The following is a 115,343-nucleotide window of genomic DNA, read 5'->3' as shown; positions in this document are numbered from 1 at the left end:
AACGGTTCGTCACCGATTATCTTCAGAAGCTGGATCGGATCGATCAGGTGGAGATCCAGGGGCGCGGCCAGACCATTGACGGAATATGGTACTACATTGTCGATCAGAACGAGAAGGAACGCATTCATTCTCTGCTTAGTGATTTTATGGGGGGCTAGGGCGCGTGTCCTTATCTGGCCTTAGACAACGAAGAGGTTCATGAGGAAAAGGAGGTGCAGGTTAACTGCCTCACCGCCGTTTCCTCTTTTTTATTCGGTAAAATAGGAGCGCTTTCATTGGAAGCCGGATGCTTGGTCCAGACTGCCTTGTTCCTGTATTCCATCCTCTCTTAGCCGGAAGCTAGCGTCCGATAATTTTATCGATCGTGGTCTCGAATATGTCCGCTAGACGCGTCAGAGTCTCCAGATTGGGTTTTCTTCGGTTTTGTTCGTAATGCGATAGGGATGCACGGCTAATTCCTATTAACTCTGACAGCTCTTCTTGAGTCCATCCTTTCTGTTCCCGCAGTTTCGCTATGCGAGATCCATATGTCATTCATATTCACCTCACTACACTCATCAAGGATTTTAAAGAAATCAATGACTTGCTTCTAGGTTTATCATGATACAAAATGTATCCTAAAATAGGAATATCGTCAATACATATTGTATCAAAGTGTTAAAAATGAAACAAATTGTATCAAAGAATATCGCGAGCCATTTTTTTCTGTTTTATTTGACAAAGGTCAGCATATTTTATAATATTTTTGGTGTGGATACAAAATGTATCATGACGAGATGAGCATAACAGCTTATGAATCCCGGAAAGGAGATGACGGGATGAGTAAAGGGTTGATGTATTGTGTCAGCTGCTGCCGAATACTGCCCGTGATGGAAAGCTACACTTTGTATAGAACCGGATTTTATAAGCATAATGTCCCTGCGGGGATGTGCAAGGAATGCCAGGCGGGTTTATCGGAGGACCGCAAATAGCATTGCAGGGTTACTGGGGTTGAGGGGATTGGGCTGGAAGTTGAAGCTTGGCATAAGGCCTGTTATGACTGCGCACATTTAGTCTTTTGCTCTGGTATTGTATAATGGGCATGTTTCAAAAGATAGGATACCAGGGCAAAGGAGAGTAGATGATGCAGCAGGAACCGCTTGTAAGGCTGCTCGGCGTGACGAAGAAGATATCGTCCAAGGTGCTGGTGGACAACGTAACCTTTGATATACCGCCGGGCCAGATCTTCGGATTTCTTGGGCCGAACGGCGCGGGCAAGACGACGACCATCCGGATGATGGTCGGGCTGATGTCCATCTCGGAGGGGGATATCGTGATCGGAGGCTACAGCATCCGGTCGCACTATGAGCAGGCTGCCGCATTGATCGGGGCCATCGTCGAGAACCCGGAGATGTATAAGTATCTGTCGGGGTATAACAATTTGAAGCATTTCGCCCGGATGATGCCGGGAATATCCAAAGAGCGCATCCGCGAGGTGGTGGAGCTCGTGGGGCTTGAGCATCGAATCCATGACAAGGTTCAGACCTATTCCCTCGGGATGCGCCAGCGGCTGGGCGTGGCGCAGGCCCTGCTTCATCGGCCGAAGCTGCTCATCCTGGACGAGCCGACGAATGGATTGGATCCGCAGGGGATCCGCGAGCTGCGCGACTACTTGCGCAGATTAACGCGGGAAGAGGGGACGACGGTGTTCGTATCCAGCCACCTGCTGTCTGAGATGGAGCTGATGTGCGACCGCGTCGGCATTATCCGGCACGGCCGCCTGATCGATATCCGGCAGCTTCGGAGCGAGGGCGGCGAGCGGACTGCCGAGGAGACGGCTTTTACCGTTCATGATGCCTCTGCGGCTGCGGCATTGCTTCAATCTTTCGGGGCGAAGACCGAAGAGAATAGGGTGATTGTTCGGGGCAATCCAGAGACCGTCGCGGATATCAATGCCCTTCTGGTTGAAGCGGGAATCCGCGTGTTTGCGATACAGCCGGTAACCGAATCGTTAGAGGATCAGTTTTTGGAAATGACGGGAGGGGATCGCCATGTGGAGTAGCTTTCCCAATCTGGTCGCCAATGAGAATATGAAAATCTATTTCCGCGTAAGGACCTGGATCATGCTGGCGATCCTCGTATTTTTCAGCGCCGCGATGCCAGCGATGCTGTATGTAACGGGGGCTGCGATGGACGCATGGACCGTCTTTACATGGACGGAGAGCTTTACGCTCTACCTGAGCGCGATCTTCACCGTTGTCATTGCCGCTGACATCGTAGCCGGGGAGTTTGCGGCGGGGACGATCAAGCTGCTGCTGATCCGCCCGCTCCGGCGGGGGAAAATATTGATGTCAAAATGGGTCGCCGTCCTGCTGTTCATCCTGCTCTGTGCCGTCCTGACAGCCGTGGTCGGCATCGCGCTGTCACAGCTGTTCTTCGCGGGCACGGGCGGCCTGGGCTCCGGTTCCGGATCTTCATCGATGGTAAACTCATTGCTGCTGCTGCTCACGGATACGATCCAGCTGGTCATGATCGCGCTTGTTGCGTTTATGCTGTCAACGCTGTTCCGGTCGGGCAGCCTCGCCATCGGCATCTCGCTCCTGGTCTTGTTTACGAAGGATCTGTTCGGCTTTATGTTGAACCCGGATAAATACGTATGGGCGAAATACATCCTGTTTCTTCATATCGATCTGAGCGGATATATCCAATCGCCGATCGGGCCAGGCGGGGTTTCTCTCAGCTTCTCCATCTTCATTTTGGCCGCGTACAGCCTCGTCTTTCTGATGATTACCTGGTGGGCCTTCGCCAAGCGGGATGTTGCCGCGTAGACACGCGAGCTGATGGAAGTTTTTCGTTCGGTCATTCATGTTCTGCTGTGCATTAGGGGAAAAAATAAGAGCTCCTTCGGCCAAGTGAATGATGGCTGAAAGGGGCTCTTTTGCTTGGAGGGCCTTGGAGGGTAAGGGAGCGGTAGGCAGAGGATCCGCCCTGCTGGCAAGCTGAGCTTCCTGCAGGAACGTCGTTTCTCGAAGCCGCGCGCAGAGGCTGAATGCCGAGGCTCGCACATCCGCCGAGTCAGCCTGCTTCCGGCTGCTGCAGCGACGGTGCGGCCTCCGATTGCTCCGATGCGACACTCGCTGCTTCCGCATGCTCCATCCGGCTGGCCCCGTTAAGTAATCCGCCTTCCATGATAATCAGGGAACCGGCGTAGACATCGCCGTACATCTGTCCGCTTGGGGTTATGGTCAGCTTGCCCTCGGCAATGACGTCCCCGTATACCTTCCCGGCTACAATGACCTCTTTGGCGGAAATATTGGACCGGCACGATGCGCTCTCGCCAATGGTAACGCTGCCTTGGCTTTCAATCGATCCGTTAAACCGGCCGTCGATCCGCAAATTATCCTCGGACTGCAGCACGCCCTCAAACTCGCTGCCCGGGCCGATCAAGGAATCGATAAGATGAGCAGATGCTTTGCGTTTCTTTTTCTTCATAATCTGTTGTCCTCCTTACCAATCAATTAAATTTTTGGATTAATGCACATAACGCATAGGATCGACGGTCTCGTCGTTTTTGACAACCTGAAAATGCAGATGGGGCCCTGTGCTGCGACCTGAAGATCCCAGCTGGCCGATGATCTCGCCCTGGGCAACCTGGTCTCCGACCGAAACGCTCAGCTTGTTCAGGTGCATATACCAGGTCTCAAGGCCGTTAGGATGCTTAATCACGATGTACAGCCCTCGTGCGCCGCTGCGCTCTGCCGCGGTAACCTGCCCGCTCCCTGCCGCATAGATTGGGTCGCCGATTTTGCCGGCAATATCGATACCGGCATGATAGGCGGACCGGCCGGTGAACGGATCGCTGCGGTAGCCGAAGCTCGAGGTCAGCCTCCGTGAGTCAGTCGGCCACAGCGAAGGAAGGCCTTCCCGCCGCTCCTGGGTTTCCTGGGCTTGGTCCAGCGTTCGCGGAATATGGCGCTCCAGCTGGGATAGCAGCTGCTGGATTTCCTCGAAATCATCCCGAATGTCGCTCGCCATATCCAGCATTTCGTTCTCATGCACGGCAATGTATTCTCCGCCGACATGCAGCTGCGCGTCATCGGACATCGAGGATGTCGGCGTGCCTGATAAAGACCCGTGCTTCTCGATGAATTGCTGGAGCTGCTGCTCCAGCTGCTGAACGCGTTCCATCTGCGCCTTCGTTTCTTCAGCCTCGCCCGACAGCTGGATGATGGCTTTGTTCAAGCGCTCGATGGCTTCATCTTTGTCGCTGACGGTCACTTCCATCTTCAAGGCTTCGAGGCTCTTGAGCGTCAACTGCTGCTCCAGAGTCGAAATGGTCTGAGCCGATTGGATCTGCAGCGACACGATCAGTCCGGCGATCGACAATACCGCGGCTGCTGGCACCGCGATCATGAGAGGCTTGGACAAATGAAACTGCTTGACGGAATGCTGGGCATCCCGGAGCACCAGCAGGGTTAAGCGTTGGTTACGGTGCGCGGTTTTCATGGCATCTCCCCTCCATTCATGTTTAGTGGGTATAGCATCCTCCGCAAGACTTGGCCAGCTCCTTATCTTCTATGTATTCTACTCTTTCGAAAAACATGTCAAAAATGAGATGTAAACGTATATTATTCAAGCAGGTGTGACATTGGGTAATTGAATAAATACATAATTAATTGGTCAAAGCTGTAGTTATCTGTCTTTATTTACGCTACTTATCCACGATAGCTGAGACGCCTAGACCAGCAATGTCTGTTTAAAAGAAAAGACCACCATTATTTCCGTTAGGAGGCTGCCGTATGGTGTGGCTTCTGCTTGTTCTCATTGTGTTTATTTTGCAAATGGCAGCGGTGCTGCTGCTTGAATTCCGCAATCCTTCCAAGACGGTTGCATGGATGTTTATTCTGTTCTGTCTCCCGCTGCTGGGATTCGTGATCTATTTTTTCGTTGCACAGGATTATCAGAAGCGGCTTAAGATTCGCCAAAAAGGTTCCCGGCTGTTTCGGGAGATGAAGGAGCATTTCTGGGACCGGGCGGCTGTCGTCCTGCGCAAGGAGGATATGAACAATCCCGGCTTCCATCATCATGATCGTCTGTTTAATCTGTTAAAGCATTTATCCGAAAGTCCCATCACCGGCTGCAACGAGACCCGTGTCTTAACCGATGGCAAGGAGACCTATGATGCGATGCTCAAAGCGATGGAGGAGGCCAAGGATCATATTCATGTAGAGTTTTATATTTTCAGAAATGACCGGATCGGTACGAAGTTTCAGGATGTGATGATCCGCAAAGCCAAGGAAGGGGTCAAGGTGCGTCTTGTATGCGACGGGCTGGGGAGCTATAAATTGAAGAAAGCGTTCATACGGCGGTTTAAAGAATCCGGGGTTCAGTTCTATTTCTTCCTGCCTGCCATGGTATCCATGTTCAGCCGCAGAATCAATTACAGAAACCACCGGAAGATCGTCGTGGTGGACGGTACCGTCGGATTCCTCGGCGGCATCAACGTCGGGGATGATTATCTCGGGGAATATCCGGACATGGGCTACTGGAGGGACACCCATCTGCAAGTAGAGGGAGATGCGGTCTATTTTCTGCAGAGCGTATTCCTGCACGACTGGAAGCTGGCATCCGGCGAAGCGATCTCGAATCCGAGCCTGTATCCAGAGCACCACTGTACCGGGAAGGAGCAGGTGCAGATCTTGAGCAGCGGTCCGGATACGAGCTGGAATGCCATTCATGAGATGTGCTTTGGGGCCATATCGGTTGCCAAGGAGCGCATTTGGATTACATCGCCGTACTTCATTCCGGATGAAGGGCTGTACGAAGCGTTGAAGACGGCGGCGGTAAGCGGCGTCGACGTGAGGATTATTATTCCGGATCATGCGGATTCGCGGCTCGTCAAGCTGGCGTCGCTGTCGTACGTGGAGGAGCTGCTGGCGGCCGGAGTGTCCTTTTATGAGTATGAAAAAGGGTTTATCCATGCCAAGGTGCTGATCGTTGACGAGCTCCTTGCCTCCGTAGGCACGGCAAATATGGATATGCGGAGCTTCTTCTGCAACTTCGAGCTGACGGCTGTGATGTTCGACGAGCAGCCGATCCATCGGCTGGTATCGGATTTCAAGGAGGACCTGAACCACAGCAGAGCCATCGAACTGGAGACATTCCATGCGAGGGGTAGATGGCAGAAGGCAGCCGAAATCTTGTGCCGGATGCTGTCCCCGTTGTTATAGCCTCCATTATAGGCAGCATTAAAGTCAGCTAATGATGGAATGACATGCATATAGAGGTTGATCTTTGAAAATGGTAGTAGCGGCTTTCATTAATATGATAGAATATTTATAGGAGTGCCGCTAATAAATATACAGTAGCTGAGGTTCATAATGAACGGGGGAGATTTATGTCAAATGATGTGAAGATTTCTGTACAGCCGCACACACAGCCGGAACCGCAGTCCGTGCCGCCGCTGAAAGCGGACCAGCAGAAGCCGGAGAATCCGAAGAGCGGATCAATTGCTTTAAAGCTTCTCCGTCGTCTGGTGTTCTTAACTTTCGGTGCAATGCTGATGGCGGTGGGACTGGAGATTTTTCTGGTGCCGAACAAGATCATTGACGGGGGAATTACCGGCATCTCGATTATGGTGTCCCATATAACCGATGTCCCGCTCGGGATATTCCTGACTTTATTCAACCTTCCGTTTCTGTTTATGGGTTATAAACAGATCGGTAAAACCTTCGCTTTATCCACGTTGTACGCCGTACTGGTCATGTCGATCGGAACCTATTTTCTTCATCCTGTCGCTCCGATTACGATCGATCCGCTGCTTGCTGCCGTCTTTGGCGGAATACTCCTTGGCGTGGGCGTCGGTCTGGTCATTCGATCGGGGGGATCGATGGACGGTACGGAAATTGTAGCGATCTTAATTACCAAGAGAACGCCGTTCTCGGTCGGGGAAATCGTGATGTTCATCAACGTATTCATTCTCGGCAGCGCAGGCTTTATCTTTGGCTGGGATCATGCCATGTACTCGTTGATTGCTTACTATCTGGCATTCAAGCTCATCGACATTACGATCGAGGGCATCGACCAGTCCAAATCGGTTTGGATTATCAGCGATAAGCATAAAGAAATCGGCGATGCGCTGACCCAGCGGCTTGGACGCGGAGTTACTTATCTTGAGGGCGAGGGAGCCTATTCCGGGGACAGCAAGAAGGTGATCTTCGTGGTCATTACCCGGCTTGAGGAAGCGAAGCTGAAATCGATTGTGGAAGATTGGGATTCGCAGGCCTTCGTGGCAGTCGGCAATATTCATGATGTCAAGGGCGGCCGGTTTAAGAAGAAGGCCATTCATTAAACGTTATACAAGCTTGAATAGTTCAGGGTTCCACCTGCATGCTGGTACAAGAAGCGGGCGGAGCCCTTTTTTTTGATGTCAAAAGCTAATCTCTATACGATGGAATTCCCGCTGCGATTTGTAGCTTAGGTGGGGCTTTGCGTCTTCTTGTAATGGCGTATGATGCGGGCGATTCTGTGGACGGCGGCCGACTGGCCGATGGCTTGATTTACCGTCCCGGTGAAATATAACCCCGTTTCCGGGTGGTGGAAGGCAAATGCGCCGGATTGGCCCCAATGGCCGATTAAGCCGTCTTTCATGTTCAAGAGGGACAATGGCTGACGTACAATGCCTGAACCGTAGAAGAAAGTGCCGGGTGCCCATAGAAATTTCCATTCCATGAGCTCCTTCAGATGCGTCTGCGGAAATAGAACGCCGTCGAAAAACGCTCGGAGGAAGGTCATGGTCTCTCGGGCCGTGGAAACGATGCCGCCTTCGGGTGCGATGGAGGACATGTACAAGGGGATTTGAAGCCGGGTTTTCCGGTAATAAAAGGAAGCGGGTCTTCCATCAAGAAGGTCCTTGTATACGTAGGTCTGGGTCAGTCTCAGCCTGTCGAAGATGCATTCCTTGAATGTTGCCTCGATCGGCTGCCCGGTTACCGTTTCAATCAGCTTCCCTAACAGCTGATAATTGGTGTCGGAGTATTGGGCTTTATTCTTCATGCCCGGCGGGAATTTCGGACGAAGCTGCCTGACGGCTTCAAGCGTCTTCTCTAGCGGCCAGGACTGGTCTTTCCCGGCGATTAAGTCGGCGAATACGCGTCCCGAGAAATAATCGGGAATGCCCGAGGTGTTGGACATCAATTGCTTGATCGTGATCTCCCGGGAATAGTCGACGTTCTGGTAAACGTGAATGCCCTTGATCATCGCCTCGGGCAAATATTCGCCAATCCGATCATCAAGCCGAAGCAGCTGCCGTGAACGCAGCTGACGTACAATTTGGTTACGCTGGCGATAAAAAAAGGGGTCTCCGGCTTCATTTCCCCGCCGCTGCTGACGATCGACAGCGACCGATCCTGATTCTCGACGCACATGACGGCGCCGAATATATTTCTTCTGCGCGTCATTGCCGCCATCCAGCGATCAAATCGCATTTGATCCAGCGGCGATGGGCCCGCCTTTTCCTTCATCTTCATGCCTCCCTAAACACAGAATTGAAATGCTTGACCATGGAAATTCAAAACCCGGAACCATGGAATTTTCAAAACCTTGGATTTCTAGCAAATCCTCCGAGATCACGCCGAAGGAGAGGCGGCTGTTCAAGTTGGTTCCGCTTGCCGCAAGCGCGCCGCGCGAATGAAATCCTCGGCCGCCTCATTCATCATGGCCATTACCTGCTCCTCGTTGACACTCGTTGTAAACAAATCGTTGGCGACCATGACGGACAAGCCGGTCTGGAACGTCTGCATTTTGATTAAAAGCGCCCGAAGCTCCTCGCCGGAAAATCCCGCTAAGCCGGGATCCTCCTTCATCAGCTCGACCACCTCATTAAGCTGTTCTTCGTTATGCTTCATATACGGATTGTTCTTCATGATTAAATACCGGTACAGCAGGGGAAATTCCCTGGCGAAGCGCAAACTGGCCATCCCGATATCCCGAAACGGCTGTCCGGTCCGCTGCCCGGTAATCATCTGCTTGGCTACGTGAAGCGCGTGCTCCACCACTCGCTGCAGAAGCTCCTCCGCATCGGCAAAATTAACGTAGATCGGGGCGATCGAGCATCCCAGGCGGTCGGCCACTTTCCGGATGGAGACGGAATCGAGCCCCTCCGCACGGGCAATGTCAAATGCGGCCAGGATGATGTCTTGTTTGGTGAATTTAGGCTTTGGTGCCATAGGTATGCTCCTTGCTCAATAAATATAACACTTGATATATAACATATGTTATGTATCGATTATAAGGTATTATTTTCCTGATTGCTAGTGGGATGTCATGATAATCGATTTGTAAATCCAGTAAATTCCTATTATAATAAGAACGTATGTTTGCTATAATATAACCATAACATTTTCGGAAATAGAGCAGGTTACGACAAGGAGGCGAAGGGGATATGGCGCAAACGACTTATGAGAGCATTTCGACCAAGCAAACGCTCAATCGGGTGAAAGAAGAGCGGATGCCGTTTGACTGGTCTATCAATCCGTACAGAGGATGCGGACATGGCTGCAGCTTCTGCTATGCACGCGCCTTCCAGTCCTTTATCGGGATGGGGGCGGAGGATGAATTCCAGCATCATATTTTCATGAAGACCAATGCGGCGGAGTCGCTGGCGAAGCAGCTGTCCGATACGGCTGCCAAATTCGGCCATGATATTGAAGCGATGCGGAGATCGATCGGGCAGGTGACAATCGGGACGGCTACGGATCCGTATCAGCCGATCGAGGGAAAGGCGGAGATCACGAGGGAATGCTTGAAGCTGCTGGCGAAGTATCGCATCTCAACCAGCATTACCACCCGCTCGCCGCTCGTGCTGCGCGATATGGACATCCTGACCCGGATGGAGGACGTTTCGGTCAATATCAGCCTGAATACGCTGGATGCAGATCTGATCCGCAAGCTTGAGCCGGCTTCGCCGCATCCTGCAAGCCGATTGGAGGCCGTGTGGAGGCTGTCTTCCGCCGGCATACGGACAGGCGTATTTGCGGCGCCCGTCCTGCCCTATCTTACCGATGGGGAAGAAGGGCTTAGGGAGCTCCTGTCCAGGGTGAAGGAGCATGGCGCTTCTTTTGCCATGATCTCGCTCTTGAGGCTGTCACGCGACGTTAAGAAATGGTATATGGAGACGCTCAAGCTCCATTTCCCTGAGGTCGTGCCGTCTTATCGGGAGCTGTACAGATCGGGAGCTTACGCCGAAGAGCAGTATATACGAAGCTTCAAAATGATGGCCGCCCGCCTCTTGTCGGAGTATGGACTGGGATGGACGGCTAGTCGCCCATCGAATCCAACCACGGGATCCTACGATCCCGCGACGGGAAGAAGGACTTCCGGATTGGCGGAAGGCATTGATTCAGGCCATGTTGCAGGGGCAGGCTCGCATGCTCTATCCGGAAGTGCAGGGTATAAGGAAGGGGAGGAGCGGGACCGGGAAGCAGCCCCACACCTTTCCATCCGCCAGCGCAAGCTGCCTAAGCCTGCGGCACCCGTCTCCGCCGAGGAGCTGAAGCCGGAGGTTGAGCAGCTATCCTTTCCGTTTTGATGCCGGCTTCCCCTTGGCATTCAGATGCCGGATGATGTCTCCGATCGGCTGGGGAGGCAGAGCCTGCAGCAGGTCGCCCCTCTCTTTAAGGCGCTGCTCGATGTTCAGCAGGTGGAAATCCGTCGGAGAGACATCCCGCTGAACTTCTTCCCAAGTGAGCGGCGTGGATACCGTTGCGAGGCGTCTGGCCCGGGGAGTATAAGGTGCGGCAAGCGTTCTTCCGCTGTAATGCTGCAGATAATCGAAATAGATTTTGTCGCCGCGGTTTTTCTTCAGCCGCTCGATGGTAAACAATTTAGGGTGTTTCTCCGTTACGTATTGACCGACGAATTGGCCGACGGAGCGAAGCTCGTCGAACGTAATGCCTTCGGGAATCGGGACGATGATCTGCACCCCGGTTGCCCCGGACGTTTTCGGTACGGAGGCGATTCCAAGCGAGTTCAGCACATCGCCGACGATGGCCGTAGCTTCCATGATCCGCGGCTCCTCGGGAAGCGACGGGTCCAGATCGATCATCCATTCGCATGGCAGAACGTCACCGGCCAGGTGGAGCGAAGGATGGAATTCCAAAGCAGCGAGGTTGCCCAGCCATAAGAGCTCGGGCAGCCCGTTCAGCATGACATAGTTGATGCCCTCGTGCACGTAGGTGCTGACAAAGGGCGGGAGCGGCTCGGGCGCATTTTTTTGATAGAACGATTCCCCGTCCACGCCGTGGGGATAACGGATGGTTGTCAGCAGCCTGCCTCTGCAATAGCGGAGCAGGTAGGGAGAGATCGCCGCGAGCTTTTGCAGATAGATGGCTTTAGTAATGCCGACCTCGGGCCACAGCGGCTTGTCCGGATTGGTAATCTGAATCTCTTGACCTTCAATGGTCAGCGTTCCTTTGACGGTACGGGCCATAGCCGTTACACCCCCTCAATCGACAGCAGCTTCGGATGCCGCATCATTCCGTCCTGGCTCCACTCCAGAAAGGTAACCGTAGCGGTCAGCGGCTTGCTAAGCCAAGCGAGCTGCTCCTTCTTCAAATCTGCGTGCAACGTCTTCCAGCCGGCACCTGACGGATGCAGGCCTGCATATTCTAACAGCCGCTGCTTGGTCTGTTCGTTCAGTCCAAGCGATGCCCTGCCGATATAGTTGTTCTCATCGTCAGCCAGCACGAGGCTGGCTACGCGGCCTTCTCTTATGATCAAAGCGACAGCCTCCGCCTGCATGGTGATGGCGATCTTTTTTTTGTACCAGTCCCGGTGCTTCTTCCCTTCACGGTAAGGGGAGGAGAGACGTTTCATAACGATTCCCTCCCATCCGCGTTCCTCGGCCCATGCCCACAGGCTCTCGCCCTCCAGGAACAGATCGGCCGTCAGGATTCCGGGCGTAGTGGAGACGATCTCCTTCAGCCGATGATGCCGGTCAAGATAGGGCAGCTTACGCATATCCTTATCGCCGTCGACCAGAATGTCAAACAGCACATACGTGAAGAGCGGGGCGCCCGACCGAACCGAACGTGAACGCTCCCGCTGAAGCACCTTCTGGAACACCGGGCGTCCGAGCTCTGGATGAAAATAAACCACTTCGCCGTCCAGGAGCAGACGATCGTGCTGCAGCGTCGACAGTGCGGCAACCACCTCGGGATAGAGGGTTGTTTTGTCCAGCAGCTTCCGGGAATAGAGGGAGACTTGGCCGTGGTCGATGCCTGCAAGGATGCGCACCCCGTCCCACTTCAGTTGATAGCCCCAATCGTCGCCGGTTTCGATCTTCTCCGTGGAGATCGGCGCCATCGGCTCTTTAGGCAGCAGCTCTCGCAAATGTCCCATTTCGTTCAGGAGCCTGCTTCAGATTTCTTGGCTTTGGCGCGGCGCTTTGGCTTCGGCGTCTCATCCGTATCGTCGCCGCTCGCTTTCGCGGCCGGCTCTTTGGCTGCCGTCTTGCGGGTTGTCTTCCGCGGCTTCGCCTTCGTTCCCGGATCGGTGCCGATCGGCTTCACCGCCTCGATGCTGGCCTGAAGCGCGGCCATCAGGTCGACAACATTGGTTTCCTGGCGGGCAGGGGCGATTTTGATTTCCTCGCCGGACACCTTGCTGTTGATGGCCTCCAGCAGACGCTCCCGGTAATCATCCGTATATTTCTCCGGGTCAAACGGCGTCGAGAGCTGATCGATGAGCAGCTTCGCCATATCCAGCTCTTTGGAGTTAACCTCGGTCTTCTCCGGGAGATTGGGTACCTGCGATATCGGACGGATTTCATCCGGATAAAAAATCGTTTCGATCGACAGGCACTCATCCAGCACCCGAATCGCCGCCAGACTGCTCTTGGAGCGGATGGAGATTTTGGCGATCCCGATTTTTCCGGACTCCTTCATCGCCTCCATCAGCAGGCGGTACGCGTTCGCGCCCGCTTGATCGGGCGAGAGATAATAGGTCTTCTGGAAGTAGATCGGATCGATTTCCGTCAAATCGACGAAGTCGAGAATCGTGATGTTTTTGCTGTTTTGCTCGGCCAGCTGCTCCAGCTCGTCTTTTTCAAACAGCACGAACTTGCCTTTTTCATACTCGTACCCCTTCGTAATTTCCTCCCATCCGACTTCCTCTTCGCAAACCGGACATTTGCGGACATAGGAGAGCGGACTGCCGCATTCCTTGTGAATGTAGCGCATCGATATATCCTTGTCTTCCGTGGCCGAGAACATCTTAACCGGCACATGCACCAGGCCGAAACTGATGGCGCCTTTCCAAACCGTATGCATCTATGAAACCTCCTATCTGTTTTTGGAATGATCGTATGAACAGGATGTGGACGTATAATCTGCTTCTATTAGTGTGCCCAAAAAAAGATGCTCCTATGAGTCATTGCCGGTCTTTGCATAAACCGGGAGCCGACCGGGGAACATGACGGGTCTTTGAATAACCCCCCCGGGGACTGAGGCGCATGACTGTTCTTTGAATAAACCAGGGAGAATCGAGGCATATTGACGGTGAACACTGCCTTAGCAAGGAGAGTGATCTTTAATGGATAAGCACAGGGAATCAGAACCGTCGGAAGAAATTCAGAAGGATCGTTCCTCGGACCGCGCTTTTGCAGAGCCGATCAGCGGAGACGTGGTGGATTGGCACAGCATGACTTCGGAGGAGAGCGACATCTCCCGGGAATCTACCATGTTTGACATTGACCGAATGATCAACGAAGGTCTTGGCGGGGGGAATGTCACGATGGACAACGGGCTGATCGGCCCTTCGACCACCGATACGATGGATCTCGTCGACGAATCGCCGAGATCCAAGAAAGAGAGGGAATAGGAATGGATGTGCAACGCGCCGTCGAAATATTCGAATCCAAGGACACGTACAAGGTGAATCTTGAAGGCGAGCCGGTCTGGATCGAGCATGTGGATCAGCAGAACGGCATGGCTACCGTCCAGGTCGGGTCTCGTCCTACTAATACGCAGACCGTGAAGGTAGACCGGCTGGAAGAGGGCGAATAACCTTTAACCGGGGGCCTTTACGTGGATGAAAATACACCTTAACCGGTGGTGTTGTGTTTTTTAAAGCACCACTTGGGTAAGGTGTATTTTAATTGGTGTGAAGATGCTAACGGAGTTTTCTGAAAAACATGCGAATATCATCCGTCAATAGTTCAGGTGCCTTGATGGGGGAAGTGACTTTCCTTGCAGGGGGAAGAGAGGACCGATATAATGAAGATCAAGCATTTTATAAGGCTGGATTATTTCATTAAAGGTGGGTTAAATCGTGAATAATGGCCGCACGGATGGCCGGTTTCAAATGATTTCAAGCCGTCTGGAGGAGACGGAGCAGCTTGCCGCCTGGTTGGCAGAACATGCGCAGCCCGGGACGGTGATCGGTCTGGACGGAGATCTTGGAGCGGGGAAAACGGCATTTTCCCAGTATTTCGCAAAGCATCTCGGCGTAGCCGGGGTGGTGAACAGCCCGACGTTTACGATTATTAAAGAATATAACGGGCGGCTGCCGCTCTATCATATGGATGTATACCGGCTGTCCATCGATGAAGCGGACGAGCTGGGTCTGGATGAATACTTTTACGGTGACGGCGTCTGCCTTGTGGAATGGAGCAGCCTGATCACGGAGCTGATGCCGGAGCAGTATCTCCATCTTTCGATTGCCATGACGGATGAAGGAGACCGGTTGATGACGCTGACCCCTCAGGGGAAGCTATACGGCGATTGGTGCCGGGACTTGAATGAAAAATGGGGTAAACAGGAATGAACAACAACGACACGAAGCCGCAGAAGCGGTTTTTGGCGCTGGATACGTCCACGTCTTCGCTGGCGGTGTCCGTGATGGATAACGATCAGCTGTTAACGGAAATCAACACGAGCGCGGAGCGGAACCATTCTGTGTATCTGCATCCGGTCATGGCGCAGGCCTTGGAACAAGCCGGCATCGGCATGGATGATATCGACGGCATTGCCGTCGGAGTCGGTCCGGGCTCCTATACCGGAATCCGGATTGCGGTAACGGCTGCGAAGACACTGGCCTGGGCGAACCGGATTCCGGTCGTCGGCGTTTCGAGCCTGCATGCGCTGGCTTGGGGCGGGCTTCAAGCTGGTAGGGACCAGCATGAAGCAGCAGCAGGGAATCATTGGGTTATCCCCCTGCTCGATGCAAGACGGGGGCAGGTATATACGGCTCTGTTTGCTGCAGAAGCAGCAGGCTCGAAGTCGAAGGCACCAGAGCGGCTTGCGGCAGACGGCATCCGTCTGATGGAAGCCTGGGTGGATGAACTGAATGAGCGAATCGGCCAACTGTCCGAGCAGGAGCGCCCGTCTGCTGTTTATGTAGTAGGCGAGACGGATCTTCATGCCGAGGCGGCCCGCCGTTTGTCATCCTGGTTCGGCGATCACCTGCAGCTGGTGCCTTATGCGCTCGAAGGGCGCTGGCTTGGCTATCTTGGAGCTGCTCGTTTGTCGGCCGGGGATTCGGATGAGCCGCATACGCTGATACCGAACTACACACAGCTTTCCGAAGCGGAAGCGAATTTGCTGCGCAGGCGGTGAAGTCAGGAGGGACGTTCATGGAGCAGGAGTGGAAGCCGGATGCGCAGGAGGAAGGCGCGCTGTCCTTCCGGCTGATGACGCTAGAGGATATTCCGGATGTTCTTGCGGTGGAGCACGAGGCCTTTTCGGTGCCCTGGACGGAAGAAGCATTTCGCAATGAGTTGAAGCTGAATCATTTTGCACATTATATGGTGATGGAATACGAAGGACGCTTAATTGGATATGCAGGGATGTGGACGATTGTTGACGAAGCCCATGTGACCAATATTGCATTGCTCGAGGCCTATCGCGGACGGAAGTGGGGCGAACGGCTGCTCAGCGAGTTGATGAAGACGGCGGCATTTATGGGGATGGAGAAAATGACGCTGGAGGTCCGTTTATCCAATCATGTCGCTCAGCGCTTATATATGAAAAAAGGATTTAAGCCCGCCGGCGTCCGCAAGGGTTATTATTCGGACAATCAGGAGGACGCGCTGATTATGTGGGCGGATCTGCCTCCCTATCGGGGGGACGAAGGCATGGAAGGAAGTCATAAATAGTCATGATAGATGAAAGAATAGATCGGGAGCATAGCTGTATCTTGGCTATTGAAACCAGCTGCGACGAAACCTCGGTTGCGGTCGTGAAGGATGGGTACGAGGTGCTCTCGAGCGTCATTGCAAGCCAGATTGAGACCCACAAAGCTTTTGGCGGCGTAGTGCCCGAAGTGGCCTCAAGGAAGCATGTCGAGAGCATCACGATGATTATTGAACAGGCGGTGGAAGAGGCCGGAATCGAGATGAAGGACATTTCGGCCGTCGCAGTCACCCAAGGCCCCGGCCTGGTCGGTGCGCTGCTGGTCGGCGTTATGGCAGCGAAGAGCCTGGCCTTTGCGCTCGGCAAGCCGCTGATCGGCACGCATCACATAGCCGGGCATATTTATGCGAACCGGTTCGTTGGGGATATAGAATACCCAAGCATGGCCCTGGTCGTATCCGGCGGGCACACGGAGCTTGTTCTCATGAAGGAGGAGGGGAGCTTCGAGCTGATCGGCAGGACGCGGGACGATGCGGTCGGCGAGGCGTACGACAAGGTTGCACGCGCGCTCGGCTTCCCGTATCCCGGCGGACCTCATGTGGATCGGATGGCGCTGGAGGCGCCGGACTCCATTGAATTGCCGCGGGTCTGGCTGGAACCGGACAGCTACGACTTCAGCTTCAGCGGATTGAAGTCTGCCGTTCTGAATGTCGTTAATCAGAGTAAAATGCGCGGCGAGGACGTCCGGATCGAAGCCATCGCCCGCGGCTTCCAGGAGTCCGTAGTGGAAGTGCTGGTCGAGAAGGCAGTCCGTGCCGTCAAAGAGTATGGTGCAAAGCAGTTTCTCTTATGCGGCGGCGTGGCCGCCAACAGGGGCCTGCGCAGCGCGCTGACGGAGCGCTGTCAGGCGGAAGGCATCCGGCTGACGATTCCGCCGTTCCAATATTGCACGGACAATGGCGCCATGATTGCCGCGGCCGCTCATTTAAAGTGGAAGCAGGGCAGCTTTACGCCGCTGGATATGAAGGCCGATCCCCAATTGCCGTTGGAGGATTGGGCGAAATTTTAGGCCATGCGCGGCGTTTGCGAAATGCTGGGAAGGAATAAGCAGAAATTTAGAGCCTGTCGTCTCTGTTTAAAGGGACGGCAGGCTTTTTGCTATGCTTCGGAATATTGCATGTGAACTTGTCATCAGCCGGGATCAATCATTGCTTCATGGTGGTGATGAATTGAAGATAAGGTGATGGCTGTGTTAATGCTCACCACGCGCGATGGGACATAGCAAGACGGAGGTACAGCCCCGTGTTTACATGGAGCGGCTTCTTCGTGATTGTGAAATTCGGATGCTGTCAAGTTGTGAACAAAGTTATCCACATATCCGGTGAAAAATGTGAATAAGTAAGAAAAATGTCGATAAACCGGACTTCTGAAAAGGAATGAAATAAGGGGACATGATTTTCATTTTTGCCGGTGGATTCTGTGGATAATGTGTATAACTTAGTGGATAATGTTGGATATCAGGCCGTGAACGCTCGGATAACAACAAAAAAATGGCCATTTCGGCCATTTTTAAGTTTGACTTATGCACCAATTCTGGGGATAAGTTTGTGAATAAATCCAATCCTTCATTTGAAACGATTTTGTGAATTTTTTTTGAAGGTGATTAGAAGGTCCCAGAGAAGCATGGCGCTGATGTTGATTCAACATCGAATCAGGCCCTGACCAAACACCCCGTTACCGCCTCGGACCGTCAACATGAGACGGCTTAGAGGGCGGCTCGTTGTACGGGAGGGACTTTAGTCTTCCAGAAGAGCTTCCCACTCTGCAAAAATTTGATCAAGCTGCGCTTTCTTCTCATCAAGGGACTGCTGCCGCTCCTGAAGCGCCATGTAATCCTGATAAATCTCAGGTTGCGCCATTTCTTCCTCCAGCGCGGCAATCTCGGACTCAAGGGTATGAATCTGTTCCTCCAGGCTCGCCAGCTTGCGCTGCCGATTCCGTTCCTCGCGCTTGGCCTGCTTCTCGGCTTCGAAAGAAAGGGCCCCCTGCTTCTCAACAGGGGTCTCCTGCTTGGCCTGAGGCTTTATAGCATGCCGGGCGAAAGGCTCGGACGGTTCATCGTCCATATCCAGAATCTCCTGCTTTTTCTCTGTATAATCGTCATAATTACCCAGGAAATGTTGAATGCCGTCCGGATGAAGCTCGATGATCCGTTCCGCCATTTTGTTGAGGAAGTAGCGGTCATGGGAAATGAACAGCAGCGTTCCCTCGTAATCGATCAGAGCCGATTCAAGCACCTCTTTGCTGAATAAATCCAAATGGTTCGTCGGCTCGTCGAGAATAAGCATATTGGCTTCAAGCAGCATCAGCTTGGCGAGCGACACGCGTGCTTTCTCGCCTCCGCTTAAGGAGCTGATCTTCTTGAGCACGTCCTCGCCGCTGAACAGAAAATTGCCGAGAACGGTGCGAATTCGGGCTTCCTCCATATGCGGATAGGCGCTCCATAGCTCCTCAAGCACGGTATTGCTTGGATTAAGCTCCGATTGCTCCTGGTCATAGTAACCGATCTTTACCTTGGTCCCCCATTGCAGCGATCCGGCAGTCGGCTTCATCGTTCCGATCAGGCATTTCAGGAGCGTAGACTTGCCGACCCCGTTCGGACCGATCAATGCAACCGTCTCCCCGCGATGCAGATCGAAGGACGCATGCTCGAATAATGGCTTGCCCGGCTCGAAAGCGACCGACAAGTCCCGAACCTGCAGCACGTCCTTGCCGGACATATACTCAGGCTCAAAGGAGAAATGGGCTTTTTTCAAATCCCCCATTGGCTTGTCCAGACGTTCCATCTTTTCCAGCGCCTTTCGGCGGCTTTGCGCCCGCTTGGTCGTTGACGCCCGGACGAGATTGCGCTGGATAAAGGTTTCCATGCGCGCAATTTCCTCCTGCTGCTTCTCATATTGCTTCAGCTGGGATTCGTATTCAGCTGCCTTCAGCTCGATATAACGGCTGTAGTTGCCCGTGTATTTCTTGGAATGGCGGCGTTCGATTTCGACAATGGTCGTAACAAGCCGATCCAGGAAGTACCGGTCATGGGATACGACCAGCAGCGATCCTGAATAACCGCGAAGATAATCTTCAAGCCAAGTCAACGTGGCGATGTCCAGGTGGTTCGTCGGTTCGTCGAGCATAAGCAGATCGGGCGCCTGCAGCAATATTTTAGCGAGAGCAAGCCTTGTTTTCTGACCGCCGCTCAAAGTAGAGATGGGCGTATCCGGGGAGAAGCCGCCAAAACCCATCCCGTGAAGCACGCTTCGGATGCGCGTTTCGATCTCGTACCCGCCTTGGTCCTTGAACCAGTCGGAACGGATCGCGTAACGGTCCAGCAGCTCTTGATATTTCTTCGGATCCTCGCTCGATTTCGGGTCGGCAATTTGTTCTTCCATCGAACGGAGCTCGAGCTCCGTCTCGAGCAGCGGTGCGAACACGTCCAGCATCTCATTCCAAATGCTCCGTTCCGATTGAAGACCGCTGTTCTGCGCAAGATAGCCGATCGTCGTCTCCTTGGCTTTGAATATTTGGCCTCCGTCGTAGGACATTTCCCCCGCCAAAATTTTCAGCAGGGTGGATTTGCCGGCTCCGTTCACGCCAACCAGTCCGATGCGTTCACGCTCCAGCACTTGCAGATTAATTCCTTCAAGCACCGGGATTACTCCATATAATTTCGTTATGCCATTGGCCTGCAGCAGCATAGATGTGAAACCTCCATCAATCGATATACTTCAATTAAGAAATGGTTCGTAATACAGTAAGTTTACCTGAAAACGGTGGAACAATCGACCTTGATATTGACTTTGCGTCTTTCTTGGCTAAAGGGAGGAACAGTGGTAAACTAGTCTTAATTAAACGTGAGAGGAAGAATCACGTTGTCGAAATTTGATGAAGAGAAGATTTCAGGAAGCATGAAACAACAGCTGCGGGAGCAGATGACAAGGCTCCGGAGCGAACTCTCCCCGGAAGAGCGGTCGGAACGCTCGCGTCAGGCATGCGGGCATGCATCCGAATTAATGAAGCAGCATTCATTCAAGAGCATGATGATTTATGTTCCTTTTCGCTCCGAGCTGGATACGAGGCCTTTGGTGGAATGGGCCTGGCAGGAGGGGATTCGGGTTATCGTCCCCCGGAGCATTCCGAAAGACCGCTCCATGGAGCTGTATGAGATCCGCTCGTGGGACGAGTTGGCCCCGGGTGCATATGGCATCATGGAGCCTGATCCGAAGCGGGTAAGCAAGTATTCGGCCATCCCTCCTGATGTCATCTGGGTACCCGGGCTTGCCTTTGACCCCGACGGCGGCCGCTTAGGTTACGGCGGCGGTTACTATGACCGGCTGTCCGGCGCGCTTGAGCCGGATTCAAGGACGGAAGAGGCGGAAGAACGCGGTAAGCCATGGTGGATCGGTCTCGGTTATGAAATTCAGCTCGTGAATCAGGTCCCGATGGATGAGCATGACCGCCGATTGGACGGCGTGATCACGGACAAGGGTTATTATAGAGCGGGCATTCGCTCGCAGCGGAGGGATATCGGATGGAACTGAGTCATTTTAACCAGCAAGGCAGAGCCCGTATGGTTGACGTGAGCGATAAGGACATAACGGCCCGGACAGCCTTGGCGAAAACGACGGTGCGGATGCATCCGGATACGCTCGCGCGAATTCAAGAAGGAAAGATCGGCAAGGGCGACGTCCTGGCAGTGGCTCAAGTCGCAGCGATTATGGCTGCGAAGAACACGTCAAACTGGATTCCGATGTGTCATCCTCTGCCTCTCACCGGCGTGAACGTCGATTTCAGCGACAATGGAAGCGATGAGCTGTATATCGAAGCAACGGTGAAGACGACCGGAAAGACCGGGGTCGAGATGGAAGCCCTGACCGCCGTATCGGCTGCGGCATTGACGGTATACGACATGTGCAAGGCGCTGCAGAAAGACATGATCATCGGTCCGACCATGCTGGTCAGCAAATCCGGCGGGAAGAGCGGGGATTACATAATGGAAACAACTTAATATCGCTATACCGGAGATTCGGATAGAGTGGGAAGGAGAGAGGCTCATGCTGTGGAAGACGGCGATCCTGACGGCGAGCGATAAAGGCTCGCGAGGAGAACGTGAGGACACAAGCGCTCAGGTGATCCGGGAGCTGGTAGAGGAAGAGCTGGGCGGTGAAATAATCGAATACCGGATCGTACCGGATGAGCAGGATGAAATTATTGCTGCATTGATTGAGCTGACGGATTATTACCAGGTGGATCTTGTTCTGACCACAGGCGGGACAGAGCTTGCCGTCCGCGACGTTACGCCGGAGGCGACAAGGCGGGTCATTGAACGGGAAGTGCCGGGCATTGCGGAGGCGATGCGGGCAACCGTGATGCAGAAGAACCGGAGCGCCATGCTCTTTCGGGGCGTTTGCGGCGTTCGCGGCCGCACCTTGATTGTCAATCTCCCGGGCTCCCCGAAGGGTGTGCATGAAAATTTGGCTGCCGTCATGGACCAGCTTCCTGAAGCGCTGCTGATGGTGACCGGCCAGTATCGGGAGCAGCTTTAAGCATAGCCGCTGATTTGGCAGGCTTGGATTTAACAGTATCGATCATTCACTAGATAAATATGTAAATAATCTGTCACGATTGCAGACTGTATATGTGATTTACATTATGGTATGATGGCGATATATTGTACGAGGTTAAATAATGAATCGTCCATTGTAATTGTCGGTTTGGTTAACACCTGTGAAGTCAAAGGTTTGACGGATTGCTTTAAGACTTTCCTGAAGTCCTTGAATGGCAATAAGCAGGACAAGGAGGAGAATAGATATGGGCTCTACGATCGGAGTGCCGGGCATTATCCTGCTCGTGATCTTGGCGCTGCTGCTGTTCGGTCCGAACAAGCTTCCTGAATTGGGACGGGCTGTCGGCAGAACATTCCGTGAATTTAAGAACGGCACGCGCGAGATTCTGGCGGAAGATGAAACACCGGCTAAGAAGAAAGAGGAGGCTCCCCAGCAGGCTGTAGCACCCAGCAAGTCTGAGGACAAGCGTCTTCCGGAATAAGCATATGCATTAGCAAGCTGTGAAATCCCTCCTCCATGGGAGGGATTTTGTTTTGTCAGGGTCACAATAGGGTGGTGTCTATCATGTCAAAGCCAATGAAAGAGATGGCGCTTGTGGAGCATTTAGGCGAGCTTCGCAAGCGGATCATCGTCGTGCTTGTCGTATTCGTGGCTGGCCTCATCGGCGGAATATTTGTCGCGGAACCGATCTATCATTACTTAACGGCCGCGGAGCAAGCGAAAAATTTCGAGCTGCATGCCTTCTCATTCTGGGACGGTATTGGAATTTATATGAAAATTGCCGCGATCTTCTCGCTGGTCATTTCCATCCCGCTGATCTTTTACCAGCTGTGGGCGTTCGTGAAGCCGGGATTGCACAAAGACGAGCAAAAAGCGGCAGTAAGGTATGTTCCGTATGCGTTCATCCTGTTCATCGTAGGTATCGTATTCGGATACTATATTGTTTTTCCGATGACATTGTCCTTTACCACCATGATTACGAAGAGCATGGGACTTACGGAAACGTACGGCATTACGAATTACCTGAATTTTATGTTCAATCTGGTGCTGCCGCTGGCGCTCTTGTTCGAGCTGCCGCTGGTGGTCATGTTCTTAACCCGAATCCGGATCCTCAATCCGCTTCGGTTGCGGAAAATGCGGAAGGTGGCTTACTTTGCGCTCGTATTCATCGCGGTGGTCATCACGCCGCCGGATTTCATCTCGGATTTCCTGGTGACGATTCCGCTTCTGCTGCTATATGAATTCAGCGTGTTTCTGTCTTCAAAGATCTATCGCAAGCAGCTGGAGGCGGATATGGAGCGGGACAGCCGTTATGTCTCGTTGGATGAGGACACTGATTGATATTTACGTACACACCCCGACAGTCTGACTTTGTACCGGTACCGGTCTTAGTCTGATTGCCGGGGTTTTGCGCATATAACACGTTGTACTCTTCCATAAACCAAGGGTGAATACTCCGATAAACAGAAATGTCGATCCGACAGCTCCTTCCCCAGACCAGCTCTACCAGTCTGGGACAGTCTTCTGTCAGCTGATCGAATCCGATTCGAAGATTTGACGGGGGAGATATCCTATGAGATCAGCCGCTTGCTCATCCATAAGCACCTACAATGGCGGGAAGATTTAAAGGCATATTTCGGCGGGGCATGGATACAATGGTGAAGTGGGTTTTGCGGACAAACCGAAGGAGCGGGACCCCTCAAAAAAATGATCAGAAATTGATGCAAAGGACTTGAAATCTTCAATCAACTTGAGTATCATAAAGTTGGTTGTTAGCACTGAGACCTGTCGAGTGCTAATACATAAAGCTTTGAAAAAAGCATTACAACATATTTAAAGGAGGCTATTTTTTCATGATCAGACCTTTAGGTGAACGCGTATTGGTAGAACCGATCGAACAAGAAGAAACTACAGCATTCGGGATTGTACTTCCTGATTCCGCTAAGGAAAAGCCGCAAGAAGGCAAAATTATCGCTGTAGGCAGCGGCTCCCTGAAAGACGGCGTTCGCGTACCTTTGGAAGTTAAAGAAGGCGACCGCGTAATCTTCTCCAAATACGCCGGCACGGAAATCAAATACGAAGGTAAAGAATATTTGATTATGAAAGAAAGCGACATCCACGCGATCTTAGGTTAATGCACGCCTGAATATATCTTGTTTCCATTTTTTCTATAAATCCACTAGGGAGGATGTTATACCATGGCAAAAGACATTAAGTTCTCTGAAGACGCCCGTCGCGCAATGCTTCGCGGTGTTGACGCTTTGGCAAACGCAGTGAAAGTAACGCTTGGACCGAAAGGCCGCAACGTGGTGCTTGAGAAGAAATTCGGAAGCCCGCTCATCACGAACGACGGTGTTACCATCGCAAAAGAAATCGAGCTGGATGATGCATTCGAGAACATGGGTGCACAGCTTGTTAAAGAAGTTGCTACCAAGACAAACGACGTTGCCGGTGACGGTACAACGACGGCTACGGTTCTTGCTCAAGCCCTGATCACGGAAGGCTTGAAGAACGTAACGGCAGGCGCAAGCCCGATCGGCATCCGCAAAGGGATCGACAAAGCCGTTCGTGCAGCGGTTGAGGAGCTTCACAACATCTCCAAGCCGGTTGAGAACAAACAATCCATCGCTCAAGTTGCAGCCATCTCCGCAGCGGACGACGAAGTCGGCGAACTGATTGCTGAAGCTATGGAAAAAGTGGGCAACGACGGCGTTATCACCGTTGAGGAATCCCGCGGCTTCGAAACCGAGCTCGAAGTGGTTGAGGGTATGCAGTTCGACCGCGGCTACATTTCTCCGTACATGATTACGGACACGGACAAAATGGAAGCGGTGCTTGACAATCCTTACATTTTGATCACCGACAAAAAAGTAACGAACACGCAAGAAATCTTGCCTGTTCTTGAAAAAATCGTTCAACAAAGCAAGCCGCTGCTCTTGATCGCCGAAGATATCGAAGGCGAAGCGCAAGCGATGCTGATCGTGAACAAGCTGCGCGGTACGTTCAATGCGGTAGCTGTTAAAGCTCCAGGCTTCGGCGACCGTCGTAAAGCTATGCTGCAGGATATCGCTGCTCTGACAGGCGGCCAAGTGATCACCGAAGAACTGGGTCTCGACCTGAAATCGACTTCGCTGGATCAACTGGGTACGGCTCGTCAAGTACGCGTAACGAAAGAAAACACCATCATCGTTGACGGTGCTGGAAGCAAGGAAGACATCGAGGCTCGCGTGAAGCAAATCCGTTCCCAGCTCGAAGAAACGACTTCCGAGTTCGACAAGGAAAAGCTGCAAGAGCGTCTTGCTAAGCTTGCTGGCGGCGTAGCTGTCATCAAAGTCGGTGCTGCTACTGAAACAGAGCTGAAAGAACGCAAGCTGCGCATTGAGGACGCCCTGAACGCAACTCGCGCTGCAGTTGAAGAAGGTATCGTATCCGGTGGCGGTACGGCTCTGATCAACGTTTACGGTGCCGTAGCGAAAGTAGCCGAAGCTCTTGAAGGCGACGAGCAAACTGGCGTGAACATCGTGCTTCGCGCTCTGGAAGCTCCGATCCGTACGATCGCTGCCAACGCGGGTGAAGAAGGCTCCGTTATCGTGGACCGTCTGAAGCGTGAAGCAGTGGGCGTAGGTTACAATGCTGCAAACGGCGAGTGGGTGAACATGATCGACGCAGGTATCGTTGACCCTGCGAAGGTTACTCGCTCCGCATTGCAAAACGCTGCATCCGTTGCTGCAATGTTCCTGACAACTGAAGCGGTTATCGCTGACAAGCCAGAACCAGAAAAAGCCGGTGCTCCAGACATGGGCGGCATGGGCGGAATGGGCGGCATGATGTAACAAAGGGGTCAAAAACCCTATAATACCGCATAATGAAAGGCTCCCTCTCGGGAGCCTTTTTATATTATTGAAAAAATGGAAGGGATCATATCTCTTCTATTTCAGGTTTAGAACACGCAAAAATGGTTGAGGCTGAAGTCCGACGTTTTGCGAAGCGGCTATTAGAAATGTCGTCCATTTCGAATGGCCGTCATGAGCTCGATAGCCCCTGGTTTTCGGCGTAACCCGCTCGGACATGGTTCATCCTGAACATTCATGAATATACTGTTCGTAAATGATTCAGGAGGAGCCAATGGACCTGTGTCCGAGCGGCGCTGTCGTTTTTACCCTGATACTTCCGTCCAGCGAGAGGAGAAACTACGGACTCTTTATTAGGTGAGGCATTAAAAATAATTGAACAAGCAATCAAGGACGGACCCAAGATACACAGACAGCAATGACAGGGATATGGCATTTAAAATCTAAATTGAAGACCGTAAACATGCCAGCAGAGAGGATCTCCTTTTACATCCCTTCACGGAAAGGTTTACACATGACGGAGTGCGGAGTGATGAATTTGGACGAAGATGAGGGAAAACGGATCATTACGTTTATCGTAGTAGCTGTGATTATTTTTTCACTTATAACCAGCCCCGCGGAAGGAGATGGGGGAGATGACAATATTCCGATCATAGTGAACTAGTGATGGGGGTAAGTGCAGTGAGGAAGAATGGGAACAGTGGTAATGGGAAGAGCAGAAAGAATGGGAAAAACAAGAAAAACTCACTGCCCCAAATATCCCCTCAACAGATTGCAGTCATCGTCGGATTGCTTACAAACGCGTTGGAGGTCGAGTCCGTCTTAATCGACAGGGATCAAAGAATCCAAATCTTATTGGAAGGATCCATAAGGAAGAAAACAAAAGCAGATAAAATGGCAGAAGAGCTGGATGATATAAGTGTTAGCGATCTGATAGAAGCTTATATTCTCCGATGAGCAACTAGAAGTGTATGTTTAACCAAAAAATCGAGACGCCTAGAGCCGGCTAGGTTTTATATTCGCAGCCCGTCCCCTTTATATCAAGGAGGCGGGCTGTGTTTTGTAAGGGATCCCGGTATACAAGTCTAACAAAGGAACTATTTCTCGTCCCAAAGTCACAAGCTTGTCTCCATTTTGTTACAACCGCGTAACAGAAACGGGGGCTGCCTTCCAATATAATGAAAGGAAGTGAATTGGAGGGGGAGAGGACATGAATAAGAAACTTGCGGCTGGAGCAGCGATTCTGCTGATGTCCGCGATATTGGCGTGTACGCCTGCACCGCAGCAGGTACAGGCAGCTGATCAGATAGAGCTGCTGGTAGATGGAGAGGCGGCAAAGGCTGCCGGGCAGCCGTTTTATAAAGGAAAAACATTGTATATTCCGATTAGAGTACTGGGTGAATTCTATCCGTATACGTTTCATTGGGACAATAAAAGAAAGATCGCTACGCTAAAGTCTTCGGATGGAGCCAGCGTTTTTAAAGCGGGAAGCAAGCTGGCAACGGCAGTGGGAATGGGCGAAGTCGTATTATCAGGTCCTGTTCTGCTGAAAAATGGCCATTTGTACTTTCCTGCATACGATCTGAACACTTTCACGGGGGCGGAGCTCGTTACGAATACCTCCGGCCGGGTTGATATCCGTTCCGGCTCGATGAGCACGAGCGTACGTGTTCCGACCGAACCGATCGCTGTAGCGGAAGAGAATCCGAAGGTGAAGCTGTACCCTGCCTTGAAGGACGGCGATAAATACCGCGGATTTATTTTGGAGGCTGAAGGCAAGCGATTGCGGTTTAACTGGGAAATTCCAAGATTTCCGAATCGGCCGCCTCAGCTCTTCTACGCGGACGTGAACGGTGACGGCAAGCCGGAAGCGGTTGCCGTGTTTGTGACAGGCTACGGAACCGGGGTGTATGTGCAAGAGATTCACGTCGTCAGTGTGAAGGACGGGAAAGAAATCAAGGTAACGCCTCCGGAGACAGCGGCAGAAGAGGTTGTCGCATCGAGCATTCAGCTTGAGGGTTCAGAGCTGCGGATCGACCTGAATTTACGAGGGAAGTCTCCTAAAAAGCTCCAGCTCCGAATGTCGGATGCGTTTCCCGATTACTCATACAGGACGGAGATCGGCTTCGGCGGGGTCACGTATTATCGGGTGGAGGGGAACAAGCTGATTGCAAGTTCGGCGGGGGATATTGGGTTTGCTTATTATATCGGCGACTTTGAGTTCACATATGCGAACGGTCCGGACGGCCTTCGTCCAGAATCCGTCAAGTTGAAGAACCTGATTGATGAAATCTCGGTAGAAGGTCAGGACAAGCCTGCAGGGAAATAAACGACGGATTCAATACGAGGGTGAGGAGGAACTTATATGGATCAGGGACCGTTTCGTTCCATCGTGACGACCGAGGAGGAGCTCCGATCGATGTTCGGGGAACCGAATCAGGTGGTCAAGCATAAAATGATACATGCTTTGGACAGGCATTGCCGGGACTTTATCGCCAAGAGTCCGCTGCTCTTCATGGCTACGTCGGATGCATCGGGAGCATGCGATGTTTCGCCTCGCGGCGACTCCGCCGGCTTCGTGCATGTGGTGGATGATCACCATCTGGTCATCCCGGAGCGGCCGGGCAACCGCCGCTTCGATTCATTTCGAAACCTGTTGACAAGTCCGGGGATCGGCCTCATTTTTGTCATCCCGGGATTGAAGGAGACGCTGCGAATCAACGGCCAGGCTGTGCTTATCCGTGACGAAGACCTGCTGGAGAAGCTTTCGGCACAGGGCAAAAAGCCGTGGCTCGGCATCGGCGTCACGGTCGAGGAATGTTATATGCATTGCGCCAAATCGTTCATGCGTTCCGGAGTTTGGGATCCGAATACATGGCTGCCGGCAGATAAGCTTCCGAACCCATCCCGCATTATCGCCGATCATGTCAACCAGGAAGGCGTGTCGGAGCAGTCGGTTGCGCAAGGCTTGCAGGAAAGCTATACGAAACGTCTGTACTAACGGGGACGTCCATATCGATGCGTACGCGGAGCATGATCACAGACGCAAAAAGAAGGCGTCCCGAAAGGTCAAATGATCTTATGGGACAGCCTTCTTGCATTCCTGCGGATTCACACGAGGAGTTACCATTAACCTTCCGCGGCTAGGGGATATAGGCTAATCATCATCCCTGCGGTTGCTCTTGGATGCTGCGACCACAAAGGCAATAATGACAAGCGGAATAAAGATAAACCAGGGAATCGTGATCGTGGTCCCCAGCAGCATGGCCAGCAGCAGGAGGACAACCGCCCCGATAATCAAATAGAGGCAGCCTCTACCGAACGTCTCCATCTTCCATCAGCTCCTTTGTTTAGGATAACGTGAAAGACAAGAGCAAAGTTCCATTATTTTTTCCAATCATGAAAAACTCTAATTCGGGATATTCCTATTGCCACAGGCTGCGATCGCCGCGATGACATGTACCCATAGCATATCCGATGACGTTAAAACGCCATACCGTAACCGACAAGCTTTATGCTCACTCATGAATGGGTGTTTCAATGGTTTGCGACTACATAAGAATTCATAGGCCGTTTACAGTGCCATCACGCCCTGCGGTCACGCTGGCCTCCGTAATCGGCTTGGTGCAGCTTTAGTGTAAAATATGAAAAGCATACCAGATCAAGTGTTTTTTCAAGCAAGACAAAAGCGCCCCGCCATCGTCTTAGTGAGACGAATGGCAAGGGCGTTTGGTGGTTAAACGGCAGAATGGAGCTTAAGGACGACCAGCCCCAGGTCGGCGATATCGATCAGACCGTCGCCGTTGATGTCCAGTTCCCGGGTATCCTCATTCACGGCCGTACCCACGAACTTGGCGACCAGCATGACATCCAGCAGGTCGACGGTGCCGTCATGGTTGACATCCTCTGCTACGGCTTTGACAATGCTCACATGCTTCACGATATCTTCGCTGATGTGGTGGAGCTCGCCTGTCTCGTCTGCATTCGCCAATGTCCAGGAGGAGCCTGCAGCAAGCGTAACGGAGGCATTCCCTATCAGATTCAATGCCTTGAAGCTGAGCGTGAACACATCGGTGTCGCCGATGACGCTGCGGTCTCCGGTCAGACTGGAGGTAATAACGGCTTTACCGGGCTCCAAGGTGGTGTTCATGTACGTGCCTTCGCCTGCAAACTGGCCGGCCTGTGCGACGTCGACCAATTCCAGCTTGGATGCATCGTAGCTGATCCGCGAATGCATGCTGTACAATAGATCGGCATCCGCTGCCTTAACGGTCACATCAAACGTTTCACCGGTTTTGGTTTCCGCAGGTGCTGCGAGATCGAACCGGATCCGATCGTTCCCCGGGACTTCCGGTTCCTTCGCCATATTCATCGTAATCCGATACATTTGAGTCCGGTTAAAGGACGGGGCATAGTACAGATGGCCGTCCGGCCCGAGCGTGAACGATTCGGTATCGGCCAGCTCGATGAACTCGAACGTAGCCGGATCGATTGCATACAGCTTCTTCGTCAAATTGGCGAGCAGAATGCCTTCCTTGCTCCAAACCAGATCATAGTTGCCCCAGCGAAGAGCGGTGCCGCTGTCGGCTGGATTGACGTTAAAGTACTTGATGACCTGAAGCGTATTTGGCTCCAGTGCAAATACATAGCCGTTCACGCCGCCCCAGAGCAATCCGTCCGGACCGAAGGTCAGGCCGCCGATAGCAGGAGGGTTGGACAGTCCGGGAATGTCCAGCGTCTTCTCCAGAATCTTCTCCTCCTTAACCGTATCCCACACGAATAGCTTAGCTTCTGAGGCCTTCGGATCAACGGCCATGCCGCCGTTAATGCTGGTGGATCCGTACAGCTTGCCGTCTTTGTAAGCTAGGGAAACGACGCTTTGATCTTGCACGACGTTTCGGAACACGCGATAAGCGGCGGAAGGGTCCGCTGCGGTCGGATCAAATACCGTAATGGCTCCTCCAAGCTCGCCGTAGGTCGAAACGGAGCCGAAGTAAATTTTGTCGCCGGCAAGGGTGCTTGCGCCGATTCGGTCCTGGCCGTTGCCCAGCGTGAACAGCTTCTTCGGATTGCCGGTTCCGTCCGGTTGACCCAGATCGTATTCATAGATATCCCCGCCAGGGTAAACGCCGAAGTACATCCGGTTGCCGTAAGACTCGACCGCGCCGGCCTGCCCCATGCTGAACGTCTTGGCCGTATTCGTTGCAATATCGTAGGCGGCCGCCTTGGAAGCCTGCATGCCGGTAACATAAATTTTGCCGTCAGGGCCATTCACGAATTTGTGGGTAATGGTTGCTGAAGGCGGTAAAATATTTTCATATCGCTTGACGGTATTCGTCTGCGGATTGAAGAACACGATAATGCCGCTGAAATTCATCGTAACCAGGCTTGTGCCCGGCAGATCGGGATCATCGACCTGCACCCAATTCGCGCCCCGGAACGCCGTTTCGTATTCCATTCCGGAATCGGCGACTTCATGTGTTACGATATCAAAGGTTTTGATTTTTTTGTCGGCTGGAAAGTAAATTTTGCCGTTCAGAGATTCTTTCGGCAGATGAAGGCCTGACGAGCTCTTCTCGATCACGACATCGAGCCATTCCCCGGCTTCGATATCATAAATGTAGCGTTTTTGCGGCGTATCGTACCGGATGACCAGGAACTTGTCGTCAACAATGCTCAGATCATACACATACCCGGTTTCGTTAAGGGAGGAAGCAATCTCAACCTTTTCCCCGGTCTCGACATTCACTTTATAGACTTTGCTGTGGGACGTACCTGCATAAATATATCCGTTGCTGTAATCGATGGATCGCACGTATTGCTGACCGGCTCCATCAACCATAATGCCGTAGTCGCGGCTCTCCTTGGTGGCCGGATCATACTTCAATACCCGTCCGCCGGGTCCCGCTCCGATATAGACGGCTCCCGCCTCATCGATGGCAAGACACCAGAACACGCTCTCGGTCGGATGGGTATACACTTTCTTGACGTCCTTCGTAACCGGGGAGTAAGCCCACAGCTGCCCGGCCGAGGTGATATACACCGTGCCGTCGGGCGCGATTTCATGATTCCACACTTCGCCGCCGCCTTCAAGCGGTAAACTGCGGATGACACGGTAGTCATCGAGATCGACGACGTGGAACATCGGAGGGATGCCTTTTACGGTTGTGTACATAACGTTTTTGCCGTCCTCAATGCCGGCTTCGCCGTCCATCAACCCGACAACGCCGGAAATCGGAAGCGTCCTGAATTCAGGCTCGCCGAATTGAATGTCATCGAGGCTTGCTCCAGGCTGACCTGAAGCCTCTCCGATCGTAATCAGCTTCACTACATTTTCGGAGACGGATTCCATGCCGTTCAGCTGTGCTCCCTTGGCGAGCATGAGCCACGTGCTTCCGCTATCCGCGATGACGTTGAACGTCATCTTAGCGATATCGCTGTCACCATCGATGGCATCCGGCAGGCTCCCCTCCAGACGAATGCTGCCATTCTCTTTATCCGAGGAGAAGGAGGCTTGTGCATCTCCAAACGCACCGGCAGGCTTCACCTCGGCGATCTCCAGCATGGAGGGGTCGTAATAAATGGAGGCGGTAACGCTGGAAATGTCCGCGCCTTCCGTCAAGCTCAGCATCGTGCTGATGGTATCCCCTTGTTCTGCGCTAGCTGGAGCGGACAGCGCCAGCTTTCCCGGAAGCTGGACCGGTTGTTCGTAAGACATCGTAATGTCGTCATAATAAGCGGTTGCCCGGCTGTAAGCGGTCGTGTACAGAATAATTCTGGCATATGCCGCATTCGCCGGCGCTTCCAGGCTTGTAGATGCCGAGGTCCACTGCTTCACGGGAAAGCCCTTCGAGGTGTCGTTATGAAGCGGCTTTTCGGCAATGGATTTATCGGCCGCATCGAAGTAACGGAGGTTCAAGCTTGCCGTCCCGCTTTCTTCCATATACACCGAGGCGGTCACGGTATAAGTGACACCGCTCGTAATATCTAGCTTGCCGCTCATGAGAGCCACGGAATTGCTTTGCGATCTATCGGTGATTTTCAGGCTCTGATTGCCGCTATGGCTGTTCTCCGTGGAAACGGCATAGGTATATTCACCCTCCTTCACAGCAAACATGCTGCTCCAGCCCGGGATGGCGGCTCCAGGTGCGCTATCCTCAAAACCAGGATTGGTTAAAGGCATGCTGACGGATTTGGAAGCCGCCGCCGTAACGCCCGCGGGTGCAAGCTCAGAAGCTGCAGCTGCAGGAGACATGGATAGAAATAGCGAAACGGCCAGCGTGATTGACAGCAGGGAAGCGAGGCTTTTCTTCATTTTTCGAAGGCTTTTATACAATGAAATCCCTCCCGGTAATAAGATTAGGAATGTCTGAATGGATATAAGGAATCGGCTATTCATATTGCTGCCGCATGACAGCTACAGTTTTATGGTGACTTGCAAGCAGGCTGACTCGGTACAGGCTAGCTTGGAGAATCGGACTTTTTGCCTGGGTGGGGGGAGATTTGGAACGACAGCTCCTTCATCGTCTCTAGCGGCAGAAGCCGAAGATCGTTCTTGCCATGTTCATTTACATAGACCTCGGTTGTAATCGCTTTCATGCCATGTAATTGAAGAGTGGCTGCACCCGGTTTTAAAGCAGTGAACGTCACCTCTGCGACTTGAAGCTTCTTCTTATAGGACGTATCCTTGCTCTCCTTGCGGATCAGCGCAGCGGAAACCTGGCCCTCCTTGGTCTGCGAACTGGATGGGTAGTTGATATACTGATTCGAAATCTTCATCCCTTCATATCGAAGTTGGCTGGAATTGAATTTTAGATTGAACTGCAATCCATATAAATCCTGTACTTGCGAGGCATTTATGCGAATTTTGACCTTGGATCCCGGCTTGAGGGCATTAGGCACTCTCACCAGCTCCAGTTGTCCGCCTGCTGCGGATGCAGGGTAGGGGGCGAACAGACTGACGAGTAGAAGGACGATCATGACCGTTAAACCGTATTGTTTTCTCAATATGATACACCTCCAGTGATTTTGAATGTTGTTTTGTTGAATCAAAGCATGCTTGCTGACCAGGCACGACCTCCTTCCCTTCGCATTCATCTTTCAGAAATCACTTTATTTACTCTGGTATCCATGAAGTATACAAAAATGATAATATCATTCAAAATTACTGTCAATGTCCTTAAATAGAGAATAAATTGGTGTAAATGTGGTGTATGATCTGTGTAGAAAATGCTGGATATGGTATACTATCCCTACTATGAACATTGCCTTGTTGGTGAATGGGGAGTCTTGACGATGAGCAACAAACCTGATCGTGTCACGTTTCAGAAGCGGTTGGATGAGATGGTAAGCACGCTTCGGCGCGACATTCTCACCTCGGTCCGCCCGCCTGGGGATTATCTGCCTTCCGAGCTGGCGTTGGCAGAGCAGTACATGCTTAGCAAAAAATCCGTCCGCAAGGGACTTGAGCTGCTTGTGGAGGAAGGATTGATAACGAAAGAACCGCGCGTGGGCAACCGGATCAACGCTCCTGCTCCTGTGCCGAAGGTATCGCTGAAGCTTGGATGCTATCCTTCTCTGGATGATGAGATGGATCTGAAAGGATTGCTTGAACAGTTCCACGCGCAGTATCCCCACATCTCGGTGGATACGATTACACTGCCCTACACGCACTATCCTGAAGCGATCCAGGGGTATTTGGAAAACGGATGGGTAGATGTACTTTCGCTAAATACGTGGAATTTCCGTGAAATGCTGGAGCATGGTGAACTGGATCGGTTTCTTCCGCTGGAGCCGGATCCGGAGGCGTATTCGTTTCTGGGGGATTATCTGGCGCATGAAGGCAGGCTGTATGCCCGGCCGCTCACATTTTCGCCGGTTGTGCTGTGCTATAACAAAACCCTATTCCGGAAGTGGGGCATGCCGGAGCCGGATAGCAGCTGGTCATGGAAGCAGCTGGCGGAGACGGCAGCTCACATCCAAAGAGAGCACCAGTTGTTCGGCTTCTACGCGCATATTGCCTCTACGAACCGTTTCCCGATCGTATTGCTGCAGAAGCACTTTCGGTTTGCGCAAGAAGAAGGCGGATATCGTTATGATGATCCGAAGCTGTGGGACAGCCTCGGCATGTTCCGGGAGTTAATCTACGGACAAGGCTTGTCTGCCTCTTTCCTGTCCGAATCGGACGGGGACGCCGAGAAACTGTTTTTGCAGCAGAAGACGGCCATGGTGATGACGACGTATTATGGATTAAAAATGCTGAAGCAAGCCGATTTCGAATATGATCTCGCCCCGCTTCCTTATGAGCAAAGCGCGAAAACGCTGCTGCTCGTGACGGGGCTGGCCGTCAACCGGCAATCGAAGCAGAAGGAGGCGGCGCGCCTGTTGGTTGATTTTCTTGGCTCGGCCGCGGCCCAGCTGCATATCCGCAAGGAGACGCTGAGCATTCCGGCCCGGAAATCGTCGGCCGAATGGGACGGCGCGGAAACGATGTATCGACCGTCGCGCTTTAACCTATATCGCGAGATCGTCCCAACCTTCAGCAGCTATGCGGACTTGGGCATCACGATGGAGGAGCTGCATCGGCTCCGGAACGAGCTGAAGCTGTTTTGGGCGAATATGGAGCAGGCCCAGGATGCCGCCGCACGTCTTGCAAGCAGGCTTGGAGTGAAATCCCGACAATAAGCCTGTCCCTGCACGGGAACCTCGCCGGATGGGATAGCATATAGGCAGGAATGCAAGCATCGGGACTGAAAAATACGATTCGTGGTGACCATGGATCGTATTTTTTATTGCAATAGAGATGAAAAAGGACAGGTTTGTTCCTTTTTTATAACCCTAAGGATGCAAAAGTCAAAATAGTGCACATCAAGGCAAAAATCGGCTCTACAAGAACGGTGAGACTCCCCCTATCATGAATCGTAATCATGATCGATTCGAAGGGAGCACGACGTTATGTGGAGCAGTGCGATTAAAGATGCCGTAGAGAAAATCCGGAGGAACATGGATGCCTTCGGGACCCGATTCCCCCACGTCAGCAAGGACGGCGCCTATTTGCTGAATGATAATGACGATTGGACAAACGGCTTCTGGAGCGGTCTTCTCTGGCTATGTTACGAATATACGGGCGACGAGGCCTTCAGATTGGGAGCCGTGCGAACGGTAGAAGACTTCCGCCAGCGCTTTGCGGACAAGAAGGTGCTTGATCATCACGATATCGGATTTCTGTATTCCTTGTCCTCCAAAGCGCAGTGGATCGTCGAGAAGGATGAGAGCGCACGCCAGTTGACGCTTCAGGCTGCGGACTTGCTGCTGAAACGCTGGCGTCCAAGCGGAGGATATATTCAAGCATGGGGTCCTGAAGGAGATGAGAAGGAGGGCGGCCGCATCATCATCGATTGCTTGATGAATCTGCCGCTGCTGTTCTGGGCGGAGCAGCAAACCGGTAAGTCCCAGTATCGGGACATTGCGATCATGCAGGCGGAGAAGACAAGGCGTTATCTGGTGCGGGGAGATGACAGCTCATACCACACCTTCTTCTTCGATCCGCATACCGGGGAGCCGATTGGAGGGGCCACGCATCAGGGCTATACGAACGGCTCGACATGGACGCGGGGACAAGCCTGGGGGGTGTATGGATTCGCACTGGCTTATCACTATACAGGGGATCGTGTATATCTGGAAACCTCCAAACGAATGGCGAAATATTTCTTGAAGCACTTGCCGGAGGATCATGTTGCCTTTTGGGACTTTAATGCTCCCGTAACCGCCGATACCTATCGCGACAGCTCGGCCTCGGCTATTGTGGCGGCAGGTTTGCTGGAACTGATTGGACATTTGGAGGATGGGGATCCCGATAGAGCACGCTTTGAACAAGGACTGCAGGATTCCATGACCTCGCTGGTACGGAATTATTCCACCGTCGGCCAAGAGGCGGAGGGCCTGCTGCAGCACGGTTCTTATCATGTGCGCGGCGGATTGTCCCCGGATGATTTCATGATCTGGGGGGATTATTTTTACCTGGAGGCTTTGATTCGTATGGAGACCGGAAACAAGGGGTATTGGTATGAACGCTGATGCCACGGAAGCTTTGGTGAAAGCCCTTTTAACCACGCTGGATCCGGAGGATCCCGCAATCGGTCCGATGCTGAATGCAGATGATCAAGGTCATCGGCACGATGTACTGGGTAAGCTGCATGCATACTTCTCTTGCCGGAGAACAGCCGGATGGTGGATGAGCCGTGAGGAGAAGCGGATGATCACCGATTATGTGAAGCAGCACTGTGGGGATGAGCTGGAAATCGTCATGAAGACGGCGAATGAGGTGATGCAGCAGACGTTCCTGTTCCGCTTTCTGTGGGATATGGAGCGGAGCGTCGTTCCCGTTACATTTGACGGTGATATCGATTGGTGCCATATTCCCGATCAGGACGTAGAGTGGGCTTACATGCTGAATCGCCACCGCTATTGGGTGGCGCTGGGACAAGCGTATGCGATGACTGGCGATGAGAAGTATGCGGAGGTGTTCTGCCGCCAGCTTGAACACTGGATCGATCGGAATCCTGTCCCCGAAGAGCCTACGACGGATACGTTGACCTGGCGCCCGATCGAGGCGGGGCTGCGCAGCGCGAACTGGATCAAGGCGCTTCGATACATGATCGGCAGCCCATCCCTTACTCCGTCGCTGCTCGGTAAAGCGCTGATTTCGCTTCACGAGCACGGGGAGTATCTGGCCGCTTCCTTCACCAGCTGGAAACATATCAGCAATTGGGGCGTCCTGGAGACTTGCGGCTTATACCATATTGCGTTGTTCTTTCCCGAATTCACCCAGTCGGCAGGGTGGCGGGAAATGGGCGAAGAGAGATTGAAGGAGACGGCAAGGCTCCAGATCATGGCGGACGGCATCCACTGGGAGCAATCGCCAACGTATCATCACGAGGTGCTGGCTTGTTATCTTGACTGCGTCCACCTTGCCAAGCTCAACGGGTCGGAGCTTGACGACTCATTTTGTCGTACGGTCCTCGAGATGGCCGAAGCTTCCTTGTACTGGGCCAAGCCGAATCACAGGCAGCCGATGCTGGGAGACAGCGACGATAGCGATATCCGTTCCATTCTGACCTTTGCCGCATGGCTGTTTGAGGATTCCGTCCTGCGCTTTGGCGGACATGCCCGGCCGGATTACGACAATGCCTGGCTGTTCGGCATGGAGGGAATCCGTGATTACGAAGCGATGGTGCCTGTAGAGCCGCCATCCATGAGCCGGGCTTTTCCCCATTCCGGTCATTATACGATGCGAACGGGCTGGGACGAAGAAGCGCTGTACCTTTATTTTCACTGCGGTCCGCTCGGGGGAGGCCACGGTCATGCCGATATGCTGCACATCGATCTCCATGCCTACGGCCGCGACCTGCTCACCGATCTTGGACGGTACAACTATAGCGATCATACGCCGCACAGAAAAGCATTAAAGGAGAGCTCCGCCCATAACACGACCGTCGTCGACGGAATCGGGTTCACCGGGATCAGGGATACCTGGTCTTTCGACCGGATGGCCGGGCCGATGGGCTGCAAATGGATCAGCAAGCCTGACTTTGACTATGTCGAGGGGATGCATGACGGCTATCTTTATGGGAATGAACCGTTAATTCCGCGCAGAAGGATCATCTTTATCAAGCCGTATTTCTGGCTGTTGATCGACAGCTTGGCGTGCCGTGAGCAGCATACCCTGACTCAGCACTTCCATTTTCCGCACCCGCCAGGCGAAGTTCTGATGGAAGCAGACACCAAGATTTGCCGTACAAACACCCCCGGGGAAGCGAATCTTTCGATTATCCCCATAACGACGGCCGACCTGTGCGGGGAAGTGGGCGAGGGCGTGATCTCCCGCGAGTATAACCTGCTCGAGCCTAATTCGAATGCGTCATACTCCCGGACAGGAAGAGGATGGATCAGCATCATGCAGGTGCTTTATCCCCATCGTCCAGGCGAAACAGCCTCTCCGCGAGTCCGCAAGGTACCGGTATATCGTCATACGGGGGAGCAGGTTCATGACGGGCAAGCCGAGGCTTGCGGCGTTCAGCTCCCGGGAATGGAAGAGGAGTTTATTCTCGTTGTTAGCCACCGTGCACCGTCGGGTCATTTTGATTGTTATGTGGTGGAGGGCATGCAGATCTTCGGAGAGGTTGTGCTGATGACCCTTCAAGGAAGAAAAATGCAATCAACCGTCATCATTTAATGCATGCTTCCAGCACAGAGGATTGATAGAATAAAGAGGACAAGGAGCATAAGAAAGGGCAGAGAAACATGTTCAAATTTACCTTCTACAAACGCATCCAGCTGTCGTTTCTTTTGCTGATCTTCATTCCGCTGATAGCGGTTTCTATCATATCGTTTGTTCTGATCCGGGATACGATGGTAGAGAAGCTGCAGCTCAGCAACGAGAATGTCCTGAATGTCATGACGGATGAGCTGAGCAAAACCATTGACGATATCACGTTTGCCTCTCATTTTATCGTGAACGATACAAGTGTTCGCAATATTCTGAAGTCATTCGCAGACACCGAGAGGCTGGCAACTTATGAGGATTATGTGCATTTTAGACAAATTCAGGACATCTTTTCCCTGATTAACTCCAAGCCGCTGAATAATAATGTCCGCATGTACCTGGTCAACCCGCAGCAATTCGTCATCTCTTCCGGCACGGAGGATTTGACCACGATTAACGGAAGCGTTGACGAACTGATGCAGCGCGTTGATCTCAACAAACCGGAAACCCTGCAATGGCTAGGAATGGCCGGCGGCGACTCGGCGGGGAAGGGGAAAAGCTACTACATCGCCAGGGTGATCTATGACAGCCGCGAGAAGAGGCAAGTGTCCGTATTGCTGTGCGCCATTTCCGATAAGTACTTCAACCGGCTGCTCGGTACGGTCGACTTTGGCAAGGTGGCCCTCTTTGATGCAAACGGGGAATTCATTGCAGGTCATGCGGAGCTGATTCCGCATCATACGGAGACCAAGAGCAGTGTCCGATCGGATAGAACCATTTTGAAATCGAACTGGAAGCTGGCCTACGAAGCTTCGGAGAAAGAGTGGTCGGAGCCAATTTCCCGGACGTTTTATACCGGTCTTGCCGGGGTTCTTCTGCTGTTTCTCGTGTTCTCCGGGATGTCTATCCTGATCGCCAAAAGGCTGCACAGGCCGATTCTCAAGCTGCAGCGAGTGGTGCGGCAGTTCGGAATGGGAAATCTGGACGTCCGGCTGGAGGTCAAGGGCAAGGATGATATCGCTGAGTTGAGTCAGACGCTGAATACGATGCTGGATCAATTACAGCGGCTGATCCATGATATCGAACAGGAGCAGGAACAGAAGCGGGTGATGGAGCTCGAAGCCTTGTTTATGCAAATTCGCCCTCATTTTTTGATCAACACGCTCAATTCGATCAAATGCAGCCTCATCCTGACGAAGGATACGCTTCACAGCGGAATTATCGATTCCCTGATGAGCTTGCTGCGAGCCTATCTCAAGGTCAATGAGCCGGCCACGTTGCGCGAGGAGTGCAAGCTGCTGGGCCACTATGTCGACATTATGAAAATCCGCAACGAAATACCGCTTCGCTTAGAGGTCGATCTGGAACCGGAAACCGAAGGGCTCATATTGCCAAAACTCATATTGCAGCCGGTCGTTGAGAATGCCATCGTCCACGGACTTGTCGATCATCAGACGCCACGTATTCAGGTCCGCTCCAGACGCGACCCGGACGGAATCAGGATTGAGATTATCAACAACGGTACCCGGGCCGAAGAAGGAATGCTCGAATGTCTGAACCGCAGGCTGGGGAAACCAAGCGATGAGCAGGATGGAGCCTATGAGAGAGTCGGTCTGATGAACGTGGTCCAAAGACTCCGATTGACCTTCGGGCAGGAAGCGAGGCTGACACTCGCCAACCTTCCGCATGAGGGGATGTCTGTTTTGCTGTACTTGCCCGTAAGTCAACATCATGGTTATCTACCGGAGGGAGAGGAAGAGTAATGTATAGAGTTATGCTCATCGACGATGATGTTCCTATGCTCAAGGTATTGCAGCAGATGATTGACTGGGAGGCCAACAATCTGCAGATTGCCGGCAGTACGTATTCCAGCGCCAAAGCGCTGCATATGTTTGAGGAAGTGCAGCCGGATATTGTCATTACAGATATCGGACTTCCGCAAAAAAACGGCATTGAGCTGGCGGACCATTTTATGCGCGTGAAGCCGGAGGTACGGATTATCTTCCTGACCTGCCATGAGGATTTTCATTATGCCCAGCAAGCCGTAAAGCTGCAAGCGGATGATTATCTGATCAAGGATCAGCTTACAGCGGAGCAGTTGGAACAGAGCCTCGGCAAATCCATGAACTTGCTAAAAATGCGAACCGGTCTGATTCATCGCGAAGGGGCCAATTACAATAGTCAGCTCTTTCGGCAAGACCTGCTGCAACGGGTGATCAATGGCTCGCCGTCCGAAGCCACTCAGGCTTATGCAGCGCAGCTCGGCATCTCCTGGACCTATCCGTGGTTTGCGTTGGGGCTGGTCAGCATTCGACTCTCCAGCTTTGACAAGCGCTTCAGACAAACGGAATTGCCGCTGATTTTATACGCCGTTTATAATATTGCGACGGAATTGTCCGAGTCGTACGAAGGGATTACGCCGTTCATGGAGCAGGGGAACATTGTGATTCTGCATAACTTTAGGGTCAATCTGGCGCAGAATGCCAGCTTGCATCTTCATCATTATTTGCAGCGACTGCGTTATCAGTGCCTCCAATTTCTCAAGATTCAACCGAATGTTGTCTCCGTCACGGACAAGATGGAATTAAGCTCGATCGGCTCCGTCTATCAGGATATTTTTCATGGAAAATACGAGTTTTATGAAAATACCGACTATACGATGCTGGAAGCTTCGCAAATCCGAACACGGTGGTTCCAAGCCGCGCCTCAGGGGTTTCTGGACAGTTACGTTTCGGAGCTGGAACGGATGCTCATGAAGCAGGATCTCGACGGTATACGCGCTGCGCTGCAGAAGATCGCCGGAACCGCGAAGGAGCTGTCGATTGATCCGGGCGACTTTGCCCGGGATCTTTCCTCCATGCTTCGCAGCATCGAGCTGATGTTTTCCAGTCTGAAATTCGAAGAGGATCTGTTCGCCTATCTCGGTTTAGCCCGCACCTTGGAGGATATGATGGAGCTGGTGGAGAGAAGGCTGATCCAGACGATCGGAACCCGGAAAACGGGAGCGGGAAGCCCAACGAACGAGCCGAAGCTGCAGGTGATCCAGCAATATATCGATCAGCATCTCGACGATAACATTACATCGATCGATATGGCACGCTATCTGTTTTTGAACCCGAGCTATTTTTCCCGGTATTTCAAACGGTTGACAGGGCTCACCTTCACGGATTACGTGCATCAATACAAAATGAAGATGGCCACCAAAATGCTTAGAATGTCCGGGCAGAATTTGGAGTCTCTGGCTATGGAATTAGGCTATTCGGATCGTACGTATTTTTCGAAAGTGTTCAAAAAATACGTGGGGACCACCCCGAGCGAGTATAAAGCGAAGTACACCGCGCGAAAGTAAGCGGGCCTATAGTATTCAATTTAATTATACAGCAGCATGCCGCCCGGCAAGGGCGGCTTTTAAAGTTTTCACCAAAGCGCAAGCCACCCGCAAAGTATTTGGAATAAGCATCGAAGGATAGGCTCCCCCTTTGTGGGGCTTTTGTTCTGGGGTCCCCGCAAAGTATTTGGAATAAGTATAGAAGCGTAGGCTCCACTTTGTGGGGCTTTTGATTTGGGGTCCCCGCAAAGTATTTGGAATAAGCATCGAAGCGTAGGCTCCACTTTGTGGGGCTTTTGTTCTGGGGTCCCCGCAAAGTAATTGGAATAAGTATCGAAGCGTAGGCTCCACTTTGTGGGGCTTTTTTTAGGTCAAAATCTTGCACATGGCTGGTCAGAATCCCTCCTTCTTGCCGATGGCGGATGTATTACTATAATGACAACTTACAAATTGTTGAGGTGATGCTTCATGGAGGCTGTACAACGACCAGTGCCCAAGAGCCGGCGGAAGTTTTGGACTCCCAAGCGGAAAGAGGCTTTGATCGGGTGGCTGTTTCTTGCCCCGGAAATCGTCGGGATGCTGTTATTAAATGTATTTGCCCTTGGATTCTCTTTGTATTTGAGCTTATCCGATTGGGATATGCTGTCGGGTGTCCAGGGTATCGAATTTACCGGTTTCGATAACTATATCAAGATGTTTCAGGATCCAACCATCATTCAAGCGATAAAGAATAATTTGATCTATATGGTTCTTACGGTGCCGATCCCGATTGCCATCGCCCTGGTGCTTTCGGTTTTGATTCACAACAGTGTGTTCTTCAAAAGCTATTTTAAAGTCGCGTTCTTCATTCCGTATATTTCTTCGATTATCGCGGTCGCTGCGGTGTGGAGCGCATTATTCCATCCATCGCTGGGACCGATCAACCAGTTTCTGATGGAGCTCGGGATCAGCAATCCGCCGAAGTGGCTGGTCGATCCGAAAACGTCGCTCCTGGCGATTTCGATTATCAGCTCCTGGGCGGGCCTGGGCTACACGATCATTATCTATATGGCCGGGCTTACGAACATATCGAATGAAATTTATGAAGCGGCGGATATTGACGGTGCCGGTGCAATTAAAAAGTTTTTTGCGATCACGGTTCCGATGCTCCGTCCAACAACCTTCTTCCTGTTGATCACGATGTTGATTGGTTCGTTTAAAGTGTTTGACATTATCGCGTTCCTGACGGAAGGCGGACCGAACAATTCTTCTACCGTGCTTGTATTCCGTATCTATGAGGAAGGCTTCCAATATTACAATATGGGATACGCTTCGGCCATTTCCTGGCTGCTGTTCGCGATTATCGGCCTGATTACCGCGCTCACCTGGAAGATGAGAAATGAAGAATAGAGAGGGAGAGGATTGTACATGCAGTTGCTTCGAAAAAACATGTCCAAAGGGGTAATCACCCTTTTGATGGGGGCATTGTCCATCGTGTTTCTCGTTCCGCTCATTTGGATGATTTCCGCGGCTTTCAAATACGAGAAGGATGTTATGCGCTTTCCAATTCAATGGATACCGGAAAAGGTGAATCTGGCGTATAATTTCAAGACGGTTTGGATGGGGAGAGTTCCCTTCTATGATTTCTATTTTAATTCTTTTAAAATAGCCATTATCACGACCTTAATCACGCTGATCATCTCATCCATGGCCGCTTATGCGCTAACGAAGATCCGATTCAAGGGACGGAATCTCGTCTTTATGGCCCTACTCTCGTTCATGATCATTCCGGATCAGGCGACGCTGATTCCGCGGTTTCTGCTCATTCGCTGGTTTGGTCTCTACAATACGCATGCGGCCATCATCTTCATGAGTATGTTCTCGATCTACTTCACGTTCCTGCTTCGTCAATTCATGATCGGGATCAGCGATGAATATTTGGAAGCTGCGAGAATTGACGGTGCGGGCCATCTGCGGACATTTGCTTCCATTATGGTTCCGCTGTGCAAGCCTGTGCTGGCTACGGTAGCGATCATTAAATTCATTTGGACTTGGAACGATTACCAGAATCCGCTGATCTTCCTGCTGGACAAGGACCTATACACGATTCCGCTGGGGATGACGCTGTTCCGTGATGACTATACCAACAACTATGCCATTATGATGACGGCGGCGGTATCGGCGATCATTCCACTGGTCATCGTGTTCATCGTATTGCAGAAGCAGGTCATAAACGGTATCGCTTTAGGCGGGGTAAAAGGTTGATCCGAAGCCTAATGTGAAAAGGCCGAAGGTTTCGCAAAAGTCAAAAAAGTAATCCTAGAACCTCAAAATTGTGCACTTGATCGGCCGTGCCGGTGCCTATAATGAACATGAAAACAGCACAACAACTAATTTATCTGTGCAGGGGGAAGTAAGATGAAGAAAAAAGTCAAACACAGATTATCCATCATTCTAAGCACGGTTCTGGCAAGCACCCTGATTTTAAGCGGCTGCGGGAATTCCGGTTCAGAATCGGGTGCCGGCAAGGCAGACAATGGGGTTACCACCATCAAGTATTACAACTGGGATAACGAGGCCCAGCAGGCGGGCACGGATGCCATGCTCCAGGAATTTATGGATCAAAATCCGGACATCAAGGTCGAGCATGTGGTGCTGGTTCCCGGCGATTCCGTGGAAATGCTGAAAAAGCTGGATTTCCTGATCTCTTCCGGCGAAGCGATCGATGTTATTCAATTCCCGAGCTTGGGCGGAGTTCTCGAGCGGGCTGAACGCGGAGCTCTTGCTCCTCTGAACGAGTTCTACGAGAAGGAAAGCTTGGTTCCGGAAGACGAGTATTTCGTAAATCCCAAGTTAGGCGACAAGTATTATGGCATGCAGTATACCAAGAGCACGAACTATGTCATGCTCAATAAGGATGCCCTGGATGAAGCGGGACTTGAGGTTCCGAAATATGGTTGGACATGGGACGACTACCGCGAATACGCCAAAAAGCTGACCAAGGGCGAAGGCGTTGACAAGCGCTACGGATCTTATTTCCACACATGGGAGCTTTATATGAACGCTCCGGCCCAAACCATGATGAAAGATCCGTTCGTCTATGAAGACGGAACGACGATTCTGGCGGATCCGACATACAAATATTTCTTCCAGCTCCGTAAAGACATGGAGGAGAAGGACAAGTCGGCCAAGCCTTACAGTGACGTGCTTGCTGCGAAGCTGAACTACCGTACGGAATTCTTCAATGAAGAAGCCGCTATGATTCTTACAGGCAACTTTACGATCGCAGACCCAGGCAATACCGAGCAATATCCGCATGAGTTCAAAACCGCCTTCGCTCCTGTACCTGTGCCTCCTGCTGGCTGGGAACCGAAAGAGTATGAAGGAAAATACTTCACCAGCGGCAATATGCTGGCAATGGGCGCCAACTCCGCCAACAAGGCAGCCTCCTTCAAGCTTATGAGATTCATGACAACAGCCGATTCGGACAACAGACTTGAGTTCTCTGGCTACAAAAAGGCGAATAACGAGGAATTGCTGACGAAGCTGGTTGCCGGCAAAGAGGATATGTACGATATGGATTCGTTGAAATATACGCTGTTCAGCGATGAAATCCAATATCTGGATGCCGCCAAAGTCATGATCGCGTCTACCGCGGAATTGACCAAGATCATAAATGACGGCTTCTCTAAATTCATGCTCAGCAATGAGCCGATTGATGAGGTTCAACAATGGATGGTCGATGAGGCCACGAAAATCATTAACGAAAAAGGCGTTATCAAGTAACAGGGATAGCACAGGGTAAAGAATCCTGGTAGGAATCGGGCTTCGGGGGGCCATTAAGCCGGCTTCCCAAAGCCCTTTTTTTTTCAACTGTAGAGAGTTGGAGGGGAAAGCATGTCAATAACAAGAAAGCTAGAGGAGCAGCTAGCTGTTCCTTCGCCGGAGCAATTAGCTTGGCAGGATATGGAGCTCGGGATGTTCTGCCATTTTGGAATCAATACGTTCTGTGACCAGGAATGGGGGGAAGGCAAGGATGCTCCGGCCTTGTTTAATCCGGAACGCCTGGATGCCAAACAGTGGGCCCGGTCCGCGAAGGAAGCCGGCTTCCGTTATCTCATACTGACGGCCAAGCATCATGACGGCTTTTGCCTGTGGCCGACGGCGACGACGGATTACTCCGTAGCCTCGAGCCCGTGGAAGGAAGGCAAGGGCGATGTCGTGAAAGAATGCGCGGAAGCTTGCCGGGAGGAGGGCATCGGCTTCGGTATTTATGTATCCCCTTGGGACAGGCACGAGCCGTGTTATGCCGATCCGCAGCAGTATGATGACTTTTATTGCAGACAATTGGAGGAGCTCTTAACCGGCTATGGTCCGCTTGTGGAAATTTGGTTTGACGGCGCGGGATCGGAAGGCCGCGAATATGATTGGCCGCGAATCATGGGTCTTGTGAAAAAATATCAGCCAAGCGCCATGGTGTTTAATATGGGCGCGCCCACGATTCGGTGGGTCGGCAATGAGGATGGTGTCGCTCCGTATCCTTGCTGGAACACGGCCGATTCTTCTCGGGGCAGCATGTTCAGCGAAGAATCGCTGAAATGGCTGACGGAGACGCCGAGCTGGGTGCCCGCAGAATGCGATGTACCGATCCGAAAAGACCGCTGGTTCTGGCATCCGGACGAGGAACATTTGCTGTTGTCTCTTGATCAGCTTATGGACATCTATTACCGGTCGGTTGGACATGGAGCGACCTTGCTGCTCAATGTCGCTCCGGACCCCCGGGGACTGCTTCCGGAGGCCGATGTAAAGCGGCTTCTGGAATTTGGCAGAGAGATCAAGCGTCGGTTCGGTTCTGCCCTGGCCGAAGGCTCGGGATCGGGAGAGGCCGTTCAGTTAATCCTTCCCCAAGCATGCGTGATCGATCATGTCGTGGTCATGGAGGAGATTGCATACGGGGAAAGGATCAGTCAGTATGTGCTGGAAGCCTTCGTCGGTGGAGAGTGGCTCGAGCTGACACGCGGCAGCGCGATCGGTCACAAGAAAATCGATGCGTTCTCTCCGGTAACGACCGACAAGGTGCGTTTGCGGGTACTGGAAGCGGCCGCAAGTCCGGTCATCAAAAAATTGGCGGTTTATCGCTGCGGGCAATAAGCCTTGGATCCTAACATAAGGTGGAGGAGAACTGGAATGGGAGTGCTCACTTGGAAGAACGGACAATACCTGCTGGACGGGCAGCCTTACCGGATCATATCGGGAGCGGTTCACTATTTCCGTGTCGTTCCTGAATATTGGGAGGACAGGCTTTTAAAATTAAAGGCCTGCGGCTTTAATACCGTTGAAACGTATATCGCATGGAATGTGCATGAACCCACAGAAGGGGAATTTAACTTTAGCGGGATGGCCGACGTTGGATCGTTTATCGAATTAGCCGGGAAACTCGGCTTGCACGTCATTGTCAGACCCAGCCCGTTTATCTGTGCGGAATGGGAATTTGGAGGTTTGCCGGGCTGGCTGCTAGGTTATGGAGAAATCCGGCTTCGCTGCAGTGACCCGCTCTATTTAAGTAAGGTGGATCATTATTACGACGAGCTGATCCCGAGAATGGTTCCGCTCCTGTCTTCGAACGGAGGGCCGATCCTGGCTGTTCAGGTCGAAAATGAATACGGCAGTTACGGCAACGATCACGCTTATCTGGAGTATTTGCGCGCAGGACTGGTGCGGCGTGGCGTCGATGTGCTTCTCTTTACCTCCGACGGGCCAACCGACGAAATGCTGCTGGGCGGGTCCATCGACCATGTGCACGCGACTGTAAATTTCGGTTCCCGGGTAGAAGAATCGTTCGGCAAATACCGCGAATACCGTACGGATGAGCCGCTGATGGTCATGGAATTCTGGAACGGCTGGTTTGATCACTGGATGGAGGACCATCATGTCCGGGATGCGGCCGATGTCGCCGGCGTACTGGATGAAATGCTTGAGAAGGGCTCCTCGATCAATATGTATATGTTCCATGGCGGAACCAACTTTGGCTTCTACAGTGGAGCGAATCACATCAAGACCTATGAGCCGACGACGACAAGCTACGATTATGATGCCCCTTTGACGGAATGGGGGGATAAGACGGAGAAATATGAGGCGGTGCGGACGGTGCTCGGCAAGCATGGTTTTAAGCCGGGCTGCGCCTTCCCGGAGCCCATTCCAAAGGTGGCCTACGGAAAGGTCGCTTTGTCTGAGATGGCCGGTCTGTTTGCGGATGCCAATCTAGAGCATCTCTCCGAGCCGAAACAAAGCGTGTGCATCAAGCCAATGGAAAAATTCGGACAGTCCTATGGCTTTATCTTGTACAGCACCTTTATTCCGGGACCAATGCAAGGACAGCAGCTGCATATTCAGGAGGTTCGTGATCGCGCCCAGGTATTTCTGGACGGTCGGCCCCTTGGCGTTATCGAACGATGGAATTTGCAGCCGCTCGATATTACCGTACCCGCAACGGGAGCAAGGCTGGATATTCTCGTCGAGAACATGGGCCGGATCAATTATGGGCCGCTGATCCACGATCCCAAGGGAATCACGGAGGGCGTGAGAATCGATAACCAATTCCTGTATAACTGGACGGTCCGGACCCTGCCGCTTGCGTCCCAGATGCTGTCATCCCTCTCTTATAAACCGGTTATGGATAAAGGGCAGGCGGAGCATGAAGAGCTGTCTACGTCGGCGTCGGAAGACATGGGCCTGCCCGGATTTTACCGCGGCAGCTTTCAGGTGGAGGATATCGGGGATACGTTCCTTCGCTTTGATGGCTGGACGAAGGGTGTCGCCTGGATTAATGGCTTCAATCTCGGCCGTTACTGGAACGCGGGGCCCCAAAAGGCCTTGTATATTCCCGGCCCTTTATTGCATAAAGGGGAGAACGAGCTGCTTCTCTTTGAACTGCATGGCGGTCCCGAATCTTGCGAAGTTGAGCTGTCAGATCAACCAGACCTGGGACAGACCGCGGCAGTGGATGAAGCCGTGCTTAATTTCGTACAGGACGAAGAGGACAAGTAACCTATAACGACAGAATTATGCTGCAGTTTAGCTTGTTCAACGACCCGGGCAGAGAGGCTCTCTGGCCGGGCTTTTGCTGTATATGCCCTAAAATAGGGTCCGGTGCCTATCAAGCAATGAAAGGGTTGACAGCACGGCTTAAGATAATGGCCGGACGAATGCGGGGCTGCTCGGGAACCGGTCCTGAATGTATTTTCAAGCTTGTATGGACTTGAGGCTCTTTAATAGGTTTATATGTGTTCAAATTGGTTTCTTTTTGTTCGTTTTTATCTTACATTAGGGTAGGGAAGCGGCTTTATCACCGGATTGGGAAGGAGAAGACGATGAACGATTATCATGGAAGAATGAACCGGATTGTTTGGAATGTTGCGGAACAAGCATGGAGGCTGCCCCTGCAATCCAGCGGACTGTGGTTTCATGGGGATGTGCGAGACAACTTCTATTATGCCTCCTATTTGTTTGCAGCTTCGTTAGACCTGGAGCATGACCCGCAGTTCAACCGGCAGGAGGGTAAGCGGCTGGCAGAGGAGGTTTTGGGTCGTGTGCTGCGGCTGCAGGACCGGGATGCGAAGAGTCCGATGTACGGACACTGGCCGCTGAACCTGGAACCGAAGCCGGAGGCGGCGAGTCCGCACGTGCTGCCGGTGGAATTGATGGGGAGCTTGATGGTTTTTTTCCATCACAAGTTTGAAAGCGGGATGAACGAGGGCCTGGCGAGGGAGTTTGAGGCCGCGCTGGAACACATCTATCGCGGAGGTTTTTTTCGCAAGCCGCTCACGGTGTGCAACCATCATGAGGCGAAGTATACGGCGGCCAAGCTAATATTCGGCCAGCGGTTTGGGGATAAGGAGCTCCTGGAGGACGGAAAACAAAGCCTTAGGGATACCCTGACTCTGCTCCGCCGGGAGGGTATGGCTGAGTATGGGTGCCTGCCGTGGTTTTGGCATTGGACACAGGCGTTCACCTGTGCGCTGGAATTGGCGGAGGAACCGGAAGTGAAGCAGAAGCTTCATGAACTGTTGGATGAGCTGTGGAGCCTTCGCGCGTCTTATTACCTAAAAGGGGCGTGGGTAGGAGCCCACTCCAGGGGATGGCCGCATGATGCTCCGCGGGATGCCAATGTGCTTCACGATTATGTCCAATTCGGTGATTTTAGCCTTCCGGAGGAAATGCCGCGCACGGAATATGCCGGTTTTCTATTCCACGAAGCTCCGGAAGCTGCCCGGCACCTTGCCCTGCATCGAAGCGAACCGGCGGAAGTGCGCAAGGTGCTGATGAAATCGGTTGACGGCGAGATGCGGAAGCTGCACTCCTATGCTTATGTGACGGAGGATTTTGCGGCGGGCGGATTGTGGGAGCGGGTCCGGGAGTTCGACAACGAGCAGCTGCGCTGGATGTTCAGCCTGCCTGTCCGTTTAGGCGGGAAGGCGAATCAGCTGTATTTTTTCCATCCGGGGGAGGGATACGATCCTTCGGGAAGCGATCCTCGTCACCAAAGCGAGTGGATGGAGGTGCTGTATCACAAAAATGTGGTGCTGGCGCTATATCCGCTGCCTGAACTGGCCGTTGCCGGTGGCGAAGAAGTCGTCGGCGTTCTGCCGGAAGGGAATTGGATGTACGAGGCCGAAGCTTTGTACGGCAAGGTAGATGAGGTTTATTTTGCCATACATTTAAGCCCGGGGACGGCTTATGACATTCGGGAGCAGTCCGGATATCAACAGATTGTTTGCCGTGGCGACGGAATTGCTCTCGCCATAGAGGCGGTGTCCGTTCGGGAAGCGGAGAACAGAGGGATCGGACAGCTGGCGGCGTTCGCACGGCAAATGTCCGGGCAGAGGCCGGAATTCAAGACAGACGGCGGGCTTGAGGTGGCGTATACAGGATGGACGACGGAAGACCGACTATTTCTGAAGCATAGGGGTTCAGGCAGCTCGGCGAGAATGATCAACGGGGCGGAATGTACGTTTGAACCGTATTCTGTGTAGTTATCGAACAGAAAAGAGGGACTGGCGAGTTAACCCGTCCTTTAAAGTATAGGAAATGTTGAGCAGATGCGCCGGTTGCGGACTCTCTGAGTCTTCAATCGGCGTTACTTTGTTGCTAGCCGCATTCGATGTCTTTTTAATCGAAGTATATTAATTTATTGTTGTAACTGTAATGACAAGTAGTTATATCCTTTGCCGAAATTGACAAGTACTTGTACGTAGCCGATTCATTGACAGCCTAGATCGTCGGAGTGTGGATATAAAGCCGATACTCCCCATCCGATCCGTTTTTTTCATGGCTCATTTAAACGGTATCATTTTTTGACATGATTTAAAGTTATGATTAACCCATCAAGTAATAAAACATAGGAATCACAATTTAAAGAAGAGGAAGGGATTGAATATGGCAAATTACAGTATTGAGGAAAAAGACAGCTTTATCGTATTAGGAATCGGAACGGAGCTTCAAAGCGACTACACCGACTATGCCGGCATAAACAAGGAGAAGGCGGACTTTTGGAAAGCCGTGAAACAAGATGGAAGACTTGACACATTAAAGGCCGTGGCCGCAAATGACTATATTTTTGCCGTAAACGAAGCGGTGAATAACAAGATGATGTATTACGCTGGCGTGATGACCGAGGCATCGTTACCGGAAGCGACCAGAGTCATCCAGTTTCCTAAAGGGGAATACCTCGTTGTAAAAGGAGAAGCGCAGACGGCTGAGGAGTTGAGTCAAGTGCTTACAGGCATTGCTTTTGGACAGGTGCTGCCGGAAGCACAGGATTTTGCCTATGTCGGCGGGCCCAACGCAACGGTGGAGATGGGGCAGCGAAACGGTCTCGTATTTGGTGAAGTGTGGATTCCGGTCGTAAGAAAATAAAGAGACTCGCGATGCTTCCGAAGCGAGTTTTGCTCGAAGTAGTTCGAAGAAGTACCCCACACAAAACTAAGTCTACGCTTTCGATGCGAGTTTTGTTCGAAGTAGGCTCGAGGAAGTAACGCTCACAAAACTAAGTTGATGCTTCCGATGCGAGTTTTGCTCGAAGTAGGCTCGAGGAAGTAACGCTCACAAAACTAAGTTGATGCTTCCGATGCGAGTTTTGCTCGAAGTAATTCGAAGAAGTAACGCTCACAAAACTTTTAGGAGTGATGAACATGTCCCATATCGTTGATTTTAAAAACGTATCCACAGCCGGGTTAGAATCTTCGCCCGTGGCCGAAGCGCTGGCTGGTTTACGAGCGAACGAAGCCCGTTACTTTATGAACAAATATAAGCATGAATTTACGGTTGTACCCGCCAGCGAAAGCCAGGAGACGCTCGATTATGTAAACCGAATTTTGAAAGAAGAACGCGATATTGAGTTTGCGGCCAAACCTTTAGAAACGTCGCGTTTCCAGGTGGAGAATATCCAATTTGCCTACGTTTTTTACGAGGATGGTCTAGGGGTCAATGTCATGTATACGGTGGATGATCCTAAGAAGCGGGCCGTTGGCTTTAAGCTTTCTGAGGGGATGGAGGTGCCGCAGGAGTTAGAAGGGAAGTTTAAGTTTGCCAGACAGAAGTCCAAATTAGCCGGAACTATTCGGGGCTCGTTTTTCGTAATAAAAGGAGAGTATTAAGGAAGTAGAATTTCTTTTCGACAAGCACTTCCATGTATATCGAAACTCAAAGGGAAACGAAAACTCCGTGAACGACATAAATGATGATGAATTTGTTGTCGGACGACAAAGAACATACAGTCAAAGAACATATAGTCAAAGAGCATAAAAGACAAAGAATATGTAGACATTGAAAGCCGCATAAATTGCGGCTTTTGGTTTTAAGTATCTATTGGGGTTCATGCTCTCTTTTGAATCAACTGCCGGATCATGATAGTATCGAGGATAGATAGACTGCTGGCTAGAATCGAGGGAGGGAAAGAGCATGGCCAATATCAAAGAAATCGCAAAGCTTGCGGGCGTGTCGGTATCCACGGTATCCCGGGTGCTCAATAATCATCCCTATGTTCGCGAGGAAAAGCGAGCGCGGGTCCTGGCGACGATGAAGCAGCTGAAGTATGCGCGCAATATGAACGCCGTTCACCTCATTACGGGCAGAACGATGAATATCGCCATTATGCTGCCGTTCATTAACCATGCGTATTTTTCCTTGCTGATGGAGGGAGCCGGGCAAGAAGCGCTGGCGGCAAGCTACCGGCTTATCCTTTGTCAGACGGGATATGCGCAGGACAAAGAATTGGAAGTGCTGGAGATGCTGCGAAACCGGGAAATTGACGGGATCATTATTCTATCGTCCGCCGTTACCCCGGAGCAGATCGAAGCCTACTGTCCATATGGCCCGATTGTTTGCTGTCTGGATGCGGGGGAGCGATTATTTTCTTCTATATATATTAATCATGCGGAGGCTTTCCGGCGTGCCATGCATTATCTGATTGACCGGGGGCACCGCAGAATCGGATTTACGGTAGGAAGGCTGGACAGCCCCAGCACGAGAGCACGCAAAACAGCCTATGAGGAAGTGCTGAAGGAAATCGGAGAGCCTTACCGTGAGGAATGGATTTTGGATGGCTGCATTGATCTTGAGGATGGTGCGGCAATCATGAACCGGCTTATGGATATGAAAGAACGGCCAAGCGCCCTGCTCGTGACGGGGGACCATGTGGCGGCCGGCTTGATCTACGAAGCGGAGAAGCGGGACATATCCATCCCGCAGGAGCTTGCGGTCATCGGATTCGACAATCAACCCATCGGCAAAATGCTGGGGCTCACGACGATCGATAACCGACTGCTCGATATGGGTTCAGAGGCTTTCAAAATCGTGTATGCCCATATTCAGGGAGAACGGAAAGACCCGGTGCGCAAGGAGTTGCCGTTCGAATTGATTGAGCGCTCGTCCGTATAGGAGCTTAGCCAAGTTCTTACAAATAGATTACAAAGTTCGACAATTGTGATATCCTTAATGTACAAGTGCTTTGTTTCACAACATCGATTAACGTCTGCAAGCGAGTTGCAGGCGTTCTATTCTGTTTTATGAGAGAAAGGAGCCTACGCCAGTGGATGTCCTGAATCAGTTTAAAAAAGCTTCGCGTATCCAAGTCATTCCGGTCATGCTCATACCGGTTGCTTTGGGGGCGCTTGGCGCTTATGTTTGGACAGGTCGTTTCCATATCGGGCTTTTTTTATTGACCTTGATCGGAAGCGGGGCCGCCCATTTGTTCTCCAATATGGTGAACGATTTGTGGGACTATAAGAACGGGACCGATACGGAAGCCCAGGAGGACGTCGATGCGATCTCCACGAATTCAGGTTTTCTAACCAAAGGCATCTGGTCCATCCGCAAATTCGAGAGCGTTACCTGGACGCTGTTCGGAATTGCCGCGTTATGCGGGATTATTCTGAGCTTGATCAGCGGCTGGTGGGCGCTTCTGTTCAGCGCGCTTGGCGGACTCATCGCTTATTTTTACGTGGCGCCGCCCGTTCGGTTCGGATACCGGGGCAAGGGCTACAGCGAAATTGCGATCCTGTTGTCCTTCGGTATTTTGCCTGTTATGGGAGCATTCTATGTCCAGACGTCAAGCATGGATCTTCGGGCCCTGCTGTTGTCGCTGCCGATCGGGCTGCTCACGACGTTGATTTTGTTCAACCATCACTTCCTGCATTGGCAGGCGGATCGTCAGGCCGGAAAAAGAACCCTTGTGGTCGTATGGGGGGAAAAGCGGGCGTTGACGTTCTCACGGGCGCTGCTGCTGCTGGCCTGTCTGTCCCTGGTTGCCTGCGTCCTAGCGGGAGCTCTTCCACCTTATGCGATTATTGCTCTGCTGACCGTTATTCCATTGTATCTTGTGTATGGAAGACTGAAGGATAGCAATCGTTCCGAAGCTTACTTGCCGCTGATGGGCGCGTCAACGATGACAACGATGCGCTGCGGCGGCGTGTTGATCCTGTCGCTGCTCGTCCAAGGCATAATCCAGGCATTCTAACCTATTTTTGTGAGAAAGAAGGAGACCTTAGATGGAACAACAACGTGTTTTTGGTGATTTTCATACCATCCTGTCGGAGGGCAAGGTTTGGAAGATCGGCGGCTTTCCGCTGCCGGACGGTTCCTTCTGGGAGTACCGGGAGCCCGACGCTGTCGTTATCGTGCGCAACGGCATCCTGTATGTGCGCGCACCGCTGAGCCGCCAGCATAATCAGATTCAGATTCTCGACAATGCCAAGCATATGTATTATTCCGTGGAAGAGGTTGAAGTGCCGGAATCGGGCGAAGTGACCTTTGAGCTTCAGATCCGTGCCCGTACGCAGGGCACCGTTCCCGGTGATTTGTACGACGGTTACGTATCTTTGAATCTGCTGGATTTCTCAACCGGAGCGGCGCTCGACTTCTTCGCTTCGAACGATAAGTATGCGAGCGTGTATGCGGTGCTGCCTTTCCCTGGCGTTCAGGTGCCGGAATCGGATAAAACCCGCTTCTTCTGCATTTTTAAAGAGGAAGATACACACTTCAAGCCGCAGGAATTCAACACGTACACAATCACCTATAACCGCAGTGAGGACGAGGCGGTATTCTACGTGAACGGACAGGAGGTCCGCCGGGAGAACAATATTCCGATCAAATTCAACAAGTTCACGATTGCGCTTGGCATCATGACGGAGAAGGATCTGACGCCGCAGGGCAGCGTCTCGGTTCATGGTCAAACCGTCATTGCCGAGTATTCCCCGGTAACGGTAACCATCAAGGAATAGCTGCTATCCATGTAAAAAAGCGAGTCGCGCTCACGTTAGAGCGCGGCTCGTTTGCGTCTTAAGGGGAGGGGGGAGTGGTTTGCTCGGATAGTACTGGGGGCAGGGAGTGGATTGGTTTGCTTGGGTAGCGCGGGAGCAAGGGGGAGATTGGTTGTTTGAGTAGCATGGAGGTTGGAAGTAGATTGGTTCGTTTGGGTGGCACGGGAGCTGGGAGTAGATTAGTTTGGTTGGATAGCATTGGTGTCTGGGAGTAGACTAGTTTGCTTGAGTAGCGCGGGAGAGTAGAGGCTCGAACATGTGCATTTCTCCCGCGTCGACGATGGCATCTACTTGAGCGTTATGGCCGCCCCCAAGCGAACGAGCCAACAGGTCCCGATAAGGGATTTGTGCCCCGCCCAAGCGGTGTCTATGGACAAACAAGTCCCGAAAAGGGACTTATGCTGCGCTAAAGTGGCGCCAACGAGCCAACAGGTCCCAAAAAGGCATGAGCGTTGCATAAAACCTATCACAACTTTTGCTGAAGTTACTATTTCTGTAACTACCTGTATCTTTTTCATGGACAAAACAAAAAAAGGCTCCTAATTTAGAAGACGTAGCACGTTGTCCACGACCTCTAAAAAGGAGTCCAACCATGGATAACGTAACCCAAAACACTGTCGTTCGTCAACTGCTTTCTTTACTGCCTTTGGATGTACACGATCGACTCCTTCATGCCGATCGCTACGCCAAGAAGCTCACCATCAACAAAAGCATTCTCATTTTCATTCTGGCTCAGTTCAACCATTGGCAAAGCTATATCGAGATGGAAGAACAAATTTATGCACACTCTGAAATTCGGTCCATCCTTGATCTGCCCAGCATCAGCGCAGCCCAATTGTCACGGAAACTCAGCGAAATCCCGACGGAAATCTTGCACATGCTTTTTCTCCATAGCGTTGCCCGTGTCCAGAAGCTGACGGCTCACCAGCAGGGCATTTCTTCAACCATTGGACCTCTGGCACTCATTGATTCGTCGAAAATCACACTCCCCTTGGTACTTGGGGATTGGGCCAGAGTTTCGCATACCTCCAGTGGGGTAAAGCTGCATGTGCGGCTCGTAGCCGCTTCACCCGAAGTGGTATATCCGGACGCTGTCATCCCATCGACTTTAAACGTAGGCGACCGAGCCGGGGCGGTCGAACTGGTCACCGAGCAGGCGGCAACTTATGTCATGGACCGTGGTTATGATAGCTACAAAAACATGGATAACTGGATGGAGCGCGGCATTCAATTTGTCATGCGAATGAGAGATCGCACCTCAATCCATGTTGTGGAGGAACGAGAAATCCCTCCGGGAAGTCCGATCACACGAGATGCTCTTGTGAACGTAGGTAGCGGTTGGCGCAAGATGAAGGAACGGGTCCGGCTCGTAGAGTTTTATGATGAGCAGAGGCGCTTTTATCGCCTACTTACCTCTCGACAGGACATAAAGGCCGAAGAAGTAGCTCATATCTACAAATGCCGATGGCTTATTGAACTTTTCTTTAAATGGATAAAGCAGCATCTGCGCCTGAAAAAACTGCACAGCTATAAGCCGCAAGCGATATGGAACCAGATTTACCTTGCGCTGATCGCTTACGTGCTGGCACAGTATATGCAGCTACGTCTAGAAACCAAGAAAAGCGTTTGGCGTGTCCTTGAATTGTTTCGAATTCACATGTATCATCCGTGGTCCCAGTTCTTGAACGCTCTGTTTCGAGCACCTACGCGAACAACTTCTGGAAAGCCACGCGGTGCACCAAGGAAGGTACCTGAATTACGAACGAGCATTGGCATTTTTAAAACAAGCAAAGTGACTTAGGAAACGAAAATCTCGCACAAAATACATTTTATGGGAAAACGTAGCTACATTTAAGAAGTGTTGGATCTTTTAGTGTAATTCTCGAAAAAACAACTGTAAATTAATTGTTCTTATTCAGATTTCATCCAAGTGCTTGCAGATGTAAAGATTTATGCAACGCTCATGCCGAAAAGGGACTTGTGCTGCGCTAAAGTGGCGCCAACGAGCAAACAAGTCCCGAAAAAGGACTTGTGCTGCGCTAAAGCGGCGCCAACGAGCCAACAGGTCCCGAAAAGGGACTTGTGCTGCGCTAAAGCGGCGCCAACGAGCCAACAGGTCCCAAAAAGGGACTTGTGCTGCGCTAAAGTGGCGCCAACGAGCCAACAGGTCCCGAAAAGGGACTTGTGTTGCGCTAAAGCAACGCCAACGAGCCAACAGTTCCCGATATGCAGCTAGAATAAAAAGTGGACACCCCTTAGTGATAAAACGATAATGAAACAAAGCAGACGAAAGGGTGTCAAAAATATGAGTGGTAACAGGCAGCATTATAACGAGACATTTAAGCGTGAAACCGTAAAGTACGTGCAAGAACAGTCGAAGACGCTGGAGCAGATCGCCGATGAGTTGAACATTAATCCAGGCACATTACGTAACTGGGTCAAAAAGTATCGAGCATTCGAGCACGAGCCTGTCAATCATGGGGAAACCTTACGTCAGCAAACCCAACTTATCGAAGACCAAAAACGCGAAATTGATGATTTGAGAGAAGAAATTGCGATTCTAAAAAAGGCCATGCACATCTTCAGCAAAGAAAAGAACTAAGGTTCCAGTTTATCGAAGATCATCGCTCCGAGTTTCGATTGGAGAAGATGTGCGTTCTCTTTCACGTGTCTCGGAGCGGTTATTACAAATGGCGTACCTCTGAAGCTTCTGAACGGGAAAAACGTAAGGCAACGCTGACTGAACGCGTGAAATGGCACTTCTATGACTCCGATGAAACCTACGGCAGTCCCCGAATACGAAACGAGCTGGTGAAGGAAGGATGGACGGTATCGGAACGTACGGTGGGCCTCATTCTACGCGAACATGGCCTTCGTTCATGCATGGCCAGTAAGTTCCGAGTGGTTACGACCGATTCCAAACATGATCTCCCGATTGCCCCTAACGTATTGGAACAAAATTTCAAAGCCACAAAGCCCAACGAAAAGTGGGTCGCTGACATCACGTACATCCCCTGCCGCCAAGGGAAACTCTATCTTGCGAGCATCCTGGATCTGTACACCAAACAAATCGTCGGTTGGAAGCTAAGCGATCGGATGACCACAGACCTTACCCTCGATGCCCTAAAGATGGCGTATGCTGCGAAGAAGCCACCGAAGGGATTGATTCACCATTCCGACCGCGGTTCGCAATATGCCGCTAAAGAGTACCGTGAACAGTTGAAGCAATTTAACATGAAGCCCAGCATGAGCCGCAAAGGAAACTGCTACGACAACGCCTGTATTGAAGCGTTTCACAGTATCCTGAAACGAGAATTCATTTACAGCAAACCTAAGTTTAAAACAAAGAGGAAGCCGGGCAGAAGCTGTACCGGTACCTTGAATTTTTTTACAACCGAAAACGTTCTAACAGTACGATTGGGTATATGTCCCCGGTGCGTTTTGAGCAGTGCTATTACGAGTGCATAGCTTAGCTTAGAGGTGTCTACTTTCTTGACAGAAGAGCAATAAGGGATTTGGGCCCCGCCCAATCGCCGCCCTCAGGCGAACAAGTCCCCAAAACGGACTTGCCCCCGGACTCCCCGTCCTGCCCATACATCCCCCTATAGCCCAAAAAAGCCACCCGCAAAGGGTGGCTTTCGTGTAGGTTCAATCTTTACTTCTTCAGATCTTCAATCGAGTTCACGTCGACATACGATGGAACGACGAGGCCGGTTTTAACGCCTTCCATGTTAGCGCCAAGGTCTTCGACCTGATCCTTGAACTTATCCCAGTAGTCGGCATGCGTCAGCGGGAGCCATGCGGCAACCGTAGCGTCAACGTCGCCGTTGGCGACCCCGGTCCACATTGGGCCGGCTTCGACTTGAAGCGCTTCGACCTTAAAGCCGAGCTTCTCTTCCATAATGACCTTCAGCAGATTGGTGCTGGCGATTTCGGAGTCCCAAGCAACATAGCTGAATTTAAAGCTTTTGCCGTCAACGGGCTGAACGCCTTGCGTCCATTCGTTCACTTTTTCGCTATTGGCTTCCATCCATTCCTTAGCGGCAGCTTCCGGATTCTGTCCTTCCTGGATGGCGGTCATGATTTGACCCATATCGTCCGAGGTCCATTTGAAGTTGCTCAGGAACTGATAAGCCTCCGGCTGATCCTCTTTCAGGCCTTTACGAACAACCGTGTGAATTTCTTCGGCTTCACCATAAACCTTCTTCGGATCTTCAAGATACTTCAGATCATACTTGGAGAACATCCAGTGCGGCGTCCAGCCGGTAATGATGATCGGTTCTTTCTTCTTGATCGCCTTATCAAGCGTAGCTGTCATTGCTGCACCGGAGCCTTCGATCAGCTTCCAATCCGTCAAGCCGTACTCCTCAATCGCGGCAGCCGTGGCTTTCATAATACCTGCGCCTGGATCAATACCGATGATTTCATGGTTTACCTGCTCGCCGATCGAGCCGGCGGCTCCGCCGTTTGCGCCTTCGCCGCCCTGGGCTCCGTTCGTGCCGCCATTGCCGCCCTGTCCGCATGCGGACAGAAGGAGGACAGCTGCCAAGCTAAGCATCAACCACCATTTCTTGTTCTTCAAGTTAAGCACCCCTCTTTTTCGTTTTAAATATATTTTGTGTAAAGCGGTCCAGGACAATCGCCAGGATGACGACAGCCAGACCCGCCTCAAACCCTTTACCGATCTGCAGCTGGGTTACTGCACGGTAGACCTCGGCGCCGATGCCTTGGGCACCGATCATCGAAGCGATAACAACCATCGACAAGCACAGCATGATCGTCTGGTTAATCCCGGCCATTAAGGTCGGCATAGCCAGCGGAAGCTGGACCTTGAACAGCTTCTGTCCGGAAGTCGAACCGAATGCATCCGCAGCTTCGGTGAGCTCGCCGGATACCTGCATAATCCCCAGCCGCGTCAGACGAATCGTTGGCGGAATCGCAAAGATGACGGAAGCGATAACGCCCGGAACGACCCCGAGGCTAAAGAACGTAACCGCAGGCAGCAGATAAACGAAAGCGGGCATGGTCTGCATGAAGTCCAGAATCGGAATGATGATCCTGGATGCGGTTTTGCTGTAGGCTGCCCAAATGCCGAGCGGCACCCCGAGCACGATGGAGATCAAGCCTGCCGTGATGACCAGGCTGAGCGTGCTCATCGTTTGCGGCCAATACCCGAGGTTCTCGATAATGAGAAACCCGATGACCGTGAACAGCGTCAGCGGCAAGCGGCCAAGCAAATACGCGAGGACGGCCAAGATGACGATGAACAGATACGGATGGGGCAGCATGAACACATCTGTAAAAAACTCGACAATTCCTTCAATAATGAAGGAGATCGCATTGAAAAAGCCCGAGAACGTATCTCCCATCCACTCCACCAAGGAATCGATCCAGCTTGCGAGAGGAATCTTAGGCATCTTGCGTCACCCCCTCATTCTTGGATTCCCCGGCCAACGCGCCAAGCACGGCCCCGCGGACGATAACGCCCATCAGGCGGCCATTGTCATCCACAACGGCAAGCGGTACTTTGGACATGCTGGTAATTTCGAACAGCTCGTTGAGCAGGGTGTCCGGGCCGACTCTAGGACCGTCCGTTATCAAAATATCCTCCAGCTTGCGATGGTTCTTCATCGCATCGGAAGCTTCCTCGGCGGTGATGACCCCGAGCAGCTTCTTGGCGCGGTCAATCACGAACAGGTTCGAGATGCCGCGCTCGCGCATCAGCTCCAGCGCAACACGCGGACCGCGGTCCAGCGTAATCGCTTCGGGCCGGCGCATAACATGCGACGCCGTCAGTACCTTCGACAGATCGACGTCCTCCACGAACCGCTCAACGTAATCGTTCGTTGGCCGGCTGTGTCAGAATTTCCTCAGGCGTTCCGATCTGCACGACCGCGCCGTCTTTCATCAGGGCGATGCGGTCTCCGATGCGGAGCGCCTCATCCAGGTCGTGGGTAATGAACACGATCGTTTTTTTCATTTTGTCCTGAAGCTCGATGAGCTCATCCTGCATATCCCGGCGGATCAGCGGGTCGAGCGCGCTGAACGCCTCATCCATGAGCAGAATTTCGGGATCGTTGGCAAGCGCCCGGGCCAGCCCGACACGCTGCTGCATGCCGCCGCTGAGCTCATCCGGCATTTTGTCCTCCCAGCCCTTGAGCCCTACAAGCTCCAGCGCCTTCATGGCGGCTTCGCGCCGTTTGGATTTATTGACCTTCTGAATTTCCAGGCCGTACTCAACATTGTCGAGCACCGTACGGTGCGGGAACAATGCGAACTTCTGGAACACCATGCTGATCGTCTTGCGGCGTACCTCGCGCAGCTGTTCCTTATTCATTTTTCTCAGGTCCTTGCCATGGATCAGAATTTCTCCTGAAGTCGGTTCAATCAACCGATTTAGCAAACGTACTAGTGTGGACTTGCCGCTGCCGGACAGACCCATGATGACGAAGATTTCGCCTTCCTGAATATCAAAGCTGACACGGTTCACGCCAACCGTTATATTTTTCTCTTTTGCAATTCGCGCTTTGGACCAGCCTTGCTCCAGCAGCTGAAGCCCTTGCTCGGCACCAGGGCCGAACAACTTGCTGACATTCTTCACTTGCAGAATAGCCAAGAGTGACTCCTCCTTTTAATGTGTAGAGACGCGTTCGTATTAACCTTAATGCAACCCCGATCCGTCACTGCCGTCTCGTAAACCCATGTGCATCATTGTAACAATCGATACGTAAAGTATCAAACGTTATATCCGTACGTAAAGTACGTACAGTAAAAACTGTACAAAGTTATCCTCCCAAATCCTTTCGTATGCTCCCTTATGCTTAGTCATCGCTGTTCTTTACTTTTAAAATAGCTTTCCCTACAATAGACGAGAGAATGTGTGTGGATTGGGTTTGTTTAGATTCGCTCCAGATCGTTCACACTACAACTCGAGTCCAATCAGTTTTGTTGTATGGCATGACTTCTTGGATGGTTACAGAAAGAGGAGGCTGCAAGCATGAGCTTGTACCAGTTGGATGAGGAACGGCAGGCTGCTGTGCAAAAGATTCGTAAGCGTGTCATTGAAAATATTGGACGAAATATGGACTTGTACGGCATACCGCTCTCAACAGGTCATTTGTATGGTCTGTTGTATTTTGCCGATAAACCGATGAACCTGGATGAGATGGGACAGGAAATGAAGATGAGCAAGACCAGCATGAGCACCGGCGTGCGAACCTTGCTCGATAATAAGATGGTCAACAAGGTGTGGGAGAAGGGCTCCCGCAAAGACCTCTATGAAGTGGAATATGATTGGTATCAGACTTTTGTGGACTTTTTCGACATTAAGTGGAGGAAATCGGTGGAGAGTAACATCCTGGTCCTCCGCAAGGCATTGCAAGAAACCGAGAAGCTCCTCAAAGAATATGAGGATGATCCGGTTATGGTGGCTGTGCTTGAGGCCGATCGGACCAAGATGCGTGAAGCCGTGGCTTATTACCGGTGGCTGGAGCGGTTGATCGACGCCTTTGTTGACGGAGATATTTTTAAATATGTTCCGAAAGAGCCGCCGGAGGGCGGTTCCTGATCTTGTAAGCAGCTGAAATTCCTTATAGTGCGAGTTCAAAAAGTCGGATTTTCAGCACCGAGGTGCATGCTTCCGAAGTGCGTTTTTTTTTCAAAACGCTTTAGGTTGGATGAAGGTAGGGACTGAGGAGCGGAGCTACACGTTTTACAGAAAACGTCTTGGCGAAAGCATCTGCTGTTTTGGGTACGTGAGCACCTGAAATGTTTCCGTAGGAAACATACTTCGAAAGCATAAGCTTAGGCCCGGCTGAATTCAAGATTCGATGCCGAGTTACTTCTTGACTCCCTTCGTGATCAAAAGATGACTTTTTGAACAACCTCTTTTATAATACGAGTAAGGCAATGCTTACCTAACAAGGTACAACCTGTTCACCGGGTTGTGCCTTTTTTTGTTGGGTTAGGGACGGGGAGGGGGCCGGCATCATAGATCCGGCATCGCGCGTCAAAGCTTCACCCTTGTTCCCCAAGAACATTGAGGGAGGGGGTACATATGGTACATTTGAAATCCAGGCATGATGAAAGATTGGTGGAAATTCCGCATTTTCCATCCGAAATCTTGGGCAACACCCGCAGCTTGTTCGTCTATCTTCCACCCGACTATCACGAGAATACGGAGCGTCGTTACGCCGTACTCTATATGCATGACGGACAGCACGTCTTCTCCGCGGATGCGTCGGGGGAATCCTGGGACATGCATGTTACCGCAGACCGGCTTGTCGCCGAAGGACGGATGGACGGGATCTTGATCGTTGGCATCGCGACCGTGCCGGATCAGAGGCTGAACGAGTATTTTCACGAGCATCCGAACATGCACCTTGCATTCAAACCGCCTTTTGATGGCGATCGGTATGAGGCGTTTGTCATTGATGAAGTGATGCCGTACATCAACAGAACCTTCAGAACGCTGACCGGTCCCGAGCATACGGCGATGATGGGCTCCTCTGCAGGCGGAATCGTCACCTACAATATCGGCTTTAGACGTCCGGATGTGTTCGGTCACATTGCGGTAATGTCGCCTTACTTCGTTAAGGCCGATTTCGATGAAAAGGGCGAGCTTCGCGAAATTCCGTTTTACCACAGATACGGAACGCATCCGAAGCTTCGGGTGTGGCTGGATATGGGCGGAGCCGAAGGGACGTTCATGGAGAAGTACGCCAGAGAAGAAGCCGAACGGCTGGTCGCCGACGGGTTTGTGCCCGGAGAAGACCTTATGCTGTACCTGCATCCGGGTGCTGGTCATAGCCAGAGCGATTGGGCGGCAAGAGCCCACGCCCCGCTGCTGTACTTCTTCGGACGAATCGGGAAGCTTGAAGCTCTCGAGATTTGCGGGGGCGAGATCGTGGGGGTGAAGGGTCCCGACAAGCGGATCAATCCGGTGGTGACGTATACGAGCGGTTTCATGCAGACCGTCATGCGAGCGACATATACGGTTCTTGACCCACAGCTCCTTGAAGTCAAGCCCGACGGCACGCTGATCGCCAAATCGCCCGGAACGACGCGGGTGATCGTCCAATATGGGAACTGTACGGCGGACAAGGAAATCACCATTGTCGACGCTTTGCCGGAACGGGTTAACGTAACGGTCACGGTAAAGGTCCCGGCATCAACGCCGACCTATCCTTCGCTGTATGCGGGGATTGAGGTCAAGCCGGCGGGAGACGGGCTCTACAAGGGGAGCGCGATGATCCCTCACGGTCTTACTTTTACGTTCAAGGTATCGCATGGGTTCGGCCGACATGAGCGGCTGAAGCCGGATTCGGGAATCACGCGGCGGTCGTTTGTGGCGTCTTCCGATCAGGAGCTGTATTATGAGGTAGAAGGTTGGGAGATATAGAATTATTGGAACAAAATCGGAGGTTATAACATCATGACGATTAGATCGGCAAGACCGGAGGATGCAGCAGCTGCATCAAAACTGCTATACGACGCCCTGCACGACATTGCGCACCAGTTGACAGGGGAAGAAAGCAAGGAAGGGGCTGTCCGTGTTCTGGAGCAGTTTTTCCGGGAGCATGAGGGCAGGCTTAGCCATAAGCAGGCGGCTGTAAAAGAGATCGAAGGCAAAGCAGCCGGAATTATCGTGGCCTACGGAGGTGACCAAGCGCCGGAACTGGACCGCCCGATCATCGAGCGTTTGCGCCGTCTCAAGCATGACGATACATTGACGCTGGATAAGGAAGCCGATGTCGACGAGTATTATATCGATACATTGTCCGTATCCCCGGCATTCGGCGGGCAAGGCATAGGTTCTGCATTAATCAGCTATATGGAGGAGCGGGCAAGGGAGCTGCAATATCGTAAAATCGCGCTCGCTGTCGTACACGGGAATGACCGGGCCTATGCTCTATATGAAAGAAGGGGCTACGCCACCGATAAAGAAATCATGATTAACGGACATGTGTACCGTCATATGGTCAAGCTCTTGTAAAAAGTAATCCAAGAAAATTATTTTTAAACCGCCTATTTACAATTGGTAATAGGTGGTTTATTATTAATCCAAGACGATCTAAAAAATTAGAATGAATAGAAAGATTAGAACAAACGACTAAAACAGATCGAATTATGTAATTGGAATGAATAATAATTATTGGAACGGAGTGATTCATATGGATTCGAATCAAAATCAACAGGGCATGTTCGACATTACGGTGGAACAGGCGAAGCTGCTCGGGAGCTCACAGCGAGTCAAGATCATCGGGAGCTTGACCGATACGCCGAAAACCGCCAAGCAAGTAGCCGATGAGCTGGGCGAATCCCCGGGAAGCATCCACTACCATATCCAGAAGCTGTACGATGGAGGCCTGATCGATCTGGTAGAGACCCGTACGGTTGGGGGGATTGTTGAGAAATACTACAAATCCAAGGCCAAATGGTTTAACACGACAGGCCCGCAATCGCTGGATCCGGCGCTGGCCGATGATTACAATGCGGTTTCCAGCACGAAGATCCAGTTGCGGCTGCAGCTGACGGAAGAGGAGCGGGAAGAGCTGGCGAAGGATTTTAGATCGCTGCTAGAAAAATGGGTCAAGAAAACCATCGCCGCCAAAGACGATTCCAAGGAGTATGCGATCGGCGTCAATTTAGTCTCTACCGAAGAGGCGTCTAAGAAATAAGGAGCTTGCTTCCGAGCCTCCCCAAAAAACGAACTGAAATGGAGTGTTAAAACGATGGAAATTTTTAAGAACCGCAACTTCCTGCTCCTCTTTATCGGCCGCATCTTGACGAATATCGGCGACAGCTTATACGCTGTTGCCGCCATGTGGCTCGTTTACGATTTGGGAGGCTCGACGCTCTACACGGGTCTGGCCGGGTTTCTATCCATTCTGCCCCGGGTCATCCAGATTTTCTCAGGACCGCTCATCGACCGCTTTCCACTGCGCGGAATCCTGGTTTACACGCAGCTCATCCAGGCCGGATTGCTGCTCATCGTGCCTGCTGCCTATTATTTCGATTTTCTGACGGTGGGGCTGGTGCTGACCATTACGCCAATCATGTCGACGCTCAATATGTGGGTGTATCCGGCTCAAATGTCGGCACTGCCAAGAATCATTGACAAGAAGCAGCTGACGCAGGGCAATTCATTGTTTACTCTGGCTTACCAAGGCATTGACGTTGCGTGCAACGCCGTTTCGGGCGGGCTCATCATTCTGCTAGGCGCCGTATCGCTGTACGTGTGGAATTCGGTCGGTTTTTTCATCGGGGCGCTTCTGTTTGCCCAGCTTCGCATCAAGGCATCAAGTTTAACTTCATCTAACAACGCACAAACGAATGGAGATAAGAAAATCCTAAGGACGGTTCATCGCCAATCAAACGGAAAAACGCCTTCCGTTTATACATCGAGGATATGAAAGCAGGAATGCGATTCTTCATAGGGACACCGCTGGCGCGGATTCTGTTCGGCGTCATTGCCATCAACGCCGTCGGAGGCGCAACCTTTACGGTCATGCCGGCCTTTGCCGACAGTCTCGGCGGCCCCGGCGTCTACGGCATTCTTCTTATGGCGCAAGCATGCGGAAGCCTGCTGGGGGCGCTGGCGGCTCCGTATTTGAAGCTGGAGAAATACCGCCTCGGGATGATTTACGCGATGGCTTTCTGTGTGGCGGGAGCCCTTTGGTGCTTGAGCGTACTGACGCCTTGGACTTGGATGGTGGTTCTGATTTACGGCCTGGCCTGGTTTCCTGGCGGCATTACGAACGTCATCATCAATACGGTCATCCAGAAGTCGATTCCTGAGAAAAATATGGGGACGGTCTTTGCGGCTGCCAACGGATTAAGCGGGATTGCAATGCCGCTCGGCAGCCTGATCGGCGGAAGCTTAGGCATGATTCTTGCCAGCTCCTCGATCATTGCCGGCTCCGGTCTGGTCGTGCTGCTTGTCGGTCTGTACTGGATCTTCGATCCGGTAACGCGGGGTCTGCCGGCTCCGAATGATATGGATGAGAGCAGCTTCGCGCCGGCAGCAAAGAAATCCCCGGCCGGTATTGTATCAACGGAAGCATGATGAAACTGTATTTCCGGTCTTCCAGACCGATTCTCGGAGGAGGCAATGTGTCGGGCTCATGCATATTGCCTCTTTTACGCATATACCGGAGCATCCGCAATTTACGGATTGGATTCACGAAAAAGCAAAAGGCGCGCATTCATGCTTGTCAGGCTAGTCTGCATAATGTGAACAAGTCCCTCATAGACATGTATCAATCAAGTCAAAACATGTATTGAAGGGGATGATGACATGCGCCGGATTTCATGGGTGCTGCTCGCTGTCGTATTATGCATGGCAACGATACTGGCGGGATGCGGGAAGAAAAATGCGGACAGCGTTGTGAAGGATCTGAACAAGGTGGCAGATAAGCTGGAAAGTGCAAAGGGCGCTTACCAGGGAGCGGGCGTCATGACCATACATACCGGTACGACGCCGCAGGAGTATCAAGTTGAGGTATGGTACCAGTCTCCATCTTATTATCGGATCAGCTTGGCCAACGGGGAGAAGGACATTAAGCAAATCGTGCTCCGCAACGATGACGGCGTATTTATTCTGACGCCAAGCTTGAACAAAAGCTTCCGCTTCAAGAGCGATTGGCCGGATAACCAAGGGCAGGTATATCTGTATCAGACGCTGCTCAGCAGCATCCTGAACGATAACACCCGCCAGTTTGCCGAGGATAAGGACAGCTATGTATTTGACGTCGCGGCGAATTATCACAGTCATTCGCTGATCCGGCAGAAGATCTGGCTTGCGAAGGACAATTATTCGCCGAAGCAGGTTCAAGTTTCCGATTCGGAAGCGAACGTAGTCGTTGAAGTGAAATTCAATAACTTCACGTTCGATACGAACTTGACGAAGGAATCCTTTGACACGAGCCGGAACCTCTCCGCGATGGGCGAAACCCAAGGCATGCTGGCCGAAGTGGATGAGAACGGGCTCCCGATCGCTTCCGGTACCGAGAACGGCAATGCGAATGCACCTGAAGGATTGACGGAGACGGCCACGGGCAAAGACATGGGGTCCTTCGGCATCGTCTATCCGGAATATGTGCCTGCCGGTGTAACGGAAAAGGATACGATGGAAGTGCCGAATAGCGAAGACCATGCGGTGATTCTGAAATATGACGGGGTATACCAGTACACGATTATGGAATCCAGACCGAAGGACCGTGTCGTATCGCTTGTGCCGGGCGAAGCGGTGTACATTGACTTTACGACGGTTGGACTGCTGACCGGCGACCAGCAGCGAACGCTGACTTGGAGCACGGATGGGGTCGAATATAGACTGACGAGCGCCAATCTCCCCGTCGAGGAGATGAAGAAAATCGCTGCTTCCATGCAGGGACAATCGGGTAAATAATACGATGAAGGCGGATACCAAGCTTGGCGGAAGGAACATTCCGACAATGAGGCCATTCGCCTCTTTTTCCAAATAAAGGACCTTTGAGGCAGGCTGCGATATGTTTTGCTGCTGATTTACCAAGGGATCTCCATGCTATGCGTTTCATGGTACCAGCCATGGACGAAAAATGGGCAGGAGGTGTCAATTGACAGTTGCCTTCGGGAACATTACCATTAATCTATTATTAGCCTACAGCTTTTTCAAAATGGTAAGAAGGTGACTGGAATTGCAAGCGATATATCGACCTACCCTGGCGGACATCAACTTGGATCATCTGCGTGCCAACTACAACGCCTTTCGTGAAGCGCTGCCTACAGACATGCTGCTGCTTGCATGCGTGAAGGCGAATGCGTACGGACACGGGGCCGTGGAGGTGGCGCGCGAGCTTCAGCAGCTGGGTGCGGACTACTTGAGCGTTGCGTTTCTCGATGAGGCGCTCGAGCTGCGTCAAGCCGGGATCACGCTGCCGATCCTCGTGCTCGGCTATACACCGCCGGAAGGCGTGGAGGTTGCGCGCCGGCATGACGTAACGATCACCCTGTTCAGCACGGAAGTGCTCCAAGCGATCCAAGCGCTGCCTGCGGAGCCGGATAAGCCGCTGAAGGTACACATCAAGATCGACAGCGGGATGGGTCGTCTGGGCCTGCTTCCCGGCGAGCATGCCCTTGCGTTTATCGAAGAGGCGTTCTCGCTGCCGCAGGTCATTGTCGAAGGAATGTTTACCCATTTTGCAAGAGCAGATGAAAACAACAAAGACTATACATTGGAACAGTACCGCCGTTTCAAGGGCGTAGCGGACACGCTGCGGGATAGAGGCAGACATATCCCGATCATACATACGGGTAATAGCGCCGCCGCCATCGATACACCCGAGCTGTCCTACAATATGGTGCGTGTCGGCATCAGCTTGTATGGACTGTATCCCTCGGAGGAAGTGAATCGAAGAGCGGTGAGCCTTCACCCTGTCATGACGTTAAAGACCAGGCTGGTCTTTGTCAAAAATCTCCCTCCGCATTCCGGAATCAGCTATGGCTCGAAATATGTCACCGAGCAAACGGAGACGATCGGTACGCTTCCGATCGGCTACGCAGACGGCTTTTCCCGGATGCTGAGCGGCAAGGCAGAGGTGCTGATACGCGGCCGCCGCGTCCCTGTTGTCGGAAATATCTGTATGGACCAATGCATGGTATCGCTCAAACCATTTGCCGAAGAGTCGGCACAAATTCAAGCTGGTGAAGAGGTTGTACTCATCGGCCAGCAGTCTGGCGAGTGCATTACGGCAGATGAGCTGGCTGCCAAGCTGGGAACGATCCACTATGAAGTCGTCTGCATGATTGCCCATCGGGTGCCGCGCCGGTATATACGGGATGATATACCCGTAAAGACGCTGAACCCGCTTTGGACCACCCCTTGAATAAAAGACGCCGCATGTGTATTTTAAATCAAGGAAGACAGCAGGAGGAATCTGGACGGTCTTTGGCGAATGATGAATATGTCGCTAAAGTCTGTACGAATGTGTCGATTGTAGTTTATAATGATATGCAGCATACATGATATACCTTCGGCATATATATTCTTTTGTATAAATTTCCTTGAATAATGTAATACTGGTGCACAGGGCGAGAAGGTTGTGGGGGTGTAATAGAAGGTGGCCAATATGCAGAACACCAAACGAATCATGATCAGTTTACCGGATCATCTTTTGCAGGAAGTGGACGGGATCGCGCAGCTGGAGAATTCCAACCGCAGTGAGCTTATTAGGCAAGCCATGAAGTTGTACCTGAATGAACGGAAGAAGCGATATATTCGCGAATCCATGCAACGGGGTTATATGGAAATGGCCAAGATTAACCTAACCATGGCTTCCGAGGCGTTTCACGCGGAGGAAGATGCAGACAACACTCTAGACCGCTTAGTAAGCGGGGTGTAGACAGTGATCGTTAAACGGGGCGACGTATTTTTTGCGGATTTATCACCCGTTGTCGGTTCGGAGCAGGGAGGCGTAAGGCCGGTCCTTGTCATTCAGAACGATATCGGCAACCGGTTTAGTCCGACGGTAATTGTTGCAGCCATTACGGCACAAATTCAAAAAGCCAAGCTGCCGACCCATGTCGAAATCGACGCGGCGTCGCATGGATTTGACCGGGATTCCGTTATCTTGCTAGAGCAGATTCGTACGATTGACAAGCAGCGGCTAACCGATAAAATCACCCATCTTGACGACGAAATGATGAGCAAGGTGGATGATTCCTTGCAGATCAGTCTGGGCTTGATCGATTTCTAGCGAACCGAACAAGTATATATGCGTTTAGATCATATAGGTATGTGCAAAAAACCTCAAGGAGAGTGTCCTTGAGGTTTTTTGCGGCGCGTTGAGTAACCGGGTACAGCATATGTATCGTTCATGACGTGTCGTTGTTGAGGGCCCCGGCGACAGAGACAAGCCAGGAGCAGGAGCGCGATGCCGGGCGCAGGTCAGACCCCTTAGCAGGAGCAAAAGACATACAGCTCATGGCTTTTGGCTGGGTGAGGCTTAGAGGTTACAGCTCATGGCTTTTGGCAGGGCAAGGCTTAAAGATTATGCCCCGGGCGCCGGTATGAGAAAATAGGCGGTGGTAACAGCGGCTGCAATAAACAACAGGCATATTAAGGACCATGTCCATGCTTCGTTGATCTTCATCGTGATGTCCTCCTACATGTGGTTGAAGTTGGGCGAGTCCGGTATATGGCGGGGGAGTCCTGCCGCCCTCTGGATTATTTCAAGCATGACCCGGACGACGCTTCATGAGCACGGGGTATACCCTTAGCCTTGGCAGCGATCGGAAGATCTGCCCGCTAAAGCTGCCTCAAATGCTAATTGATCGTTAAGGTATTTATAGATTATAAAGCGAATCTTAAAAACAGATGAAAAAGACATGAAACGAAGCTTAAAGCTGCCTGCTTTACGGACGTAAGGTGGAAATGCCAGCGGAGATTTGGGATAATAGCTGTACAAGTTACGTTGAAGAAAGAAAGAGGGATATCATTGTCTGATTTGGAAGCCGTAATGGAAGCGAATGAGGAACAAATTCGAAAAGAAGAGCTGAAACGGATCATTAAGCAGATCTCCAGGGAGCTGCAATTGTCCGAGAAACAGGTGCGTACGACCGTAGAGCTTCTGGATGAAGGCAATACGATACCGTTTATTGCGCGATACCGTAAGGAAATGACGGGCGAGCTGGATGAGAACCAATTGCGCAGCATCGAGGAACGGACAGGCTATTTGCGCAATCTCGAGGTCCGAAAGCGGGAAGTTATTCGCATTATTGAGGAGCAGGGCAAGCTGACCGAAGAGCTGAAGGCATCGATTACAGCCGCCGTCAAGCTTCAGGAAGTAGAAGATCTGTATCGCCCTTATAAGCAAAAGCGCAAGACCCGGGCCAGCGTGGCGAAGGAGAAAGGCCTTGAGCCGTTATCGGAATGGATCTGGTCCCAGCCGAAGCAGGGCGATGCCCTGGCCGAGGCTGCAAAATATGTCAACGAGGAAAAAGGAGTGGCTTCTCCGGAGGAGGCGCTTCAAGGCGCCATGGATATTTTGGCCGAAAACATTGCGGACGATGCCAAGATTCGCGCCTGGGTACGGCGCTTCAGCTTGGACCACGGCATTCTGACCTCGGAAGCCAAGGATGCGGAAGCGGAATCGGTGTACGAGAATTATTACAGCTACCGGGAATTGGCGAAGAAAATGCCGCCGCATCGGATTCTGGCCATTAATCGGGGAGAGCGTGAGAATATACTAAAGGTCGGGCTCGAGGTTCCATATGAGTCCATTCATGCTTATATCGGCAAGCAGGTGCTGAAGGGCACATCTGTTGTCGCCGATATCTTAACGGCCGTCATAGAGGATTCCTACAAGCGCCTGATCGCGCCGTCGATCGAGCGCGAGGTGCGCGGGGAGCTCACCGAGAAGGGGGAGAACCAGGCCATCTCGATCTTCGCCGGCAACCTGCGCAGCCTGCTGCTGCAACCGCCGGTGAAGGGGCGCTGCGTGCTGGGCGTCGATCCGGCCTACCGGACGGGCTGCAAGCTGGCCGTCGTTGACGAGACCGGCAAGCTGCTGGAGGTGGCGGTTACGTATCCGACGCCGCCGAACAACAAGAAGCGGGAGGCTGCCGCGAAATTCAAGGAGCTGATTGCCAAGTATGGCATTAAGCTCATCGTCATCGGCAACGGTACAGCTTCACGCGAGACGGAGCAGTTCGTCGCCGAAGACGTGATCGCAGACATCGGAGATCCTGAGCTTGCTTACCTGATCGTGAACGAGGCCGGAGCCAGCGTCTATTCCGCCTCCAAGCTGGCGCAGGAGGAATTCCCGGATCTGGATGTGGCGGAACGCAGCGCGGCTTCGATTGCAAGACGGGTTCAGGACCCGCTGGCCGAGCTGGTGAAGATCGATCCGAAATCGATCGGCGTCGGGCAGTATCAGCATGACGTGACGCAGAAGCATCTGGAGGAAAGCTTGAAGGCGGTCGTCGAGTCGGCGGTTAACCATGTCGGCGTGGACGTGAATACGGCCTCCCCTTCGCTGCTCTCTTATGTATCGGGCATCAATGCCACGATTGCGAAGAATATCGTGAAATACCGCGAGGAGAACGGGAAATTCGTGAGCCGCAAGCAGCTGCAGAAGGTGCCTCGCCTTGGAGCCAAGACGTTCGAGCAATGCGTGGGCTTCATGCGAATTTCTGACGGCGAGAACATTCTGGACCGGACGCCGATCCATCCGGAATCGTATCCGGTGGTGGACCGGCTGTTCCAGGAGCTCCAGGTAGGGCTGGACAAGCTCGGCAGCAAGGAGCTGGCCGAGCTGCTGGATGCCCAGCAGCCCGAACAGCTCGCGGTGAAGCTGGATGTCGGGGTGCCGACCCTTCGTGATATCCTGGACAGCTTGCAGCGTCCGGGACGGGATCCGCGGGAGGAGCTGCCGCAGCCGATCTTCCGGCACGATGTGCTGAAGATCGAGGACCTGGTGCCGGGAATGGAGCTTCAAGGCACGGTTCGCAACGTGATCGATTTCGGCGCTTTTATCGATATCGGCATCAAGAGCGACGGCCTCGTTCATATTTCCCAGCTTAGCGATGGATATGTCAAGCATCCGATGGATGTCGTTTCGGTCGGTGACAACGTGACGGTCTGGGTGCTGAATGTGGATTTGAAGAAAGGCCGCGTCGGACTGACGATGCGAAAGCCGAAGGATCAGTAATTAATACGGCGGAAATGGAACTGACGTCGAGGCAAGAGGCGTATCTCCTGTTATGGGGATACGCCTCTTTTTTGGGGTGCGTAGATTCAAGGCAAGGCCTAATCGAAATCGGGGCGAAATCGTAATGTGTTGTTCTCAGGCGGCCAGTCTTTCGGTTTATTAGTCCAAATAGGAAGCCTTTGGGGAGACGCGGACAACTAGTATAATCCAGCGAATTCTAGGCCAAAAGAGCATTGACTTGTGCCTACGCAGCATAAGTATTAATCGGCAAGGATGGCCTCGGTGCATCGGATAAGTTTGTCTTCGAGTCGTTCCGGGTGGCCTCGGTACTCTGGATAAGCTTGTCTTCAAGTCGCTCTGGTGGCCTCGGTATTCCAGATAAGCTTTGTGCTTCGAGCTGTTTCTGGGCGGCCTTGGTATTCCGGATAAGCTTGTGCTTGCCGTTCTGGGTGCCCTCGGCGTCCCGGTTAAGCTTATGCTTCGAGTTACTTCGGCTCGTCCTGCTTGTCGCTCGAGTCGTTCTGTTTCTTTTTCGCCCGGTAACGCCGAACCTTCATCAGATTGCCGCACGCCTTCTCGTCACAGTAGCGCTTGGAGCGGTTGCGGGTATCGTCGTAATAGACCCACAGGCAGTCCGGATTGGTGCAGATCCGAATGCGGGAGGCTTCGCCTTCCGCCAGCGTAACGGCGAAGGAGCCTGCAATTTCGGCAATGGCGCCCTGCCATCCGGATTCGAGCGGCCTGTAGCCGATCGCCATCCGCCCATCCATGCCGGCATGAAGCCGCCGGACGAGCGGACCGCCTTCCATCCAGCGGTTCAGCTCCTTGACCTGGCTCTCGTGCAGGGCTCCTCCAGTAGCGATGGACCGTACAACACCCAGAAGAAAGGAGCGGAACGATCGAAGCTTATCCATCTCTTGAGCGGTCGGCAACGCGGACACGCGGAGGCGGTGATTGCGGATCAGCTCCTCTACCCAATCCTTACGTTCCAGCCGATCCTCAGAGCGGCCGCTGCCCCGCCAGTCGCGCCACTCGCTATTCAAAAAATCATCCCATAGCATGGTGATACATCCTTTCTTGGTTGCTTCCTATTGTAACAATCAAACATGAGATTTGCCAGTTACTTGAAAATAGAGTGAAGGTATGATAAGTTGGTTGTAACGGTCTAAACATCATTTGATAGTTACATAATTTGATCACTAATATTATGGGGAGGGCGATGAGGATGAGTTTACGGGACGTGCTGCTTCAGAATTGGGATTATGTGATGGATCAGGAGGATTGGTACCCGCCTGCGCTCGATGCATTAAAGGATGTGACAGCGGAGCAAGCGTTGTGGAAGCCTGAAGGGAGCCCGGTCAACTCCATTTGGGAGAACGTGCTGCATCTGCTGTATTACAAACAGCGGCTGCTTGCCCGGCTTGAAGGGACAACGCTGCGCCATGAGGCGGCGGATAATGATGAGACCTTCATCGTTCATGAGCGGAGCGAGGAAGCATGGCGGTTGGCTCAAGAGCAGCTGAAGGACGTTCATGCAGCGTTAAGACGTAAGATCGAGCAGCTGCCGGAGGAGGAGCTTGAGGAATCTCCGCAGCGATTTGTTAGCTTAATTACCCATGACGCCTACCATATCGGACAGTTGATTATGCTGCGGAAGATGCAGGGCTCGTGGCCGGCCAAGCGCCATTTCTCGTAGCCGCTGTTCAAGAAGCGACGAGGACAGCTATTATCCATGCATGCAAAAACAAGCCGGACGAATAATGTCCGGCTTGTTGGTCATACATACCTTGGTTATTGATCATGAGCGGCGCGTCTTATCTGACATTCGATTTCTCGCCCGGGGAGTTCCGGTAAAAGAACCAGCATTCGTTCAGCAGCTTGATCTGACGTCTGTCCTTTTTGCGGAAGGCGCGCGTCAATTGATTGCAGAGCCATTGCGGCAAGGGTATCTCCTCCTCTTGCTAATTCCATCTGTATGGATAGCATATGGGGAAAAGGCCCAAAGCGTGCAGGTCTACATGGATTTATTGCCCTTCTTCCTCATACCACTGCTCAAGCTGAGCTTGAAGTGCACGGATTTCGGTCAGCAACGCAATGAGCGGATATTCGCTCTCATTCAGGGAAGCAAAGGATTGCTCAAGTTCATTTATGTACTCCAGTCCGTTCCGGATGCTCATGGATTCCTGAAGCAAATCCAGGCTGTCACACTCGGCTATGGCAATCGGCAGCCGCGGCTTGCCGGGAGCGGTCAGTTTGTCGATCTCTTTATTCAGGCGCAGGTTCAGCGCGCTGAGCTGATACGCATAGTCGCTGGGCATTTCCACAAATTCCAGCTCATGCTGCCGCTGTAGGATTACGTAACGCATCGTTGGCATGTTCGCAGGTTCTCCCTCCATGACTTTCTACTTGACAGTGTAGCCCAGAGGGAAGTTAAAATTCAAGTAGCATTTACAAGCCTAGGAAAGGAACAGGCAGGAACCATGAAGGAAATGAGCAACGAGGAACTGCAGGCCTGGGTTGAAAGCGTCTCGTTGAAGAGCTTCGGGGTACCCTTTAGGCATAAAGCAACGTTTAACCGCCGTTTATCCTCCACCGGAGGCCGGTATTTTCTGAAAAGTCATCACATCGAAATCAACCCTCACCAGCTGGCCGCGAATGGACCGGAAGAGGTGGAGAAGATCATTAAGCACGAGCTGTGCCATTACCATCTTCACCTGGCGGGGAGGGGCTACCGTCACCGGGATCCCGACTTTAAACAGCTGCTGCAGGCGGTGGGAGGCAGCCGGTTTTGCAAGTCGCTGCCGGCGGCAAAGCCGGCGGGCAGGAAGCCGGAGCCTTATCGATACAAGCTGCGATGCGGGGCATGCGGAACCGAATATTTGCGTAAGCGCAAAATGAACCCGGCGCGTTACCGGTGCGGTCGCTGCAGCGGACGTCTGACGCTTCTACAGCTTGACTCCCCCAAGAAGTCATGATAAATTATTACTAGCTAATCGACTTGACGTTCCCCGATAGCTCAGTTGGTAGAGCACTCGACTGTTAATCGAGTTGTCACAGGTTCGAGTCCTGTTCGGGGAGCCATTTCATGGAGAGATACCCAAGTGGCTATAAGGGGACCCTCTGCTAAGGGGTTAGACTGCGTAAGCGGTGCGAGGGTTCGAATCCCTCTCTCTCCGTTCAGATACACACCATGGGAAGCTCCCGTCACATCAGTGACCGGGGGCTTTCTTGCGTAGGGATGATATGGACCGGAAGCTTTATTGTATGGATAGCGAACAACCAACTAATTGGGCAGGTCATTCCGCAGTATCAGGGAAATGGACATCTGGAGGGAGAAGAGATGAAACAGATAATTGCCATGGGCGGCGGGGGGTTCTCCATGGAGCCGGACAACCTGCTGCTTGACCGGTATGTACTGGCGCAAGCTTCGAAAGAGTCACCGAAGGTATGCTTTATTCCGACGGCGAGCGGAGATGCGGACAACTATGTGGAGCGGTTCTATACTGCATTTCGTTCGCTGCCCTGCACGCCGTGCCACTTATCCTTGTTCCAGCCCAATTTCACAGATCTGAGAACCTATGTGCTTGAGCAGGACATCCTTTATGTTGGAGGCGGCAATACCCGAAACATGCTGGTGCTGTGGAAAGAGTGGGGCCTTGATCGAATCCTGCAGGAAGCCTATGAGCGTGGAGCCGTTTTAACCGGACTCAGCGCAGGGTCGATCTGCTGGTTTGAAGAAGGCGTTACCGATCCGCTAAACGGCCCGCTGTATAAACTGAACGGCCTTGGTTTGCTCGCGGGGAGCCATTGCCCGCATTATGACGGAGAGAGCAAGCGGAGGCCCGCTTACCATGACCTGATCCTTCAAGGAGAGGTTCGGCCTGGTTATGCCGCAGACGATGGAGCCGCATTGCATTTCATCGACGGGCGCCTGCACGGTGTCGTCAGCTCGAGGCCCGACGCGAAAGCATACCGCGTAGAGCGATCCGGGGATACGGTGAAAGAGCATGAACTCCAGGTGAAATGGCTGGGTTAATGGCCTTTTATGGTGTCTGCAAAAAAAATATAAAAAAATGAAAAAAAGGGCTTGTCATCTTTTTTGAATTTATGCTATACTCAATCTTGTCGTCACGGCGACGTGCTTAAAGTGGCCCGTTGGTCAAGGGGTTAAGACACCTCCCTTTCACGGAGGTAACAGGGGTTCGAATCCCCTACGGGTCACCACTTTCATCATCGCATCACGGATCATAATCCGGATGGTTGGGAAGTCTTTATGGCAGCTGCATGATTGTCATCGAGAGCCATTAGCTCAGTTGGTAGAGCACCTGACTTTTAATCAGGGTGTCGAAGGTTCGAGTCCTTCATGGCTCACCAGTTTTTTCGATAAAGTGATCGATTCGCTTCATCTTTATATTATGCGGTAGTGGTGGAATGGCAGACACGCTATCTTGAGGGGGTAGTGGGTGTATACCCGTGGAGGTTCGAGTCCTCTCTACCGCATACATGAATGGAAATGAAGAAACCCTGCACGGTACAGTGCAGGGTTTCTTTCGTATTTATGAACTTTATGCGGCGGATGCACCCGACTTTTTATTACACTTATACGCAAGAGATAATGTTTCATATTTGCAGAAGAGGTTAATATCATACCGTAGACGAGTACAACTTCTAAAAACCTATAAGGAGTGATTCAGAATGGCTAACAACAATAATGGTAAGATGAGCCGTGAAGAAGCAGGACGTTTAGGTGGGGAAGCTACAGCAAATAATCATGACAAAGAGTTCTATCAAGAGATTGGACGCAAAGGCGGCGAAGCCACTGCGGAGTCTCATGATAAGGAGTTTTATCAGGAGATCGGGAAAAAGGGCGGCGAAGCCACTGCCGAATCCCATGACAAGGAGTTCTACCAAGAAATTGGCCAGAAGGGCGGCGAAGCCACCGCGGAGTCTCATGGACGAGAGTTCTATGAGGAGATCGGACGCAAAGGCGGCGAAGCAACCTCCGATTCCCATGACCGTGAGTTCTACCAGGAGATCGGGCAGAAGGGTGGACAAGCCCGAAATGACAGCGACGGCAATGACGGCAAGATGAGCCGTGAGGAAGCAGGGCGGAAAGGCGGCGAGGCAAGAGCACGCCAGCGCCGCGGTGATTAACATTATCGCCGAATCGTTCGGAAAAGGCAGGCTTAGCAGCCATTAGGTTTGGTGCTAGCGCCCATTCCAAAGCCCCGCCAAATGCTCCATGCATGCGGGACCGCGTAGATAAGCCTGCAAATCGACGTTTAACAACCGAGGCAGCTGCGAATCCATACTGGATACGCAGCTGCTTTATTTGTGTCTATAGGATGGGGCAGCACGTTTCCAGCGTTTCCAGCTCCCCCTCATGCATTAAGCCTTAAAGGCGGTGATTAAGATAAGGCGGCATAGTTTGAAATCGGCATACATATTTTGAGCGAAATTCGCTGGACAAGGATCCTTATGTGAATATATGATAATGATAACCATTCTCATTTATGATAGGGGTTTTTTACATATGGATGTGGCCGGGAATAGCCAGGTACTGAACGGAATTAAGGAATTTGGGGGCCTGACGGCCTGGTTGTGGAATATTGAAATATTCCGGGAGCAGGATTTGCCGCTCGATTACCAGCTTACGATGCAATCGGCACTTATTCTGCAGATGGGAGGGGAATCGTTCCTCCATACGGGGGAGCAGAGCCTGCATATGCGCAAAGGCAGCGTTAAGATCTGCCGGGCAGGTTCTACCTTCTGTCTGACCAAGGCCGGTCGTGAAGAGAGGAAGAAGCAGGCGCATGCCGTCATCGCCATTCTTTATTTTGCTTTCTATGAAGGGCTGCCGGGGAGCGGGCACCTTCGTGAGGCGGATGACTCCGTATTGATTCCTTGCGGAGAGTTTTGCGAAGCCGGCCTGCCGGAATCGCTGTACAGCTCCTGCAGCTCGCTCTATGAATATTTTCACAGCGGAGACAGGATGAAGAAGTGGCGGGCACAGCTTGACTTTCAGGAGCTGCTGTACACGATGATTACGGAATCTGTTTCAGGTCAATCCGAGGGTAAGCGGCAGGCGCTGGAGCGGGCCAAAGACTATATGCATGAGCATTATGACGAAGAGCTGACGCTGGATCAATTGGCAGATCTGGCGGGCTTTAGCCCGAAATATTTTGCCGAAGTGTTCAAGAACACCTACGGCCACACCCCGATGGATTATCTATCGGGCATCCGCATGAATAAGGCGAAGCTACTGCTATTGCGGTCCGAGCCTTTGCTTCGGGAGGTTGCGCATCAGGTGGGATATAAGGATGAGTTTTATTTTAGCCGCAAGTTCAAGAAAAGCTTCGGCCTCTCTCCATCCGAATACAGAAAAAAACGAAAAAACAAAATCGCCTTGTACGGCTCGACCTCGCTCCTCGGATATGCGATGCCGCTCCAATTCGTCCCTTATGCCGCGCCGGTCCACCCCAAGTGGTCCCCTTACTATTATCATGCCCTTGGCTCTGAAATCCCCGTGCATCTTGACGCTTACAGACAGAACCACAACAAATCCGCGAATCTGGAAAGGCTGGCCACAGCAAGCCCGGAGCTGATTATATGCGCACAAGAGGTCGAGCTTTGGGAACGGGAGCTGCTGGAGAAGATTGCGCCTATATACGTGATGCCGGGGGACCGGGAGGGATGGCGCGTTCAACTGCTTGCTTTAGCGGACAAGCTGGGCAGGAGGCCGGAAGCGGACAGCTGGATCGAATCGTATCAGGAGAAGACGGCGAATTGCTGCAGCGCAATTGAGAATCTTCCGAATGAGGAGAAGACGGTCCTGACGCTTCGCATCCATCAGCGCGAGCTTACGGCTTACAGTCATCCCGGTATGAAGGAACTATTGTACGATCGTCTGAAATTGCAGCCGGCGCTTGAATCCCTCCTTGAAGCTGACCGTCATGGTCTTGAGGATTTGAGCGTAACGGCGATTAAGGAATGCGGAGCGGATCATATCCTTCTCCTTGTTCGTCAGGATTCGGAAACACTCGCTTTTTGGAAGCAGGTGCAGGCGTCGCCGGAGTGGCTGATGATTCCTGCCGTAAGGGAGGGTCGTGTGCACCAGCTGCCCTCTTTCCCATGGCGGGAGTATTCTCCTGTCGCGATGGAACGAATGACGGAGGAGGCCTGCAGGCTCTTTACCGAAACTGCCCGTATCCGGAAATGATCCATGGGCAATCCGCATTTCGTCCATGGCGAAATGAATCGCTATCCCTTAACATAATCAATAATGATAATCATTATCAACTATGGAGATTTGAAAGGGGAAGCAGGAGAGAGATGAAGAGAACGAAATGGATCTTGGGGCTGTTGCTTACGGCAGCCCTGGTGCTGTCCGCTTGCGGCGGCGGAACGAATAAATCGGAGGATGCAGGCATCGCGGCAACCGGCGGTTCGGAACCAGCTGGAGCAGCGAATGCGGATGCCGGAACCAAAGAGAAAGAAGAAACGGCACCGGCATCGTCCGAAACGAAGGTTGTCAAATACTTGGATCAGGAGTACACGCTTCCGGCAAATACCGAGCGGATCGTGATTACAGGTGCTGTCGAGGCAATGGAGGATTCCATCGTGCTGGATGTGAATCCGGTTGGAGCCATCTCGTTCTCCGGCGAGTTTCCCCCAATGTTTCAATCGATAACGAAAAACGCGCAGTCGATCGGAGAGAAAACGGAGCCTAACTTTGAGACCATTTTGTCCCTGAAACCGGACGTGATCCTCGGTTCGACGAAATTCAAGCCGGAGGTTGTCGAGCAGTTGAATAAAATCGCGCCGACGATTCCGTATTCCCATGTGTCGACCAACTGGGAAGCGAATCTGAGATTGCTTGGGGAGCTAAGCGGGAAAGAGGAACAGGCCGAGCAGGCCATCAGCCAATATCAAGCGGATCTGGAGGCGGCCAAAGCGAGTTTGGGCGATAGCCTGAAGGACAAGAAGGTCGTCGCGCTCCGAATCCGTGCGGGAGAGATGTACATTTATCCGGCTGGCGTATTTTTCAATCCGGTGTTGTATGAGGAATTGGGGATAGCGGTACCGGCTGAGGTAGCGGCTGTAGAGGCGCAGGAGCTGATCTCGAAAGAGAAGTTCGCCGAGATGAACCCGGATTATGTATTTATCCAGTTCTCTCCTGACGAGAACAAGGATACACCGAATGCGCTGGAGGAGCTGCAGAACGATCCGATCATGAGCAATTTGAACGCCTTCAAGAACGGCAAGGCATTCGTGAACGTCGTGGATCCGCTTGCTCAGGGCGGAACGGCGTACAGCAAGATCGAGTTTCTGAAGGCGGCTGTGGAGCATCTGGCGAAATAAAAATCACGGCACAAACGGATAAGGATTGTTGTTCATGGGATTCAAGAAATCGCTGCCGGCTGTCATCCTGGTGATGGCCCCGGCAGTATGCTTATTGCTGATGGGGGCTTCCATCCTGTATGGGGCCAAAAATATTACGATGAATACCGTCTGGGATGCCATCGTTGCCTTCGATCCGAACAGCGTGGATCATCAGATCATTCGGAGCTCCCGGCTCCCCCGGGTCATCGGGGCCATGCTGATCGGCGCTTTTCTTGCGGTTTCGGGAGCGCTGATGCAGGGCATGACGAGGAACTATCTTGCGTCCCCTTCGATTATGGGGGTGTCGGACGGCTCGGTGTTCGCGGTCACGCTGTTTATGGTGCTGATGCCGAATGCCTCCTCCGGCCTGTATATTGTCAGCTCGCTAGTCGGCTCCGCGATCGGGGCCGCCGTCGTATTCGGCTTGGCTTGGCTTATACCGGGCGGCATGCGTCCGGTTCAGCTCGCCATACTCGGCACCGTAATCGGAACGTTTCTCAGCGGTACGGCGGAGGCGATCGCGGCTTATTTTCAAATCTCACAGACGGTCAGCCTCTGGTACAATGCCCGTCTGCATGCGATGGATCCGGAGCTGATCAAGCTGAGCATCCCTTTCGCTGTGGCCGGCTTGGCGCTTGCCTTAACGCTTTCCAAATCGGTAACGCTCCTTTCGCTCGGAGACGATACGGCTAAAGGTCTCGGCGTGCGGCCATGGATCATTAAAGCCTTGGCGATGCTTGCGGTTGTCATTCTGACCGGCGTGTCGGTTGCGCTTGCGGGGAAAGTGGCTTTTGTCGGGTTGATCATCCCTCATATTGCGAGGTATTTGTCCGGCTCGGATTATCGCTGGATCGTTCCCGTCTCCGGGGTGCTTGGCGGCCTATTCCTGGCTCTGTGCGATATTCTGGCGCGCTTCGTCAATTACCCGTTCGAGACGCCGGTCGGCGTGATCACGTCCATCATCGGCGTTCCCTTCTTCCTGTACTTAATCAAAACGAGGGGAGGGGCGCAGCGTGCGTAATGCTACCGGCCGGTTCGGCCTCGTGTTCGGCGCAGGGATTGTACTGGTGCTGGCCGCTTTTTATTTCAGCTTGACGAGCGGAACGTTTGATATGTCCGTCGCGGAAGTCGTTCGCACGCTGCTGCGCATCGATTCAAGCCACGAATTCGATCTCGTCGTCTTCGAATTCCGGCTGCCGCGAATCGTCCTTGGCGCGCTCGTCGGCTTCGGGCTCGGCACGGCAGGAGGAGTGATTCAAGGCGTTACCCGCAACGGGCTTGCGGATCCGGGCATCCTCGGCATCAATGCCGGAGCAGGCATGGCGGTTGTGCTGTTCATGTTCCTTTTCCAAGGACAGCTGACGATGACAGGCTGGACCGGTGTCATGATGATGCCGATGTTCGGCGTGGCGGGCGGTTTGGCCGCTACCGGAGCCATCTATATGTTTGCAAGGGAAGGTGGAAGGCTCGATCCGCAGCGGCTCATTCTGGTCGGGATTGCAATAGCTTCCGGTTTCGGGGCGGTGACGATGTATTTTGCACTCAAAATGAATCCCAAGGATTACGAGATGGCGGTTGCCTGGCTGGCAGGAAGCCTTCACAGCGCCAACTGGAAGTTCGTGGTGACGATGATTCCCTGGCTGCTAGTTCTGCCGGTCATTATTTGGAGCCGTGCCCACGTGCTTGATCTGTTCCAGCTCAGCGAGGAGAGCGTGAAAAGCGTTGGCGTATCGGTGGAACGCGAGAAAAGGGTTCTTCTGCTCTGCAGCATCGGATTGGTTAGCGCAAGCGTCGCCGTATCGGGCAGCATCGGCTTTGTCGGCCTGATCGCTCCGCACTTGGCCAGACAGCTTGTCGGGCTGAAGCATCGGTATATGCTGCCGGTCAGCGGCCTTGCCGGCATGGCGATCATCATGATCGGGGATCTCATCGGACGAACGATCTTTGCTCCCGCAGAGCTTGCCGCAGGCATCGTCGTCTCGGTGATCGGCGTTCCTTATTTCGTTTATTTATTGTTTCGCATGAGAAAATCTTGATCATCCGGGGAGGAACTATGAACCGATATCAGAAGCTTTCGGCCTTGGACCGAGAACTAACCCTGTATTTGCCCCCTCTTATCACCATTCGGACCGCTGCTATCCTGTAGCTTATGTTCAGGACGGCGGCGATTCCTTCATGGATTGCTTGAATTATTTAGAGCATCTGTTCAAGGACGGAAGGCTCGGAGAGCTGATCCTGGTCGGGATCGCGACGGAGAAGCGGAACGATGAATATACGCCATGGCCGGCGAAGTCGCTGCTTGAAGGCCGTCCTCCTTTTGGGGGACGGGGAAGAGAGTACGTCTATGAAGTCGCCGATCGCATCAAGCCTTACATTGACGGTCGTTACCGGACGCTGCCGGAGCCGGAGCATACGGGGATCGTCGGCGCCTCGTTCGGCGGGCTGATCTCCATGTTCGCAGGGTATTGGCGGCCGGATACGTTCGGCCGGATCGGCATGCTATCGGCCTCATTATGGTATGAAGGCGTCATGGAGTTCATCCGTGGCCATGAGAAGCTGCCGCCGGGCCTCCGGGTCTATATGTCGGTCGGTCAATACGAAGGGGCCTACAAGCAAGGAATCCAGCAGTTCATGACCCCGAGCAATCTGGAGGCATACCGCATTTGGACGGGGGAAGAAGGAGCGGATTCCAGGGTTAGGCTCCACATGGATCCGGATGGAACCCATGATCCGATCTTTATGTCCAGGAGATTCCCGGATGCGGTGTCGTGGCTGTTTGACGAAGATGGCAGCGGGGCTGCTGTGGAGGCCCGAGCAGCGATGGAGCAGGATGCAAGGACAGAGGGCCAAGCCGTTACGGCGGAAGGAATACGCGGCATCCCGGAGACGGCTGGGCCCGCTTATCGCATATCAGGCACGGTTACATGGAACATGCAGTCGGAGTCGACTGGGCGCGTATACCGAATATCCGTGGCCGAGCCGATGGGACCGCCGCCTGAAGGCGGCTATCCGGTGCTGTATTCGCTTGATGCCAATGCATCCTTCGGGACGCTGGCGGAGGCGGTGAGGCTGCAATCCCGTACACCGCGCGGCATAACGCCTTCCATCATCGTCGGGATCGGCTACGACAGCGACAGTCCGATCGTGACGGATGAGCGGTTTTACGATTATACCGTGCCTGCAGCGGCACACGAGCTCCCCGTCCGTCCGAACGGAATGCCGTGGCCGGAAACCGGCGGCGCCGAAGACTTCCTGGATTTTATCGAGCTTCAGCTGATCCCCCGCATTGCGTCGCGATATCCGGTGAATCCCGAGAAGCAGTCGGTGTTCGGCCATTCTTTGGGCGGTTTCTTTGTGCTCTATGCGCTGTTCACGAGGCCCCACATCTTTCGGCGGTATATTGCAGCGAGCCCATCAGTCTGGTGGAAGCAGCATGTGCTGTATAAGACATGGGAGGTCTCCAAGCCATTCCTTCAGCCGTTCGACTTGCAGCGGGAGCTGAGCATTTTTGTCGGTACCGAAGAAAAGCCCGCCATGGTCCAAGACGCAAGGGATTTGTATGCAAAGCTGCGAGAGCACCGGCATTTGCTGCACGCCGAGCTTCATGAAATCGAAGGGGAGGGCCATGTATCCGTGCTGCCGTCCCTGGTAAGCCCGCTTCTCCGTCTGATCAGTTCATAATAGGAAGCAACGCAGATATAACCAGTTATAACAAAACAAAAGCAGTATGGGACCCGATGGATCCTATACTGCTTTTTTATAATGTGCTCGTATTTGAATCCGCCCGCATAGGCTGCAGGCCGCCAGGGTGGCGAACTTCGGGAATGGCGAATGTACGAAAAGCGAGGAGAACGATGAGCGTGGTTATTCCTCCGTTTCTCCGGCATGGTCATCGTCCAGCGCGGAGGAATATTTCGGATAGAGCCTGCGGATGCATTCGGGACAAATATCGTGCGTAAATTCGACGGGAAGGCGTCTCTCAAGATAGCTTTCAACCGGTTCCCATGTCTCTTCCTGGCTGACATGCTTGCATACGGCGCAGATGGGGATGTGCTCCGGGAGCGGAAGGCTGCGGGCAAGCGTCTGCTCGAGCAGGATTTGCCGCTCTTTATACTTTGTAATGTCGGTAAAGGAAAGGATGGCGCCGTGAATGAAATTATCGCTGCTTTCGGACAGCGGCTGGACCTCGCATAGCACCCAGAATACTTTACGGTTCCGGGAGACCGAATACTCCAGGACGCAATCCGGCCGGCTTCCTTCCAGAACGGCTCTGACCGAGGATAAATAATGTTCACCGTCCAAGCTGCCGAAATCGACCTCCCCAAAGCACCAGGGCATAATATCAAAAAATGATGCCCCCTGCCATTGAAAATCAGGCGAGACACCATATCTTACGGACATCGTTACAAGCGGATCGTTTATCTTATCGATCATGCCGTCGGGCGTAATGATCATTAAGCCTCTGTTCAAGGCATGGACGGCATAGTTCCAAGCTGTGCTCATGGTATCGTAGGGCAAAAGGGTTCGCTCCTCTTACGAAATAGACTCATGGGTAAAAGGTACAACGATCCATGGGTCCTATGGTATAATTTAGGCAACATAGATAGATTATACACGTATTTAAGTTGTTTTGCAAGAGGGAAATACGTATTTAAGTAATTTTTCTTGGAAAGAGAATCAGGAAGGCGGTTGTTTGATGCAGTCTATTTACCAACGAATCGAACATCTGATAGAAAGCCGGGGTATGACGAAGAAGGCGTTCTGTGAAACCCTCGGGATCAGCACAGGGAATTTTGGTGACTGGAAGCGAGGGAAAACAACGCCGAGTACGAATAAATTAATTGAAATAGCAGCATTTTTCTCCGTTAGCCTGGACTGGTTGATTATCGGGAAGGGCAAGCCCACCACCCGGGTGAATGAAACGAGAGAGGAATATGAGGCGGAAACGGCGCTATCCGCGCTGTCGGGTCTCGAAGAGCGCGAGAAGGAGTTCATCCGGGAGTACCTTGAGTTTTCGGCTTACCGCAGGGATAAGCGAAACGAGAAGACTTAGCGTCAAGGCTATGGCGTGCGGGAAATAATTGGATCTTTACAATTGTGGATTATGGCTATATAATAGGGAATGTTCTGCTGAAGAACTTCTTTATTATATGCGGTAGTGGTGGAATGGCAGACACGCTATCTTGAGGGGGTAGTGGGTGTATACCCGTGGAGGTTCGAGTCCTCTCTACCGCATTATGATTGAATCGGCATAAGAAGCTGTTGTTCAAGCGTAAGCTTGGGCATCGGTTTTTTTTGTTGTCTCGAACGCCCCGGTTTGACTCTTTCCTGTGCCGACAAAGCCTTTACATACCGTTTCAATTTGTGCCACAAGTTTAAAGTCTTATTGTAGCGTTCATAATAGGGCATGAAGGAGTGAGGCGAGTTATGAAACCATTGTACACGGCTGACGTGAAGGTTGTTGGTGGACGCGAGGGCTCGATCCAGTCGTCCGACGGAGCTCTTAATCATAAGCTTAGCATGCCGAAGGAGCTTGGCGGACCCGGAGGGGAAGGAACCAATCCGGAGCAATTGTTCGCAGCGGGATATGGGGCTTGCTACGAAAGCGCGCTGGCCAATATCGCCCGCAAGGAAGGGGTAACGCTCAAAGACGTGACCATCCATTCTCAGGTGATGATCGGCAAGGATGAAACGGACGATGGCTTTAAGCTGGCCGTGAAGCTGAAGATTGAGATGCCGGGAATCGAGCGGAGCCAGGCCGAGGAGCTTGCAAAAAAGGCGCATGCGTTCTGTCCGTATTCCAAAGCGACGCGAGGCAACATCGATGTGGAGCTGAACGTAATCTGACGATTGAATAGAAGGGGATTGTCCTCCATGAGGGATAATCCCCTTTTTATTGCATAACAATATGGAACTTTTTCCATACTTCGCCGTATTCCGTTATTAAAAGGCAGCTTGAAAGGAGCGCATAATATGCGTATTGAAGAGATGATCGCTGAACGGTTTGTCTGCAGCAAATGCCGCGGAACTCAGTGCGAGACGAAGGAAGTATCCATGTCGGGAGCGGGGCTCAGCAAGCTGTTCGATATTCAACACAATCATTTCCTGTTTGTATCCTGCACCCACTGCGGGTATGTGGAAGTGTTTAATCCGGATATTTTGGAGGGGAAAAAGCGCGGCCAAATCGGCTCAATCCTCGATGTGTTCTTCGGTTGACATCGCCTTTAAAATTCTTTAATATGACTAAGTACCAGAAAGTACAACCAGTCATAAGCAATTACAAATCAATATAAACGGGTGATGACATGCCATACAAACCGCAGATTACAGATGTAACCAAAGCTGGGAGCAATGAGAAGGAAGGGTTGTACGAATTCATTATCCATTTGGCTGACGGAACGGATTGCCGCGTGTTCTACAACCGGTTTCCTGAGTGGAAGATGACGGCGCTGAGCCGGCTTGGGAAAGTGCCATGCCCAGTATGCCGCAAGGATTTCATTTGTAAATGCATGGATAAATTTTCAGATGATTTCGATCAGCAGATGAGAGACGGCGAGTGGTTGAGCAAAGCGGTCGAATCTGAATAAGGCGACGCATGATGAAGCGCGGGAATTTTCCTGCGTTTTTTCTTATTGGGCGAGTTTTAGGGTCGCATCGTAACCAAAGGAGGGCAGGTTGATTATGAAGAAGGCGGGCAAGGATAACGAAGAATACGCCATCGTGTTGATTGACGGGGTGTGTCACTTGTGCCAGGGCTTGACCCGATTTATTATCCAGCGGGATCCAGCCGGCCATTTCCGGTTCGCATCGCTCCAATCGGAGATCGGGCAGTCACTGCTGGAGCAGGGAGGACTGACGCCGGATGGCGGGGATACGATGGTGCTGATTGAAAAAGGAAAGTACTACACCCGGTCGCAGGGGGCGCTGCGCATTGCCCGGCGGCTCCGCTTTCCGTGGCCTCTCGCCTATGCGATGATCATCGTGCCTCGTCCGATCCGGGACCGTGCGTACCGCATCGTGGCCAAGAACCGTTACCGCTGGTTCGGCCGCTCCGAGGCATGCATGATACCGACGCCGGATATCCGGCGCCGGTTCCTCTCATAAATTCCCGGAATGCGAATGGCCCCTACGAGCGGGGAGCCCGGAACCCGGCCGCGACGGCCTCCTCCTCGGTGCAGAACCATTGCTCCTCCTTTGTCCGCTCGTAGTATGGCGATTCGGGTGTGTGGTAGATCTTTTCGCCTTTCGAGTTGATGTTCCCTTTGATGCTGCAGCCGGACTTGGCGCTGCCTGCAGCAGATGCTACTGTCTCTGCCGGTTCCGGGGATTCCCCGGATGCGGCGGTGGATTTGGATTGAGCGTCCCTGTCCTGTCTTCAGGGTGGAAGCCGTCCTCTTGCGCGTAATTCTCGACGCTCCAGATGCCGAGCGCCTTTTCCCTGCTGATGCGCTGAAGATCATTGAATTTATCAACGTAACGGACGTTCGGCGGATAAATATAGGCTACCCGCGCCAGCCCCTGCTCGAGCAGCGCTTCTTGGACCATTTTTCCGTCTACATAAACGTACGCAAGCAGCCGGGAGTACTTATCCCGGTTCGGACCGATATCGAATTCCAATTCGAGCTTGTCGGCTTGCTCAACGAGCTCCTTCGTGAAAGCTTTGGCCTCCGGTCCGAAAGGCTGGACTCCCAGCTTGGGATGGCTTGTTTCGGGCGTGTCAATCAGCAGCATCCGGACGTTCTCCTTCTTGCCTTCAAACATAACGCTGATCGTGTCTCCGTCCACCGCCTTGACGAGCTCGACGGGTACCCGGGGCAGGTTCAGGTCGTCAGTAGGATAAGAGCCTTGCTTCCCGTTCGGACTTTGGCTTTGTGCCGCCTTCGTGGACGTTGTCTGCTCCGTTTGGGAGGCGGCAGCTGCCTTTTCGTTCGAAGCAGGGGGCGCCAGCGGCTGGCTGCAGCCGGACAACAGCAGCAGACCGGTTAACAGTGCGGTTAAGATTCGTTTCTTCACGTGATGTCACTCTCCTGACTAGGCTGTATGATATGTATGGGTAGGGATTAGGAGACTCTATTAACCCATCCTATATAAGGAAGTTCTATATACGAAATATTTGCTCCAAGCTTTTATAGTATTGCATATATCCTTGTTTTGGCAATAGCGGCAAAGGCATATATCCTACAGAAAAATAATGCTTGCCGTCTGCTGGCGGCTATGCTATTCTAATGTCAAATTATAACAAGTCAACGGAAGCACCGTTCATGAACCGCAGGGTTGCGGTATGAATGGTGCTTTTTTGCGTTGTCAGGGAAAGGAAGAGGGGATATATGCAATGCTATCGGTACGATTCGTGCTGGCCGTACAGGATTCCAGGTATGTAGAACCGCTGCTGAACTACGTAAACGGAAGCTCCTATAGCTCGTCGATGCAGATAACCGCCTTCACACGGCAGGATGCGTTTCTTCATTATATGGAGTCGGGAGAACCCCCAGCTCTCGTGGTTGGAGATGCAGAGATGCTGATGGCATGGTTCCAGCTTGGCGACCCGGCTGTGCCTTGGCTGCTGCTTAACGACGGTGCTGGGATGCCTGCTTCTTGTCCGGCGGGAGGATCCCATACTGCCAAGTACCAGCCGCTGCCGAAGCTGCTGGAAGCGATATCCGCCCGCTGCCACGGAAGCAGTACCTTCTCGGGAGGCAGCAATGGAATCAGCGGCGGCGCGGGACTCCAGACCGGAATGGCTGCCGTTATCGGAGTTCTTTCTCCCTTGAGCGGGTGCGGCAAGAGCACGCTGGCGATGAATATGGCCAAGCAGTTTGCCGTATTGGGACTGCGGGTGTTTTACCTCAATTTGGAGAGCGTCAACAGCAGCGTGCTGTTTCCTTCAGGCTGCGACGGAATGGAGGGAAGCTTTTCCCGGCTTCTGTACGATATTAAGGCCGCTCAGGAAGGCGGATCAGAGAATGTTCTTCAGGTTATGCCGTACCGACTCAGGCATCAGGGGCTGAAATGCGACACGTTCGAGCCGAGCCTGCACGTGAAAGAGATCATGGAGATGACGAGGTCCGATACGGAGCTGCTGCTTCGATCGCTTGGATCCGCCGGCCAGTACGATGTCATTGTTGTGGATACGGATGGAGCGTCGGGGGTCCGGGAGGAGAGGCTGCAAGCGGTGCTTGAGCATACCGGTGCGTTGATCTGGGTCCTGCTGGACGATCCGATCAGCATGTTTAAAAGCGGAATCCGGATCGACCAGCTGCTGCAGTCGGGCGAGAGCTTCTCGGGCGGCTTGATGAAGCGGAGCAGGTTTGTTGTCAACCGTTATACCGGACAGCTTGTGAACAGGCCTCCTCGGCAAGACATCCGGATCGATTGCATGCTGCCTTATATCCCCTCCTGGAAGCAGCTTCACCAGCAGGAGCTGCTGCTGATGTCACCGATATACCAAAGGGAAGTTCTGAAGCTGTGCCGGCAGCTCCTTGGGGGTGGAGATTTCGGGCTGTCCGGCGAAAATAGGGGGGAACTCTATGCATGAGGAGCAGTTCCGTTCGGTTAGGGATCAGATTCGGTCGGAGCTGGATATGACCGGCAGCGTCCATAATTCTGAATTCATGGCGCGCATAGAGGACTTGGTGTGGAGGAGACAGGAGCTTGCAGGACTGACGGCCATGGAGAAACGGACTTTGGTTCGCAGAGTGTACGATTCCTTTCGCGGGCTGGATGTGCTGCAGCCGCTCGTCGACAATCCCCGAATTACGGAGATTATGATTAACAGCCACCGGGAGATCTTCATCGAGCAGGACGGAGAGGTGAAGCAGGTGCCGCTGCAGTTCGAATCGCAGGGAAGGCTGGAGGACATTATCCAGAGTATCGGGGGGAGTGTCAATCGGGTCGTGAACGAGTCTGTGCCCATCGTGGACGCCCGGCTGAAGGATGGGTCCAGGGTGAATATCGTGCTTCCGCCTATCGCGCTTAAGGGGCCGACCATGACGATCCGAAAGTTTCCGGATGCGCCGATGACGATGGAGGATTTGGTGGGACGGGACGCATTATGCCCGGAGGCGGCAGAGCTGCTTCGAATCCTGGTCAGGGGCAAGTACAACATTTTCATCGGCGGGGGGACCGGCTCGGGGAAGACCACATTCTTGAACGCACTTTCCCAGTTCATCCCGCCCGATGAACGGGTCATCACGATTGAGGACTCCGCCGAGCTGAAGATTGTTACGGTGCCGAATCTGGTATCACTGGAGACGCGGAATGCCAATACGGAGGGACGGGGCGAGATTACGATCCGTGACTTGATCCGTTCGTCGCTGCGGATGCGCCCGAATCGCATCGTTGTCGGCGAGGTCCGCGGCAGCGAGGCGCTGGATATGCTGCAGGCAATGAACACAGGGCATGAAGGCAGCCTTTCGACTGGCCACGCTAATAGCGTGAGGGATATGATCAGCCGATTGGAGACGATGGTGCTGAGCGGCTCAGAGCTGCCAATCAGCGTTGTCCGTCAGCAAATCAGTTCGGCTGTCGACATCTTCATTCATTTAACACGGCTTAGAGACCGTTCGCGCCGTGTGACGGAGATCAGTGAGGTGGTCGGGATGAGCAGCGGGGAAGTGCAGTTAAACCCGTTGTACCGCTTTCAAGAAACCGGGGAGGCTGACGGCAAGGTGCTTGGCCGTCTCGAAGCCTGCGGCAATCCGCTGCGAGGGACGGAGAAGCTGCGGATGGCCGGCATTACCGCCTGGCCCCTGCAAGGGGATGGAGGTGACTCTTATGAAGGCCAGCAGCCTCATGAGATCCGTGAAAGCGGATAAAGCGGGAGTGAAGCCGAAGAGACCAAAGGATCGGATAGAGCCTCAGCGCCAGCAACCCGACAGCAGCAGCCGGCTGCCCGACTACAGCGTGTACGTATTGTCCAAGCGAGAGAAGGTGCTATGTATACTGCTCGGCGCGGTGTTATTCTTCGCGATCGGATATCTGTTTTATCATCATGTGATTTTGTCACTTCTTCTTGGGGCAGCGGGATTTGCCGTTCCGAAGTTTTGGCGTCGTCACAGGATGGAGCAAAGACGGAGAACCTTGAATCTTCATTTCAAGCAGACTTTGTACTCCTTGTCCTCTTCGTTGTCGGCCGGACGATCGGTGGAGAACGGTTTTAAGGATGCCGTACAGGATCTGCTCCTGCTGGATCCGGGCGGGGAGAGCGACATGATCTTTGAGCTAAAAGTCATCGGATCCAGGCTGGAATACGGAGAGGCGATCGAGGCTGCTCTCCAGGATTTTGCGCGAAGAGCCAGTATGGAGGATATTACGAATTTCGCCGATGTGTTTACGACTTGTAAACGAACCGGCGGGGATCTGGTCGAGGTCGTTCGAAGAACCTCTTCCATTATTGGCGAGAAGCTGGATATACAGCAGGAGATCTCCGTCATGATCGCCCAGAAGCGCTTCGAATCCAAGGCGCTGCTGGCTGCTCCGTTTTTATTGGTGCTGTTTATGAATATGACTTCGCCGGACTATATGGAGCCTATGCACAGCGGGGCAGGGATCTTTATATCTACCGCTGCTCTGATTGCTTTGGTCGGGTGCTTTTGGTGGATTACCAGGATGATGAACATCAAGGTATAAGGAGGTGAGGGAAGCGTGGTGGTATGGATATCCGCGCTGCTGATGGTTCTGCTCGGGGGTGGTTGGGTGGTGCTGAACCGGATCGGCGGTGAACGGTACCGGCAGCTGAGCAGGCTGCCCATGGAGGGACTGCGTCTGCAGAAGCTGACGCCGCCGCTGGTGTATTTGCTGGAGCGAAGCAAAGTTCCCATGAGATTTCCGATATGGTTCTACCGGATTCAAGGCTCGGTCCAGAAACTGCACGGATTGCGGCGCAGTCCGGAAATGACGCTGCTGTTCATGGCTGATGCGCTTGCTTATACTTGGCTGATTTGGATCGGGGGCTGCATCTGGTCATTGCTTACGGGCGAACCCATGGGAATGATCGCGGGATTTGGCCTAGGTGTACTACTGCCGGTCGCATTGATCAGAGATATGCAAAAGAAAGTGCTGCTGCGTGAGCAGGAGATCGTAATGGAGCTTCCGGAGCTCCTCAGCAAAATCGTGCTGCTGGTGGGTGCGGGCGAGACGGTTCAACGGTCGATCGCGCATTGCGTGGAGCGGAGCAAGGACAAGAATCATCCCCTCTATAACGAATTGGGGAGGATGCTCTTGGAATGGGAAGGAGGCCATCCGTTCCAGCAGGCTTTCGAGCAGTTTAATAAGCGCTGCGGCGTCCAGGAGGTTTCGATATTCACGACGACGGTACTGCTGAACTTCCGGCGGGGAGGAAACGACTTTGCGCTTGCCCTCCGTGATTTATCCCGGGTGCTGTGGGAGAAACGGAAGGCCATCGGCAGAACCCGAGGGGAGCAGGCATCCTCGAAGCTGGTGTTTCCGATGGTTGTTATTTTTATGATTGTCATAATATTGCTCGGCGCGCCTGCGTTTATGATGATGAACATGTAGAAGGGATCGGTGGATGCAATGATGCTGACCATACTAAAGAACAGAATGAAGCGGTTATGGAAGGATGAGAGCGGGATCGGTACGTTGGAGATGATCCTCATTCTGGTTGTTATTTTAATTATCGCTCTAATATTCAAAGATGAAATTACGGAGCTGGTAGACAAACTGTTCAGATCTGTAAACTCGAAGTCTGAGGAGTTCCTTGAGTAGGCGGCAGCCTGGAAAATGGAGGGACGAGTCGGGAAGCTTCACGATCGAGGCTTCTCTCGTTCTTCCGGTCGTACTGGTTGTAACCGCGCTGCTTCTGTTCCTCTGCCTATATATTTACCAGAAATCCATGCTGGCTCAGGCTTCGGCTGCGCGTCCGAGCGCACGGCATATATCTGGGACAACAGCCATAAAACGGCACGCTCCGGATCCGTGGAGCAAGGATTGCATGATTCATTGTATTGGCGGCTAACGGATGATCAACTGCTCAGGACCCTGTTTGGTTTGTCAGGCGGGGAAGCACCCAAGAGCATATCGATCCCTCAGGGAGAGAACCGGGACGGAAATCTTCCTGAACTTAAGATGTCCAAAGGGAGCACGGCCGTACCGGCCGGAATGAGCGGGGAGATGCAGTACAGCAACCAGCTGCTTATTCGCAAAGTAACGACCTCTCTGCATCAACAGGTATCGTTTACGCCGCTAAACCGTTTATTGGAAGATGGGGGACGGATCCAGGTTAGCGCGCAATCGGTCGTGGTTGATCCGGTTGAATTTATTCGAACGGTTGATGTCATGAGATACTACGGCTCCAAGTTTCAGGGCGGGAGGAATCGGACGGACCCGTCAGCCGCCAAGGACGTATTACGGAAGTTCGGAGGTGCGCGATAGTCATGGGGAAGCTAAGAAGAACAGGCATGGCCGGGAGAAGCAAGAGATTGTCCACCGACGGATCGGTTTCCATTTTTCTGATTATTGCGTTAGCCGTGGTATTTATGTTTGTGGCAGTATTCATTGATTATTCCCGGATCGCTGCGATGAAGGTACAGAGCGAGAGGCTGACCCGAGCCGCCGTCCGGTCCGTGATGTCTTCTTATGATCCCGGGCTCCAGCAGGAGTACGGTCTTTATGCCTCAGGGGACACCAGCGGGGATCTGATCATGGGAAAGGTGCTTAACGAAAGCTTGAATCCCGGGGAGCGGAGCGATGCTTTTCACCTGCTCTCCATGGAGGTCGACAGCTCCAGTCTGCAGCTGCAGCGTCCCCTCGGAGAGTATGAAATCTTTAACCGACAGATTTTGGAGGATATGAAATACAAAGCTCCGATCGATTTCACGCTGGAGCTTGTCTCCAAGTTCAAACCCCTCTCCCAATCCATGAAGGAAGCTTCCAACACGGTGGATGTGCTCCGGAAGCTTAGGAAGCTGTATGACAAGCGTGAAGCTGCGCTTGATGAGATGCTGGACAAGCAGCGCAAGGCGGGAAAGAATGCGGAAGTGCTATCGAGGCTTATCATGGATCCTCCCGGCACATCTATCGAGGATGCTTCATTGGGCGGTAGCATTCGAACCGCGGCGGATGCAGCATCGCAATATGAGGATTACTGGACGAAGAAGGAGGAGGATGCCGACAGGCCGCCCAAGGAGAAGCTGTATACCCTTTCCATTATGGCTTACGAAGCAGGCGTTTCGTCGATCGGTTCGCGAATATCAGCCGAGGCGAGCCGTTTGCAGCGGGAGAACGACCAGCTGCTGACCGAGGCTTTGAGGCTGTGGGAGAAAGCCCGAACTCTGAACGAAGAGATGAAGCAAGTGATTCAGGAATCCGAGAACCGCTCCTCTAACGCCGGTTACGATCTGGTTACACGTGACAACACGCCTGGCGCATCTGCCTCGGAGGGCACGGACGCCGAGACGATCCAGGCCATCCGGAAGCAGGCCGGTCAATTGATCCATGGCGAAGAGTTGTTACATGGTCTGAAGGAGGACATAAGATCCCAGCAGCTGCAGGAGCAGTCGGTACAGCGGTCCGTTTCATCGCTTTGTTCCTCATTAGGAGGCGGTGGAGCGAAAGGGGCTGTGCTGGAGGCGAGCCGAGTTGTCAGAGAATATATTTCGAGCTACGGAACTTCAGGGCCGTCCAATGTTGTAGACCGTAATCAGGCGAAGCTGGAGCAGTATCGCTCTTCGGACAAGGAGCGGAAGGCAATGGAGAAGCAGGCAAACGGGAAATTGAAGGAGGCTTCCCGGGTCATTAGCGCGATTAACGGGCTTGAAGGCCAAAGTCAGGCAATCCAGGACGAGTTTCGAAAACTGCAAGCCTATTACGATGAGAGTCTTCAATTTAATCAAGAACGAAACGATGGAGCTTCGGGCAGATCCATGGATGATGACCCGTATGACGCGGGCAAAGCTGCGATGGATAATATGGACGGAATGTTTGGCTTCATGGGGGAGGCTCTTGGCGGGGTAAGGGACGAGCTGTTTCAGAATGAATATGCCGTTCATTATTTTCAGCATTTCGACCCGTCGAAGCTGTCCGGGATCATTAGCGGCTCATCCTCCGTAGACGAGCTGGCGGGGGAGTTTGCGATTGCCAATCAGGAGGTGGAATACATCCTTTACGGCTTTCACAATCCCGCCGGAAATATTTCTGCCGCGTATGCTGAAATATTTGCCTCCCGGCTCGCGATTCGTACGATGGAAGGCTTCGTCGTCAACAGTAAGCTGGGAAACCCGCTAGCCATATTGGCTGCTGCTCTCCTGTACGGAATTGAAAAGGCAATCGCGGATATGATCGAGCTGTGCAAAACGGGTGAGATTGAGCTGTCCAGGTACGCTCCGGTCAAGCTCACGTATCGCGATCATTTAAGAATATTTATGTTTATTCACAGCAACAACGAGAAGAAGCTCTCCCGCATGCTGGCTTTGATCCGGCTTAACACCGGAGTCAATCCGGCTGAGCGGATGACGTATGCTTCCGGTGAAGTGAAGACGGCAATGCGAATATGGTTTCTCCCCGGGTTATCGAAAGCGCTGGGTCAGGTATTCGGCAGCGCGGACGAGGTTCAGGGCAACCGTTATATCGTAACGCGGACAGCGGATTTTTCTTATTAGGTCAGGAGCTCATGGAATGAAACGATCTGCAGATGCAAAAGGCGGCCGTAGAGGCGGAGCTGGAGGAGAACGGGGCAGCATCGTTGTCGAGGCAGCGCTAGTGCTGCCGATGTTCATGTTTTTTGTGATCTTTCTTATTTATATGGTGCAGATGACATTGATTTCAACCGCACTCCATAGTACGGCTGCGGACGCAGTCAAGATGGTCGCCTCCCACATGTATCCGGTGTCGCTTGCCGTTCAGCAGAATTCGGCAGGTGGGGAAGCGGTAGAGTCGGAGAGCACAACCCATTGGGAAATTCCGAGGCTTTCCTTAAGCGACTGGGCCTCACAGTACAGTGATTCGCTGCCTTCACCTGTCAACGAGTGGATTGTTCAGGCTGTTGCCACGGGTGAGGAGCCGCTGCAGCAGCTGAAGAACCAGACCGTCGAAGCGGTATTGGATCCTGTGATTAAACCTTTGCTGCAGCCGTTCACGCAAAGCGGCCTTCTGGATGTCGACAGGATTCATGTATCCAATGTGCGCGTGCCGAATCTAAAAAGCGGACAAAGTCCGTACTTTGGAATCGAGCTCAATTATGATCTGCCGATTCGGGTGCCTTTCCTGAACAAAAGCATCGTTCTGCAGGCGAAGGCCCAAGAAAGGCTGTGGATCGGGGATACAGGAGAGGGCGGGGAAGGAACGGGCGGGGATGGCAGTGCGCCCGGCGGGACGATTCAGCTGCTCGAGAAGCCGAATCCTGCGGTAGCAAGCCGGCAAGCGACCGTAAAGGTGAAGGTGGAGCCCGGAATGGACGCGAATCTGTCCGTTTATTACAAAAGCGGGCAGAGCACGGCCAAGTATTTGGGCTGGAAAACGGCGGACGCGCACGGCTATATCGAATGGGAATGGAATGTCGGCTTCAACACAACGCCCGGCACTTGGCCGTTCGTAGTGGAGACGCGGAATGGAGAACGACTTGAAGTGATGTTTACCGTGGTGGCTAGGCCGTGAGCAGGCAGAGATCCTGCCGTTTTCCGAACTGCACCGGGCACTGCATATTCAGTAGCTTGAGCGATTCATCAAGGTGGACGGACAAAGTCGCATTCATGGAGGCTGGGTGTGGCCCTGTTCGTTTCGGTGCGGTATCCTGCCCTGAAAGGAGATGACTTCATTTGGGAATGGCTTATGGTATTTGTGCCATGTATTTGATTGCTGCTTTTATAACGGATCTTCGCTCTATGAAAATTCCTAACCTGCTTACGGTTGCCTCCATGGTTCTAGGGCTTACCTACCACGGTGTCCTGTCAGGGGGCGAAGGGCTGCTGTTCTCGCTGCAGGGACTTGGCACAGGTTTTTCCATACTGCTGGTCATGTATGTAATTGGAGCGGTGGGTGCCGGGGACGTCAAGCTGTTTGGAGGAATCGGGGCCTGGACCGGACTGTGGTTCACGTTACAGTCGATCATGTACTCGGTTCTGTTTGCGGGGGTGATTGCACTCGCCATCTTATTATGGCGGCGGGAGACATTTCTCAGATTGCGAAAAGTTATCGGCAGTATGATGGGAGTACTCATGTTCAAAAGCCTTGCGCCATGGCGGAGCAGCCAGGAGGAGCAGTTACGGTTTCCGTTCATGATCGCGGTGCTTCCGGGGGTCATCAGCGCGTATATGATGCTCCATATGTAGGAGGTGCGATTCGTGTTAGGGTTGAAAACGGATTTTGTTCAGAACGACAGGACCATGATGATCCTCGACCGGGAGCAGGGAATCCGTGCCGATGAACTCAATGAAGTACAGTTAGGCATGATTCGTTCGTCAAGCATTCCCCACTTTCTGAAGCTGCATATCAAGGAAGTAGATTACAAAATCACGATGGAATATGACATTACCGGCAAGAAAATGCTCTCCCAAGCATTGAAAGCCGAGCGCATGTCTCTGACCGAGTATTACGGATTGCTGCTTCAGATTGTGACGGCATTGCATGACAGCAGTCTGTATATGCTTAAGGCCGAAAACTTCATTCTGCACGAAGATTACATATTTATTGCTGGATCCTTGCGGCTGGGGACGCTGTATTTAACCTACCTTCCGCTCGAGACTACGGATGAAAGCGGCCAGCTAAGGTCATCCCTGAAAGAATGCATGACAAGACTTCTTGCTTCCGTAACGGAGTTAAAGGGAAGAGGCGTTCAGGCTTTAATGTCATTTTGCGGGGAACAGAGCTTTAGTCTCCCCGGCTTGAAGAGGCTGATCCTCGAGCTGCTTGCTGGTGAAGATGATGGTGTTATCTCTGGACGGACGGATACCCGGCCGGAATTAAGCGTAAGCGAGCCGGGTATCCGTGCTGTTCGGTCAAGCGTGCTGAACTCCGGCAGCACAAGCCCGAATTCTGGGAATGATCACGCTGGAGCCTGGTCAAGGACCGGGCAGGAAGCGCCCGTTGACCGGAGCAATCTTATCCGCAGTATTCATTCAGCGGGCCATTCAGGAATGGAGCGACCGGAACGGATCGATAAGCCGATTCGCCCGCGCTTCGGGGCTGCCTCATGGCTCCCGGATCGGAATGAGGAAAGTGCGGAGCCCGAAGACACTGAGCAGTCCTCCCCGCTTCGGACCTATATATTATTAGCATGCATGCTGGCTGCTGCAGCAGTCTGGCGATTGCTGTATTTGAGCCGGCCATCTCTGCTCACCCTCGGATTATCCGCAGGTATTACGATTCTGCTGGCCGCGGCAGCATGGCTGGGATGGCAGGGGAAGCTGCAGACATTATTCCGCAGGACGGACCCATGGTCAGGTGCGCTGCCGGCGATGGAGTCCACCGAGCTTGAACATTACGGCCCCTCCGCATGGAAGGCGCCTCCCCGGTTTCAGGCAGACCCGTTATCCGGACTGCTAAATGGAGGAGAGCATATCCATCGGGAGGATCGCCTGGATGATCGGAAGACACTTGATTCAAAAGAGAAATGGCGATGGAAATCTCCAAGAACGGATACTGAAGCCGATGAAGGATCAAATCAAAACGTGGAAACTCCGTTCCATGGTGGAGCCTCGCTGCGGGGTGGAATAGGGGCCAGTGGTTTCACGGACAGGGGGATAGAACCAGGCAGCAGCCCTGCTGGACAATCCCAGAGTCCGACCAATGACCAGGGACAGTCTATGGCAGGCCGTAACAAGGAAGCATACAAAATTTTAGAAATGTATCCCCAACCAGGAGCAAGCTCTTCTTCTCAAGGATACGGAAACGCCGAAGCAGCAGCTGGTGAGGAGGATTACTACGCGCATTTAAGCGAGCATACCGAGATCTTATCCTCGTCAGGGGATGGCGGAACGGTTCTGTTAAGTCATGGTTTCGTTCCCGGGAAGCATCCGCAACGACATGCCTATTTGGAGGTCCGCTCCCCTGAAGGCGGTGTGCCAGAGCGGGTCGAAATTAACCAGCCTCACTTCATTATCGGCCGGTCTGCCGAGGTGGCGCAATATGTGGCTCTGGGTGTAGGTACATCACGGGCTCATGCGGAGCTGTCGCGCGGAGCTGAAGGGTATGTGCTCAAGGACTTAGGATCAAGAAACGGTACGGTACTAGAAGGTGAAGCGATGGTTCCTTATAAAGAATATGCGATAGCAGAAGGGAACGCATTTATCATTGCCGGCTGGTCCTTCACGTTCAGGAGCAGTTTGGATGGATCCGGTGGCTCTATGCACGTTTCCGCACGCGCTTTTAAGTAAATTTTTTTAATAAACTTTATAAGAGCCAGCATACCTTTTAAGGTGTGCTGGCTCTTTGTTAATTTTGAATCTAGCATCGTGAATCTACACCCAAAATCCATTCTGAATGTAGACCTTCATTCACCTTCGGTAACGCTGCTAGGATTTATGATCTTTGATTTCTTCGTGAATATGGTAAAATACACCTATTCGCTTATAAGGTCTATCATGAGAGGAACGAGAATTTTGCGCAGAAAAATTAAAACCAACCTATTCTACTTGGCTGCAGGAATATACATAGGCATTGCAATCGTATCCTTTATTCCGTGGATTGAAATTGGCGTAAAAATTACTGCATACACAAGTATCATCGCATTATTAATAACAATCTATGACTCTTCTAAGGTTACCCTGGTGTTAGCTGCAGCAGAAGGGAATCCGCGAAAAGAAAGAGTCCGCTATGTTTTTATGTTAGCTATGAAGATCTTATTGGTCATTTCGCCATTTGCGCTGTTGTATTGGATTAATTATGAGGATGATGAGGCAGTTATAGCGAGAATAAGCAATTACGTTACATTTGCTGCCCTTGGAGTTGTATTCTTTACAAGAGGAATGGAATTAAAAAGTCAATCAAACGACAGGCAAAAGGGAATGTAATCGATGTCCTCAATAAGACGGTCCAACTTTGAATTCGGGGACCCAGAAATCTGAAAAGCATTGAAGAGAATCCATTTGATTACCGTCCAACAGCAAAACGGCTCGAGCGCATTCATCGAGGATGTGTGCCCGAGCCGTTTTTTTCATATGCGTTACTTATTAATGAGATGCTGATACGGTGTATAATCGATATTTTTCTTCTGAAGGAAATTCATCAAGAATTTGTAGTCGCGCTTCGGCGTGGCTACGATGTAGCCTTTAATGCAGTGGTCGCGGGTTACTTCGGTTGCCCCGGATTCGACGGCGATCTTGCCGATCTCGGCTGCAATCGAGTGCTTGGCGATATCGCGGAATGGACCGGGAACCGGCTGAACCAGCTCGTCCAAAAAGGCCTTGGATTCATCCGTCCACAGCGGGCGGCTCCGTTCCACCCAGTAATTTTGCCAATCCAGCTTGGACTTGCCGTCGGCCTTCGGCAGCACCTTCAGGAACTTGCGGAACATGAAAAATCCACCGATGCCCATCAGTCCGAGCATGACCCATCCCCAGAACGCGATGGTATTCATGAACCATGACGGCGGCGCGCTGGACGACAAATACCCCAAGACGGCCCCTGTGCTCTTCATCTTGTATATCACCTCGAACGATTTTTGTCACATGACAGTTTCATGAGAATTATAACGCATTTCTAGATTTATTTCGATATACAAGCTAAAATAGGTGTAATTGTGTGTCACAAAGGGGGAAATTTTATGTTGAAAATCGGGTCCCATGTGTCCTTTTCGGACAAGGGATTGCTGACTGCAGCGACAGAGGCTAAATCTTACGGCTCCAGTTCGTTCATGATATATACCGGCGCTCCGCAAAATACACGGCGCAAGCCGATTGAATCGATGTTTATCGAGGAAGGCAAGCTGGCCATGCAGGAATGCGGCATTGAGGAGATTGTGGTGCATGCGCCTTATATTATCAATCTCGGCTCGTACAAGCCGAACACGTATGAGCTTGCAGTGAGCTTCCTTCAAGAGGAGATCCGGCGCACCCATGCCGTTGGCGTGAAGAACATCGTGCTTCACCCGGGAGCATACACCGATAAGGATGCAGAATACGGCATTGACCGGATCGCCGAAGGCCTGAATGAGGTTCTTGGCGGTACCGATGAGACGGAAGTGCATATCGCTTTGGAGACGATGGCCGGCAAAGGCACCGAGATGGGGCGCTCCTTCGAAGAGATTGCTTCAATTATCGATAAGGTAAAATATAACGACCGGCTGGCGATCTGCCTGGATACATGTCACATTCACGATGCAGGCTATGACATCGTCGACGATCTGGACGGTGTCCTGGAGAAGTTTGATCAAGTGATTGGCCTCGACCGGTTGACGGTCGTTCACATTAACGACAGCAAAAACCCGCGCGGCGCGGCCAAAGACCGCCACACCCCGATCGGAACAGGCTGGATCGGATACGATGCGATTCACCGGATCGTCCATCATGAGAAGCTCCAAGGCCGTCCGTTCATCCTTGAGACGCCGTGGATCGGGAAGGATCCGAAGACGCAGCGTCCTATGTATGAGATCGAAATCGCGCTGCTGCGCGGTGATGTGGAGCAACGCTTTGGACAAGCATTCATTCAGCAGGTCGAACAGCTGCATGAATTTTTTGCGAAGGAAGGCATCGAATCCCGTTCGTTCGTATTGGACACCTGGAATCTGCTGAAAAGCGATGCAAAGGCCAAAAAAGCCGATCCTCGCGAGCCGATGGAACGCTTATACGATATGGTGATGTCCGCCGAGCTGTTCCCTGAGCTTTCGGAAGAGCAGGTCAACCAGCGGCTGATCGCCTATTTGTCCGGAGCTTCCCTTACGGCTTAATCGCCTGAAATCGAATTTACAGCAGCAAGCTGGGCGGCTGGCCAATGGTACGGGAACAGTATGGCTAATACCGGCATCCAGTGCGGTCCGGGAGCGCCAACACAGTGGATGACACGAATCCTCCGCTGGAAGAGCTTCCGGGTCTCGCGGATGCACGAGCTGAATGATGGATGATGAATGCGGAAATCATGATGCATTCCCCGTAAGGATGAGCATGTACTAACTGAAGCGATGATGCGATGCATTCCTCGACAGATTGAGCATGGCCGAGTGATGTGCATCCCTCGTATGAATGAGCATGGATAACCGACAGATGTGCATCCCCGGATGAATGAAGCTGTTATAACGAAAGATTATGTATTACCCCTATTTAGAATGATGTATTAGATATAGAGGAGGATCACCAAGACTTATGGAAATTCACATCAAGAAAGACCGGCCATCCCCTGCGGACCAATATCCTAACCGAGCCCGTATGCTCATCTCCTGCCCGGACGGACCAGGGATTGTAGCGGCGGTCTCCCAGTTTTTGTATCAGCATGGCGCGAACATCGTGCAGTCGGACCAGTACACCATGGATCCGGACGGCGGAATGTTCTTTATCCGTGTTGAGTTTGACCTGGAGGATCTCACGGCCAAGCTGCCGCAGCTGGAGGAATCGTTCCGCGAGATTGCGGACCAATTCAGCATGGAATGGAAAATTTACCACGCCGCGCGCAAAAAGCGCCTTGCGATTTTCGTTTCCAAAGAGGACCACTGCCTCGTAGAGCTTCTCTGGCAATGGCAGGCGGGAGACCTCGATGCCGATATCGCCCTGGTCGTGAGCAATCACCCGGATATGAGGGAGTATGTGGAATCCTTCGGTATTCCGTATCACCATATTCCGGTTACGCCGGAGACGAAGCAGGAGGCCGAGAAGCGGCAGCTGGAGACGATCGGCGACGATATCGACGTCATCATTTTGGCGCGCTATATGCAAATTATTTCGCCGACGTTCATCGAGCATTACCGCAACCGGATCATTAACATTCATCATTCCTTCCTGCCAGCATTTGTCGGCGGCAAGCCTTATGCACAAGCCTATAACCGGGGGGTCAAAATCATCGGTGCCACTGCTCACTACGTAACCGAAGAGCTTGACGGCGGTCCGATCATCGAGCAGGACGTGCAGCGGGTGAGCCATCGCGACGACGTCAACGAGCTCAAGCGCATCGGCCGTACGATTGAACGCGTTGTGCTGGCAAGAGCCGTGAAATGGCATGTTGAGGATCGGATTTTGGTGCATAACAACAAGACGGTTGTATTTAACTAAACGTACAAAATAATCAGCTTAGCGAAGTCATCCATATAGTCTCGACACCGTACTACAATGGAGCAGCCTGACACTTTAACGCTGCAATGGATAGACTGAAGATCCCGCTCCTTTTTGGGGCGGGATTTTTTACATGCAGGGGATCATTTTATGGAATGGTTTGGATCGGAACGCGACTTTTTTGAACCGGTAACGGAAAAAAAGGTCAAACTTTTTCCAATATGGACTCGTCTTTATATTCGAACCGCGAGATCGGTTACAGATTGCTCCAGAATGCTGCTTATACGCAGATGGAAGTAAGGGGAACACCAGGGATTACATCATCAAAAAAACATTAAACATTGGGAGAGGGGAATCATCAGTTGTCGTTTTATACACGAAGAATGCGGATGATGCTGCCGCTTGCTGCGCTGCTGATCACAGCCATGCTGTCTTTGGCCCTGCCGGCGCAGCTGGTCTTTGCCGACGGGCCCGGCATTTCCATCAAGAGTGAAGTCGGTTATGAAGGTAAGGTAAAGTTTGATAAATGGAACCCGCTCAAGCTGACGCTTACGAGCGACCAGGACATCTCCGGCGATATCGTCTTACAGATACAGAGCCAGAACGGCGCAGGCTTTCATACCTCCTACGTGCAGCATGTCGAGCTGCCGAAGGATACACCGAAGGAAGTCGTCCTCGGGCTGCCGGGCACGATCCTGAATAAAGATAACAACCAGATTCTGTTCTATGAGGAATCTTATAAGAAGGGGAAGCCGATCCCGTTTGCATCCGGAAAAAATTACGTGCAGGCGAATCCGTATAACGGAGCCCTGATCGGCGTGCTGTCGGATGACCCGGACACCATGAATTTCATGAACGTGCTCAACGGCAAAGGCACGAGCGTCAACATTATACCGTTGAAGGCGGCGGGCATTCCGGTTGACGCCATGCTGCTAAGCGGGCTTGATGTGCTGGTTATCAACAATTTTGCATCCGATACGCTGTCGGAGCCGCAGCGTCAAGCGATTGTCGGCTGGGTGGACGGCGGTGGCACGCTCGTTCTAGCAGGGGGAGCAGGATACACTAAGACGGCAGCGCCTTTTGCCGAGATTGCGCCGGTAACGGCTGACGGCACGACGGCGGTCAATGAGCTGCCCGAGCTGGAAAAGCTTGGCGGCAAGCCGCTGAAGCTGGACGGGGACTTTACGATCTCAACTGTCACCCCGGTAAAGGATGCGAAAACCGGTATCCAAGCCGCAAATGAACCGTTGTTTGCATCCCACGACTATGGACAGGGCAAGGTGCAGTATGCCGCGTACGACCTCGCCATGGAGCCGGTCAGCTCATGGGCCGGTCATCCGGTGGTATGGACATCCGTCTTGCAAGGCAGTTTGCCGGTCGGATCGCAAAATACGTACTACAATCCGTTGATCGACAATCTGAACTATGTACTGGACTATTTCCCGTCCTTATCGATGCCTTCGTTTACACTGCTGCTGTGGATGCTGATCATTTATGCCGTCGTCGTGGCGCCTGTGCTCTATTTTATCTTGAAAAAGTTTGACAAACGGGAATGGGCCTGGTTCCTGATCCCGGTCATCGCGATCATCGCAAGCGGCGCGGTGTATATGGCCGGTTCCGCGGACAAGACCAAGGAATTGGCGCATACGATCAATATTATTGAGATGAATGGCCGAGGCAGTGCGGTTAAAACGACGGCCACCGCGTTCTTTACCCCGCGCAGCGGCAATTATGAGCTGGAATTTCCGAGCGGTATGTATTTGAGAACATCAGGCTCCCGTTCCTCTTTCGGCGGAGGAATGGACGAGAGCAAGAGCTTTGTCCGAAAGAACCCGGACTCGACGACGGTGGAGCTGCGCGATATGTCCCAGTGGTCGCTCGCCAAGGTGTGGGCCGAATCCGAGAGGCCGGAGAAGCTCGGACGGATGGAGACGGATTTGAAGCTGGATGCCAAGGGGCAGCTGAGCGGAACGGTCATGAACGATACAACCGGCGATCTTACTGAAGTGGTGCTGGTGATCGGGGGCAAAGGCTATAAGCTTGGCGATATTCCGAAAGGAGGATCCGCCCAGATCCCTCAGGATCCGAAGCAGATTTTGAACTTCATGGGCGGGGATATTGCCGGAATGCTGTACCCGTACTCGCAGAACGATGATAAATATAGACAGCGGGACATTATATCCAACTATGCTTATTCGAATCGAACGGTCAATACGGACAAAGCGTTTGTTCTCGGATGGAGCTCCGATCACCTGACGAATTACTCGCTCAAGAAGCAAGAGGTAAGCAGCGACCAGCTCAATTTCTGGGTGCAGCCGGTGGCCATGACATGGGGACAAAGCGGGAAGATTAACGTTCCTTACGGCTTCCTCGCACCGGAAATTTCACAAGTGAACGCACCGATTTTCAGTTCATATGGAAACGGCATCGAGCTTGGGCAAGGTTCCCTCATTGCTGAATTCCCGCTGATTTCCGATCAGGAGGTCGCCTATTCGGAATTCTCCATTAAGGGCATCAAGCCAAACAACAATGTGAAGATGGAAATCTGGAATGCGCAGAAAAATGAGTGGGAGCAGGTCAATGGTTCCGGAAATGAACTGAAGGTCACGGAGAACCCTGAACGGTATATTTTGAACAACCGCATCCGGTTCATGCTGAATGCTGCCGACCAAACCAATTTCCAAATGCCGGAGCTGTCTGTAAAGGGGGAGGTTAAGCCATGATCGAGATTCGGAATCTGAGCAAACGATACGGAACATTCCATGCATTGAAGGATATCAGTCTCTACATTGAGGAGGGGACCGTATTCGGATTCGTCGGACCGAACGGGGCAGGCAAATCGACAACGATGTCGATTTTGGCAACGCTGATGCTGCCAACCTCCGGTGTCGCCAAGGTAGGCGGCTACGACGTTACCCGGCATCCGAAGGAAGTACGCAAACGGATCGGCTATATGCCGGATTTCTTCGGCGTTTATGATCAGTTGAAAGCTACGGAGTATTTGCATTTTTACGGAGCGAGCTACGGGATTCCCCGTGCTGAGCGCGAGCAGCTCATTCCGCAGCTGCTGGAGCTGGTGAACCTGACCGATAAGGCGGATACGTACGTAGACAGTCTCTCGCGGGGGATGAAGCAGCGATTATGCCTTGCCCGCTGTCTTGTGCATGATCCGGAGGTCCTCATTCTGGATGAGCCGGCGTCGGGACTTGACCCGCGGGCGCGAATCGAAATGCGGGAAATTCTGAAGGAATTGAAGCTGATGGGCAAGACGATTATCATCTCGTCGCATATTTTGCCGGAGCTGGCGGAAATGGTGGATGAAATCGGCGTCATTGAACACGGCGAAATGGTGGCACAGGGCAAGGTATCCGATATCCAGAACCGTCTGCGGGTTAAAAAAGTCATCCATATCCGCACGCTCGAGCGAGGTGAGGAGCTGGCCGAAAAGCTGCGGGATGAGCCGTTGGTGACGTCCGTCTTGACGGACAACACCGGGGTTCACGTTCATTACAGCGGCGATGATGTACAGCAGAGCGAGCTTCTGCGGAAGGTGATCTCCTGGGAAATTCCGATTGTCTCATTCCAGGAAGCACAGAGCAATCTGGAGGACGTATTTCTCGAAATTACGAAAGGAGGCCCCCGCGAATGAATTGGAGCAGAAGATTGATCAATCCGGTAATCGACAAGGAATTTCGGCTGCGGATGCGTTCGACCCGTTCGATGCTGTCGGTATTGTTTTACATACTGGCACTCGGCACCATTGCGATGGGTTTCATCTATTTGTTTTTGTATTTGGGCAATCGGGGACCGCAGCGGTTCGATCCGCAGGTAAGCCAGATGATGTTCTATGTGCTGAGCTTTGCCCAGCTGGTGCTGATCGCCTTCATGGCCCCGGCATTGACGGCCGGCGTCATCAGCAGTGAGCGCGAGAAGCAGACACTAAGCATGCTGCTGACGACCCAGCAAAGCTCGTCAACGATCGTGCTCAGCAAGCTGGTGTCCGCGCTCAGCTTTATGGCGCTGATCGTGCTGGCGACGCTGCCGGTGTACAGTATCGTGTTTCTGTATGGCGGCATATCGCCGAAGCAGCTCATATCGGTCTTTCTATTCTATCTGTTTGTGATGCTGCTTCTTGGAGCGCTCGGCGTCATGTTCTCGACGCTCTTCAAGCGGACGATTGTGGCCATCATCGTGACATATGGCGTGGGACTTATCATTTTCTTGGTGACGGGTCTTCTCTATTTGTTCTTTATGGGCATCGAGCAGCGGAATATGTATGTGACAGGTCAGCCTCCTGTCGCGGGATCCTACTCCTGGGTCGGCTACCTGCTGGGGTTGAATCCGGCCGGAGCGATGATGAGCCTGTTCGACTCTTCGTTCTCGAAGGAAGCATTCCTGCTCTATGGCGGCAATCTGAACAGCAAAGCGCCGATTGAGCTGTGGCTCGAGTTTGTCATTGTGTACTCGGTCGTCATCGTGTTGGCGCTCTGGATTGCTATTCGGAACATTCGGCCTGTTGCAAGACGTAGAAAGGGAGAGGCGCCTGCCGAGCAGCTTCCACAGGATGACAGCCCGTCCGGGAACGGTGTGTAAGGAAGGCTATGCAACGGATCTGATCTGAAAAGATTTGAAGGATCTGAAGGAGGAGAAATAAGTGGACAACATCATGCGCGCAATCGAGGCCGCACGCCGGCGGCTGCAGCGCTTCCGGGTCATCGCTTATGCCCTGTACGGACTCGCGGCAGGCTTTGCGGTTTCGCTGCTGCTGCTGATTATCGGGCGTTTCGTTCCGATATCGTGGTTGAACATCGCGGCGGCTGTCATTCCAGCGACCGGCCTCCTTGGGGGCCTTCTCTGGGGATGGCTTAGCCGGATTCCGGCGATGGACGCGGCGGCGGCAATGGATCAGGCATCCGGGGGCGCTGAACGAAGCGATATGATGGTGACCGCGTTGTCTTTCCGGGAGGAAGATTCAGCGGCCGCCCGATGGCAGCGGGAGCAAGCGGAAGCTTACGGCAAGCGATTCACGGAGCAATTGCCTGAGCGTCTTCCCTCCCCCGCCGTAACCGTCAGCTGCTGATCAGCGCCGTTGGTCTGGTCGCCGTTGTCGTCCTGGCGCTGATCCCGAACCCGATGGATAAAAAGGTGGAGGCGGCCAAGGAACAGAAGAAGTGGATTCAGGAGCAGGCCACCAAAACGGAAAAGCTCGCCGAACAGCTGGAGAAGGAGACGCTGGACCCGGTCGACCGTCAAAAGCTGAAAGAGAAGCTGGACGAACTGAGGCAAGCGCTGGCTAAAGAAAAGCAGCCCGAGCAGGCACTGGAGAAGATTGAAAAGGCGATGGAGGAGCTGGAGAAGCTGGCGAAGCAGCAGGAGGAGAAGGCCAAAGCTTTATCCGAGTTCGCCAAGCAAATGCAGCAGCAGAAGGCGTTGTCCGAAGCGGGCAAGAAGCTTGAGGAAGGAAAGTCCGAAGAGCTCAAGCAGGAAATGAAGAAGGTATCCGAGCAAGTCAAGAAAATGCCGCAGGAAGAGAAAGACCGTTTATCGGATGCCCTGAAAAAGCTTGCGGAGGAAGCGGCGAAGCAGCAGGGAAATGAGGAACTGGAAAAGGCGCTTTCCCAAGCGTCTGAGGCCCTCAAAGAAGGCAAGCTGCCGAAAGAGCTGGAAGAAGAGCTGCAGAAGCTGGCTGAGGAACTGGCAGAAACGGCGCTGGCAAAGGCAGCTTCGGAGAGCCAGTCGGAAGCGGCAGCGGCCTTGGCCTCATCCCTCGCTTCACAGGGATTGGCCATGGCGGATCAGATGAAGGCAGGAGGCATGTCGGTGTCGGACGCTTGGGCAAACGGCGGAAGCGCGGAAGCGCTGGCGCAGGCTGGCCTTGGGGAAAGCTCAGGCGAGCAGAGTGAGAACGGCGGTTCCGATTCCGGTGCGGGTTCGGGCCAGCAGGGCTCGGGGGGCGGCCAAGGCGCAGGCAGTGGCAGCGGTTCGGGCTCTGGCAGCGGCTCGGGTTCAGGAGCAGGCTCCGGCAGCGGCAGCGGCTCCGGTGCGGGTTCCGGCAGCGGGGTAGGAAGCGGCGCAGGGCTCGGCAGCGGAGGGCGCGAGCTTGTCACGATTCCTCGAAATTACAAGGGCGGCGGCAACGTCCAGAACGATTCGGGAGAGCTTAACGGCTCCGGCGGCGATATCCAGAAGGGCGGCATATCGCCGACCATTCCCGGCACGTCGCGTCCGTACGAGGAAGTGTACCGGGATTATGAGTCCAAAGCCAAAAACACGCTGGACCGGAATCAGCTGCCTGATCAAATGCAAGGGTTGGTGGAGGAATACTTCATCCAGATCAATCCGAATCCGTGAGGCTTTAGCGGCTAAATAACCGGCCGCAGCGAACGTTGAATTTATTTAGAAGACGGAGGTTTAATCCATGTCGGATATTGCAGTGAGACCCCAAGAATGGATGGAGAGCATTTCTGGACTGAGGGAACATATCGGCAAGGTCATTGTCGGACAGCAGGAGGTTGTGGAGCAAATGCTCTGGTGTATCTTTGCCGGAGGCCACGCCCTTCTGGAGGGGATACCGGGACTTGGAAAAACGATGCTCGTCCGCACCGTCTCCGATGCGCTGGACCTGTCGTTCTCCCGGATCCAATTCACGCCGGACTTAATGCCGAGCGACATTACGGGCACGAATATTTTGTCGTTCGGGCAGCATGGAAGCACGGGGATGACCTTTCAAAAGGGGCCGCTCTTCAGCAGCATCGTGCTGGCTGATGAGATTAACCGGGCTACGCCGAAAACACAGTCCGCCCTGCTCGAAGCGATGCAGGAGAAGACGGTGACGGTAGGTGGAGAAACGCACCGTCTGCCGAGCCCCTTCTTCGTATTGGCTACGCAAAACCCGCTCGAGAACGAGGGTACCTATCCCCTGCCGGAGGCGCAGCTGGACCGGTTCCTCCTGAAGATTGAAGTATCTTATCCAAGTGCCGACGAATTGAAGGAGATCGTAAAGCGGACAACGTCGTCCCATACGTTCCAGGTCGAGCGGCAAATGACGGGCGATGACCTGCTGGAGATCCAGCGGGGCGCGAAGGAAGTGCTGGTCGCGGAAGAAATATTGGATTATGCGGTCCGACTGCTCATGATGACGCATCCTGAGGAGGCGTCCGCGCCGGAGGCGGTCAAAAAATACGTCCAGTTCGGCTCCGGTCCCCGCGGCATTCAGTCCATCATCTCGGTCAGCAAGGTCCGGGCGTTGTGCAGCGGGCGGATGCATGTTTCCACCGGGGATATCCGGGCGGTCGCGCTGCCAGCGCTGCGCCACAGGCTGTTCCTGAATTTTGAGGGACAGGCGATCGGAATGACGACGGATCAGATCATTCAAGAGGTACTGCAGGCGCTGGAGGCATCCGCGTGAGCGGCGCCGGTCATTTGCTTCCGCCGGAATGGCTTCCGCGGCTTGAGCGGCTCACACTGTCCGCAAAGCGGCGGGTTGCGGGAACCCAGCAGGGGAAACGGCGGTCCCGCCGCCTCGGCTCCTCGCTCGAATTCGCCGATTATCGCCTGTATACGCCCGGCGACGATGTGCGCCGGTTCGACTGGGGCGTGTATTCCCGTACCGGTAAAGCGTTTGTCCGCCAGTTCATGGATGAGCAGGAGCTGACGGTCAGCATCTTCGTCGATTGCTCCGCATCGATGGGAGCGGTGATAACGTCTGCGGAAGGGGAGCGTCCTGTAGGGGCGGAGGATCATGAGGTCCACGGCAGCCCGAAATGGCGGCTTGCCCGCCAGCTGGCGGCAAGCGTCGGATACATGGCGCTCTCCTCCTACGATCGGCTCAGATTGCCTGTTACAGCCGCACCGTCTCGGCCCGTCTGCCCGTGATGCGGGGCAAAGGCTCGGCGCACCGCCTGTTCTCATTCCTGCAGGGAGCGCAGACCGGCGGTGAAGGGAGCCTTGCCGCTGCCCTCGGACAGCCCGGTGCGCTTCCAAGGCATCCGGGCATGACCTGGGTGTTTTCGGATTTTTGGCTCGAAGGCGGCGAGGAGGAGCTGCTCAGGGCGTTGTCCCTGCTTGCCGGAAGCGGGCAGGAGGTTGTGCTGGTCCATATTTTGTCCCGGGAGGAGCTCGATCCCAAGCTGGCCGGCGATCTTCGCCTGATTGACAGCGAGACCAAGAACGGGAAGGAAGTCGCATTGACGGGCAAGGTGCTGGATGCGTACAAAGCCGAGCTCGAGCGTTACCGTCATATGCTGTCCGGCGTATGTGCGGAGCGCGGGATGACCTACGTGCTCATTCCGGCCGATATGCCGCTGCGGGATGCCATGTTTGGCGTGCTGGCGGGTGCGGGAGTGGTTTCAAGCTAGCATCTGCTGCATCCAGCTAGGCTTCAACCCGTGGAGCCATAGCGGGCCGCTCGTTCTAAACTATGGACCGCCCGCACTTTCCCGGAAGGGCTTGCCGGGCTGCGGCAGTAGGGGCGATGGTAAGGTGGCAGCAGGCTTCGGGCAAGCCTCAAGAGCGATCCAAGTATGCCTCGAATTTATGCATCGTGCGCACAGGGAGAAACGCACAGTGTCCTAGGCGGGCTGCCACCAGGGAGCGAGTGCGAGCAAGGCAAGTGGTGCCCGCGGGCCGCCACCAGGGAGTGAGTCCGAGCAGTCAAGTTCTGTCCGTGGACTGCCACCAGGAAGCGAGCGCGAGCAGTCAAGTTCTGTCCGTGGACTGCCACCAGGAAGCGAGCGCGAGCAGGCAAGTTCTGTGTGGACTGCCACCAGGAAGCGAGCGCGAGCAGGCAGGTTCTGTGTGGACTGCCAACAGGATGCGAGTGCGAGCAGGCAGGTTCTGTGTGGACTGCCAACAGGATGCGAGTGCGAGCAGGCAAGTTGTGCCCATGGAGTAACGCTAGTGGCGAGTACGAGCAAGGTGAGTGGTCCCGCGGGCCGCGCCGCGTGAACAAGATTGCGGTATGGGAGTAAGGAGGGAACGTGTTTGTGGGGATTCAATCATGGATGAGCCTATGGTTCGGTCTAACGCTGCCGGCCATCATGCTGATGTATATGTTCAAACGAAAATATGTGGATACAACGGTTCCCAGCCACCTGTTGTGGGAGCGGGTGCTTAAAAACCTGGAGGCCAACAGGCCGTGGCAGAAGCTGCAGA

104 protein-coding genes, 6 tRNA genes and 7 pseudogenes (2 of these 117 running past the window's edge) are annotated in these 115,343 nt (G+C 52.7%); 95 read left to right on the top strand and 22 right to left on the bottom strand.

Annotated features, from left to right (window positions below; translation table 11 throughout):
- Nucleotides 1-158, top strand: the 3' end of a protein-coding gene (locus NST08_RS24060) for an LCP family glycopolymer transferase (protein ID WP_028405885.1). Its footprint begins 784 nt before the window's first position; only the last 158 of its 942 coding nucleotides appear in the window; its start codon lies off the left edge, out of view; its stop codon occupies nucleotides 156-158.
- A gap of 184 nt (nucleotides 159-342) precedes the next feature.
- On the opposite strand, the pseudogene NST08_RS24055 reads toward NST08_RS24060, so the two are convergent.
- A pseudogene (locus NST08_RS24055) lies at nucleotides 343-534 on the bottom strand (helix-turn-helix domain-containing protein); the annotation flags it as partial.
- Nucleotides 535-1,123: 589 nt separating this feature from the next.
- Here NST08_RS24055 and NST08_RS24050 point away from each other — a divergent pair.
- Nucleotides 1,124-2,041, top strand: coding sequence for an ABC transporter ATP-binding protein (locus tag NST08_RS24050; RefSeq protein WP_213616367.1), 918 nt, complete (start codon nucleotides 1,124-1,126; stop codon nucleotides 2,039-2,041).
- Nucleotides 2,031-2,807, top strand: coding sequence for an ABC transporter permease (locus tag NST08_RS24045; protein WP_341342366.1), 777 nt, complete (start codon nucleotides 2,031-2,033; stop codon nucleotides 2,805-2,807). Before NST08_RS24050 ends, NST08_RS24045 begins: the two co-directional genes overlap by 11 nt.
- Nucleotides 2,808-3,054: 247 nt before the next feature.
- On the opposite strand, the gene NST08_RS24040 is transcribed toward NST08_RS24045, so the two are convergent.
- Together NST08_RS24040 and NST08_RS24035 are read right to left on the bottom strand one after the other, a co-directional pair.
- The gene (locus NST08_RS24040) at nucleotides 3,055-3,471 is read right to left on the bottom strand and encodes a bactofilin family protein (protein WP_213616371.1); all 417 of its coding nucleotides are present in this window, start codon (nucleotides 3,469-3,471) and stop codon (nucleotides 3,055-3,057) included.
- Nucleotides 3,472-3,510: 39 nt separating this feature from the next.
- Entirely contained in the window at nucleotides 3,511-4,485 is a 975-nt protein-coding gene (locus NST08_RS24035; protein WP_213616373.1) for a M23 family metallopeptidase, read from the bottom strand.
- A gap of 293 nt (nucleotides 4,486-4,778) precedes the next feature.
- Between NST08_RS24035 and cls the strand changes: the two genes are divergently transcribed.
- Together cls and NST08_RS24025 are read left to right on the top strand one after the other, a co-directional pair.
- Complete coding sequence (gene cls / locus NST08_RS24030) at nucleotides 4,779-6,209, top strand: cardiolipin synthase (RefSeq protein ID WP_007132325.1); 1,431 nt, start codon at nucleotides 4,779-4,781, stop codon at nucleotides 6,207-6,209.
- 167 nt (nucleotides 6,210-6,376) lie between these two features.
- Nucleotides 6,377-7,330 (top strand): YitT family protein, encoded by a 954-nt coding sequence (locus NST08_RS24025; RefSeq protein ID WP_028405889.1) that lies wholly within the window; start codon nucleotides 6,377-6,379, stop codon nucleotides 7,328-7,330.
- 125 nt (nucleotides 7,331-7,455) lie between these two features.
- Here NST08_RS24025 and NST08_RS24020 read toward each other — a convergent pair whose 3' ends face one another.
- The 3 genes from NST08_RS24020 to NST08_RS24010 form a co-directional block, all read right to left on the bottom strand.
- The gene (locus NST08_RS24020) at nucleotides 7,456-8,250 is read right to left on the bottom strand and encodes a serine hydrolase domain-containing protein (protein ID WP_341342365.1); all 795 of its coding nucleotides are present in this window, start codon (nucleotides 8,248-8,250) and stop codon (nucleotides 7,456-7,458) included.
- Entirely contained in the window at nucleotides 8,235-8,501 is a 267-nt protein-coding gene (locus NST08_RS24015) for a hypothetical protein (RefSeq protein ID WP_341034962.1), read from the bottom strand. Before NST08_RS24015 ends, NST08_RS24020 begins: the two co-directional genes overlap by 16 nt.
- Before the next feature lie 129 nt (nucleotides 8,502-8,630).
- Nucleotides 8,631-9,206 carry a TetR/AcrR family transcriptional regulator gene (locus NST08_RS24010; protein ID WP_341342364.1) on the bottom strand — a complete coding sequence of 192 codons (576 nt, stop codon included), beginning with the start codon at nucleotides 9,204-9,206 and terminating at the stop codon, nucleotides 8,631-8,633.
- A 215-nt stretch (nucleotides 9,207-9,421) separates the two neighbouring features.
- Between NST08_RS24010 and NST08_RS24005 the strand changes: the two genes are divergently transcribed.
- Nucleotides 9,422-10,567 (top strand): SPL family radical SAM protein, encoded by a 1,146-nt coding sequence (locus tag NST08_RS24005; RefSeq protein WP_213616374.1) that lies wholly within the window; start codon nucleotides 9,422-9,424, stop codon nucleotides 10,565-10,567.
- Here NST08_RS24005 and ligD read toward each other — a convergent pair.
- The 3 genes from ligD to ku are packed head-to-tail and all read right to left on the bottom strand — an operon-like array spanning nucleotide 10,550 to nucleotide 13,307.
- Nucleotides 10,550-11,467 carry a non-homologous end-joining DNA ligase gene (ligD, locus tag NST08_RS24000; RefSeq protein WP_213616376.1) on the bottom strand — a complete coding sequence of 306 codons (918 nt, stop codon included), beginning with the start codon at nucleotides 11,465-11,467 and terminating at the stop codon, nucleotides 10,550-10,552. The genes NST08_RS24005 and ligD overlap by 18 nt on opposite strands.
- A gap of 5 nt (nucleotides 11,468-11,472) precedes the next feature.
- The gene (locus tag NST08_RS23995; RefSeq protein ID WP_028405894.1) at nucleotides 11,473-12,378 is read right to left on the bottom strand and encodes an ATP-dependent DNA ligase; all 906 of its coding nucleotides are present in this window, start codon (nucleotides 12,376-12,378) and stop codon (nucleotides 11,473-11,475) included.
- Between the two features lie 5 nt (nucleotides 12,379-12,383).
- A complete protein-coding gene (ku, locus tag NST08_RS23990; RefSeq protein WP_028405895.1) occupies nucleotides 12,384-13,307 on the bottom strand; it encodes a non-homologous end joining protein Ku in 924 nt (307 codons plus the stop codon).
- 262 nt (nucleotides 13,308-13,569) lie between these two features.
- On the opposite strand from ku, the gene NST08_RS23985 reads away from it, so the two are divergent.
- The 6 genes from NST08_RS23985 (at nucleotide 13,570) to tsaD (ending at nucleotide 17,178) form a co-directional block, all read left to right on the top strand.
- The gene (locus tag NST08_RS23985) at nucleotides 13,570-13,857 is read left to right on the top strand and encodes a hypothetical protein (RefSeq protein ID WP_007132333.1); all 288 of its coding nucleotides are present in this window, start codon (nucleotides 13,570-13,572) and stop codon (nucleotides 13,855-13,857) included.
- A 2-nt stretch (nucleotides 13,858-13,859) separates the two neighbouring features.
- The gene (locus NST08_RS23980; protein WP_007132334.1) at nucleotides 13,860-14,042 is read left to right on the top strand and encodes an H-type small acid-soluble spore protein; all 183 of its coding nucleotides are present in this window, start codon (nucleotides 13,860-13,862) and stop codon (nucleotides 14,040-14,042) included.
- Nucleotides 14,043-14,340: 298 nt separating this feature from the next.
- Nucleotides 14,341-14,802 (top strand): tRNA (adenosine(37)-N6)-threonylcarbamoyltransferase complex ATPase subunit type 1 TsaE, encoded by a 462-nt coding sequence (gene tsaE, locus NST08_RS23975; protein WP_028405896.1) that lies wholly within the window; start codon nucleotides 14,341-14,343, stop codon nucleotides 14,800-14,802.
- Entirely contained in the window at nucleotides 14,799-15,593 is a 795-nt protein-coding gene (gene tsaB, locus NST08_RS23970) for a tRNA (adenosine(37)-N6)-threonylcarbamoyltransferase complex dimerization subunit type 1 TsaB (protein WP_007132336.1), read from the top strand. Before tsaE ends, tsaB begins: the two co-directional genes overlap by 4 nt.
- A 17-nt stretch (nucleotides 15,594-15,610) precedes the next feature.
- Nucleotides 15,611-16,132 carry a ribosomal protein S18-alanine N-acetyltransferase gene (rimI, locus tag NST08_RS23965; protein ID WP_007132337.1) on the top strand — a complete coding sequence of 174 codons (522 nt, stop codon included), beginning with the start codon at nucleotides 15,611-15,613 and terminating at the stop codon, nucleotides 16,130-16,132.
- A 2-nt stretch (nucleotides 16,133-16,134) separates the two neighbouring features.
- Complete coding sequence (gene tsaD / locus NST08_RS23960) at nucleotides 16,135-17,178, top strand: tRNA (adenosine(37)-N6)-threonylcarbamoyltransferase complex transferase subunit TsaD (protein WP_341342363.1); 1,044 nt, start codon at nucleotides 16,135-16,137, stop codon at nucleotides 17,176-17,178.
- 727 nt (nucleotides 17,179-17,905) lie between these two features.
- Here tsaD and NST08_RS23955 read toward each other — a convergent pair.
- Nucleotides 17,906-19,858, bottom strand: coding sequence for an ABC-F family ATP-binding cassette domain-containing protein (locus NST08_RS23955; protein ID WP_341342362.1), 1,953 nt, complete (start codon nucleotides 19,856-19,858; stop codon nucleotides 17,906-17,908).
- Between the two features lie 174 nt (nucleotides 19,859-20,032).
- Between NST08_RS23955 and NST08_RS23950 the strand changes: the two genes are divergently transcribed.
- The 10 genes from NST08_RS23950 to NST08_RS23905 all read left to right on the top strand — a co-directional run bounded on the left by NST08_RS23950 (nucleotide 20,033) and on the right by NST08_RS23905 (nucleotide 28,579).
- Nucleotides 20,033-20,701 carry a 5-formyltetrahydrofolate cyclo-ligase gene (locus NST08_RS23950; protein WP_007132340.1) on the top strand — a complete coding sequence of 223 codons (669 nt, stop codon included), beginning with the start codon at nucleotides 20,033-20,035 and terminating at the stop codon, nucleotides 20,699-20,701.
- Entirely contained in the window at nucleotides 20,692-21,168 is a 477-nt protein-coding gene (gene moaC, locus NST08_RS23945; protein WP_007132341.1) for a cyclic pyranopterin monophosphate synthase MoaC, read from the top strand. Before NST08_RS23950 ends, moaC begins: the two co-directional genes overlap by 10 nt.
- A gap of 46 nt (nucleotides 21,169-21,214) precedes the next feature.
- Nucleotides 21,215-21,706 (top strand): MogA/MoaB family molybdenum cofactor biosynthesis protein, encoded by a 492-nt coding sequence (locus NST08_RS23940; protein ID WP_007132342.1) that lies wholly within the window; start codon nucleotides 21,215-21,217, stop codon nucleotides 21,704-21,706.
- Between the two features lie 265 nt (nucleotides 21,707-21,971).
- Entirely contained in the window at nucleotides 21,972-22,208 is a 237-nt protein-coding gene (gene tatA, locus NST08_RS23935) for a twin-arginine translocase TatA/TatE family subunit (protein ID WP_007132343.1), read from the top strand.
- 83 nt (nucleotides 22,209-22,291) lie between these two features.
- Entirely contained in the window at nucleotides 22,292-23,068 is a 777-nt protein-coding gene (gene tatC, locus NST08_RS23930) for a twin-arginine translocase subunit TatC (RefSeq protein ID WP_007132344.1), read from the top strand.
- A 512-nt stretch (nucleotides 23,069-23,580) separates the two neighbouring features.
- A complete protein-coding gene (groES, locus tag NST08_RS23925; protein WP_007132345.1) occupies nucleotides 23,581-23,862 on the top strand; it encodes a co-chaperone GroES in 282 nt (93 codons plus the stop codon).
- 63 nt (nucleotides 23,863-23,925) lie between these two features.
- Nucleotides 23,926-25,560, top strand: a complete 1,635-nt coding sequence (gene groL / locus NST08_RS23920; RefSeq protein WP_007132346.1) for a chaperonin GroEL — start codon at nucleotides 23,926-23,928, stop codon at nucleotides 25,558-25,560.
- 699 nt (nucleotides 25,561-26,259) lie between these two features.
- Nucleotides 26,260-26,535: a hypothetical protein gene (locus NST08_RS23915; protein ID WP_007132348.1), complete on the top strand. Its 276-nt coding sequence runs from the start codon at nucleotides 26,260-26,262 to the stop codon at nucleotides 26,533-26,535.
- A gap of 253 nt (nucleotides 26,536-26,788) precedes the next feature.
- Nucleotides 26,789-27,907 (top strand): stalk domain-containing protein, encoded by a 1,119-nt coding sequence (locus tag NST08_RS23910; protein ID WP_341342361.1) that lies wholly within the window; start codon nucleotides 26,789-26,791, stop codon nucleotides 27,905-27,907.
- A gap of 36 nt (nucleotides 27,908-27,943) precedes the next feature.
- Nucleotides 27,944-28,579 (top strand): pyridoxamine 5'-phosphate oxidase family protein, encoded by a 636-nt coding sequence (locus NST08_RS23905; RefSeq protein WP_007132350.1) that lies wholly within the window; start codon nucleotides 27,944-27,946, stop codon nucleotides 28,577-28,579.
- A gap of 156 nt (nucleotides 28,580-28,735) precedes the next feature.
- On the opposite strand, the gene NST08_RS23900 is transcribed toward NST08_RS23905, so the two are convergent.
- The 3 genes from NST08_RS23900 to NST08_RS23890 all read right to left on the bottom strand — a co-directional run bounded on the left by NST08_RS23900 (nucleotide 28,736) and on the right by NST08_RS23890 (nucleotide 33,585).
- The gene (locus NST08_RS23900; RefSeq protein WP_007132351.1) at nucleotides 28,736-28,909 is read right to left on the bottom strand and encodes a hypothetical protein; all 174 of its coding nucleotides are present in this window, start codon (nucleotides 28,907-28,909) and stop codon (nucleotides 28,736-28,738) included.
- A gap of 405 nt (nucleotides 28,910-29,314) precedes the next feature.
- Nucleotides 29,315-32,914, bottom strand: coding sequence for a cohesin domain-containing protein (locus tag NST08_RS23895; protein WP_341342360.1), 3,600 nt, complete (start codon nucleotides 32,912-32,914; stop codon nucleotides 29,315-29,317).
- 125 nt (nucleotides 32,915-33,039) lie between these two features.
- Complete coding sequence (locus tag NST08_RS23890) at nucleotides 33,040-33,585, bottom strand: cohesin domain-containing protein (RefSeq protein ID WP_341342359.1); 546 nt, start codon at nucleotides 33,583-33,585, stop codon at nucleotides 33,040-33,042.
- Nucleotides 33,586-33,873: 288 nt separating this feature from the next.
- Between NST08_RS23890 and NST08_RS23885 the strand changes: the two genes are divergently transcribed.
- The 20 genes and pseudogenes from NST08_RS23885 to NST08_RS29975 all read left to right on the top strand — a co-directional run bounded on the left by NST08_RS23885 (nucleotide 33,874) and on the right by NST08_RS29975 (nucleotide 59,439).
- Nucleotides 33,874-35,262 carry an extracellular solute-binding protein gene (locus NST08_RS23885; protein WP_007132354.1) on the top strand — a complete coding sequence of 463 codons (1,389 nt, stop codon included), beginning with the start codon at nucleotides 33,874-33,876 and terminating at the stop codon, nucleotides 35,260-35,262.
- Nucleotides 35,263-35,532: 270 nt separating this feature from the next.
- Nucleotides 35,533-36,654, top strand: a complete 1,122-nt coding sequence (locus NST08_RS23880) for a glycoside hydrolase family 88 protein (protein ID WP_213616396.1) — start codon at nucleotides 35,533-35,535, stop codon at nucleotides 36,652-36,654.
- Nucleotides 36,644-38,812, top strand: a complete 2,169-nt coding sequence (locus NST08_RS23875) for an alginate lyase family protein (RefSeq protein ID WP_341342358.1) — start codon at nucleotides 36,644-36,646, stop codon at nucleotides 38,810-38,812. Before NST08_RS23880 ends, NST08_RS23875 begins: the two co-directional genes overlap by 11 nt.
- Nucleotides 38,813-38,880: 68 nt before the next feature.
- On the top strand, nucleotides 38,881-40,605 hold the full coding sequence (locus NST08_RS23870) for a cache domain-containing sensor histidine kinase (protein WP_210094491.1): 1,725 nt from the start codon (nucleotides 38,881-38,883) through the stop codon (nucleotides 40,603-40,605).
- On the top strand, nucleotides 40,605-42,191 hold the full coding sequence (locus tag NST08_RS23865; protein WP_341342357.1) for a response regulator transcription factor: 1,587 nt from the start codon (nucleotides 40,605-40,607) through the stop codon (nucleotides 42,189-42,191). The genes NST08_RS23870 and NST08_RS23865 overlap by 1 nt, the downstream gene beginning before the upstream one ends.
- 447 nt (nucleotides 42,192-42,638) lie before the next feature.
- Complete coding sequence (locus tag NST08_RS23860) at nucleotides 42,639-43,559, top strand: carbohydrate ABC transporter permease (protein WP_007132359.1); 921 nt, start codon at nucleotides 42,639-42,641, stop codon at nucleotides 43,557-43,559.
- Nucleotides 43,560-43,577: 18 nt separating this feature from the next.
- A complete protein-coding gene (locus NST08_RS23855; RefSeq protein ID WP_007132360.1) occupies nucleotides 43,578-44,414 on the top strand; it encodes a carbohydrate ABC transporter permease in 837 nt (278 codons plus the stop codon).
- A 153-nt stretch (nucleotides 44,415-44,567) separates the two neighbouring features.
- Nucleotides 44,568-45,935 carry an ABC transporter substrate-binding protein gene (locus NST08_RS23850; RefSeq protein WP_007132361.1) on the top strand — a complete coding sequence of 456 codons (1,368 nt, stop codon included), beginning with the start codon at nucleotides 44,568-44,570 and terminating at the stop codon, nucleotides 45,933-45,935.
- A 111-nt stretch (nucleotides 45,936-46,046) separates the two neighbouring features.
- Entirely contained in the window at nucleotides 46,047-47,300 is a 1,254-nt protein-coding gene (locus NST08_RS23845; protein WP_007132362.1) for an alpha-L-fucosidase, read from the top strand.
- A 36-nt stretch (nucleotides 47,301-47,336) separates the two neighbouring features.
- Nucleotides 47,337-49,196 carry a glycoside hydrolase family 35 protein gene (locus NST08_RS23840; RefSeq protein ID WP_341342356.1) on the top strand — a complete coding sequence of 620 codons (1,860 nt, stop codon included), beginning with the start codon at nucleotides 47,337-47,339 and terminating at the stop codon, nucleotides 49,194-49,196.
- Between the two features lie 323 nt (nucleotides 49,197-49,519).
- Nucleotides 49,520-51,181: a hypothetical protein gene (locus tag NST08_RS23835; protein ID WP_213617285.1), complete on the top strand. Its 1,662-nt coding sequence runs from the start codon at nucleotides 49,520-49,522 to the stop codon at nucleotides 51,179-51,181.
- A 403-nt stretch (nucleotides 51,182-51,584) separates the two neighbouring features.
- Nucleotides 51,585-52,064: a GyrI-like domain-containing protein gene (locus NST08_RS23830; RefSeq protein ID WP_040740150.1), complete on the top strand. Its 480-nt coding sequence runs from the start codon at nucleotides 51,585-51,587 to the stop codon at nucleotides 52,062-52,064.
- Nucleotides 52,065-52,339: 275 nt separating this feature from the next.
- On the top strand, nucleotides 52,340-52,804 hold the full coding sequence (locus NST08_RS23825; protein ID WP_341342355.1) for a phage tail protein: 465 nt from the start codon (nucleotides 52,340-52,342) through the stop codon (nucleotides 52,802-52,804).
- A 304-nt stretch (nucleotides 52,805-53,108) separates the two neighbouring features.
- Nucleotides 53,109-54,086 (top strand): LacI family DNA-binding transcriptional regulator, encoded by a 978-nt coding sequence (locus NST08_RS23820; protein WP_028405912.1) that lies wholly within the window; start codon nucleotides 53,109-53,111, stop codon nucleotides 54,084-54,086.
- A gap of 151 nt (nucleotides 54,087-54,237) precedes the next feature.
- A complete protein-coding gene (locus NST08_RS23815; protein WP_341342354.1) occupies nucleotides 54,238-55,164 on the top strand; it encodes a prenyltransferase in 927 nt (308 codons plus the stop codon).
- 31 nt (nucleotides 55,165-55,195) lie between these two features.
- Entirely contained in the window at nucleotides 55,196-55,927 is a 732-nt protein-coding gene (locus tag NST08_RS23810; protein WP_007132370.1) for a DUF6081 family protein, read from the top strand.
- Between the two features lie 631 nt (nucleotides 55,928-56,558).
- Entirely contained in the window at nucleotides 56,559-57,767 is a 1,209-nt protein-coding gene (locus NST08_RS23805) for an IS4 family transposase (RefSeq protein WP_251538007.1), read from the top strand.
- Between the two features lie 504 nt (nucleotides 57,768-58,271).
- Nucleotides 58,272-58,568, top strand: coding sequence for a transposase (locus NST08_RS23800; RefSeq protein ID WP_007129247.1), 297 nt, complete (start codon nucleotides 58,272-58,274; stop codon nucleotides 58,566-58,568).
- Between the two features lie 11 nt (nucleotides 58,569-58,579).
- Nucleotides 58,580-59,251 (top strand): annotated as a pseudogene (locus NST08_RS23795) (IS3 family transposase); the annotation flags it as partial.
- 80 nt (nucleotides 59,252-59,331) lie between these two features.
- Complete coding sequence (locus tag NST08_RS29975; protein WP_431786067.1) at nucleotides 59,332-59,439, top strand: hypothetical protein; 108 nt, start codon at nucleotides 59,332-59,334, stop codon at nucleotides 59,437-59,439.
- A 182-nt stretch (nucleotides 59,440-59,621) separates the two neighbouring features.
- On the opposite strand, the gene NST08_RS23790 is transcribed toward NST08_RS29975, so the two are convergent.
- From NST08_RS23790 to NST08_RS23780, 3 genes and pseudogenes are all read right to left on the bottom strand, one after another.
- Nucleotides 59,622-60,548 carry a glycine betaine ABC transporter substrate-binding protein gene (locus tag NST08_RS23790; RefSeq protein ID WP_007132371.1) on the bottom strand — a complete coding sequence of 309 codons (927 nt, stop codon included), beginning with the start codon at nucleotides 60,546-60,548 and terminating at the stop codon, nucleotides 59,622-59,624.
- A 12-nt stretch (nucleotides 60,549-60,560) separates the two neighbouring features.
- Nucleotides 60,561-61,383, bottom strand: a pseudogene (locus NST08_RS23785) (ABC transporter permease); the annotation flags it as partial.
- Nucleotides 61,376-62,582: pseudogene (locus NST08_RS23780) on the bottom strand (quaternary amine ABC transporter ATP-binding protein). The pseudogenes NST08_RS23785 and NST08_RS23780, both read right to left, overlap by 8 nt.
- Before the next feature lie 381 nt (nucleotides 62,583-62,963).
- Here NST08_RS23780 and NST08_RS23775 point away from each other — a divergent pair.
- From NST08_RS23775 to NST08_RS23725, 11 genes are all read left to right on the top strand, one after another.
- Complete coding sequence (locus tag NST08_RS23775) at nucleotides 62,964-63,533, top strand: GbsR/MarR family transcriptional regulator (RefSeq protein WP_007132374.1); 570 nt, start codon at nucleotides 62,964-62,966, stop codon at nucleotides 63,531-63,533.
- 489 nt (nucleotides 63,534-64,022) lie between these two features.
- Nucleotides 64,023-65,366 (top strand): alpha/beta hydrolase, encoded by a 1,344-nt coding sequence (locus NST08_RS23770; RefSeq protein WP_341342353.1) that lies wholly within the window; start codon nucleotides 64,023-64,025, stop codon nucleotides 65,364-65,366.
- A 33-nt stretch (nucleotides 65,367-65,399) separates the two neighbouring features.
- Complete coding sequence (locus NST08_RS23765) at nucleotides 65,400-65,960, top strand: GNAT family N-acetyltransferase (protein ID WP_210094484.1); 561 nt, start codon at nucleotides 65,400-65,402, stop codon at nucleotides 65,958-65,960.
- Between the two features lie 178 nt (nucleotides 65,961-66,138).
- Nucleotides 66,139-66,645, top strand: coding sequence for a winged helix-turn-helix domain-containing protein (locus tag NST08_RS23760; protein WP_007132377.1), 507 nt, complete (start codon nucleotides 66,139-66,141; stop codon nucleotides 66,643-66,645).
- 54 nt (nucleotides 66,646-66,699) lie between these two features.
- Nucleotides 66,700-67,380, top strand: coding sequence for an MFS transporter (locus NST08_RS23755; protein WP_341342352.1), 681 nt, complete (start codon nucleotides 66,700-66,702; stop codon nucleotides 67,378-67,380).
- 8 nt (nucleotides 67,381-67,388) lie between these two features.
- On the top strand, nucleotides 67,389-68,033 hold the full coding sequence (locus tag NST08_RS23750; RefSeq protein ID WP_341342351.1) for an MFS transporter: 645 nt from the start codon (nucleotides 67,389-67,391) through the stop codon (nucleotides 68,031-68,033).
- 231 nt (nucleotides 68,034-68,264) lie between these two features.
- Nucleotides 68,265-69,377, top strand: coding sequence for an outer membrane lipoprotein-sorting protein (locus NST08_RS23745; protein ID WP_007132379.1), 1,113 nt, complete (start codon nucleotides 68,265-68,267; stop codon nucleotides 69,375-69,377).
- Nucleotides 69,378-69,645: 268 nt separating this feature from the next.
- Nucleotides 69,646-70,833, top strand: coding sequence for an alanine racemase (gene alr, locus NST08_RS23740; RefSeq protein ID WP_213613813.1), 1,188 nt, complete (start codon nucleotides 69,646-69,648; stop codon nucleotides 70,831-70,833).
- Between the two features lie 234 nt (nucleotides 70,834-71,067).
- Nucleotides 71,068-71,349, top strand: coding sequence for a CopG family ribbon-helix-helix protein (locus NST08_RS23735; RefSeq protein ID WP_028406492.1), 282 nt, complete (start codon nucleotides 71,068-71,070; stop codon nucleotides 71,347-71,349).
- Nucleotides 71,350-71,352: 3 nt separating this feature from the next.
- Nucleotides 71,353-71,703, top strand: coding sequence for a type II toxin-antitoxin system PemK/MazF family toxin (locus NST08_RS23730; RefSeq protein WP_006212388.1), 351 nt, complete (start codon nucleotides 71,353-71,355; stop codon nucleotides 71,701-71,703).
- Between the two features lie 762 nt (nucleotides 71,704-72,465).
- A complete protein-coding gene (locus tag NST08_RS23725; RefSeq protein WP_341342652.1) occupies nucleotides 72,466-74,658 on the top strand; it encodes a Tex family protein in 2,193 nt (730 codons plus the stop codon).
- A gap of 485 nt (nucleotides 74,659-75,143) precedes the next feature.
- Here NST08_RS23725 and NST08_RS23720 read toward each other — a convergent pair whose 3' ends face one another.
- Nucleotides 75,144-75,719 (bottom strand): CGNR zinc finger domain-containing protein, encoded by a 576-nt coding sequence (locus NST08_RS23720; RefSeq protein ID WP_341342350.1) that lies wholly within the window; start codon nucleotides 75,717-75,719, stop codon nucleotides 75,144-75,146.
- 164 nt (nucleotides 75,720-75,883) lie between these two features.
- Between NST08_RS23720 and NST08_RS23715 the strand changes: the two genes are divergently transcribed.
- Nucleotides 75,884-76,354 (top strand): DinB family protein, encoded by a 471-nt coding sequence (locus tag NST08_RS23715; RefSeq protein WP_007132383.1) that lies wholly within the window; start codon nucleotides 75,884-75,886, stop codon nucleotides 76,352-76,354.
- Nucleotides 76,355-76,472: 118 nt separating this feature from the next.
- On the opposite strand, the gene cmpA is transcribed toward NST08_RS23715, so the two are convergent.
- Nucleotides 76,473-76,601 (bottom strand): cortex morphogenetic protein CmpA, encoded by a 129-nt coding sequence (cmpA, locus tag NST08_RS23710; RefSeq protein WP_007132384.1) that lies wholly within the window; start codon nucleotides 76,599-76,601, stop codon nucleotides 76,473-76,475.
- A gap of 81 nt (nucleotides 76,602-76,682) precedes the next feature.
- Nucleotides 76,683-77,033: a hydrolase/acyltransferase gene (locus NST08_RS23705; protein WP_077567965.1), complete on the bottom strand. Its 351-nt coding sequence runs from the start codon at nucleotides 77,031-77,033 to the stop codon at nucleotides 76,683-76,685.
- A gap of 114 nt (nucleotides 77,034-77,147) precedes the next feature.
- Here NST08_RS23705 and NST08_RS23700 point away from each other — a divergent pair, with 114 nt between their 5' ends.
- The 13 genes from NST08_RS23700 (at nucleotide 77,148) to NST08_RS23640 (ending at nucleotide 86,721) form a co-directional block, all read left to right on the top strand.
- On the top strand, nucleotides 77,148-77,633 hold the full coding sequence (locus NST08_RS23700) for a SprT family protein (RefSeq protein WP_007132386.1): 486 nt from the start codon (nucleotides 77,148-77,150) through the stop codon (nucleotides 77,631-77,633).
- 30 nt (nucleotides 77,634-77,663) lie between these two features.
- Nucleotides 77,664-77,739 (top strand) — tRNA-Asn (locus NST08_RS23695).
- Between the two features lie 6 nt (nucleotides 77,740-77,745).
- Nucleotides 77,746-77,834 (top strand) — tRNA-Ser (locus NST08_RS23690).
- A 164-nt stretch (nucleotides 77,835-77,998) separates the two neighbouring features.
- Complete coding sequence (locus tag NST08_RS23685; protein WP_007132387.1) at nucleotides 77,999-78,694, top strand: Type 1 glutamine amidotransferase-like domain-containing protein; 696 nt, start codon at nucleotides 77,999-78,001, stop codon at nucleotides 78,692-78,694.
- A gap of 113 nt (nucleotides 78,695-78,807) precedes the next feature.
- Nucleotides 78,808-78,882 (top strand) — tRNA-Glu (locus NST08_RS23680).
- A 74-nt stretch (nucleotides 78,883-78,956) separates the two neighbouring features.
- Nucleotides 78,957-79,032 (top strand) — tRNA-Lys (locus NST08_RS23675).
- 43 nt (nucleotides 79,033-79,075) lie between these two features.
- Nucleotides 79,076-79,158, top strand: a tRNA-Leu gene (locus tag NST08_RS23670).
- 195 nt (nucleotides 79,159-79,353) lie between these two features.
- Nucleotides 79,354-79,812 carry a KGG domain-containing protein gene (locus tag NST08_RS23665; protein WP_210094478.1) on the top strand — a complete coding sequence of 153 codons (459 nt, stop codon included), beginning with the start codon at nucleotides 79,354-79,356 and terminating at the stop codon, nucleotides 79,810-79,812.
- A 379-nt stretch (nucleotides 79,813-80,191) separates the two neighbouring features.
- Nucleotides 80,192-81,877 (top strand): AraC family transcriptional regulator, encoded by a 1,686-nt coding sequence (locus NST08_RS23660; protein WP_213613812.1) that lies wholly within the window; start codon nucleotides 80,192-80,194, stop codon nucleotides 81,875-81,877.
- 113 nt (nucleotides 81,878-81,990) lie between these two features.
- Nucleotides 81,991-83,019 carry an ABC transporter substrate-binding protein gene (locus NST08_RS23655; protein ID WP_210094476.1) on the top strand — a complete coding sequence of 343 codons (1,029 nt, stop codon included), beginning with the start codon at nucleotides 81,991-81,993 and terminating at the stop codon, nucleotides 83,017-83,019.
- Between the two features lie 34 nt (nucleotides 83,020-83,053).
- Nucleotides 83,054-84,061, top strand: a complete 1,008-nt coding sequence (locus tag NST08_RS23650) for a FecCD family ABC transporter permease (RefSeq protein ID WP_210094475.1) — start codon at nucleotides 83,054-83,056, stop codon at nucleotides 84,059-84,061.
- Nucleotides 84,054-85,076 carry a FecCD family ABC transporter permease gene (locus NST08_RS23645; protein ID WP_210094474.1) on the top strand — a complete coding sequence of 341 codons (1,023 nt, stop codon included), beginning with the start codon at nucleotides 84,054-84,056 and terminating at the stop codon, nucleotides 85,074-85,076. The genes NST08_RS23650 and NST08_RS23645 overlap by 8 nt, the downstream gene beginning before the upstream one ends.
- Before the next feature lie 25 nt (nucleotides 85,077-85,101).
- Nucleotides 85,102-86,721 (top strand): alpha/beta hydrolase, encoded by a 1,620-nt coding sequence (locus NST08_RS23640; RefSeq protein WP_341342651.1) that lies wholly within the window; start codon nucleotides 85,102-85,104, stop codon nucleotides 86,719-86,721.
- A 183-nt stretch (nucleotides 86,722-86,904) separates the two neighbouring features.
- On the opposite strand, the gene NST08_RS23635 is transcribed toward NST08_RS23640, so the two are convergent.
- The gene (locus tag NST08_RS23635) at nucleotides 86,905-87,558 is read right to left on the bottom strand and encodes a PAS domain-containing protein (RefSeq protein WP_210094472.1); all 654 of its coding nucleotides are present in this window, start codon (nucleotides 87,556-87,558) and stop codon (nucleotides 86,905-86,907) included.
- Nucleotides 87,559-87,736: 178 nt separating this feature from the next.
- Here NST08_RS23635 and NST08_RS23630 point away from each other — a divergent pair, with 178 nt between their 5' ends.
- The 6 genes from NST08_RS23630 (at nucleotide 87,737) to NST08_RS23605 (ending at nucleotide 90,144) form a co-directional block, all read left to right on the top strand.
- Nucleotides 87,737-88,093 (top strand): helix-turn-helix domain-containing protein, encoded by a 357-nt coding sequence (locus NST08_RS23630; protein ID WP_210094585.1) that lies wholly within the window; start codon nucleotides 87,737-87,739, stop codon nucleotides 88,091-88,093.
- A 99-nt stretch (nucleotides 88,094-88,192) separates the two neighbouring features.
- Nucleotides 88,193-88,275, top strand: a tRNA-Leu gene (locus tag NST08_RS23625).
- Between the two features lie 192 nt (nucleotides 88,276-88,467).
- The gene (locus NST08_RS23620; protein ID WP_251535571.1) at nucleotides 88,468-88,887 is read left to right on the top strand and encodes an organic hydroperoxide resistance protein; all 420 of its coding nucleotides are present in this window, start codon (nucleotides 88,468-88,470) and stop codon (nucleotides 88,885-88,887) included.
- Nucleotides 88,888-89,013: 126 nt separating this feature from the next.
- Nucleotides 89,014-89,256: a zinc ribbon domain-containing protein gene (locus tag NST08_RS23615; RefSeq protein WP_077567953.1), complete on the top strand. Its 243-nt coding sequence runs from the start codon at nucleotides 89,014-89,016 to the stop codon at nucleotides 89,254-89,256.
- Nucleotides 89,257-89,345: 89 nt separating this feature from the next.
- Entirely contained in the window at nucleotides 89,346-89,627 is a 282-nt protein-coding gene (locus tag NST08_RS23610) for a hypothetical protein (RefSeq protein ID WP_210094470.1), read from the top strand.
- Between the two features lie 94 nt (nucleotides 89,628-89,721).
- Nucleotides 89,722-90,144 carry a thiol-disulfide oxidoreductase DCC family protein gene (locus NST08_RS23605; RefSeq protein WP_210094584.1) on the top strand — a complete coding sequence of 141 codons (423 nt, stop codon included), beginning with the start codon at nucleotides 89,722-89,724 and terminating at the stop codon, nucleotides 90,142-90,144.
- Nucleotides 90,145-90,166: 22 nt separating this feature from the next.
- Here the strand turns inward: NST08_RS23605 and NST08_RS23600 are convergent.
- A pseudogene (locus NST08_RS23600) lies at nucleotides 90,167-91,053 on the bottom strand (thermonuclease family protein).
- Nucleotides 91,054-91,372: 319 nt separating this feature from the next.
- Here NST08_RS23600 and NST08_RS23595 point away from each other — a divergent pair.
- The 12 genes from NST08_RS23595 (at nucleotide 91,373) to NST08_RS23540 (ending at nucleotide 103,004) form a co-directional block, all read left to right on the top strand.
- A complete protein-coding gene (locus tag NST08_RS23595) occupies nucleotides 91,373-92,575 on the top strand; it encodes a hypothetical protein (RefSeq protein WP_341342348.1) in 1,203 nt (400 codons plus the stop codon).
- Nucleotides 92,568-93,854 (top strand): CpaF family protein, encoded by a 1,287-nt coding sequence (locus tag NST08_RS23590; protein WP_341342347.1) that lies wholly within the window; start codon nucleotides 92,568-92,570, stop codon nucleotides 93,852-93,854. The genes NST08_RS23595 and NST08_RS23590 overlap by 8 nt, the downstream gene beginning before the upstream one ends.
- Complete coding sequence (locus NST08_RS23585; RefSeq protein ID WP_007132403.1) at nucleotides 93,814-94,668, top strand: type II secretion system F family protein; 855 nt, start codon at nucleotides 93,814-93,816, stop codon at nucleotides 94,666-94,668. The genes NST08_RS23590 and NST08_RS23585 overlap by 41 nt, the downstream gene beginning before the upstream one ends.
- 42 nt (nucleotides 94,669-94,710) lie before the next feature.
- Nucleotides 94,711-95,556, top strand: coding sequence for a type II secretion system F family protein (locus NST08_RS23580; protein WP_285852478.1), 846 nt, complete (start codon nucleotides 94,711-94,713; stop codon nucleotides 95,554-95,556).
- Between the two features lie 18 nt (nucleotides 95,557-95,574).
- Complete coding sequence (locus tag NST08_RS23575; RefSeq protein ID WP_007132405.1) at nucleotides 95,575-95,766, top strand: Flp1 family type IVb pilin; 192 nt, start codon at nucleotides 95,575-95,577, stop codon at nucleotides 95,764-95,766.
- The gene (locus NST08_RS23570; protein ID WP_341342346.1) at nucleotides 95,759-96,016 is read left to right on the top strand and encodes a TadE/TadG family type IV pilus assembly protein; all 258 of its coding nucleotides are present in this window, start codon (nucleotides 95,759-95,761) and stop codon (nucleotides 96,014-96,016) included. The genes NST08_RS23575 and NST08_RS23570 overlap by 8 nt, the downstream gene beginning before the upstream one ends.
- Nucleotides 95,989-96,432: a hypothetical protein gene (locus NST08_RS23565; protein WP_341342345.1), complete on the top strand. Its 444-nt coding sequence runs from the start codon at nucleotides 95,989-95,991 to the stop codon at nucleotides 96,430-96,432. The genes NST08_RS23570 and NST08_RS23565 overlap by 28 nt, the downstream gene beginning before the upstream one ends.
- 2 nt (nucleotides 96,433-96,434) lie before the next feature.
- On the top strand, nucleotides 96,435-98,657 hold the full coding sequence (locus NST08_RS23560) for a TadE/TadG family type IV pilus assembly protein (RefSeq protein ID WP_251535559.1): 2,223 nt from the start codon (nucleotides 96,435-96,437) through the stop codon (nucleotides 98,655-98,657).
- A gap of 16 nt (nucleotides 98,658-98,673) precedes the next feature.
- On the top strand, nucleotides 98,674-99,651 hold the full coding sequence (locus NST08_RS23555) for a TadE/TadG family type IV pilus assembly protein (protein WP_251535557.1): 978 nt from the start codon (nucleotides 98,674-98,676) through the stop codon (nucleotides 99,649-99,651).
- A gap of 161 nt (nucleotides 99,652-99,812) precedes the next feature.
- Nucleotides 99,813-100,325 (top strand): A24 family peptidase, encoded by a 513-nt coding sequence (locus NST08_RS23550; RefSeq protein WP_028406512.1) that lies wholly within the window; start codon nucleotides 99,813-99,815, stop codon nucleotides 100,323-100,325.
- A gap of 12 nt (nucleotides 100,326-100,337) precedes the next feature.
- The gene (locus NST08_RS23545; RefSeq protein WP_251535555.1) at nucleotides 100,338-102,368 is read left to right on the top strand and encodes a DUF6382 domain-containing protein; all 2,031 of its coding nucleotides are present in this window, start codon (nucleotides 100,338-100,340) and stop codon (nucleotides 102,366-102,368) included.
- Between the two features lie 207 nt (nucleotides 102,369-102,575).
- Nucleotides 102,576-103,004: a hypothetical protein gene (locus tag NST08_RS23540; RefSeq protein ID WP_341342344.1), complete on the top strand. Its 429-nt coding sequence runs from the start codon at nucleotides 102,576-102,578 to the stop codon at nucleotides 103,002-103,004.
- A gap of 152 nt (nucleotides 103,005-103,156) precedes the next feature.
- Here NST08_RS23540 and NST08_RS23535 read toward each other — a convergent pair whose 3' ends face one another.
- Nucleotides 103,157-103,630 (bottom strand): DUF2621 domain-containing protein, encoded by a 474-nt coding sequence (locus NST08_RS23535; protein ID WP_007132414.1) that lies wholly within the window; start codon nucleotides 103,628-103,630, stop codon nucleotides 103,157-103,159.
- Between the two features lie 126 nt (nucleotides 103,631-103,756).
- Here NST08_RS23535 and NST08_RS23530 point away from each other — a divergent pair, with 126 nt between their 5' ends.
- From NST08_RS23530 to NST08_RS29970, 10 genes and pseudogenes are all read left to right on the top strand, one after another.
- On the top strand, nucleotides 103,757-104,878 hold the full coding sequence (locus NST08_RS23530) for a deoxyribonuclease IV (protein WP_341034976.1): 1,122 nt from the start codon (nucleotides 103,757-103,759) through the stop codon (nucleotides 104,876-104,878).
- 412 nt (nucleotides 104,879-105,290) lie between these two features.
- Nucleotides 105,291-106,190, top strand: a complete 900-nt coding sequence (gene purU, locus NST08_RS23525) for a formyltetrahydrofolate deformylase (RefSeq protein ID WP_341342343.1) — start codon at nucleotides 105,291-105,293, stop codon at nucleotides 106,188-106,190.
- A gap of 362 nt (nucleotides 106,191-106,552) precedes the next feature.
- The gene (locus NST08_RS23520) at nucleotides 106,553-108,913 is read left to right on the top strand and encodes a DUF4350 domain-containing protein (protein WP_341342342.1); all 2,361 of its coding nucleotides are present in this window, start codon (nucleotides 106,553-106,555) and stop codon (nucleotides 108,911-108,913) included.
- Nucleotides 108,910-109,839: an ABC transporter ATP-binding protein gene (locus tag NST08_RS23515; RefSeq protein WP_341034978.1), complete on the top strand. Its 930-nt coding sequence runs from the start codon at nucleotides 108,910-108,912 to the stop codon at nucleotides 109,837-109,839. The genes NST08_RS23520 and NST08_RS23515 overlap by 4 nt, the downstream gene beginning before the upstream one ends.
- A complete protein-coding gene (locus NST08_RS23510) occupies nucleotides 109,836-110,783 on the top strand; it encodes an ABC transporter permease (protein ID WP_341034979.1) in 948 nt (315 codons plus the stop codon). The genes NST08_RS23515 and NST08_RS23510 overlap by 4 nt, the downstream gene beginning before the upstream one ends.
- Nucleotides 110,784-110,844: 61 nt before the next feature.
- Nucleotides 110,845-111,270, top strand: coding sequence for a hypothetical protein (locus NST08_RS23505; RefSeq protein WP_341342341.1), 426 nt, complete (start codon nucleotides 110,845-110,847; stop codon nucleotides 111,268-111,270).
- Between the two features lie 53 nt (nucleotides 111,271-111,323).
- Complete coding sequence (locus NST08_RS23500; RefSeq protein WP_341342340.1) at nucleotides 111,324-112,541, top strand: phage tail tape measure protein; 1,218 nt, start codon at nucleotides 111,324-111,326, stop codon at nucleotides 112,539-112,541.
- Nucleotides 112,542-112,608: 67 nt separating this feature from the next.
- Nucleotides 112,609-113,598, top strand: coding sequence for an AAA family ATPase (locus NST08_RS23495; RefSeq protein WP_341034981.1), 990 nt, complete (start codon nucleotides 112,609-112,611; stop codon nucleotides 113,596-113,598).
- Nucleotides 113,595-114,547: pseudogene (locus NST08_RS23490) on the top strand (DUF58 domain-containing protein). The gene NST08_RS23495 and the pseudogene NST08_RS23490 overlap by 4 nt, the downstream one beginning before the upstream one ends.
- A 627-nt stretch (nucleotides 114,548-115,174) precedes the next feature.
- Nucleotides 115,175-115,343 (top strand): annotated as a pseudogene (locus NST08_RS29970) (vWA domain-containing protein); it runs 1,862 nt beyond the window's last position.

Origin of the sequence: Paenibacillus sp. FSL K6-1566, assembly GCF_038050475.1 — a bacterium.
GTDB lineage: Bacteria > Bacillota > Bacilli > Paenibacillales > Paenibacillaceae > Paenibacillus_AQ > Paenibacillus_AQ lactis.
This window is presented reverse-complemented; position numbering and strand designations above follow the sequence as displayed.

Bases quoted from the DNA above. Each gene is read 5' to 3' on its own strand.
- NST08_RS24050 (WP_213616367.1), top strand. From the start codon at position 1,124: ATGCAGCAGGAACCGCTTGTAAGGCTGCTCGGCGTGACGAAGAAGATA.
- NST08_RS24045 (WP_341342366.1), top strand. From the start codon at position 2,031: ATGTGGAGTAGCTTTCCCAATCTGGTCGCCAATGAGAATATGAAAATC.
- NST08_RS24040 (WP_213616371.1), bottom strand. From the start codon at position 3,471: ATGAAGAAAAAGAAACGCAAAGCATCTGCTCATCTTATCGATTCCTTG.
- NST08_RS24035 (WP_213616373.1), bottom strand. From the start codon at position 4,485: ATGAAAACCGCGCACCGTAACCAACGCTTAACCCTGCTGGTGCTCCGG.
- cls (WP_007132325.1), top strand. From the start codon at position 4,779: ATGGTGTGGCTTCTGCTTGTTCTCATTGTGTTTATTTTGCAAATGGCA.
- NST08_RS24025 (WP_028405889.1), top strand. From the start codon at position 6,377: ATGTCAAATGATGTGAAGATTTCTGTACAGCCGCACACACAGCCGGAA.
- NST08_RS24015 (WP_341034962.1), bottom strand. From the start codon at position 8,501: ATGAAGGAAAAGGCGGGCCCATCGCCGCTGGATCAAATGCGATTTGAT.
- NST08_RS24010 (WP_341342364.1), bottom strand. From the start codon at position 9,206: ATGGCACCAAAGCCTAAATTCACCAAACAAGACATCATCCTGGCCGCA.
- NST08_RS24005 (WP_213616374.1), top strand. From the start codon at position 9,422: ATGGCGCAAACGACTTATGAGAGCATTTCGACCAAGCAAACGCTCAAT.
- ligD (WP_213616376.1), bottom strand. From the start codon at position 11,467: ATGGCCCGTACCGTCAAAGGAACGCTGACCATTGAAGGTCAAGAGATT.
- NST08_RS23995 (WP_028405894.1), bottom strand. From the start codon at position 12,378: ATGGGACATTTGCGAGAGCTGCTGCCTAAAGAGCCGATGGCGCCGATC.
- ku (WP_028405895.1), bottom strand. From the start codon at position 13,307: ATGCATACGGTTTGGAAAGGCGCCATCAGTTTCGGCCTGGTGCATGTG.
- NST08_RS23985 (WP_007132333.1), top strand. From the start codon at position 13,570: ATGGATAAGCACAGGGAATCAGAACCGTCGGAAGAAATTCAGAAGGAT.
- NST08_RS23980 (WP_007132334.1), top strand. From the start codon at position 13,860: ATGGATGTGCAACGCGCCGTCGAAATATTCGAATCCAAGGACACGTAC.
- tsaE (WP_028405896.1), top strand. From the start codon at position 14,341: ATGATTTCAAGCCGTCTGGAGGAGACGGAGCAGCTTGCCGCCTGGTTG.
- tsaB (WP_007132336.1), top strand. From the start codon at position 14,799: ATGAACAACAACGACACGAAGCCGCAGAAGCGGTTTTTGGCGCTGGAT.
- rimI (WP_007132337.1), top strand. From the start codon at position 15,611: ATGGAGCAGGAGTGGAAGCCGGATGCGCAGGAGGAAGGCGCGCTGTCC.
- tsaD (WP_341342363.1), top strand. From the start codon at position 16,135: ATGATAGATGAAAGAATAGATCGGGAGCATAGCTGTATCTTGGCTATT.
- NST08_RS23955 (WP_341342362.1), bottom strand. From the start codon at position 19,858: ATGCTGCTGCAGGCCAATGGCATAACGAAATTATATGGAGTAATCCCG.
- moaC (WP_007132341.1), top strand. From the start codon at position 20,692: ATGGAACTGAGTCATTTTAACCAGCAAGGCAGAGCCCGTATGGTTGAC.
- NST08_RS23940 (WP_007132342.1), top strand. From the start codon at position 21,215: ATGCTGTGGAAGACGGCGATCCTGACGGCGAGCGATAAAGGCTCGCGA.
- tatA (WP_007132343.1), top strand. From the start codon at position 21,972: ATGGGCTCTACGATCGGAGTGCCGGGCATTATCCTGCTCGTGATCTTG.
- tatC (WP_007132344.1), top strand. From the start codon at position 22,292: ATGTCAAAGCCAATGAAAGAGATGGCGCTTGTGGAGCATTTAGGCGAG.
- groES (WP_007132345.1), top strand. From the start codon at position 23,581: ATGATCAGACCTTTAGGTGAACGCGTATTGGTAGAACCGATCGAACAA.
- groL (WP_007132346.1), top strand. From the start codon at position 23,926: ATGGCAAAAGACATTAAGTTCTCTGAAGACGCCCGTCGCGCAATGCTT.
- NST08_RS23910 (WP_341342361.1), top strand. From the start codon at position 26,789: ATGAATAAGAAACTTGCGGCTGGAGCAGCGATTCTGCTGATGTCCGCG.
- NST08_RS23905 (WP_007132350.1), top strand. From the start codon at position 27,944: ATGGATCAGGGACCGTTTCGTTCCATCGTGACGACCGAGGAGGAGCTC.
- NST08_RS23900 (WP_007132351.1), bottom strand. From the start codon at position 28,909: ATGGAGACGTTCGGTAGAGGCTGCCTCTATTTGATTATCGGGGCGGTT.
- NST08_RS23885 (WP_007132354.1), top strand. From the start codon at position 33,874: ATGAGCAACAAACCTGATCGTGTCACGTTTCAGAAGCGGTTGGATGAG.
- NST08_RS23880 (WP_213616396.1), top strand. From the start codon at position 35,533: ATGTGGAGCAGTGCGATTAAAGATGCCGTAGAGAAAATCCGGAGGAAC.
- NST08_RS23875 (WP_341342358.1), top strand. From the start codon at position 36,644: ATGAACGCTGATGCCACGGAAGCTTTGGTGAAAGCCCTTTTAACCACG.
- NST08_RS23870 (WP_210094491.1), top strand. From the start codon at position 38,881: ATGTTCAAATTTACCTTCTACAAACGCATCCAGCTGTCGTTTCTTTTG.
- NST08_RS23865 (WP_341342357.1), top strand. From the start codon at position 40,605: ATGTATAGAGTTATGCTCATCGACGATGATGTTCCTATGCTCAAGGTA.
- NST08_RS23860 (WP_007132359.1), top strand. From the start codon at position 42,639: ATGGAGGCTGTACAACGACCAGTGCCCAAGAGCCGGCGGAAGTTTTGG.
- NST08_RS23855 (WP_007132360.1), top strand. From the start codon at position 43,578: ATGCAGTTGCTTCGAAAAAACATGTCCAAAGGGGTAATCACCCTTTTG.
- NST08_RS23850 (WP_007132361.1), top strand. From the start codon at position 44,568: ATGAAGAAAAAAGTCAAACACAGATTATCCATCATTCTAAGCACGGTT.
- NST08_RS23845 (WP_007132362.1), top strand. From the start codon at position 46,047: ATGTCAATAACAAGAAAGCTAGAGGAGCAGCTAGCTGTTCCTTCGCCG.
- NST08_RS23840 (WP_341342356.1), top strand. From the start codon at position 47,337: ATGGGAGTGCTCACTTGGAAGAACGGACAATACCTGCTGGACGGGCAG.
- NST08_RS23835 (WP_213617285.1), top strand. From the start codon at position 49,520: ATGAACGATTATCATGGAAGAATGAACCGGATTGTTTGGAATGTTGCG.
- NST08_RS23830 (WP_040740150.1), top strand. From the start codon at position 51,585: ATGGCAAATTACAGTATTGAGGAAAAAGACAGCTTTATCGTATTAGGA.
- NST08_RS23825 (WP_341342355.1), top strand. From the start codon at position 52,340: ATGTCCCATATCGTTGATTTTAAAAACGTATCCACAGCCGGGTTAGAA.
- NST08_RS23820 (WP_028405912.1), top strand. From the start codon at position 53,109: ATGGCCAATATCAAAGAAATCGCAAAGCTTGCGGGCGTGTCGGTATCC.
- NST08_RS23810 (WP_007132370.1), top strand. From the start codon at position 55,196: ATGGAACAACAACGTGTTTTTGGTGATTTTCATACCATCCTGTCGGAG.
- NST08_RS23805 (WP_251538007.1), top strand. From the start codon at position 56,559: ATGGATAACGTAACCCAAAACACTGTCGTTCGTCAACTGCTTTCTTTA.
- NST08_RS23800 (WP_007129247.1), top strand. From the start codon at position 58,272: ATGAGTGGTAACAGGCAGCATTATAACGAGACATTTAAGCGTGAAACC.
- NST08_RS23775 (WP_007132374.1), top strand. From the start codon at position 62,964: ATGAGCTTGTACCAGTTGGATGAGGAACGGCAGGCTGCTGTGCAAAAG.
- NST08_RS23770 (WP_341342353.1), top strand. From the start codon at position 64,023: ATGGTACATTTGAAATCCAGGCATGATGAAAGATTGGTGGAAATTCCG.
- NST08_RS23765 (WP_210094484.1), top strand. From the start codon at position 65,400: ATGACGATTAGATCGGCAAGACCGGAGGATGCAGCAGCTGCATCAAAA.
- NST08_RS23760 (WP_007132377.1), top strand. From the start codon at position 66,139: ATGGATTCGAATCAAAATCAACAGGGCATGTTCGACATTACGGTGGAA.
- NST08_RS23755 (WP_341342352.1), top strand. From the start codon at position 66,700: ATGGAAATTTTTAAGAACCGCAACTTCCTGCTCCTCTTTATCGGCCGC.
- NST08_RS23750 (WP_341342351.1), top strand. From the start codon at position 67,389: ATGCGATTCTTCATAGGGACACCGCTGGCGCGGATTCTGTTCGGCGTC.
- NST08_RS23745 (WP_007132379.1), top strand. From the start codon at position 68,265: ATGCGCCGGATTTCATGGGTGCTGCTCGCTGTCGTATTATGCATGGCA.
- NST08_RS23725 (WP_341342652.1), top strand. From the start codon at position 72,466: ATGGAAGCGAATGAGGAACAAATTCGAAAAGAAGAGCTGAAACGGATC.
- NST08_RS23720 (WP_341342350.1), bottom strand. From the start codon at position 75,719: ATGCTATGGGATGATTTTTTGAATAGCGAGTGGCGCGACTGGCGGGGC.
- NST08_RS23715 (WP_007132383.1), top strand. From the start codon at position 75,884: ATGAGTTTACGGGACGTGCTGCTTCAGAATTGGGATTATGTGATGGAT.
- NST08_RS23705 (WP_077567965.1), bottom strand. From the start codon at position 77,033: ATGCCAACGATGCGTTACGTAATCCTACAGCGGCAGCATGAGCTGGAA.
- NST08_RS23700 (WP_007132386.1), top strand. From the start codon at position 77,148: ATGAGCAACGAGGAACTGCAGGCCTGGGTTGAAAGCGTCTCGTTGAAG.
- NST08_RS23685 (WP_007132387.1), top strand. From the start codon at position 77,999: ATGAAACAGATAATTGCCATGGGCGGCGGGGGGTTCTCCATGGAGCCG.
- NST08_RS23665 (WP_210094478.1), top strand. From the start codon at position 79,354: ATGGCTAACAACAATAATGGTAAGATGAGCCGTGAAGAAGCAGGACGT.
- NST08_RS23660 (WP_213613812.1), top strand. From the start codon at position 80,192: ATGGATGTGGCCGGGAATAGCCAGGTACTGAACGGAATTAAGGAATTT.
- NST08_RS23655 (WP_210094476.1), top strand. From the start codon at position 81,991: ATGAAGAGAACGAAATGGATCTTGGGGCTGTTGCTTACGGCAGCCCTG.
- NST08_RS23650 (WP_210094475.1), top strand. From the start codon at position 83,054: ATGGGATTCAAGAAATCGCTGCCGGCTGTCATCCTGGTGATGGCCCCG.
- NST08_RS23630 (WP_210094585.1), top strand. From the start codon at position 87,737: ATGCAGTCTATTTACCAACGAATCGAACATCTGATAGAAAGCCGGGGT.
- NST08_RS23620 (WP_251535571.1), top strand. From the start codon at position 88,468: ATGAAACCATTGTACACGGCTGACGTGAAGGTTGTTGGTGGACGCGAG.
- NST08_RS23615 (WP_077567953.1), top strand. From the start codon at position 89,014: ATGCGTATTGAAGAGATGATCGCTGAACGGTTTGTCTGCAGCAAATGC.
- NST08_RS23610 (WP_210094470.1), top strand. From the start codon at position 89,346: ATGCCATACAAACCGCAGATTACAGATGTAACCAAAGCTGGGAGCAAT.
- NST08_RS23605 (WP_210094584.1), top strand. From the start codon at position 89,722: ATGAAGAAGGCGGGCAAGGATAACGAAGAATACGCCATCGTGTTGATT.
- NST08_RS23595 (WP_341342348.1), top strand. From the start codon at position 91,373: ATGCTATCGGTACGATTCGTGCTGGCCGTACAGGATTCCAGGTATGTA.
- NST08_RS23590 (WP_341342347.1), top strand. From the start codon at position 92,568: ATGCATGAGGAGCAGTTCCGTTCGGTTAGGGATCAGATTCGGTCGGAG.
- NST08_RS23585 (WP_007132403.1), top strand. From the start codon at position 93,814: ATGAAGGCCAGCAGCCTCATGAGATCCGTGAAAGCGGATAAAGCGGGA.
- NST08_RS23580 (WP_285852478.1), top strand. From the start codon at position 94,711: ATGGTTCTGCTCGGGGGTGGTTGGGTGGTGCTGAACCGGATCGGCGGT.
- NST08_RS23575 (WP_007132405.1), top strand. From the start codon at position 95,575: ATGATGCTGACCATACTAAAGAACAGAATGAAGCGGTTATGGAAGGAT.
- NST08_RS23560 (WP_251535559.1), top strand. From the start codon at position 96,435: ATGGGGAAGCTAAGAAGAACAGGCATGGCCGGGAGAAGCAAGAGATTG.
- NST08_RS23555 (WP_251535557.1), top strand. From the start codon at position 98,674: ATGAAACGATCTGCAGATGCAAAAGGCGGCCGTAGAGGCGGAGCTGGA.
- NST08_RS23540 (WP_341342344.1), top strand. From the start codon at position 102,576: ATGAGAGGAACGAGAATTTTGCGCAGAAAAATTAAAACCAACCTATTC.
- NST08_RS23535 (WP_007132414.1), bottom strand. From the start codon at position 103,630: ATGAAGAGCACAGGGGCCGTCTTGGGGTATTTGTCGTCCAGCGCGCCG.
- NST08_RS23530 (WP_341034976.1), top strand. From the start codon at position 103,757: ATGTTGAAAATCGGGTCCCATGTGTCCTTTTCGGACAAGGGATTGCTG.
- purU (WP_341342343.1), top strand. From the start codon at position 105,291: ATGGAAATTCACATCAAGAAAGACCGGCCATCCCCTGCGGACCAATAT.
- NST08_RS23515 (WP_341034978.1), top strand. From the start codon at position 108,910: ATGATCGAGATTCGGAATCTGAGCAAACGATACGGAACATTCCATGCA.
- NST08_RS23510 (WP_341034979.1), top strand. From the start codon at position 109,836: ATGAATTGGAGCAGAAGATTGATCAATCCGGTAATCGACAAGGAATTT.
- NST08_RS23500 (WP_341342340.1), top strand. From the start codon at position 111,324: ATGGATAAAAAGGTGGAGGCGGCCAAGGAACAGAAGAAGTGGATTCAG.
- NST08_RS23495 (WP_341034981.1), top strand. From the start codon at position 112,609: ATGTCGGATATTGCAGTGAGACCCCAAGAATGGATGGAGAGCATTTCT.